Origin of the sequence: Brevibacterium picturae, assembly GCF_900105045.1 — a bacterium.
GTDB classification, from domain to species: domain Bacteria; phylum Actinomycetota; class Actinomycetes; order Actinomycetales; family Brevibacteriaceae; genus Brevibacterium; species Brevibacterium picturae.
On sequence record NZ_LT629739.1, the window covers coordinates 1427117 to 1540798 of the forward strand.

The following is a 113682-nucleotide window of genomic DNA, read 5'->3' on the forward strand; positions in this document are numbered from 1 at the left end:
GAGCGGCGTCGGCAATGCTTCGGTCGCGCGCATGAGACGGCGGACCTCGGCCTCCGTCCCGAGGTAGGTCGAGTCGATGGCAACCATCGGGTCGGCGCCCGGGAAGCTGAGGAGCTCCAGCCACAGGTTCAGATCGTCCGGCGCGGTCGCCGTCAACGACCGGAACACCTCGGCGACATCGCGGGCATGGGCGGCCGACCAGAGCTGACGCCCGCCGAACACCTCCGGAGCCTCATGCAGCTGGACCTCAAGACCGGTGACGATGACGAGCTCGCTGCCCGCACCACGCAGCGCCCAGAACAGCTCGGGATCCGTATCCGAGGTGATGCGGCGGGCCCGGCCCTCCGCGTCGACGATGTCGAAGGCGCGGATACTGTCGCCCACCCACCCGAAGGACCGTCCGAACCAGCTCAGGCCGCCGCCGAGTGCGACCCCGGCCACCGTCACCACTGGTGAGCTGCCCGGAAGTCCGGTCAGTCCGTGATCGGCCGCTGCGGCCTGCAACTGCCCGGCCCGCGTCCCGGAGCCGATCATGGCCGTTCGCTGTTTGGGGTCGATGACGATCTGATTGAGACGGGTGGTCCGCAGCAGGATCGCTCCGCTTGCCCGTCCGGTCGCGCCGTGACCGGAGGGCTGAGTGGCGATCGACAGGCCCCGACTCCGGGCGAAGCGCACGAGGCTGCTGATGTCGTCGACGCCACTCGCTTCGACCACGGCGAGGACGTCTTGGTCGATGGCGCGATTCCACGGTCGGTGGACCTCATCGAACTCGGTGCTGGCGGGAAGCCAGACGCGGCCCTGGACAGCGGCTCGAAGCTCGTCAAGAATGGATGTCGACAGAACAGTCACAATTGCTCCTTGGCTCATGTTGGTACGTGTGATGATCGGACCGACGTCTGCCGGTCTTGCCTGTGAGTCGTTCCCCGAGGCAGAAATGTGACGAGTCATCACCGGCAGGATAGCTATGACATCGGAGTCGACACCTCAGTCCCTCGCCGAGGTGGCCGATCAGTTCACCTCGCATCGACCCAAATTGTTCGCCATCGCTCACCGTGCTCTGGGATCCCCGTGGGCCGCCGATGATGCTGTGCAGGAGACATGGATCCGGTTGCAGCGGGCAGACACCGCGGCCATTGAAAATGTCGAGGCGTGGCTGACGACCGTGATCTCTCGGGTGTGCATCGACCTCATCCGCCGCGACGTCGCAAGACGCGAAGACCTGCAGTGGGAGTACTCGGCAGAAGAAGCTGACCGTCCGGAGGACAGTGCCCTGATTCGAGACGAGCTCTCGGCGGCCCTGCACATTGTGCTCGACACGCTGGGGCCTCTGGAACGTCTCGCGTTGGTCCTTCACGACTTCTTCGCTCTGACCTATAGCGACATTGCGCCCATCGTCGACCGCAGTCCTGCCGCGGCTCGTCAGCTCGCCTCCCGCGCACGTGCACGTGCACGGCTGCGTGGGGTCGACATTGCCGACGTTCGCCACGGAGAGGAGTCTGCGATCACGGCCTTTCTCTCCGCGGCCCGCGAGGGAGACTTCGGCAGTCTGCTCCAACTCCTCGATCCCGAGATCGAACTGCGCAGCGACCCAGCGGCCCTGAGGCTGGCTGGAGCGGGTGCAGACTCCGGTGCCCCACTCCTCGATCGCGAAGTTGCCGGTCCGGACGCCGTGGCCCGAGTCTTCAATGGCCGTGCGCACGCGACCCAGCTGGTCCATATCGCCGGCGCCCCCGCTGCCGCCTACGTCGCCGACGGCATTCCTCGCGCGATCTACCTGTTCCGCTTCGCCAACGGCAGGCTCGCCTCCGTCGATGTGCTGGCCGACGAGAAAGTCCTGGCAAGCCTCGACATCACACTGTGACCTCTACACCACCCTGCGAGTGCCAAAACGCCCCGTTGCAACGAGATGATTCGGCACTCCGGGTAGTGACGCGACGCCGTTGTCGAGCCCGCGGCGAGCTGAACCTCGGTGACGTCACTGATTTCGGGCGGCGCCGGGCGCAACTAGTGACGTCACCGAGGTTGAGTGTGTTCCTATTCCACGAGCTTGCCGACCTGGCTGATCTCCTCGGTGCGCATGAGCTCGGCGACCTCGGGGTCGACGGCCGGAATGCTCTCCTTCACGACTCCGGTCGCTGGTGACCAGACGAGGTTGACCTGCAGGTTCTCATCCTGCTCGGGGTAGTCGCTGCGGTTGTGACAACCGCGGGTCTCCCTGCGTTCGAGCGCGCACTCCAGAGTTGCCCTGGCCGCGAGCACCGAGGATTTGAGGTCGAAGGCGTGGGACAGGTCGGAGAATCCGGCGATGTCCGGGTGGATGCCCACGTCATTCATCCGCGACTCGATGTCGGCGAGCTTCTCGAGTCCGGCCAGCAGACCGGCTTCGTCGCGAACGACACCGGCGTGCTCGGTCATGAGGTTGCGGACCTCGCGTTGCAGAGCTCGAACATTCTCCGTGCCCTCGGATGCGAGGAGATCCTCGATCTCAGCCCGCGCCTCGGCGATGGCAGACTGCGACCTCACCTGCGCCCCCAGATCAGCCGAATACGCGACGGCGGACCGGCCGACGATGCGACCGAAGACGAGGAGTTCGATGAGCGAATTGCCGCCGAGGCGGTTGGCCCCGTGCAGCCCGGACGAAGCCTCGCCGATGGCCCACAGTCCCTCGACGTCGGTGCTGTGCTCGGCCGGGTCGACCCACACCCCGCCCATCGAATAGTGAGCGGTCGGGGCGATCTCGATCGGGGAGACGGTGATGTCGAGCATCTGCGTCTCCATCATCGTCTGGAACACGCGCGGCAGGCGGTTCATGATGGTCTCGCGCGGCAGGTGCGAGACGTCGAGCCAGACGCCGCCGTTTTCCGTACCGCGGCCCTCGGCGATCTCGGTGTAGGCGGCCAGTGCCACGCGGTCGCGGGTGGAGAGTTCCATGCGTTCGGGGTCGTAGCGTTCCATGAACCGCTCCCCCAGTCCGTTGCGTAGGATTCCGCCCTCACCAGGTGCGGCTTCGGAGACGAGGGTGCCGGCGGCGTTCTCGGGTTCGATGATGCCAGAGGGGTGGAACTGGACGAGCTCGGCGTCGCGCAGGCGGGCTCCGGCCTCGACTGCCAGGCGGAAGGAGTCGCCGGTATTCTCGTCTCGGCGAGAGGAGGTGCGGCGCCAGATCCGGTTGTGTCCGCCGGCGGCGAGGATGACAGCGTCGGCATGGATGCGGTAGCGGGAGCCGTCGACGATGTCGAAGCCGAATGCGCCGAAGATGCGACCGTCGGCGACGAGGAGTTTGGTGATGTAGACGCGGTCGAGGATGGGGACATTCAGGGCCTCGGCACGATGAATGAGGGTGCGCTGGATTTCGAGTCCCGTGTAGTCGCCGGCGAAAGCGGTGCGACGCCAGGTGTGGGCGCCGAAGAAGCGCTGCGAGATCCGACCGTCGTCCTCCTTCGCGAAGTCCATTCCGTATCGCTCCAGGTCAGCAATTCCCTGCCCGGCTCCCTGGGTGACGATTTCGACGGTGCGGGGGTTGGCGAGGTCATAGGATTCCTTGATCGTGTCGGCTGCGTGCTGCTGCCAGGAGTCGTCGGGGTCCATCGTGGCCAGGGCCGCGTTGATGCCGCCGGCGGCCAGCGAGGTGTGCGCGTCGTCCTTGGGTCGCTTGCCGACGGCGAGGACGTCGGTGCCGGATTCGGCGACCTCGATCGCGGCGCGCAGGCCGGATCCGCCGGTGCCGATGACCAGCACCGAGGTGGAGATCGTGTGTTCGTGTGCGTGGGCATTTCCCTGTGTGGAGTTCATGTATTCCACGCTAGGTTCGGCCGCCTCATGCGTCCAATGTATTGTTTCGCTTGAGTTGATAGCGATACGCTATGAACATGAATCTGGAACAGCTCGCGAGCTTCGTCGAGATCGCCAACACCGGTCATTTCACGAGGGCCGCTGCCACGCTTCACCTGGCCCAACCCTCATTGAGTCGGCAGATCTCGACGCTGGAGAAGGAGCTCGGCTCCGAACTCTTCCATCGCGCCCATGGACACATCAGTCTCACCGCCGCAGGCGATACTCTCCTGCCGACCGCTCGACGAATGCTCGCCGACGCCGAGGCGGTCCGTCGTGACATGGATGAGCTCGCCGGGCTGCGCAAGGGGCGGATCCGTTTGGGCGCGACTCCGACGCTGTGCGTCAGCCTCGTCGCCGAGGCGATCAGCAGCTTCCATCATGAGCATCCCGGGGTCGAGCTCGAGCTTGTCGAGAAGGGGTCGCGTGAGCTCATCGAGGCGCTGGGTGCCGGCGAACTGGACCTTGCACTCATCACGCGGACGTTGACTCCGAGCGCGCAGATGCCGAGGTTGCGGATGCGGGAAGTGCTCAGTGAGGACCTGGTGGTGATTGCGGGGGCGGACCGCCGTTCCGGCGGCAGCACCTCATGGTCGGGCGACAGCCGCAGCGGTGCTCCACTCCTGCCCGGTGACACGGTCACGTTGGCGGAGGTCGCGGCACTCCCCCAGGTGCTGTTCCATCACGGATACGATCTGCGCGAGGCCACCTCGGCGGCCTTCGATGCGGCCGGGTTGGCACCGAACATCGTCGTCGAGGGAGCCGAGATGGACGCAGTGCTGCGCTTCGTCGAACGCGGACTGGGGGTCGCAATCGTCCCGGCAATGGTCCTCGTCGATCGGCCGCGCCTGACCTCGGCACAGCTGCTGGAGCCGAGTTTGTCGCGGACGGTCAGCCTCGCCACCCGAGCGGACGTACGGCCGACCAGAGCCGCCTCGGCGATGGAGACAACGATCCTCTCGACTGCGAGGGCCCTGACCGAGGAGGACACCGGACTGGCGGCGTATGTGCGGCTGGTGAGGTAAGGGGCCGGCACCGACCACGACAAGCGCCCGCCGACGGGCCCAAGCGTCCACCGGCATGGGAGGATGCTTACATCGAGAGTTCACTGAAAGGGGCGGAGCATGGCGACAGAACGAACGCGCCATCGTCGGGGTGAGGGCGGAAAGCTTCGCGAAGAGATCCTCAATGCCGTCAATCGTCTCCTTGACGAATGGGGCAGTGTTGAACGTCTGACGATTCGGGCTGTAGCGGCTGAGACCGGAGTCGCCGCCCCAAGCATCTATATGCATTTCAAGGACAAGACCGACCTCGTCTGGGCCGCACTGTCCGACAAGTACCAACAGCTGGCCACCCAGATGCGAATCGCCGACGAGAAAGCGGATCAGGAAGGACCGGTCGAACGACTGCGCGCCCAAGTGCATGCCTATTGCCTCTTCGGTCTGAAAAACCCCGGACACTACCGCCTGCTCTACGAGACCAGACAGCCGCAGGCCGATACCGACCGGGTCCGGCACCACCCGGCCAGCGTCGTCTCAGGCAGCCTCCGAGCAGCCGTCACCCGGTGCCAACAGGCGGGTTGCCCCATGTCCCTGCCTGCCGATCAGCTGGTGCAGACCCTATGGTCCGGTGTGCACGGCACCCTGTCTCTCGCACACAGCCTCTTCGACGACGAAGCTCTGGAACCGATCGTTCTCGACATCGCCGACGGCCTCATCGACTCGACAGTCGTGGCCCCCGGGACCGAGTTCACCGACCGATCCAAGCAGATGGACAGTTCGGCCGCCCGGCGCCTCCGCAGCCTGCTCAGCGAATACTAGACTCCGCCCCCAACGATCGCCCTCACCAGGCAAGTTTTGCTGTCGCCAGCGGGTGGGTCTACAGTTTAACTGAACTTAGTTAGGTTATAGGTTCACGACTGTCGACAACGGCTCTCCGAACGAACCATCGCAGCAGACTGCGAGAGCCGCGTACCCGAAGGAACGTGTATGAACAGAGCGCCTCGCAATGACCTCCCCGCCCTTCGAACGGGCGTGATCGGGCTCGGAATGATCGGAGGAGGAGTCGCCACCAGCCTCTCCCGCAGCGGCTACCTTCCTCTCGTCTACGACATCAGACCAGAGGCAGCCGACCTGCCCGGAACCCCTGAACTGGCTGCCTCTCCTGCGGTTGTGGCGACAGCTAGCGACATCGTGTTCGTCTCCGTCGTGAACGCCGATCAGGCCTTGGACGTGCTCAACGGCAAGGACGGCCTGCTGTCCGGTTCACACTCCGGTCTCATCGTCGTCCTGCTGAGCACGGTCAGCCTGGAAACTGTAACCAGATTGTCCGAGCTCTGCACCGAATACGACGTGACTTTGTTGGACTGCGGAGTGACGCCAGGTGACAAGGCCGCCGAGAACGGAATGGTCGCTATGGTCGGCGGCGATGAGGAATCCGTCGAACACGCCCGCCCAGCTCTCGAGGGCTTCGCCAAGGCAGTGGTGCACTGTGGCCCGTTGGGTGCAGGGATGGCTACCAAACTGGCACGGAACGTCATCACCTACGGCAGCTGGCGCACTGTCAGCGAAGCTGCCTCACTCGCCGCATCCGCCGGGGTCAGCCCGCAGACTCTCATCGACGTCATCGAGACCGCCGACCCGGACGGCACCACTGCACTGATGCTGCTGCGTCAACAGCAGACCAGTGCCGCTGCCGCTGTCGGTGAGCAGATTCGTCCGCTGATGGCCAAGGACCTCGCCGCTGCCAAAGAGCTGGCGGCATCCTCGGGCCTGCAGATGCCGCTGGTTGACGTGGCGCAGGACAAGGCGACGGACACCCTTGGGCTGGATGACCCGAAAGCGTCCGCCGAGAATGGCAGCCAGGATGATGCCCACCAGATGATGGATGCGGTCTATGGCTCAGGATTCAGCCAGGCCATGCCGAACACCGGCACGCCTTTCGAGAAGGAGACCGCCGAGCATCTCTTCGGAGACGTCTGGAGCCGCCCCGAGCTCTCCATCCGCGACCGCCGCCTCCTCGTTCTGGGAGCCACGGCAGCCTTGGGCGACGCCGATCTCATCCGAATTCAGGTCCGCGGTGCCCTGGCCAACCAGGAACTGTCCGGCGAACAGCTCAATGAGGCTGTGCTCCAACTCGCCTATTACGTCGGCTGGGGGCGCGCATCGAGCGTGCACCGCGGTGTCGCCGCCGCCCTCGCCGAACACAGCAACCGAGACCAGGCTCACTGAGAACCCGACCCGAGAAGACACCAACCACCGAAGGAAAGAGGACATCACATGACTGAGACAACGACCCCCATGCCCACTGTGCGCGATGCCGAGTCGCCGCTGGATCCACCACCGGAGTACCAGGCACTCCAAGAGGAACGGCCTGTCCACTGGGTGCGGTTCCCCAACGGCTCCGAAGGCTGGCTGGTGACCCGGTTCGATGAGGGGAGCCAGGTCTTCTCCGACCCCCGTATGAGCTCCCACCGCCCGCGACACGATAATCCTGAAGGAGAAGCAGGAGAGAGCGCCGGCACCGATGAGAGCGGCCTGCCTCCGCTGTTCGTGATGATGGATGAACCGGATCACGGCGCTTACCGCAAGCTGCTGACAGGGAAATTCACGCCTAAGGCTGTGGCGAAGAATCTTCAACCGTACATCGATCGGATCGTCGACGAACACCTCGACGCGATTGCGTCGACATCTGGGCCGGTCGACCTCATCGAGGCGCTCTGCCTGCCGATTCCGTGCCTGGTGATCTGCGAGATCCTGGGTGTGCCGTACGAAGACCGTGACGGGTTCCACGGCGCGACAGAGGCGATGATGGATATGGGCAGATCCCGCGAAGAGCGAGACGCGGGAGCTCAGTGGCTGATGGGCTACATTTCAAAGCTCATCGAGACCAAGAGAAGCCAGCCGGAGTCGGACGGACTGATCAGCGAACTCATCCGCATCGCCGCATCGGGCGAGACCATCCTCACCGACAAGGACCTCACGGGCATCTGTGCTCTTCTGCTCTTCGCCGGCCACGACACGACCGCTGCCATGATGGGTCTGTCGATCATGACCCTGCTGACGCATCCGGGCAAATGGGAGGAGTTGCGCGAGAACCCGGAGAAGATCGGTCCGGCCATCGAGGAGCTTCTCCGGTACCTGACCATCGTTCAGTTCGGGCTCGGACGTGTGGCCCTCGAAGATGTCGAAATCGGAGAGGCACAGATCAAACAGGGTGACCTGGTCGTCGTCGCTATGCCGATTGCCAATCGTGATCCTCGGGTCTTCACCGATCCGGACGTACCGGACTTCGACCGCAAGACCACGCGCCATCTGGCCTTCGGCTACGGCGTTCACCAGTGCCTGGGTCAGAACGTCGCGCGCGCAGAGCTCAAGACGGTGCTGCCCAAACTCATCGAACGTTTCCCCGACCTCCACTTGGCCGTCGACCCCAGTGACGTCCCCATGGATGCCTTCGGGACGAACTACGGGGTCCGGGAACTGCCCGTGACCTTCTGAATCACCCCACACAACCGAACTGCCGAGGTGCACTGCGGCTCGACCGAAAGGAATACACAATGAGAATAACCATCGATGAAGACAGGTGCTGCGCGGCCGGCCAGTGCGTGCTGGCAGCCCCAGAGGTCTTCGACCAGCGAGACGACGACGGCATCGTGGTCCTGCTCCAGGAGGAGCCTCCGGAGTCCGAGTACGAGAACACCCGAAATGCGGCGGCGCTCTGCCCGGCCGCGGCAATCGTGGTCGAGGAATGACCGAGCGCCACGTCGTCATCGTCGGCACCGGAGCAGCCGGGATCAGCGTGCTGGAGAATCTGAGACGCTGTGGCTTCACCGGGTCGGTCACCATGGTCGGCGACGAAGAGACGACTCCCTATGATCGGCCACCGCTGTCGAAGCGGTTCCTCACAGGAGAATGGGAGCCGGAACGACTGCACCTCCGCTCCGCCGAAGCATTGGCAGAGTTGGCGGCAACATGGCTGCTCGGCCGCCGGGCTTCAAGCCTGGATGCGCAGGCACGACGTGTGTTCCTCGATGACGGTTCGGCTGTCAGCTACGACGAGCTGGTGGTCTGCACCGGCGTCCGCTCTCGACGACTGCCACTCAGCGATCAGGTCGACGGCGCACACGTGCTGCGCACTGTCAACGACGCATTGAGTCTGCGCGATGGTTTGGACGACCGCTCTGAACTCTTGATAGTCGGCGGTGGCTTCCTCGGAGCCGAAACGGCCGCCGTTGCGAGCAGTCTGGGAACACGCGTCACTCTGCTCAGTTCCACGGTGATTCCGCTTGCCGCGGCACTGGGCGAGGACGTCGCGGGGCTGCTCGCGGACCGACACCGAAGCAATGGCGTGCACCTGGAGCAGGGTCGCGCTCAGGGTGTCACGGTCTCTCCGGAGGGCACAGCCAGCGGGATCACCCTTGACGACGGAAGACACCTGCCTGCTGAGAAGATTCTGATGTCGGTCGGTTCCCACCCGAATGTCGAGTGGCTTGAGACCAGCGGCATTCCGATCAGCGACGGCATCGCGTGCGACGAGCACGGTGGAGTGGTGCCCGGCGTGTGGGCTGCCGGGGACGTTGCTGCCTGGTGGAGGCCCGAGGCTGATCGGCATGTGCGGCTCGAGCACCGGACGAATGCCACGGAGCACGGGATGAACGTCGCTCGCGCAATTCTCGATCAGCCTGCTCTGCCCCCTTCCGTGCCATACGTCTGGTCCGATCAATACGATCTGAAGATCCAGATTCACGGCCTCACTGCAGGAGCGGATTCGTTTGAGGTCATCGAAGGGGACGTCGCAGATGGCAGGTTCACAGCCGTCTATGGCCGGCAAGGACGAATCTGCGCAGCACTGGGCGTCAATATGATGAGACCGCTGAGAACCCTGCGTCCGCACGTTGCGGAGCAGACGCCGTGGACCGAGCTGGACCGGCTCAAGCCCGCCCTCTCGCTGAGCTGAGGCGAACTGAGCTGAGGTGAACTGAGCTGAGTTTTCGCTAGGGTGCTGAGAATCCGCGCTCAGAACCAGGCGTCGGCGAGCAGCTTCAGTGAACGCTCCGCCACTGCAGGGTCGTAGGCGTAGGTGACGGTGATGAGCTCATCTGCCCCGGTGCGCTCGACGAACTCCGACATCTGACGGGTCGCAGTCTCGGGTGAGCCGACGGCGCTGATCTGGAGCATCGGGTTCTCACCACCTCCCTCTACCTCTGCTGGATCGATAGGTGGTTGCAGCTGTCGACGGCGGCCGCGGCCGATGTCGGCGAACATCTGCTTCACCGACGTGAACTCGCGCTGGGCCTCTTCGTCCGTCTCAGCCACCAGCACATTGATCCCAGCCATGACGTAGGGCTTGTCAATCTGCGCGGTTGGAGCCTCGGTGGTGAAGGATTCGCGGTAGACGCGGACCGCGGCATCGATCTGGTCAGGAGCGAAGTGTGAGGCCAGAGAGAACGGCAATCCCAGCTGACCGGCGATCGCGGCACCGTTCGTCGTCGACCCCAGCACCCAGATCGGGACTTCGGTGTTGGCAGAGACAGCGGATTCGATCGGCGCCGTATGAGCCTTACCCTCGGAGCTGAACCAGCCCTGCATGTCATAGATGTTCTGGGCAAAGGACTGCGGTTCGGCCGAGGAACGGCTGAGCGCCTGCGCTGTCATTCCATCGGTGCCCGGCGCGCGGCCCAACCCCAGATCGATGCGATCGCCATGGATGTTGGCCAGAGTGCCGTACTGCTCGGCAACCATGAGCGGAGCATGGTTGGGCAGCATCACTCCGCCTGAACCCACACGGATCTTCTCGGTCACCGAGGCGGCTTGCGAGATGAGCAGCGCCGTGGCACTCGCGGCCAGCCCCATGGTGTTGTGGTGCTCAGCGAACCACAGACGCCGATAACCCGCCTCATCAGCGACCCGTGCCGCGCTCATCGAGGCATCGATGGCCTCACGTGCATTGGATCCGTCACGGATGGGAACAAGGTCGAGGATATTCAGTGGAACGGACAAAGCGATATAGCCCTTCGGTTGAGACAGTTCAAAGATGAACGAGCTAATTCAAAGATCAGCCACCTGGGACAACAGCAAAGCGTCATGGTTCTATTCCTCCCATGCCGGTCCGTTCGCCTCATCGTTTCGCGCCCATTCTTCGCCCCCTCCTCCGAACTAGACAAGTAGATTGATCAATCTGTTTGTACAATGAAGTAATGCCCGATCCGAACCTTGCTGCTGAGTTCCGCAGTGCGCTCCGTCCACTCATCCGCCGCTTCTACTCGGAACGGACGACCTCTCGCGGAAAGTCCGGGATCCTCATCCACCTGAACGAGCGGGGCCCTGCCACGGCGTCCGAGCTCTCAGCAGCAGAGCGGATCACTCCGCAGGCAGTCGCCGTGGCTCTGCGAGAACTGGAAGCACTGTCGTATGTCACCCGCGCACGAGACGACGTCGACCGTCGCAAGGTCCGCGTCCAGATCACTGAGACGGGGCGCAGCGCGCTCGACAGCGAACACGAGGCCGGTACCCGGTGGCTTGCCGACGCCCTTGTCGAACATCTCGATGACTCCGAGCGCGCGACGCTGTCAGCGGCAGTGCCCGTGCTGCGCAAGCTCATGCGGGAGGCTGCCGATGAGTGAACCCGAACCTGGCGGACAGCTGCTGCCCGCACTCATCTATGCGGCATTGTCGACGGCGATCGTCAGCTCGCTGGGCATGCTGCTCGTGCCGACGATCTCGGCAGAGTTCCACGTCTCGATCAGCGCCGCGCAGTGGATGCTCACGATCAATCTGCTCGTCGGCGCGATCGTCACCCCGGTGATGGGCCGCCTCAGCGATGGCCCGCACAAGAAGAGGCTCCTCGTCGGCGCTCTCACCATCATCCTGGTCGGTTCGGCAATCGCCGCTCTTGCGACCAACTTCGCCGTCTTCCTGATCGGACGTGCGCTGCAAGGACTCAGCTACGGCATCGTGCCCATGACGATCGCACTGGCGCGGCGTTATCTGCCTACGGAGAAGAGCACGCGCGGCATCGCCAGCCTGTCGGTGACCGTGTCGACGGGAATGGGCATCGGGTACCCCCTGACGGGACTCATCGCGGGATCGCTCGACTATCAGTTCGCGTTCTGGTTCGCTGCGCTCTTCGTCGCCACAGCCATGGTCGTGGTGATCGTCGCTGTCCCATCGGGACCGGACACGCAGGCTCCGCGAGTCCGCTTCGACGTTCCAGGTGCGACAGTGCTCGCGTTCGGGCTCGCGGCGCTGCTGCTCGGGGTCAGCGAAGGAGAGATCTGGGGCTGGGCCACCCTGCCCACCCTGAGCTGCTTCGCGGTCGCGATCATCCTGCTCACGATCTGGGTCCTGCTCGAGCTGAGGGTGAAGCATCCGCTGATCAATCTTCGGGTCCTCCGCAGCCCAGACGCACTCGTCGCGAACCTCACGGCCATCACTCTCGGCACGGTGATGTATATGGTGCTGTCGATCGGCAGCATCATCGCGCAGGCACCGAGCGAAACTGGCTACGGAGTCGCGTTGCCGGTGTTCTGGGCCGGCTTCGTGATGCTGCCGTTCTCGGTAGGAAGCTTCCTCGCCAACCGTCTTGTGCGGCATCTGACGAAGCGGATTCGGATGACGACCTTGTTGCCGCTGGGCGCGACTCTGGTCACCGCGTCATCGCTGCTGCTGCTCTTCGCTCATACTCAGCTGTGGGAGATCCTGGTCGGCATGTTCGTCGTCGGCATGGGTGTCGGCACCACCTATGCAGCGATGCCGGCGCTCATCGCCCGAACCGTGGCAACAGAGGAGCTGGGCAGCGCGGTCAGCTTCAATCAGGTGCTGCGAACTGTCGGCGGTTCGTTCGGCAGTGCGATCTCCGGCGCCGTGCTCGCCGCGCACCTGGGTGCAGATGGCCACCCGAGCGCGGACGGCATCTTTCTGGCCCTCGCGATTTCAGCGATCGGGTGTGTCGCGGTACTCATCGGTCTGCTTTCCGACCGGGCGCGCGGCAGCCGCACAGCCGCCTGACGCACGCGCAGCCAGGCCATCCGGCTTTACGCGCAACCAGTCAGGCGCGCGAGGCGTACCAGGCACACGAGGCCGGCCAGGCCAGCACGCCCACGCCGCACCACCAGCACAGAGCAGGGCCCCGAAAGTTCATCACTCCCGAGGCCCTGCTCTGTCGACTGCGTGCCGTGCACGCGTCTTATCGATGGATCACTCGCCCTTCGGCCCGTCTCCCGAGTCATCGCTCTTGGTGGTGCCGGGCAGGCCCTGGGCCTTGCGGCGCATGAGGAGGACGACGATGACGATGATCGCCAGGCCGCCGACTCCGAGCAGCACGATCATCGGGGTCGACATGCCGGAATCGCTGCCGGTCGATTCGCCGATCTCGCCGCGCTCTTCGGTGTCCTTGCCCGGTTCGTCGACGACGCCGCCGCCGAGTCCGGCCTGTGAGGACTCTTCGACCGAGCCGCCGGCACCTTCGGCGTCAGCGATTGTGAAGTCGAAGTCGCCGGAGATCGGGTGACCGTCCGATGACACCACGCGCCAGGTGACCGTATAGTCGCCGGGCTTGAGGTTGTCGGGCAGTGCAACGGTGAGCTTCTTGCCGTCGACAGCGAGTTCACCTGCGGAGACGTTCTTGCCGTCGATGACAACCTTGACCTCGGAGCCGACCTCCTGGACTTCACCGGAGAAGGTCATCTCGATCCATTCAGGCTGCTGGTCGACCGTCGTTCCATCCTCGGGGTTCGAGGATACGAGCTGGTCGTGAGCACTGGCCGGGGCAAAAGCAAAAACACTCAAAGTAGCCACCAGCAGGGCAGCGAAGCCGAGCTTGAGGGCGGACCACGTGGTTCGAGTCATGTCAGTTTTCTCCTTCAACAATTACCTTCAGTATCACCGAGTCTGCTCGGCCAAAGAGTGCAGATAGTCTGTGATTCCCGGCACGGACACTTCAATTGTCTCAAGAGTTTCTTCGAAATTCTTCAATTGCCCCGCCCACGGGTCGGGAACATCCGGTGCGGGAGCATCGACTGCCTTCTCCGCAGCCACCCGAGGATCGAATTCGCGCAGCATACGCAGCTGCGGGCGCACCTCGGCGGGGAGGTCTGCGATGAGGTTCTGCAGGGCACGATGATGCCTGCGGGTCATCGCGATAGCCACGTCACGTTCGGCCAACCATTCGGAGGTGATCTGACGCGCCACGTGATCCTCGGTGCGGTAGCCGGCGGTCTTCAGCACCCGTGCCTGAGTGGGGTCGATGGGGTTGCCGGCCTCTTCATCGCTGATGCCGGCGGAGTCCACGACCGCCTCGGCGCCGCTGCGTTCCAGGTGGTTCTGGAGCACGCGTTCGGCCGTGACCGAACGACAGATATTGCCCGTGCACACGAACACCACGGATGCCACCATTGCGCGTTCCTCCTCGTCGATCCGATACCCACAGCTGCGGTGGGCCACCAGCGCATGCGCACCGGAAAATCCTGACCATTCTCCCTACCGATCACGATACTGTTGCACCATGACATCTGTAACATCGAGCGCTTCACCGCGCCCTCAGGACGATCTGTTCCGCCACGTCAACGGCGAGTGGATCCACTCGTTCACCATCCCCGACGACCGTGCCGGCGACGGTGCGATGCGCGAACTCTTCGACACCGCAGAGACCAAGGTCCGCGACATCATCACCGCAGTCTCCGACTCCCCGCAGGAGCCGGGCAGCGAAGGCCAGAAGGTCGCCGACCTGTACTCCTCGTTCATGGACCTCGACCAGATCAACTCACTCGGAGTCAGCCCCCTCGACTCCTCCTTCGCCGCCATCGACGCGGCCGAGGACAAGTCTGAACTCGCCAACCTCCTCGGCCGCCTCGAGACCGAAGGCATCGGAGGCCTCCTCGACGGCGGCGTCACCGCCGACGCGAAGGACTCCGACATCTACGCCCTCTACCTCCACCAGGGCGGCATCTCCCTGCCCGACGAGGACTACTACTTCAACGACGACCACGCCGAGGTGCGCGTGAAGTTCGTCGACCATGTGAGAAAGATGTCCGCCCTCGGTGGGCTGGGCACCAAGAGCGGGATCTCCGACGCCGAGGTGGCCGCCAAGGTGATGGCCTTCGAAACCGCCCTTGCCCGCCACCACTGGGACCGCGTGGCCTGCCGTGATGCAGAGAAGACCTATAACAAGGTCACCCTCGAACAGCTGCGCGAGCTGGGCCCGGGCTTCGACTTCGGCTCCTGGTTCTCGACGTTGGCCGCCGACGTCGACGGTGAGCTGTCCTACCTGATCATCGGCCAGCCCTCCTTCATCACCGGCATGGCCGAAGAGTGGGAGCGCACCGACATCGAGACCATCAAGACCTGGCTGCGCTTCTCCGTCCTCTCCGCCACCGCCTCGCTCCTGAGCGATGAGATCGTCGAGGAGAACTTCGACTTCAACTCCCGCACTCTGTCGGGCACCCCTGAACTGCGGGATCGCTGGAAGCGCGGTGTCGGACTGGTCCAGGGCCTCCTCGGCGAGGCTGTGGGCAAACTCTACGTCGCGCAGGAGTTCCCGCCGGCGGCCAAGGACGCGATCGATCACCTCGTGGCGATGCTCATCAAGGCCTACGACAAGTCGATCAACGAACTCGACTGGATGAGCGAGGAGACGAAGCAGAAGGCTCTGGTCAAGCTCTCGAAGTTCACTCCGAAGGTCGGCTACCCCGAGGTGTGGCGCGAATACCCGGCCGCGATCGACTCCTCGGACCTGGTGGGCAATGTGCGTCGCAGTGCCCGTGCCGAGCACGCGCGTCAGATCAAGCGCATCGGCAAGGCCATCGACCGCACCGAATGGCTGATGACGCCGCAGACCGTCAACGCCTACTTCCATCCGGTGATGAACGAGATCGTCTTCCCGGCCGCGATCCTGCAGCCACCGTTCTTCGACGCCTCCGGCGATGTGGCGGCGAACTTCGGTGCCATCGGCGCGGTCATCGGCCACGAGATCGGCCACGGATTCGACGACCAGGGCTCACGCTATGACGGCGACGGCAACCTCGTCGACTGGTGGACGGCCGAGGACCGGGAACGCTTCGAGGAACGCACCAATGCGCTCATCGCCCAGTACGAGGAACTGGTCCCGGCGGGACTCGACCCATCGCAGCACGTCAACGGTGCGCTGACCGTGGGTGAGAACATCGGCGACCTGGGCGGACTGTCCATCGGCTGGAAGGCGCTCGAGCTGGAGCTGGGACGGGTGCCATCAACTGATGAGGCCGCGACGTTCTTCGAAGCCTGGGCGAAGGCCTGGCGGGCGAAGATGCGCACCGAGGAGCGCGTGCGTCGCCTGAGCATCGACCCGCACGCACCCGAGGAGTTCCGCTGCAACCAGGTCGTGAAGAACATGACCGCCTTCCACGAGACGTACGGGGTTGAAGAGTCCGACGGCATGTACCTGGCTCCCGAGGAGCGCGTCACCATCTGGTGAGAGCGGCGCGCGCAGGCGGGGCGTGCAAGCGCAGCGTGTAGGCGGGGCAGCCTCGTGCCAACGAGGCAACCCGGCAACGCGAGGGGCGCTGAGCAACCTTTCCTGGGGTTGCCCAGCGCCCTTCGTGTTGCTGAGATGCTCAGATGCCGAAATTGCGCGGCCGCCGGCGGTTCATGCCGTCACTAGACCGCTCCGACGTCACTATTTGCGCGCGGCGCCGGGCGCAAATAGTGACGTCACGGAGTTTTAGGGTGAGAGGCGGTGGGAGGCGCGGCGCCTCAGCGGTGCTGGCGGATGAGGCTGACCATGCGGTAGTCGAACTCCTGCCAACTGTTGATCGGGGCGTCGGCGTCCATTGCTGCCTCGAACTCGTCGATCTCATTGAAGTCCGACTCCAGCGGAATGTCATAGGGCATCTCGACGTAGAGAAGTCCGCTCGCATCGGTGTGCACAACGTCGAATCCAGCCGTTTTGGGAGCCAGCTCGTTGTTCATCACGATGAGCAGCCTGCCGTCCGTGCCCGCGTACTCGTCCTCGATGCCGTCGACGTACCCCTCGGATTCGCGCAGTTCACGCTGCGCCCTGATGACGAACTCCGCATAGGCGCCGATGCCGATCACCGGGATGCGGGACGTCAGGGCCTCGGTCGCGACCTTGATCAAGCGCGACCGCGCCTTGCGAGACAGTGGGGTCACCTCGGCTCCGGACATGGCGACACCGTCGAAGCCGACCAGGGATCGCGCGACGTCATCGTGGTTCGGGTTGAGCAGCGTGATGTCGAGTCCGAAGCGTTCGTACCACGGGCGGGTCACCTTGGCGCTGTCCTCGTCCCACCATACGTAGAAGAGGAATGGCACGTTGATGCCGGCTTCCGAGAAGTAGAACGGTGGGGTGCGCTCCCCCGCGGTGACGTCGAAGGGGACGACGTTGCCGGCGATCGGAGCAGGGCAGGTGGCGAAGGCGGTGAATGCGAACGGGTAGTCGACGGCACGGTTGAAATCGACGACCAGCGAGCCGTCCTGGTTCGGGATGCCCAGGTCGAGGGTTCTCCACGCAGGTGTGGTGGCGTCATTCGTGGAATCGTGGAAGTCCAGCTGCAGGCCGCTGGCAGGGTTGCCGGTGGCCAGGAGCTTCACCTCGCCAGCTTCGCTGGTGAAGGACACGACGCCGACCGCAGCGGTCTCCACGTTCAGGTCGTCCTGCGCAGTCTTGATCGTATGCACCTGAGCGGTTTCGAAGGGCGTGAACTTAGCGAGGAACACGAAGTCCGGGTTCGGGTCGAAGACGGGAACTTCGAAGAACTTGCCCAGCAGCGGCGACTTGGAATCGCGCACCCGAATGCCGATCCGACCGGCACGATCGATGAGTTCGTAGAGAACATGGCCGACGGTGAACCACTGCAGGGACCCGCCGGTAGGCAGCTTCGCGCTGAATCCGTTCTCTTCGACCCTCACCTCGGGCCCGGAGACTTCCGGGATCTTCGGCAGAACCGTGGTGTCGCTGGGAACCGAAGCTGAACTGGAAGGAGACGCAGCACTGGCGGTGGGGTCCGCCTCGGCGGACTTGCTCATGAGGTCGAAGGTCGCGGCAGCAGGCCCGGCCTTGGTCCCGGAGTCAAGGGCAACGCTGACCCAATCGTCCTCGACGGTGAAGGTTCCGGGAGCGTCGGGCCAGGTGGTGGTTTCGTCGAGCCAGTGCAGGCCGGTCACGCTCAGCCATCCGAAGGGAGTCGCCAGCGCCGAGTTCCTAGAATCCCGCCATGTGTTCCACTCGGTCACGAACTGGTTCACTTCGAACACTCCTTGCATTGCATTACTTCTCGGTGCTGGTTCCCGGGCGATGAACAACGAAGCCCGAGCGGTCGGTGGCCGCTGCGGCTCCGGCCCCTCACCCGCTGCCATGTCGACGCGGACTAAGAGAACCAATGCCCTTGTGGCCAAAGCTACCGCAAACGATAGGCTGTGAAAATGAGTGCATCGCCCGTGATACCACGTACGGAAACCCAGGTCGCAGCCGATCTGACGGACTTCATCAGTTCATCTCCCAGCTCCTATCATGCCACCGACACAGCGGCAGCACGATTCGACTCCGCAGGTTTCACCCGACTCCATGAGCGAGAGAAATGGTCGCTCGAAGCTGGACAGGGCTGCTATGTCATCCGTGACGGCGCGATCATCGCATGGCGGACACCGGCAAGCACAGTTGATACTTCCGGTGCGGCCCCGGGCGCGGCCACTGGCGCGGGCGGGTCCTCGGGCGCGGTTCCCGGGTTCCGGGTGTTCGGTTCTCACACCGACTCCCCGGCCTTCAAACTCAAACCCGGCAATGAGTTCGCTGTCGAGGGAACCCGCCAGATCGGCGTCGAAGTCTACGGCGGTCCGCTGCTCAACTCGTGGCTCGATCGGGAACTGGCACTGGCCGGGCAGCTCAGCCTCGCCGACGGGTCCGTCGTCCTCGCGCAGACCCCATCCATCGCGCGCATCCCGCAGCTGGCCATCCACCTGGACCGGCAGGTCAATGACGGCCTGACGTTGGACAAGCAGCGCCACACCACTCCGATCATCGGTCTGGCCGAGCTCGCCGAGGCCGATGTCATCGAGCTCCTCGCTGCCTCCGCCGAGGTGGATCCTGAGCAGGTCGTCGGACACGACGTCTACACGATCCCCGTTCAGACACCCGGGACGTTCGGTGCCCAGGAGGAGTTCTTCGCCTCGCCGAGGTTGGACAACCTTTTGTCCGTCCACGCCGGTGTCAACGCGCTGATCGACGTCGATGCTGCCGCGCTGGACTCCATCGCCCTCTTCGCCGGCTTCGACCATGAGGAGATCGGGTCGAACTCACGGTCCGGTGCCTGCGGACCGTTCCTCGCCGACGTCACCGAGCGCATCATCGCCTCCCTGTTCCCGGAGTCGACGCGCAGCGACTACCTGGCCTCGCTCGCGTCGTCGATCTGCGTGTCCTCCGACGCCGGGCATGCCGCCCACCCGAACTATCCGGAACGACACGATCCCCACGTCCGTCCCCGCCTCGGCGGCGGTCCGCTGCTCAAAATCAATGCACAGCAGCGCTACGCCACGGATGCCGTGGGCACAGCAGCCTGGTCACAGGCGTGCACGGCGGCCGGGGTCGAGTACCAGAATTTCGTGTCCAATAACGCGATGCCGTGCGGGTCGACGATCGGCCCACTGACCGCGACCCGATTGGGCATGACCACCGTCGACGTGGGCCCGGCCCTGTATTCGATGCACTCGGCCCGCGAAATGGTCGCCATCAGCGATGTCGTGTCCCTGGGCGCCGCGGCGAAGGCGTTCCTGCAGGGGTGATCGCGGGTCTGCAGGGGCCGCCGACCGCCCGAGCGACCACCAATTGAGATTGAAACTTGGCCTGTCGAATGCGGAGATAGGTTGGGGCCATGACTTCTCCGACTCCGGTCTTCGACTCGCACCTGCACATCATCGACCCGAAACATCCTCTGACCGAGAATCACGGATACCTGCCGGACCCCTTCACGGTCGAGGATTATCTGCTGCGCATCGGTGGCCTGGGCATTGCTGGTGGAGCAGTGGTCTCGGGGTCGTTCCAAGGCTTCGACCAGTGCTTCCTCGTCGACGCCTTGAGCACTCTGGGTCCCGACTTCGTCGGAGTCACTCAGCTTCCGGCCGACACCTCCGATGACCGCATCCTTGAGCTTGACCGCGACGGCGTGAAAGCGCTGCGGTTCAACGTCGCTCGCGGCGGATCCTCCGCCTTGGACGATCTCGACCACATGGCCCGACGAGTCCATGATCTCGTGGGATGGCACTCCGAGCTCTACATCGATGCCCGCAGCATCGATGCGGATCTCGGAGACCGCATTGCCGGACTGCCCGCCGCGAGCATCGACCACTTCGGAATGCACAGCGATGGACTGCCTGCTCTGCTGCGGCTGGTCGAACGCGGCGTCAAAGTGAAGGCGACCGGTTTCGGCCGCGTCGAACTCGACCCGGCCACGACGATGCGAGCGATCGTCGACGTCGACCCCTCAGCACTCATGGTGGGAACAGACCTACCCTCTACTCGCGCTCCCCGACCGTTCGAAGACACGGACTTCGAGGTCATCCGCGCCACTCTGTCGCCCGAGGAGCTCACCGCGGTGTTCTGGGACAACGCCGCAGAGTTCTATCTGGGGCGCACGCGCGACTGATCGCAGGGCGAAGCACACGACGATTCCTTCGCCCCTGTTGACCTCGATCAAGTAGCATTCCACGGATGAACTCCCAACGATCGAATCTCTCCTCCACCCTGCACAGCCTCGACGGACGCAGCTACGGAAATTACAAGCAGATCCGCGGCCGCTACGAGTTCGGGCCCGTCACCGTGTTCATCGATCGGGTCCAGGTCGATCCCTTCGCCTCCCCGTCGAAGGTTCGGATCAGAATCAACCGTGCCGAGGCGGGGTTCCCCACCGACATCACCACCGAACGGGCAGATCGCATCGCGGTCTCCGACTTCCTCTTCCGTGTCGGCAATTCGTTCCTGCACCGCACCGACCGGCACGCAATCATCCTCGGACGACCTGGCCAAGAGGTGCTCGAACGCACCAATGTCGTCATCGATGACGAGGGCTTCGAGGCACGCCTGCTCGTCAACCTCCCGGCCCGCGGCAGGCGCATCTTGGGACACCAGGCCGCCGACATCCTCACACGCGATGTGCCCGAGCTCGCGCAGGCCATGTTCGTCCACGCCAATCTCGCCACCTCCGCTCAGGCGAGCGACGGTCCGACCCGCGACGATTCCGGCAACGATGCCCAAGACGATTCAAGCGATGCCCTGCGCGAGCATGTCCAACTCCACCGGGATCAGTTGGAACTGCAGAACCACCTCGGCGAGGAAGATCTACTCGCGTTCGTCGGCAATGGTGCGATCCTGCCGCGGCGCTCGGGTGATTCGGACCTGCCGATGGACTCTCGCGCCGTGGCCTTCACGAGTCCGAGTTCGCTCGAGCACACCGTCACACTCTCGAGCGGGCGCAGCCTGACCGGCATGGCGATCCCCCGTGGTGTCACGGTCATCGTCGGCGGCGGGTATCACGGCAAGTCGACGATTCTGCGCGCCCTCGAGCGCGGCGTCTACCCGCACATCGCTGGCGACGGTCGGGAATGGGTCATCACTGAACCCAGTGCCACCTCCATCCGGGCCGAGGACGGTCGTGCCGTGACCGGCGACGACATCTCGCCCTTCATCAACAATCTGCCATCCGGTACTGACACGAGAGCCTTCACCACGACGAATGCGAGCGGCTCGACCTCGCAGGCGGCCAACCTCGTCGAGGCCGTTGAGGTCGGGGCACGTTCGCTGCTCATCGATGAGGACACCTCGGCGACGAACTTCATGATCCGCGACGAGCGGATGCGGGCGCTGATCCCGGCCGAGCGCGAACCCATCACCCCATTCGTCGACCGAATCCGGCCGTTGTTCACCCGCCGAGGAGTGTCCACAGTTCTTGTCGCAGGCGGATCGAGTGCCTTCTTCGAGGTCGCCGACCACGTCATCGCCCTCGACGCCTATGTGCCGCAGGAGGTCACCGAGAAAGCCCATGAACTCGTGGGCGTGGACCCGGCAGAGCTGGAGGGTGCGAGTCCAGCGGATCGGGACGCCGCGAGCCCAGCCAGTCCGGTCAACCGCGAAGACGAATCAGCAGATGACTCCGGAGACATGTTCGCTGCGCCTCGACCGCGGATTCCAACGGCCACCGCACTGCGTCCCAGCTCGAAGACGAAATCAGCGAAGGCCAAAGGGCTGGGGCAGGTCCAGTTCGGGAAGGCCTTCATCGACCTGGCCGCAGTCTCCCAGCTCATCGATCCGCAGCAGACGACGGGCATCGCCGAGGCGCTCGAGTACATGGCCGAGATCTTCGACGATCGAACTTCACTCACCGATGCTCTGGCCGAGGTCGAGGACATGCTCGATGCGCAGGGAGTCGACGGTCTGACCGGTAACCGCGACCACCCTGGCCATGTCTCTCGTCCCCGGCCACAGGAGATCGCGGCCGCTCTCAACCGCTTCCGGGGACTGCGCCTCGTCGAGTGACGCTTGAACTCAACAACCCTGGTCACTTATGCGCCCAGCAGTGCAATCAGATCCTCGGCCGTAGACACCGGCAGCGAGCACTGCGTTCCCTGGCAGACGATGGCGGTGCCGTCGGGCACCTCAACCTCTGAACCGTCTTCGGCAGGAACGCCTGTTTCAGCGGTGATGAGCGTGACCGCAGGATGCCTGGTCGCGATCCTGTTCAGCTCGGCATCTCGCGTGGCGACGCGAACCGGATTGAGTGCTCGTTCTGACTGCCACAGCGCATGGCCGCAGCCGCGAGGTGCTCGACCGGCGAGCGCCCGATAGACCCCGAGCAGGCGGTCGCGCAGGTCAAGAAGTCCGCCCGTACTCAAGTCGTCCGCCGGAGCGGCGCCACCCGAAGAGGCGCTGACCGAAGCGTTGCCAGTTTGGCCACTCTCAGCACTGCCGTCCACGCCGATTTCGGCGAGCAGAAGAGCAACTTCCGCCGCGGCGGATCTGCCGGACGGCACCGTATTGTCCACCGGATCTGAGGCTCTCACACCCAAGATCTCATCGCCCATGGAGTCGAAGACCTCGAGCGTCTCGCCCTCGGCGGTGAAGTCGGCGAACATCGAGGCACTCAGCGACATCAGATCGCTGACTCGCACAGACGACTCCGGAAGCTGACGAACCGTGATGCCTGCGGCGATGAACTGCGCCCAGTCGGCGAGGCCTGCCTGGCCGGGCCCCGGAGTGTCACCGGTGAAGCTGCGTCGGACATCGATACGCGCACCGGCGCCGCCGAAACGTTCGACCATCGCGCCCCACAGGTGCACGGCCGTACTCCCCCAGTCCTCCGAGGAATCAGTGTCCGCGGAGTCTCCGGGCGCGCCCGCCACATCAGTCGTCCCCGCCCCACCTGTGTGCAGCACCGCTTCGGAAGCACCGGTGTACAGCGCCGCCTCGGCCAGTGCCGTGATCGCCAGCGAGTTCCATTCGGTGATCGTCTTCTCATCCCGCGCAGGCTGGGCGCGCTTGTCCAGCATCTCTCTGAGCCCGTCTCGTTGCGCAGCCGTCGCCGAGGTGGTCCACGGAGCCGGATGCTCCTCGTCGAAGGGCACGTCGTCCATGCCCAACCAGTCGATGATGCGGATCGCGGCGACGACGGAACCGGACAACTCGCCTGCGGCGGGCGAATCGACGAGCTGGAGCAGTCCCTCCTCCCCCACCTCGGCGAACTCCTCCGGTGTCACGACGTAGGCGACACCCTCCTCCAGCACGCCGGCAGCGTTGAGGGAGTCCGCGTCGAGCGCGGCGATGAAGCGGTCGCCATCGGACATGTCCGCGATGAGGAAGCCTGCCGTGTCGGTGACTTCCCGTTCGGCCAGCGCCAGCCACTTCGACGCGGGGTTGAGTGCGCGTTCGACCTTCGCCCACTGGACGGCGGCGCGCAGGTAGAGAGCGTTGTCGTAGAGCATCTTCTCGAAGTGCGGCACGAACCACTGCCGGTCGACGCTGTAGCGGGCGATGCCGCCGCGCACCTGGTCGCGCATGCCGCCGCTGGCGATCCGCGCGAAGGTGCTGCGCACCGCGATCAGGCAGTCGAGGACGAGTTCGCCCTCGAGGTGTCCGTCGGCGCCCAACCGGTCGACTGCCCCGGGAGCGAGCGCCTCTCCCACTCGACCGTCCGCGCTCTCGCCCCGCGCCGAGGTGGTTCCACCCAAACGCACAAACGTGGCCAACAGCTGCATGAGGTTCATCAGCGGTGGGAACTTCGGGGCCTTGCCGAACCCGCCCCAGGCCGGGTCGTAGGAATCGAGCAGGGATTCGGCGGCCGAATCGAGTTCCTCACCGCTCAGCAGTTCGGACGCGGCCTCGGCAGGCAGTGCGTCTGAGACGGCGCTGGCCATATCGGCAAGCCCCCGGTCCATGCGCTGGGTCATCTCGGTCACCTCGGCGCGGCGATCCGTCCATGTCTGGGACACGGCCGAGAGCACCTGGGTGAACGCGGGCAGGTTGCCGCGCGGGGCCGGCGGGAAGTAGGTGCCGGCATAGAAGGGGCTGCCCTCGGGGGTGGCGAAGATCGTCATCGGCCATCCACCCTGGCCGCGCATCGCTTGGAGGGCGTTCATGTAGTAGGCGTCGATGTCGGGCAGCTCTTCGCGATCGATCTTGATCGGCAGGTAGTTCTCATTGATGAGGCCTGCGATGGCCTCATCCTCGAAGGATTCGTGGGCCATGACGTGGCACCAGTGGCACGTGGAGTAGCCGATGCTCAATAAAACTGGTACATCACGCCGCCTGGCCTCGGCAAATGCTTCTTTGGACCACGGCCACCAATCAACCGGATTATCCTTGTGCTGCCTGAGATAGGGGCTAGTGACTGTGGCGAGTCTATTGACCATATCGTGTCACTCCTTACCAGTGATAGTTTGCATCACTGTTCGGCTCGTGATGCACTGATGTGATGCATTAAGCATTTTGCAGGCGTTTCGCGGTGTCCGTTGAGCGCGTTAGTCACATCCTCGAAAGGACAGTCGGAATGGCGGCTCGTGGGAAATCTACGCTACTAGTTCAGGGTAGGGAGCGGAGAACCGATGGTGGTCGACCATGGCGTGTTCGCCTCTACGGACCCGCCCCGGGCGGGACGGGATTCAAAGTTCAGTTCAAGACGTTCGTGGACGACGAGTGGAAACGGACCATCCGACGGGCCAGTTCCGAAGCAGAGGCCCGTGTCCTCTTCTCTGCGGTCGAGGCGGCCCTGGACACCGAGCAATCTATACCAGCTGGTGCACCGGAGAAGACCCGACGTACGATCGCCGCACTAGCGCAGGAGTACATCACCGACAGTGAGCAGCGTGGCCGAACCGTTCGTACGATCCAGGGGCGGGAGTCGCGGATCAATGCTCATATCCTTCCGGCGATCGGTGACGTCATTGTGTCGAAGTGGCGAATCGAAGACAGCCGCCGGGTAATGGAGAAGGGGTCGCAGACGATCCACTCGATGCGTGGGCGCGAAGACCTTCGTGGTGTACTGGCTGCAATGCGTAAACTCGCTTGGCGGCTAGGCTGGCTCGACCGGAGCATTGACCCTCTGGACGGCTTGGAAATTGGTAAGTCAACGGTTCTGCATGGGGCAACAACACACTATGTCGATCCACGGCGGCGTCCGGAGACACGGCAGGTACTGGCCATGGCCGCAGCAGCGGACACACTCTGCGGAGCCGATGGGACTGAACCTCTGCTCACCCGTCTGCCTCTCTTCGGGACCAAGATCCGGGTTGCTGGTTTTGGAGGGTTACGCCTGGGAGAGCAGAACGCGCTGAGGGCGATTGATGTGTTCTTCGATCGCGGTTACATCCAGGTCAATGGCAGCTGGACGACACCACGGCATTCAGTGGGGTTTCGTGGGCCAGTGAAGAATCATGTTCTTCATGAGGTTCCGTTACCCAAGTCGCTCATGCACGGTGAGATTCTGCCGAGGGTCAAGCGGCTACTGGGATTCGATGCCAATACTTCGTTGCAGAGGGTGATCAATGCCCTGGAGGACGAGCGTCAGAGGCGGGCCGATCTGGCCACGGCCGAGGCCAGCGCACGATTGGCATGGTGGAATTATCCGGTGGACCCGCTTGACGAGCAGTGGCTCTTCGTCGATACAGCGACAGGCTTGCCTGTGAAACCAGAGATGCATAATGCCCGTTGGCACGTGATCAGGCAGTGGGTTGATGAACACGATCCAGACAACGCCTGGCCGAAAACGATCGTCTATCGCAACCTCCGCCATCATGCAGCGACGAAGTGGTTTCATGACGAGCTCGGCGAGTCATGGGAGGTCGTCGCACAGTACCTCGGCGACAAGTTGACGACAGTCCTCAACCATTATGTTCGCGCCGGCGAAGATGCACTGCGTGAGTCCGTGAACAGGCTGGAGTCTATGTGAACAGACGCTTGATCTGATCAGATTTCTTTGAGTGGAAAGAGAAGGTCGTCATTTAAGTTGGCAAAATTTGCAGACGGTGCTGCAGCAAGGTGATCTTCGTATAGTCACATTGAAGCCTGCTCATCGTAAGAGTCAGCGAGGTTGTCACCCTTGGTTCCCAAAATGTTCTCCCAGTCAGTTCCCATGCGGTGAGTCTAGTTGCATTTCTTGAGGATTCGAGACGCTTGTTCCAGACACGGGTTTAACACCCAGAGCGTCGGGCGCATAATAGAACGTATGAGCGAATCCAAGCCACACGGCACGGCGACATGGAAGTACTGGCAAGGTATTCTCAACGGCCTCCCTGCACGCGGCAGCCCTGATCGTTCGCCTATTCCTGTCCGCGCTCGTGTTGTCTTCGCCGAGGACGGTGAAGAATGGCTCGACGGGGAAGCGGAACGCCTTGACCCCGGTGCCGCGATATATATCCGCCTGCACGATCGAAGGGTCAGCACGCTCGGTGTCTGGTTGCATCCTGATGATGTTTGGTGGGAAGGGAAGCCGGCTACTTGATCTTCTTTTTGGACCGGTAGTCGAACAGTGATTTACCGCCCTGGTATACATCATCTTGGGTTTTCCATTCACTCAGCCGTACTCGCGAAGTAGAGCAGCGACCCGAGCGTTGACCTCGTCCGCGCGAGCAAGGATCCTCGCTTCTTCCTCAGGGCTGATCCTGGACGCAGACACCGGCGGCAGAGGCAGTGGATCCTCGACAGGTTCGGGTGGTGTCTCATAGAGCAGCTCGAGCTGCTTAATGAGCGTTGAGAGCGACGACGGGTGCATTGATGAGTAGGGCTCGACCCACCCCCAGCGATCGATCGCCGGTAGGAGGTTGGCAAAGTTGGGCCAGTTCTTCCAGGCTGAGCTGGGTGCTGCACCCTGATGTCGAGCGCAGTTCGTGCGTTGGTCGAGTTGGTGGATGAGCTTGCGGACGCCGCCACGGCTCCAGTCACTATTGGCCCCGAGAACGTCGAGCCAGGCCCACACCGTGCAATTCACACATTCGACCTGTTCCACGGAGGTCTCGAGGTCCGGCAGATGCTGTTCAAAGCGATGGGGTGTGAGTGAGCGAATTGTGGCCCTGGTGAGACCGAGACCGCCTTGGCCCTTAGGCGCGATGAGTACCGCAGCGAAGAGGAGTCTGCGGGTCCTCAGCCGAGTCGACCACGCGGTACCTCTTCCTCGCGAGAGATGCGCTCCGGCCCGCAGCAGTAGACGCAACGCACTCGGATCCTCACGCAGTGTTGCCGGCCACGCCGGGGCTCTCGTTGTCACTACAGGATGGAGGGCCTTGAGAACAGATCGCGACGGATGCGCCTGGTGGATGAATCGGGAGATTGTCGCCTCATCACGAAGTAACGCCGGAGTTCCGGTGACGGTGCACCAATCGATCCAGAGTGAAGGCAGCGCGACGGCAGTTTCCATCTCACTACAGTGACATGAAACCCTGGGAAGTTGTTAGAACATAAGTTCTAATGACAGTATGGATCTTCACTTTTGGAACACAGATCGACTGGCGGCCGGAGATGCAGATTCTCGTAGACGGTTCGTTCGCATCATTGGTTTTGGAGCGCGCAACAGCCCTGACATCATCGGCCTCAGCGAGGTAAAAAATACGGCGTTCAAGAGCTTAGAGCGCTTCGCCGATGATCATTCTTATCGGCTCATTCATCGTAGGCCGGACGGCATTGAGTCCCACGCGGTGCTGATGATTTCCCACTCACATCGTGTCCATGCGAAAAACACTTTCATGTGGATCGATTCTAAGGACGAAAGCCTTGATGGCGAAGTAGTCGTGGCCGCAATCGAAGATCCGACCGGTGTGATCATGACTGTCGCTTCGGTCTACATCCACGCACCATTGCCAACGGTGTTAGGGCGTGTCTCCTTTATTGACGGAGCCAGCTCAGGATGGCGCTGAACACGACTGCGGCACGACGTTCCGGTTCTTGTTCACCACGAAATCGAGTATCGAAGGCTTCCCATCACCTTGGCCACGCTCCGTTCGGGCTGCGACCTTGTCCTTCTTCTCCGGAATCACTGGGCAGCCTATTGTTCATCGGTGCACACGAAGGGCCGTTGATCTGCAGTCACCCGTACCTTGAGTCAACAGTGAAGTCGTCATCAGAGGAGACATCCCCAAGCAGCATCCTTCGAACTGTCAACGTCTGGGACAGTGCGACCGTCACCGCACGGGCAGCAACGCCACGTATTTGGCCAGCGGAGAGCGAATGGGCCCTCCAGTCGTGTATCAGCGACAACCAACGGCTGCGCTTCGAGCCAGTCTCCCCGACCTCAGCCTGATCTCGAGGTCTCCAACTCATATACGTCGACACAATCAGAATCACGCTGCGCAGCCGCACCTAATCTCGTGTGCTCGTTTACCAGCTCGTGAGATAGCCTCTTGTGCGGTGAGATCACGGCACTAAGCTGGCTACGAGCACCGTGGGTTAAAGCCGGTTGCTCACTCGCATCGACATTTGATGACAGACTTTCACATTCAGGAAGGGGCGGCGATTGCTCCCGCGTTCGACATTGGTCCTTGACACCGTTGCGACCACAGGAATGAGAGGCCTGACTCACCGTGGGATCGATCAATTGGCTGATATTCCAATCGGATCGACGTCGAACTATTTTCGTACCCGCTCAACACTCATCATCGGCGTAGCCGAACGCATCCTTGACCTCGTCAATACTCAGGCGAAGCTGACGCCAAACGGCGAAAGAACGGCCACTGTGTACTGTACCGAGCTAGTGGGCCGGTACCGGCAAATATTCCGAGCGCTCATGATCTTCACATTGGACCCTTCGCTACCAATAGATGCGTCTGACTCAATACAGAAGGCAAGGGATCGCATCGTGGGTACAATTTCTGAGAGGGCCGAGCTGGGCGGCGAGGTCGCCAAAGTGGTTTTGGGCAACCTCGCAGTCGTGCTGATCAACGATGATGATGTCAACGAGCGAGTCATCGACCATTTAGTCGTGGCCGCCTCGCATCGAGGCGCACTCACAGTTAGTGTGAGGTACCGAGTTCGATGAGGAGGACGCCACCGACAATCAGGACAATCCCGAGACCCATAAGCCAGGTGAAGGGTTCCTTTTCGTCACAAATTTCAGGAACGAGAACCATTCCGAGTGGACCGACCAGAGCGTAACCGTTTGTGTGGCTGACTAGGAGACCAAAAAAGAACATTCACTATTGTCCCGATGACAGCTATTGGGACAATTGCTCCCATGGCTAGGCCCGCGTTAGTCAGAATTTTGGGCTGGTATGCTGTCCCGGCTGGAGCTATGGAGGCACCGCTCACGGATCCGCAGTCTTGGCTTCGCGCTCGTAACCGACGAACGCGAATCCCGCGGGCAGTGTGCGAGAAAGCAAATCTGTTGCCCTGCCCACGACCAGGAGACGGTGAACAAAACCACCGCCACAATGTTGAGTCCAACTTCTGTTCGGAAAAGGGACCCTCAGTGAATATTCGTCCTCTCACCGATCTGAAGAGGCATTGGTGCTAAAGGGTTCCTAATGCCATCAGGTGGTGGAGCTGCAATGGTGAACTTGCCAGTCCGCTCGCAATGAGACCCGATCCGCCCAAGACCGCTGTCCCTTGCAACCGTCCGTGTGATGCGTCCGGGTCCAGGAGCGCTTGAACTCTCCGGCTGACTTCATGGTCCGCGACGCCAAGTTCATTGGCAGAGCTCGAGGTCGTGCGGGAGAGTGCTACTTTGCCAATGGTTTCAGCGACGAGACAACGGTTACCAACAACTGTTGCAGCTTCTTCGTCGGCCCATCGTTCTACGGCCAGTCGCATCGCAGGTTCAAGCCGGGACAGAATAGGAAGGACAGTCACCAAAGCGTGGGCAAGTCCCATATACACGTGGTGCTTGCGATCCAGATGTGCCTGCTCATGTTGATAAACAACGGCCAGCTCCTCCCGCGTCAGGAGGTCTCTGAGTGCGGTGGAGATGAGAATCCTCCCACCTCGCATGGGAATGGCAAGCGCGAACGGCTCGCCGTCGGCAACTATTCCACCGCGAGGTAGTTGTGTGCGCTCCTTCATCACTTTCACTAACGACACCACCAAGCGAATGCTGGCGAGAAGAACAAGGCACAGAGTCAGCAGTCCCATCACGAAACTGATTCCCCCATGCGCAGAGATCAGGCTGAGCATGAGGTTGGAGTGGACGACATGGTGGGGAACGAATTGGGTGAAGAAGGTGGCAATTGCCGTCAACGCCACAGCGACCAGCGACACCAAAGTGGCCAGCGCCAACACCGCCAACGTCCGGGCAGTCCATGCCGGGTGCGTCCGCAGGCTGAACCAGGAGCCGACGTATGTCAGTACTGCCAAGCCCAGTAGAGGGAAGAGGGTCAAATCTGTCATGACGTCTCTGGGCTGTCGCGTAGTATTCGTCGCAACATTTCGGATTCATCGGAGTCAAGGCCACGAGCGAACTGACTCAGCACAAGCGTTGGATCGTTCGCCGACCTGAGCGGGGAAAACATCTTCTCCGCGGCGAGCTCTGACTCGTCAACGGTCAGTTCATACATATAGCGTCTGCCTTGCAGCGTTCGCTTGACCATGTCTTTATCGATGAGACGGGCGAGGACAGTGTGGACGGTAGTGCGTGCCGGAGGCCCTACGAGACCTTCAAGCAAAGCTGGAATGGTCACCGGGCGGTCTTGTCCAGCGAGCACCGCAAGGGTCTCAGCCTCCAACTGGCCAAGCTTTCTACGCGTCATCGAAGAGCGCCCCTTTCAGACGAACCGTCTACCAGTGTAGAGCAAAGGGCTATTAGTTCTCGTAGCCGATGTGGATGTGATCTTGATGAACGGTATTGGAAAAGGTTGCGCCGTCGCGGGTCGCGAATGCCCAGGGTCCACCGACCTCGTCACTGCCATCTGCCAAAGCAGCTTCCATGAGTCCTCGTGCCGGATTGTCATCAGCCGGTTGCTCAGCGTAGTACGACACGGGTTTTCCATCGATCTTCCAGATGTCGACTGCTTTCCCGCGGGTGTGGTTGCTCTGTCGGTCAGTACCAAAAACATCTCGAGGGTGCCCAGTGCGAAGGACGGCGACACTGAGCTGATGGTCGCGCGCAAAGTCTCGAACAACTTCCAGGACTCTTGCGTCGGTGTCTCCGTCAAGGAGGTCTTGGATCGAGGTATCGGTAAGAGTGATGTTGTCGTCGGCCAGCACCTGAGCCACGAGCTCACTAGACGGCTCTGATGAATCTGTCGGCTGAGTCGGGCCGGATCCCTTTAAGTCTCCTCCCGTCGACTTGACTGCTGTGACTCTCCAATTGCCGTCGAAGCGCGTCAACCTGAGGTCAAGGACACGGGTGGTGCGCACAATCTGATGTTTCTCGAACCGTTGAGTGTCAACCAGGGCGATGATTGAGGCTTTCGTTTGTGTGAGACCTCCGAGCTGCGGATACACGACCTCTGTCGAGATCGAGTCGTTTCCAAGCAGCGGTGCGAGGTCATCAACTGCTTTGTCGCTTGCGAGCTCGGAAGGGATGCGTTCGCGAGCGGGGACCGCTGCATCATTGACATCGACTGTGAGCGCGGATTCCAGAAAATCGACTGCCGTTCGTTTCATTTCGGCTGCCGGTTCGTATTCTTCTACTGTAAAGGGCGTTGGATCAGGTAGTGCAGAGATTGTTGACGACTCTGAGGACTCTGGTTTTGGCTGGTCGGCAGTATTCATGTTTGTGCACCCGAGGACTGACACGCTCAGGCATGCCCCGCCAATCAGTAGCGCTGCATTCCGGATCGGGGTGATCACGTCTCGAGCGTCATTTCCATGGTGTTCCAGTGTTGGCCGTCGGCATCGGTTTGCTGGTCGGCATTGGTCCATCCGTTGGTAGTATAGAATTTCCGCGCCCCAGTGTTGGACGGGTCCACAAACAGCTGAACGCGCGGTGTGTTGTGAGCAGAACAGACACCCAGAAAACTGTCCATGAGATCTCTACCGCAGCCCACACCGCGGGCATCGGTTGCTACCGCGATGTGGGATAGGATTCCGAGTCGACTTTCAGTGGGAGAAGCAGAGTCGATTCTGGAACATCGCCGCAGACCTCGCAGATATCTATTCATTCGAGTGCGGGCGAAACGAATCGCCAGGTTTGGACGCAGAGCCAGGCTGACAATTCCCCTCCGAAGAAGACGACCGCGGTCTGCGCGCATCACGTGGCGACGATAGGCTTCGCGATCCACCGAGCCGACGAGGAACCCAACCTGCCTTCCATCAAGTTCGGCGACAAGCGCACATCCCGAGGGGCTGGTCGCATATGTGCGTAGATATGCCGAGAGGAAGCCGTCACCGAGCTCAGCGAAGAATCCGCCCGGCAAATACGCGCGCATCGATGCACATACGAAGGAGAGATCGGACATTTCCATCGCCCGTACCCGTAATCCAAGAGTTGGAGGAGTGCTCATGAGAGCAAGTCTACGGCTGTAGACACAAATCGTCTACTCTTGTAGACGACCGGGTTGCTGCCCGGAATCGTGACGATGAGTTGAAGAGGACGGATGGCTGACGTAAAGGACTCACCACTGGCAAAATCGTCGGTTGTAATGGCCATTGGCACAGTGGTGTCACGGATTCTCGGGTTCGCCAGAGTCATCCTGCTGGCGATGGCAGTTGGCGTCACGATCGGGGGAGCTGCAGACGCCTTCGACGTCGCCAACAAAGTCCCCAATACGCTGTATATGCTTTTGGCTGGTGGAGTGCTCAACGCGGTCTTCGTCCCCCAGCTCGTAGCCGCCAGCAAACATCACGACGAAGGTCGGGACTTCGTCAACCGGCTCCTGACTTTTGCCCTGCTCATGCTGATCGCTTTCACAGTGACCGCAACATTGTGTGCGCCCGTGCTCATTCGAATCTACTCAGCTCCCACCTGGCCTGCCGAGCAGACCGCACTTGCGATCGCCTTCGCCGTCTGGTGCTTGCCGCAACTCTTCTTTTACGGCCTCTACACGGTACTCGGGCAGGTGCTCAACGCCAGATCGTCATTCGGGCCCTATATGTGGGCACCGGTTGCGAACAACTTAGTAGCCATGATCGGTCTGATCATCTTCATCGCCCTCTTCGGTCCCGGCGAGACCGGTCAACATCCCATCAGCAGCTGGAATGCAGCAAAGATCGCACTCTTAGCGGGCAGTGCGACGGCGGGAGTAGCCTGCCAGGCACTTATTCTGATCCCGTCGCTGAGACGCATCGGGTTTCGCTACACACCTACCTTTGGTTTCCGCGGTAGAGGGCTGGGCAACGCCGCCCGGGTTGCAGGCTGGGCTTTCGCTTCACTACTCGTAGGACACCTCGGATTCATCGTGATCTCCCAGGTGGCATCCACTGCAACGAGTGCCGGCGAGGAAGCAATCGCCTCCAACGCTGCCTACTCTCTGTCCTATCTGGTCTTCATGCTTCCCCATTCGATCGTCGCCGTCTCATTGGCGACTGCCTTGCTGCCCGCACTCAGCCGATCTGTAGCCGACGACGACACCGACGGTATCCGCAGGAATTTGACCAAAAGCGTCCGAGTGGTCGGATTAGTCAATGTGTTCGCCTCGGTGACTCTCATCGTGCTCTCCGACCAGGTCGCGATGGTGTTGGGAGGCGGTAGCAGTCAGCAGGCAGACGCCATCGGATTGGTCATCAAAGCCATGGCGATCGGTCTAGTGCCATTCAGCGCCAGCTACCTATTCCAACGAGTGTTCTATGCCTACGAGAATGCCCGCACCCCGTTTTTTATCAGGGTTTTCCAAGTCCTGCTCACTACCGGCGGAGTTACCGCGTCGGCGTTCCTCCCACAGGAGCTGGTAGTTGCTGGGATCGGGGCCTCGATGAGCCTCGGTTATCTCCTGGCTGTGGTTTTGACTGCTCTCCACTTGCGTCGTCGAATTCGCCATCTGGGGGGCCGGTCTCTGCTGATCGCCCATCTGAAGTTCGCGGTCGCTGCAGTGGTAACAACTGGAGCCGGGTGGACCGTGCTTGCGCTGGTGGGACCCGGGTTGGATGCCAGTCGAGGGAGTGCCTTCCTCACAATGCTTGCGGTCGTCCCTTCCATGCTCCTCGCCTACATACTGACTTGTTGCGCCTTAAGGGTTTCGGAGCTGAGCAGTCTGCTCGGCATGATTTCTGGCCGGAGGGGTCGCCACGCGAGTCGACGTGACTAGCTCTGTAGCCGCCATTATCTTGTTGCTAGTCAACACAATCCGAACGCACCCGGAGCTTGACACAGCGATGGAATTACCCCCGGTCGGTAGGCGGTAATCCATCGGTATCGCAATTCTGAACGTTCGGCCCTGCGCACGGGATAGACACTGACAGACAAGTGAGCAAGCTGCTTTTGATAACTGACAGTGTGGCTCGACACGCGGCTAAGAGACTGTTGTCAGTGGACTCATCGAGCCTCTCAGACCACGGTGGAAAATCCACCAATGAGCCCCTGCAGTCCATTCACCCATTGAGTCCACACTCCGGTGATCAGCAGTACTCCTATTCCAATAAGAACAGTGCCTCCAGCTCGGGTGATAGCGACATGATGATCTTTGACCCACCTCATGCGGCCACCGCCTCTAATCAGCAGTAACGAGACAAGCAGGAAGGGAATGCCAAGACCCAGGCAATAACTGAGGGTCAGTATTGTCCCTCGAAGCATGGCATCGGTACCGGTCGGTCCAAAACTGGTCGTCAACGCAAGCACTGCAGCCAATGTCGGTCCCATGCACGGGGCCCAACTGAACGCGAAAGCACCACCAAGGAGCGGCGCGCCCCACAGCCCGGCTTGAGGGCGACTTTTAATACGCCACTCACGCTGGGCGAACTTCAAGCCGCCCATGAAAATGATCCCAGCAATGATCACGATTGCGCCCATGATGCGATTAATGACGTCTGCCCAGGCGCTGAGAAGTATTCCCGTCAGAGAGAATACGAGTCCGATCGCAACGAAGACTAGCGAAAAGCCAAGCATGAATAGGAATACGCCACCGAGCACGCGATATGTCTTTTGTTCTTCGAGCGACTTTCCTGCAAGGCCAGTGACGTAGCCGATGTAGCCGGGAACGAGCGGCAGCACACACGGCGAAAGGAAGGAAACCACTCCGGCAACCACAGCAATCGGAATTGCCAGCAGCATCGGGCCGGAGGTCGCTATCTGCGAGAACTGCTCGCCGATTGTCGCCATCACGTTTGCGATTTGTCGTCGAGTACATCAGCGATCAGACCGTCGAGAGTTGAGCGGTCGACGATCCCGACGACACGAGCGGCGGGACGACCATTGGCATCGAGAACCACCGTCGACGGCACGGCCTGGGGCGGCAAGAGGCCGCTCAGTGCTGACACAGCCCGACCTTCCTTGTCGAGCATCGAGGGGTAGGTGATGCCAAATTGCCGAGCAAAAGCGTCCGCGGCGGGAGCCTCATCTCTGACATTGATTCCAAGAAAACGGACTCCTTCGTCGCGGAACGAATCGTAGCTTCTCTGAAGGTCTGGTGCCTCTTCTCGACACGGTGGGCACGCTGCGTACCACAAGTTCAATACGACTGGGCTGCCCTGCCATTCTTGCAAGTCGAAGGCGTTCCCGTTCGTCGTGTTTCCAGCCAGCTTCACGGCTGTTGGGCGTTTCGATTGGGGAATTTGGGTGACGACTCCCGTGCCCGACACGTACCCCTTGTCGTTTGACCCAGAAGCGTCCTCGACGTCCTTGACAGCGGGAGCGCATCCGGTGATCGCTGCCAGCATGATCGCGAGAACAGCGCTCCCATAAGCCAAACGAGAGAGGGAATGGATTCGAGATCGCTGTGCATGCGTGTGTCGCATGTTGACTCCTTTAATGCGGAAAAACCCAACACCATTCTACATGTTGTCGAATAGTAGTTCGCGCTGCTCCCGACTTCGAAGTCGTCATCGAAGATCCGCCAGCTGGATTCAGCGCGCCCTGGTTGTACTCGTGGCTGCTCCACCGTGCGCTTTGGCGATCGCAGTACGCGTCATCGTGATCTCAGCGATCGGCGCGGGGTCGAAGTACGGCGTGGCATCAAGTCCTGGGTGGCATTTGAATACCCCGATAGTGCTGTGTGGAACCGTGATGAACACGCCGCAGGCAGAGGCATTCGGCCGTCCCAACCCAATTATCGGGATTGCCGGGAGTGGGGGAGGTTTCCATCGGTGGTTCTGGATCGGCATCCAGGTTGGTGTCACATTCGCGATGGTGTTCGTGCACTGGTTGATCTATCAGTGTCTTTACGTCAACGGTGCATTGCGACCGTATTGCATGATCGTGTGGGCTGTAACGACTCCAATCGTCTGGCTCATCACAGTCCAGTTCCTCCAACGCCTGCTTCACTCTTTATCACTCTGAGTCAGGCGCACTATCGAGTTCCGCGAGGGCAATCCTTACTGCTTGGTGACTCGGGATTCTCATCCTGATTGTTCACTGTTTCTGGGACTACTCGGCCAGCCTCGTCTGATCAGAGTGAGGCACAGCCGGGCACGTCTCCGTTCCGAGTGCAGTTGGCTTCTGATATCTAGTCGCGGAGAAACGCGTGATCTCTGAAGACGCCCCACGACTGGTGGGGTGGTCGCGAACAACCTTGTATCGACGTCGCCAAACAGCCCGTAACCACGAGACCCTGATCGAATCACTGTGACTTGGACAGTCTGATTACGCGTCCCCGACGCTGGTCGCGCTGAACTCACTATTCACATCACCGGTACCAGCAGTCACGCGAACGGAACCTTGTGCGGGACAGTCTTTGGTGCCATCGCGTGTTCTGCGTGGCCGTAGGTACGGATTCGCGGACGCAACGGACCAAATGTAGTTCACATGGACATTTCACGCAAAGTTAACTATCAGAGACTGGGTACAGCTCGGGCCGAGCATTCTCTCAACCTGGCATGAATATAATCATCGTGGCTTGTTTTATTGATAAGCACGAACTGCTGACTGGGACGACTGAACGCACTATGTGCTGGTCGCCCGAGGGCGGCCCTGATGCTAAGAGAGGAGTGCCCATGAATTCGATGCAGACTTTGCTTGCGACCGTTCGTCGCCGTGAAGCGAATCTGAACGTGACCCTGGGCGTGCAGCGTGTGCTGCAGCTCCTTGTGATGCTCGCAGCAGTGGCATTCGTACTGCATCTGACGGCTATCCAGCACAGCAGTCACCTGTCACACGGGGACCACGCTGGCAGTGCTTTTGACGTCCACGCTGAAAGCTCGGCCGAGACTCCCACAGCTACGAGCTCTGTGTTCGACGAATCGGCTCCTGATTCTCCGCTGGCTACTGCTTTCGACGTCGGCCACGAGTTCGAATGCGACGAGTCCTCCGCGCTGAGGGGCGATACGACCTTAATCGCGCCGGAACCGGCCTTACCGTGTTTGCAAGTCGCCCCTCCGATCGAACTGACTTATCCCCTGCCAGATTTCTCTGACCAGGTCAGACGTGCTCCTGATCTCGTTTGCGAGCTGTGTGTTCAACGGATTTAGAAGGACTGTGCGTATCTAACGCACCGCTCTTCGCCATCTATGAAACACAGTGCACCACGTGAACGAAAGTAGACAGTCATGCCCGAAAACATCCACAGCTCCCTGATGACCTGTGTCGGAAACACTCCCCTGCTCCGATTGGACCGATGCTTCCCCGACCCCTCCCGAGAAGTCTTGGCCAAACTTGAAATGCTCAACCCGGCAGGCAGTATGAAGGACAGGCCTGCACGATTCATCATCGAACAAGGATTGAGCTCCGGACTGCTGCGCCCTGGGATGCGCCTGGTTGAAAGCACTTCAGGCAACCTCGGCATCGCATTGGCCACGATGGCCAAACTGAACGGTCTCAAATTCACCGCAGTAGTGGACCCAAAGACCACCCCGACCAACTTCCAACTGCTCACAACCGTTGGTGCCGACATCGAGCTTGTGACCGAACTCGACGCGAACGGCGGGTACCTTGATAGCCGAGTCCGGCGAGCTCAGGAACTCGCTGCCAGCGACCCCGACACGGTGTGGGTCAACCAATACGCCAATGAACTGAACTGGCGTGCCTACCACGAAACAGCAGGCCAAGAGATCCTGGACGCGATCGAGGAACCAGTGGACTACTTGGTTGCGGCAGTATCGACCACGGGTTCAATTCTGGGATTGGCGCGACGCCTGCGCAGTAAGTTCCCGAACATGCAAGTGGTCGCGGTCGACGCCGTGGGATCGGTCATCTTCGGCGCGCCTCCTGCCTCCCGAGAAATCCCTGGATATGGGGCTAGCCGTGTGCCGGAATTGTTCTCCCCGTCAGAGATTGACGACGTTATCCATGTCGACGATGCCAGTGCCGCCCAGGGGTGCCGGCACTTGGTGGCCACCGAAGGTGTCTTGGGAGGAGGGTCCTCGGGGGCAGTTGTGGCCGCGCTGCAGGAATTGCTGCCCAGGACGCCAGTCGGTAGCCGAATCGTGACCGTTCTGCCCGATCGCGGAGAACGGTACCTGGATATGGTCTATGACGACGACTGGGTGGCCAACCTCCCCGCCCCGCAGCGTGAGTCGGCAACGACCGCTTCGTTGTGACGACACAGCAACTCGTCACCCGGAAGTCTCTGCGATGGGAACTGCGCGGATACGATTCGCGCAATATGGCTTTCCTGTGGGTGGGGCAATTCGTCAACACTGCTGGGTTGATGATGCTGGTCCCGATCATGCCGTTCTACCTGAATCAGATTGGGACCAGCGGTACTGCCGAGACGCAGACATGGGCGGGAGTGGCCATTGCTGCTCCTGCCCTGGCCCTGGCGGTAGCGACCCCGCTATGGGGAAAGCTGGGCGATCGCATCGGCCGCAAATGGATGGTGGTTCGGGCGCTGCTCGGATTGGCGGTGGCCATGGTCATCATGGCCACCGCCGTTGCCCCCTTGGCTCTTGTGGCCGGGCGACTGCTTCAAGGATCTCTCGGCGGGGTGGTAGAAGCCGCTGCAGCATTTGCTGGGTCAACCGGGTCGAATAAAAAGCGCGGATCATCGTTAGGTAAATCCTTCAGCGCTACTGCTGCCGGTGCGCTGGCAGGTCCCATTGCAGGAGGATTGCTAGTCGGTACCGGCGGGCTGAAGCTGCTGATGTTCATCATCGCGGCCTTGGCTACGGCACTGGCTATCATTTGCGCCCTCGGGCTGCGCGAGCCCGAGGGCCAACGAAACACCAGCAACCTCGCTCAAGGTGGCAGGTTTCTCCAGCATGGGCTGTTGCGTCAAGTGCCAGGAGCCATCACTTTGGCGCTGGCCGCGGCAACAGTCTATTTCGGAGTTTACGGTCTGATCCCCGTATATGCGCTACACGTCGATCGTATTGTCGACGGCGGTGATTCGGCGAGCCTCTGGGTGGGGGTCCTTCACTCTGTGATGTGGTCGGGCACCTTGGCAGGATCGTTCTGGTGGGGGCGTCGCAACGACTCCACTAAACGTCCGCTGCACGCCTTTTCGCTCGCGATCGGAGGCTGCGCCGTGAGCATCGCGTTGCTCGCATTGCCTCTGTCGCCTTTCCTGATGCTCCCGATTCGGCTCGTGCAGGGATTCTGCTTCGCAGCCCTGGCACAATCACTGTTCCATCATTTCAGCCAGCACGCGCCGGACTCCCAGAAGAGCTCGTCCATCGGTGCCGCCAATAGTTTTCTACTCATTGGCCAATCCGCCGGGCCGTTACTGGCTGGCCCGCTGGTGAACGCTCTGCCGATCCCAGCCGTCATCTTGATCATGGCCGGAGCCTGTTCGCTCAGCTTCGCCCTGGTTGTCCGGACAGTACGTGCAGAATAACAAGCCTTCGTGAGGACTACATGTTAAACAGCAGCAATCTCCATGAACGACCAGAAAATATACAACAAGCCCAGGGCGATTCGCCCCATCGAGACAGCACCGGAGTCCACGTTGTCCCCTTCCGTGGTTGGCGATTCACCGAGGACCACCGCGTTACGTCCAAACCCAGCAGCTTCACACCATGGGCCCAGCACGGAACACCAAGCCAGCTCGCCGATACTTTCACCGCATGGCAACAAACCGGTGCAGTAGTCCAGGATCGGGACTCGTCATTCTACGTCTACGAACAGACAGGTCCGCAGGGTGTCCAGCGCGGCGTTCTAGCCGCGGTTCATGTGCAAAGCGACCTCTGCCCACATGAGCAGGTGATTCCTGAGAAAGTCAATGCAATCGCCGAGCTCATGGAAGGCGCTGGGATGAACCTTGACCCCGTGCTTCTCGGGTTCTCTGGTGATGGTTCCACGACTGGCTGCATCAGGTATTCCCTGACAAGGGAACCAGCAATGGAAATCCTGTCAGCCGATGGGCAGTTGCACCGACTATGGCCCATCACTGACGGCCACTGGATTGAAGCGATTACCGAGGAACTTCGCACCCGACCGGCCCATATCGCTGATGGCCACCACAGACACGCGGCCGCGCTACAGCTACAACGCTCAAACGAAGGGAGAGCCTGGGACTATTTTCCAGCTCTTCTCGTCGATATTGAAACAAGTCCCATGCAGCTCTCTCCCATTCACCGAGTGTTGCCCTCGGCAGACCCCTGTCAGGCCCTCGATACGGCACGTACTCAGTTCAAAGTGCAGTCGTTATCCGGCGGGGTCGACGACTGGATCGCTAGCCTGAACCAGCAGGCGACCATCGGACCTGCATTTGTCCTCGTGACTTCCCACGGGGCATACATCGCCACCGACCCCCACCTTGATTACTTGAAACAAGTGCAACGGGACTCTCCCGCCTCATTACGCAACATGCATCTCGCCGTTTTGCACGATGCGCTAATCGACGACTTGTGGAAGATCCCCGATCATCCGGAGACCATCAACTACGAGCACACCGCTCAATCAGCTGTGCAACGAGTGCTAGAAAACAGTGGGGTGGCCGTGCTGACGACACCGCCGACTCGAGAGGAGCTCGAATCAGCCGCGCTTGCAGGGGTCTGCCTCCCGCGCAAATCCACCTCATTCGGTCCAAAACCGCATCCCGGCCTCACTTTTCGAACAATTGAAGGTAACTGAGTCCTCGGGTCAGTGATTTAATTTGCTGCCACACAACCAAGGGAGACCGTAGGACCGGATCGGAATCATCTTCGAACCATCAATTCACACACTGCGATGGGGGCACGACTGTGCTCTCATTGCAGTGTCTTTTCGCGTCATCGAGAAATTCTTGATACTGACGCCGCAGCGCAACTAAATTCACAGAGAATCGTCGCTGAAACTCACAATCGCCGCGAGGTTTCGCGCAACCGACTTCTGATCACATGCAGGTTGCGCAAACGACTGCTGAACCATCGGCGTTCACCGGCCGCCAGCACAATCCCCCACTATCACCGCACCAACCGTGTAGCCGACTCCTGAAAAGGACAATGTCTCTCCAACTGGTGAGCTTCGAGCCGAAGGTACCAAGCAACTCAAGTGGTAGAGCGAGGCGCAGGTATGTTGAAGAAGGTGGGCTTTGAGGCCGCCTGAAACTGAGTCAAGCAAGCAGCCTCAATGTGGACTTCGCACTAGGCGAGGTGGAGATCAGTGATGCAAGTAGCGCCATCTTCGGTGGTGGAGAAGGTGGTCTTTCCGACCTTGCCATCGTGGCTGATTTCAATGGTGCCTTCGAGGTCTCTGGGCACCCAGAAGCCAACAAACCCATTATCGTAAGTCGTCGCCTTCTCGTCGACAACAACGTCGCCGGTGGAGTCGTCGATGATCCGAACATCGACACTCTCATTGCCAAGCTCACCAAGACAGGTTGTCAGGCTGTGGTAGAAGCACTCGTGACTTTGATTCTCATATGGGGCAATAGAGAGATAGGTGGAGTCCTCGGGCATATCCAGTGTCACCTCTTGCGCCTTGTCAGTGAGCACCAGCTCGTCCGGATAGACGGACGCCATCAGGTCAGTGGGGCGATCAGTTACCTTGATCCTGTCGAGATAGTCGATGGCTTCGATGGCGTCCATCTCGGCCAGGCCGTAGTCAGCAAGAAGGTCCGATGGTGCTGCTTGTTCTGTCTCGGACGGCGGGTCCGCGTCGGACAATGAGCATCCGGTCAGTGCCAGTACAAGGACTGCCGTGGCGATGGCTAGTCGTTTCACATCATCTCGATTCGTCGTTGAGGGACTGTTGTGTCTCAAAGGCCAGTATTCGCAATGTGGGGCGTCCTGCGTATGACGTCTCAGCTATCGGTCTCGATATGCCAGATGACGGACACTGGTTGACCGGGGAACTTTCCGTCAACCATTTAGCCGACATCGTTGATGAATCTCCGACCTCGGTATCTCAGCACTTGGCCCGATTGCGCATGTCACGGATGGTGACAAGCAGGTATGGAGGCACAAAAGTCTTCTACTCACTCACCGACGAACACGCCCGCCGTCTTGTTGTCGATGCCATCGAGCAGGCCGAACACACCATCGGACGCAATCATCATCACCTGAGCGCCACTCCCCACGAGAAGCCATAGCATGGGCACGTCCGACATCAGAGCACAGCCACGACGACTATCATCACGACCATCCAACAGGACTCAGGGGTGTGATCTACGGGCTCTTCGTTCCCCGGCATCCATGCCCGCGCTGACGGACTGACCTCACTGGCCGTCGTCGTCGGCGTCATTGGCGTCGGCCTCGGTCTGCCCTGGGCCGACCCTGCCATCGGGATCATCACCTCTTTGGCGATCTTCGTCCTTCTGATCACCACCACCAAAGACTTCGGCCACCGACTCCTCGATGGAGTCGACCCCCACCTGACGGAGACCGCTGAGGATGCCATCCGGGGACTGCCCACAGTCTTCGATGTCACCGAGCTACGACTCCGATGGAACGGTCACCGCTTGAATCTCCAAGCCAACATCATCGCTACCGACGCTGAGACAGTTGACGACTTCAAAGTCCTCCAGCGAACTGTCGAAACCTCAATCAGGGATGCCTTGCCTGGAGTCGGCGATGTCATCGTTACCCCAGCGCCGTCTGCCGTTCCCTGAATCTCGGTCGTCGGCGATACCCGTATCGACGCTGACTAACCCAAAACTCTGACTCGACCGGCTGCCGTTGAGGAATCAGCCGTGCCAGATGCAGTTACCGGTGTCGTGGCACACGTGCCTCCTGCACCGACACGGGCAGTCAAGTCTTTGCCATCGTGATCACTGGCCTCTGACATCCTCAATGGCGGTTTTGAGTTGCTGCTCGCTCGGTGCCCCAGCAAGACCGTCGCCGGTCGGATACACGCGACAAGCAAACGCGCCCGCCGGACCCCTGGATGCGAAAAGGTCGACTCCATCGACCAAGACCGTGGGCGAGCCAGCGAACCCGTAGTCTCTGGCCGCAGCATCGGTATCAATCAATATCGGTTCGATAACACCGCTTTTCAGGCCCAAGTCTGTGAGAACGCGTTTGACCCGTGCGATGACCAACTGCCAATTCGGGCAGTCTCGGTTGTAGAGCACCTGACCTTTCATTCCTCAGTTCCCTCCCCTTGCTGGAATCCCTGACACTATCGGTTCGACGCGGCAAAGGTCCTACCCAAATTTCCTCACGCCGGAGCGCAGTCACTATCGACATTATACCCCCTATAGGTATAGCCTGACCTTCAGATACCTAGCAGGGAAACCGAACAGCAGATGAAACCTCAGGAGCCACCAATGACCACAAATGATGTTCCCGTCGTCGCCGACGGCGACCTGCCCGAAACGCCGGAAGTCGACCAGACTGCCAACTGCCACACCGCTGGCCACCAGCACGGTTACATCCAGGATAAGAAGCAGTATGAAAGACGCCTGTCTCGCATTGAGGGGCAAGTTCGGGGTATTCAACGCATGGTCGATGAGGAGAAATACTGTATCGACATCCTCACCCAGGTCTCGGCCATCCAGTCGGCCCTACGCAATGTTGCCCGCGGGCTCCTCGACGACCACCTACGCAGCTGCGTCGCCGATGCCGCCAAAACCGGCGGGGCCGAGGCCGAAGAGAAACTCGACGAAGTCTCCGAGGCCATCGGACGGCTCATGCGTAGCTGACCCTACTGGGAGGCCACCTCGTTCGGGTGGTCCGCAACGATTGTGTTTGCCTCAACGATGTGGAAGGACGGGAGCCAGTGGACGGAATAGTGGGTATGGGCATGGTCGCCATAGTTGCCGTCGTTCTCCTCTATGGATTACACCGGGCTGTCAGTGTACTGGCTCAACCATTGACTGTGCTTCCAGCTCAGTCGGGGTGGATTCCACAGGAACACGCTTTGTCTCGGTATCATGTGCGTTGGTACCTGGCCTCGATCGTCTTCCTCGCATTCGATGTCGAGATGCTGTTCATGTATCCGTGGGCGATCGTCGTGGCTGAGAAGGGGATCTCTGCCGTGATAGAGATGTTTCTCTTTCTTGGCGCACTCCTGGTTGCCGTCGCATGGGCCTGGAGGGAAGGTGCCTTCCGATGGGTATGACCGCGATCATCGCGAAATTGGCTGTTCGAGCCGTCCGAGTCCTCATCGTCGAGGTCCCGGGACAGTGGTTGACGCGGGTCGAACTCGAAGACCAGATGTTGCGGCGAGGCTGGCGGCGTGCCTGGGCACCGGCAGATGCGGACGTACTCGCAGTCTGTGGCACTCCCGGACCCGAGCTCACACCACTAGTGGACCGACTCTGGGAGCAGATGCCCGGGCCCCGAGTCCGAGCCAACATGTGCTCATCCAGCACTGTCAGTTCTGCTCTTAACGACGCCGCAACCCTCTACGTCGACACCGACCAGCACGCAAAGGATGCGCGGGAGCGGGCACAAGAACCTCAGATTCCCCACGACGACATGGACCACAGCGGTCACGGCAGTCACGACCACAGCGGCATGGAGGACAGCGGTCACGATCACATGAGCCACAGTGGCCACGACGGCATGGACCACGACAACCACACTGGCATGCACCACAACGGCCACGGCGAGATCGATCACAGCGGTGCCGACCACATGAACCATAGCGGCAACGACAGCATGGACCACGACGAGGTGGACCACGATAGCCACGCTGACATGCACCACAACGGCGACGACCACATGGACCACAGCGGCCACAACGGTCATGGTGGGATGGACCACAGCGGCCTGGAGGACAGCGGTCACGATCACAGTGGCCACGGGGGGATGGATCACAGCGGTCACGGTGGCATGGATATGTCTCCCGGCGGCATCCCATTGGCTCAAGGCGGGCCGGATCGGGACGGTCTTGAGATGGATGTCCTGCATCTACCGCTGGGCCCCGTGCTTGCCTACTGGCCGGCCGGCCTGGTCCTTGACTGCACACTCCAAGGTGATGTGGTCGTTGACTCTGAGGCCTCAATCGTTGACGGTCGCGATCACGAACACTCCTTGCACGTATTTGCCCCGGATCTCAGGGCTGCACTGCTGTGCGATAACGTGATGGCGCTGCTGGCCCTGGCCGGGGCCGACGACCTCGCCGCTCGTGCCCGCCAGGCCAGGGACTGCCTGTTGCGAGGTGATCACACTGCCGCCCTAGATCGTCTCGAACGACTGATCCGCACGATCAGGAGATCATGGTTGTTGCGCTGGTCCCTGCAAGGAGTCCTCGTCCTCGAACAGGTCGATCTTCACCGACACTCTCTGCCAGCCAGTTGCCGGGGCGATGCCTATGATCGAATGCTTCGCACCCTCGCTCGTATCCAGGCCGCCGTTGGCGGGGCGGGCCCGATGATTGACGACGACGTCTCGTGGCAGGTCCTCCCGAACTTGGTCACCGGGCTGGAACTGGCAACCCTCCGGCTGGCCGTGGCCAGTGTGAACCTGCGCCTTCACCCCACCACCCAAGGGGGTAAGGCATGACTGATAGCGGACTGGTCACCGTTTCTGCTGGGTGGGCAGTGGTCGCGGGGGCAATTCTCTGCAGTCTGGCGGTCTTCGCGATCGCCCTCGATACGGGACTCACCGCGCGGGCCCAGGGGGCTCGCGGTGGGTGGACCACGATAGCCGGTCGTTTCGCCCGGTTGCTGCGACAACGCCGACGTACGACTGTGGCCGCCGACACGATGCTGTGGCGCGCTGGTGGGGTCGGAATGTTCATTGGCGCGTTCTTCATGGTCGCTGTCATCCCCCTGGGCCAATGGACACTTGCTGATCTCGATGTCGGGGTCGTGTGGTTGAACACCATCGACGTCTTGGTGTGGGCCCTGGTGTGGTTGACGGGGTGGGGCGCGAATTCGACATACAGTCTCATCGGCGGCTACCGGTTCCTGGCTCACGGGCTGGCCTACGAACTGCCGTTGATGTTTGCCTTGGTGGCCCCGGCGATCGCTGCTGGCAGCCTCAATGTCGGGGCGGTGGCCGCCGCGCAAGACGACGATCTGTGGTTCGTGGTGTGGATGCCTGTGGCATTCCTGATCTACCTGATCGGGGTGATGGGGTTCTCCGTGTGGGGACCGTTCGCCGCGGCCGTGGCCACAGACATCACCGGTGGGGCGGGCACCGAATTGTCTGCGGTCGACCGCTTAGTCTTCCACGCCGGGCGTTACCTGTTCTTGGCCGCTGGGGCGGCGTTCTCGGTGCCACTGTTCCTCGGCGGCGGTGCTGGACCGTGGCTGCCAGACTGGACCTGGGTGCTCATTAAAACCCTGGCCGTCTTGGCCGTGCTCGTGTGGTCGCGGCGAAAGATCCCACTGATGCGTCCCGATCGGTTCATGACGATCGGGTGGACACTCCTGCTCCCAGCCATCGTTGTCCAGGATCTTGTCGTGTCTGTTCTTGTTGTCTGGAAAGGCTGAAGCATGCTGATTGGAATCGCATTCTGGGTCCTCGCCGTGATCGCTGTGGCGACCGGCCTGGCCGTGTTCGTGGTCAATTCCATGGCCCGAGCCACGTATGCCCTGGCGGTGTCCTTCATTGCCGTGGGTGTCCAAATTCTTTTGCTGCAGCAGAACTATCTGGGGTTGATCACGATCCTCATGATGGTCATGGAGATGGCGGTGATGGCTGTCTACATGGTGATGTTCATGGGGATGAATCCAGCACTGATGCCGATGGACATGACTCACGGGAAGAAGACAGCAATCGCGACGTCAGTCGGTGTCTTCGTGCTGTTAGCAGGTGGTGCTCTCCTGATCCCGTGGCCACAGCGTCGCGGTAGCCCGCCTGCTGATCTCACACACGCGCTCGGATTGGAGATCATGGGCGAGAAGATGTTGGTCATGGCTGTCGTCGGCGCTGTCATGGTCGCCACAATCGTCGCCGGAGTCGTCCTGGCCTCTCACCGGACTCGCTATGACCGCTTCGGTGATGATCTGCGCCACCGTCGAGTCAACGACGCCCAGCCGGGAGGTGGGAAGCAATGACTCTCGAAGCCGTGCTGGTCGTCGCCGCTGCATTGTTCGCGGTGGGCCTCTACGGGGCCCTGTCTCAACAGGTCATCGTGATGGTGATGATGGGCCTGGAACTGATGATCAATGGGGTTCTGCTGGCCGCCGGTGGATTCTGGTGGTTCCTGGCACCCGCCCCCTCGGGGCAGGTGTTGCTGCTGGTGATCTTGGCGGCGATGACAGTCGAGATGGCGATGGGCTTTGCGATAGCCACGCTCTTACACCGCCGCCGGGGCACGGATATGACCGATATGGCACAGGAGCTCTCCCAATGACCGGGCCCCAGATGGCACTCGTGGCCATGGTCGTGCTTCCAGCAGTCGTGGGCGCTGTGCTCGCCATGGCCCCCCGGGCCAACCGCAGTGCGGCCTCGATCGCACTTGTCACGGCCGGACTGTCAACGATCTTGGCGGTCATCACTGCTCTCACCCGCCCGGCAGCGTCCTACCCGTTCCTCGCCGGAGCCGACTTCGCGTTGAACGTCGACGCTCTCGCGAGCCTGATCGCGCCCATGATTGCGGCAGTGACGTTCCTGGTCCTGGTCTTCGCCGCCGGCACGATCCGAGAGTCTCGGTCGCGGTTCTTCGGGTTGATGCTCATTTTCTCCGCTTCCGCCCTGGTCACCGCGACAGCAGCCAGCCTCCCGGCTCTCTTGTTTGCCTGGGAGCTCATGGGTGCGACGTCCTATGCCTTGATCGGATTCTGGTGGCGTGATGGCGACCGTGTGTCAGCGGGCCTGACTGCCTTCATCACAACCCGTAGCGCTGACCTGGGTCTCTACGTCGCTGCCGGGGCCGCTCTGGCTGGTGGGGTCGGCATGGGACTTGCCGATTTATCCTCAGTTGCCACCCCGTGGCGGCACGTGATCGCCGCCGGGATCCTGGTCGCGGCTCTGGGCAAGGCCGCGCAGCTGCCGTTCTCTTTCTGGCTCTCAGGAGCGATGAAGGGCCCGAGCCCCGTGAGTGCTTTACTGCATTCGGCGGCGATGGTCGCCATGGGGGGATACTTGCTGCTGCGCATCCAACCGTTGCTGGCCTCCACCGGGTGGGCCGGTCCGGTGGCTGCTTGGGTCGGGGTGGCCACCGCTGTGCTCATGGGGTTCGTGGCCTTGGGGCAGCGGAACTTCAAACAACTGTTGGCTGCCTCCACGGTTGCCCAACTGGGTTTCGTGGTCCTCGCCGCCGGAGTTGGTGCCGTCAGCGGTGGAGCCGCCCATTTGGTTGCCCACGCATCGGTCAAGGCCCTGTTGTTCCTCGTCGCCGGCGCATGGTTGCAGGCATTGGGAACCGAGGAGCTGACGAACTTACGGGGAGCGGCCCGACGATGGCGGATTGTTGGGGTGGCCGCGACAGTTGGGGCGCTGGCGTTGGCCGGAATCGCTCCCTTGTCATTGTGGGCGACGAAAGATTCCGTGCTCACCGCCGCTCTCGAAACTTCTCGGTTACTCTACGCAGCAGGACTGGTCGCGGGAGCCGTGTCGGCGGCCTATGCGGGTAAGATCCTGTGGATCATGTGGTCTCGCGGCACTCACAGGCACGCCCGGGACCATGGAACCGGCACGGTCACGGGCCTGGAGCAGGCTCCACTGGTCGTCCTCGCGCTCGGCGCGGCCACACTTGGTGCCCTTGCCCTTCCCCCACTGTCCAGTGTCCTCGCCGCCGCCCTGGGTGGGGGCGGTGTCGTTTCTGTCGTGGAGTTGGCTGTCTCGGCCGGGATTGCTGTGGTCGTGGTGGTACTCATGGTGTGGTTGCGTGCCCCGCACCCACGGTGGGCACTTGGTTGGTTTGGGCTGGAGGCGGCCGCGCACGTCGTCATTGTCCGCCCCTCGCTGGCCTTGGCCCGCGCCCTGGCATTCTTCGATGACCACGTTTTGGATCGGTCGGTCACCGTCCTGGCCGGGGGTGTTGGCCGGCTGGCACGGACTGCTGCCTGGGCCGACAACCACGGGATCGACCGTGGTGTTAGTGTCATCGCCGACCGGGTGGGCCGCCTGGGACAGTTGGCCCGGATCCCGCAGACCGGGGCCATCCACCACTACTTCCTCCAGACCATCGCGGTGCTCGTCGCCGGTGCCGTGATCTGGTCTCTGTCCACCATGATGGGATGAACATGCTCAGTCTGATCGTTTTCCTGCCCCTGGTCGTCGCTGCCGTCGTCGCCGCGGTTCCTGCCATCAGGCCCGCAGCAGCACGCTGGATCTGGGTGATCGTCAGCGCCGTCGAACTCATTCTCATCGGCATCGTCTGGGCCGGATACGAGAACCCAGGGCCCAACAGGCTGGCCTTCGACGAGCAAATCCCGTGGATCCCGGGCGTCAACAGCAGCTATCATATCGGTGTCGATGGGCTGTCGTTGCCCCTGCTGGCCATGACCGCGGTGGTCTTTCTCGCAGCTGCCATCTACGCGCTGACGAACTCCCAGCGAGCACGGGCTCACTCGGCACTGTTCTTGTTCCTCGAAGGTGTCAGTCTCGGAGTATTCATCTCTGCTGACCTCATCGTCTTCTTTGTGTTCTTCGACCTGTCGATCGTGGGCATGTACTTCGTCATCGCCGGATGGGGCCACGGCAACGCTGCCCGATCGGCGCTGAGATTCTTCCTCTACACCTTCCTGGGGTCCCTGGCCCTGCTGTTGGGCTTCATCGGCCTCTACGTGTTCTCCGACCCCCACACCTTCGACATTCTCGAACTCGTCGCAGCCGCCCCGCTGAAGGGCAATCCGGTGGCCGGTGGGCTGGTGCTGGCAGCGATCGTGGTGGGGTTGGCGGTGAAGACGCCCACTGTTCCCTTCCACACCTGGTTACCCCCGGCCCACACCGATGCCCCCGCCACCGGTTCGGCCGTGCTGGCCGGTGTGCTGCTGAAGATGGGCACCTACGGGTTCGTACGCATTGCCATGCCGATCTTGCCCGATGCGTGGCGGTCCTGGGCCTGGGTCATCATCATCGTCGGGATCATCTCGGTCCTCTACGGGGCGTTCGTGGCACTGGCTCAAACCAACCTCAAACGCATGATCGCCTACACTTCGGTCAACCACATGGGCTACATCGTCCTGGCCCTAGGTGCGGTCGGTCTCGTCATCGATGACAGTGCCCAAGCCCGTTCCGTGGCCGTCACCGGTGCCGTCGTCCAGATGGTCAGCCACGGTCTGATCACCGCTGCCCTCTTCCTCCTGGCCGGAGTGATGCAGTCTCGCGCCGGAACCTACGACATGGGCTCCTACGGTGGTCTGGCAGCCCCTGCGCCTCGCTACGCGGCACTGTTCGCGATCGCCTCGTTCGCGTCTCTGGGTCTGCCTGGACTCTCCGGGTTCATCGCCGAGTTCCAGATTTTTGCCGGTAGCATCGCGGTCGCTCCGATCACCGCCATTGCTCTGCTGGGAATCCTGATCACAGCCGCATTGTTCCTGCGGGCGCTCCAGCGAGTCTTCACCGGCCCCACCCACGGCCATTCAACAGGATTTAGCGACCTGAACGGTCGAGAACTGTGGTCGATAGGTCCGTTACTGGCACTATCACTGCTCATCGGCGTCGTGCCCCAGACGTTCCTGTATGTCATCGAGCCCGCCTCGGCCGCTCTCGTCACTCTGGTCGGGAGGTAAACGGTGGACGCGTCGATGCAGATGCAGCCGAGCCTGCTGCTGCCGGAGATCATCGTCTTCGTCGGCGGCCTCGTCGTCCTCCTCGGCGGGTCATTCTTACCCCGCCACCGGCAATGGGTCTCTCGCACGGTAGCTGCCCTGGCCCTGCTGGGTGCCGCGATCGTCACCGCGTTGGCCATGGCCGGGCCTCCGCACGCTGCGTTCGCCGGGACTTTCGCTGTCGATACTGCCACTGGTGCCGGGCGAGTCATCGCCGCTCTGGCCACCCTGTTGGTCTTAGGGGTCGCCTCCGGAGAGCTTGCCGGCTCGCCTCGGGAATCGGACACGTACGCCTTGTTCCTCTTCGCCACCACTGGGGTGATGGTGCTGGCCGGGGCCACCGATCTCCTCGTCCTCATCGTCGGGTTCCTGCTGGCCAGCATCCCTCTCTACGCGATCGTGGGACTGACCGGCGGGGCGGCCGGGGCCGAAGCCGCTATGAAGACGTACTTCCTCGGAGCCCTGTCTGGAATCATCCTCATGCTCGGTGTCACCGTGCTCTACGCCCTGGCCGGTGGTACCGACTACGCCCTGCTGACACAGACCCTTCCGACGGCACCCTCGGCGGCAGTTGGTGTCGGTGCGCTGTGTGTGCTGACCGGGTTGCTGTTCAAAGCAGGTGGGGTACCCGTCCATTTCTGGGTACCCGATGCCGCCCAGGGCACGGGTGTTACAGCAGCGACCTTTCTCACCACTGTGCCCAAGGTTGGGGCACTCATCGCCATCTACCGGCTCGTGGACACAGTGTCAGCAGGAAACGACTCCTGGCCCATCGTTGTAGCGGTTCTGGCCACAGCCTCCATGTTCTTGGGCAACCTTGCCGCCTACTGGCAACGTGATCCACGCAGGCTCCTTGGCTGGTCGACAGTGGCCCAGGTCGGGTTCCTGCTCGTGCCCATCACCGCCATCGGACACAGCGATCTTGCCCTGCCCTCGATGCTGTTCTACCTCGCCGCGTATGCCCTTGCCAACATTGGTGCCTTTGCCGTCGCCGCAGCTCTTCCCACCCTCCGAGAGCTGACCGCATACCGTGGTTTGGCCAGATCCCGACCTGGATTAGCAGTGACGTTGGTGGTCTCGCTACTCGGCTTAGTGGGTATCCCACCGTTGGCGGTCTTCGTCGGTAAGTTCACCACTGCCACCGCCGCCTGGGATGGGGGCCACGGCTGGCTGGCACTGGTGGTGATGGTCAACAGTTTGCTCAGTCTCTTCTACTACCTCCGCTGGTTCGGCCCTGCGTTCATGCGCCCGTCCACGAACTCCACCCGGTTCCCTCCGGCGGGAGGGACAACCAGATGGCCCGCGGCGACCGCCGCCACTGCAGCCCTTGCCAGTCTCGGAGTCGGGGTCGCTGCCGGCTTGCTCTGGAAGGTTTTAGAAGGGCCCATGCAGTTCTAGCGACGGAAGACACCGCTGAAACTCACGACTCTGCCCTCCGACCCGAGAAGGACCGAAGCACTCCTCCCCGTTGCACTTAAATTGCGGGTGTGGGATCGCCGCCACCATGTTCGATGAGCGAGACGGGGTGTGATCATCCGTAGGGACCACGTCCTGCGCTTGGCTTTCGTGAACGTGCACGGGACTGGGCACCCCTGCGCGGTGTTCTCACGTCATCGTCACAATACCTGCCTAGGGTATATTCTGAGACTCGCGAGGCATCGTGGTGACCTTTGCGGTCCCTTGCGGGTTGAGACTTCACCGCTTGTGGAGCGTTTCCATGCTTGAGCGCGCCACATACTCAGCATGACCACTTCGGCCCGGCATGGCTTGGAAATGCAAAGGAGATAACATGAAGAAATTCAATACGATGACGTCAATCGCCGCGATGGCGGCTGCAGGAGCCCTGGCACTGTTAGGCTGCTCCAGCCCCGACAAAGAACAGTCCGCACAACCTTCCCAGTCTCAGACAGCCGCCGAATCCCCGTCGGGTGAGAGTCATGCCCATGCAGCCGATGGCGGTCAGCCTCCAGAAGGCATCAAGAAAGCCGCCGATCCCAAATACGCCATGGGTGAAAACGTCGTACTTACTGCCGACCACATGGAGGGGATGGCTGGAGCAAAAGCGACGATCTCGGGGGCCTTCGATACCACGACCTATTCTGTCAGCTACACACCGACCGATGGCAGTGACGCAGTCACTGATCACAAGTGGGTCGTTCAGGAAGAATTGGAGAATCCAGGCAAGCCTCCACTGAAGGACGGCACGGAGGTCGTTGTGAACGCCGACCACATGCCCGGCATGACAGGGGCCAGGGCAACGATCGATTCCTCGACTGATGAAACCGTTTACATGGTTGATGTCGATATGGGCGATATGACGATGACTAACCACAAATGGGTCACCGAAAGCGAAATCCAGCACGCCAAGTGACCAGCGAACAAGCGCCAGTCTTCAAGAAGCCCCGCCCGGAATGACAGGGAGGTTCATTCTCCTCGACGCACGTAACGCCTCACGTCAATACGCCCGCGAACTGTTTCCGGTGCCTCACATAGATTTGCCCGCGAAACCTACCCCGACCCGCACACCCTTACGCACGTCCGGTAAAGCTGACGGGAATGACGCCAGGTAGAGCTGCTCGGTCTTCCTCCTGCCGGGTCGACACGATCCGAGCCATCCGCAGCTTCGCCAGGTGCCGCGACCGCCGCCGAAGACTTGCGAACGACCTCGGCGATCCGGTTCACCGACAACTCGTCATCGCGCCGCAGGCCCAAGATGATCCTTACCCGGGTCGCATCGGATAGCAGCCCAAACATCTCGACCGCGAGTTCCACGTACCGGCCCTCGGGGTCCAACCCGCACATCTGCTTATCTACGTCCATACGCAGATATTTTTCATATTTGGCCGTTGTTGCGCATCGCTGAGTGCTGCACGAGACGCCGCCGGTCGCTCCACGTTCGGCTCGCGAGGACGACGAGGTGCCCTTACTGGCGATTCGATGGGTCAGAAGCGACCGTTGGCGGCGAATGCGGAGCGCAGGGTGCCGACGATGACGCGGGCCGCGTCATCGCTGTCGAGCCGGCCGGCGTTAGTCTCCTCGGCCGCGGCGTTCATGGTCAGGTGCGTAACCGCGAGGAGCCAGGTGACGGGCAGATCGACGCGGAAGACGCCTTCGCGTTGGCCGCACTCGACCACGCCCCGCATCCGAGCTTCGGCCTTCTCGTGCATCTCCCGAATGCGGGTCGGCGGCAGCTCGCGTTGAGCCACCACGAACACGGCGCGGATGCGATCCAGGAGCATCCAGCTCGAGGTGATCAAAGCCTCGAAGGCCCCGCCGGGATCCCCGTCGAGGGGCACATCGGCCAGGACGGCCTCGGCCCGCTCAAGGCTGTCGGCGAGCGTCGCGTCGATGAGCTCGGCCCGGGTCTTGAAATGCCCATAGAGGGTCATCCGGCCGACGCCTGCCTCGGCGGCGATGTCGGCGACGGAGGCATCGGGGTCCTTCCGGAGCGCGTCCGGAGTCGCCGCGAGGATTTTCGCCCGGTTGCGCTGGGCGTCTGCCCGCTGGTTGGCCGTCTTTCCGTGCCGCACTGGCTTCTGCCCGCCAGCGCCGGCCGCGCCCTTGCGTTTCGGCATGCCCCACCTCTTAACTCGTACGGGAATATACGAGCTACTATAGCGGTTATAAGTCGTACACCGATGCTTGACTTCGACTGAGGGCCTCCCGGCCCGTGACGGCCCTGTCGAGAAAGAAAGGACCCGGAGAGCCATGAGAACGACGACGAAAGACAAGGAGGTGCGCCATGTCTGAGACGAATGCACCTGCGCCCCGGACCGAGGCGAAGCAGTGGTGGGGCTTGGCGGTCCTCGTGATCCCGTCGACGCTGCTGTTCATGATGCTGACGATCTTGTTCCTGGCGGCCCCAAACATGGCCGCTGACCTGGAGCCGACGAGCGCGCAGCTGCTGTGGATCCTCGACATCTACGGCTTCGTCATGGCCGGGTTCCTCGTCGCGATGGGCGTCCTCGGCGACAGGATCGGCAAGCGCCTGCTCATGGTGATCGGCGCGGTCCTGTTCGGGGTCGTGTCCATCGCTGCGGCGTTGACGACCAGTCCCGAGCTGATGATCGCCTGGCGCGCCGTCCTCGGTGCGGGAGGAGCCATGATGCTCCCGTCCACCCTCGGATTGATCTTCGTGCTCTTCGCCGATTCGAAGGCGCGAGGGGTCGCGATCGGCGTGTGGGCCGGCGGGATCTCGGCCGGCGTCGCCCTCGGCCCACTGCTGTCCGGCCTGCTGCTGGAGGTCTTCGGCTGGCAGGCCACGTTCCTGGTCGCGGTGCCGGTGATGGCGCTGGTGGCCATCGGCGCGCCGCTGCTGCTGCCCGAGCACAAGGATCCGACCGCGAAGATCGATCTGTTCAGCGCACTGCTCTTGGTCGCTTCGCTGCTGGCCATCATCTACGGCGTCAAGCGCTTCGCCACTCAAGAGCCGGCCGGTCCCTCGATCGGCCTGCTGATCGCCGGGGCACTGATAGGGCTGTGGTTCGTGATCCGGCAACTACGCGCGACCCAGCCCCTGCTCGACGTCCGCCTGTTCGCCAACCGCACCGTCAGCGGAGCACTCGCCGTGTTCCTCCTGTCGGCCGCGGCACTGGGCGGTGTGTACTCGCTGTTCACGCAGTACCTGCAACAGGTCCAGGGACTCTCGCCCATGCAGGCTGGGCTGTCGATCCTGCCCGCCGCGGCGGTCCTCATCGTCGTCTCGACCCTCTCGCCCATGCTCGCCCGGAGATTCCGGCCGGGCAATGTGATCGCCGTCGGCCTGCTCACCCAGGTCGTCGGCTACATCCTGTTCACTCAGCTCGACGCCGGCACCGGCCTCGCGCTGGTGATCGCGAGCTTCGTCGTGACCTACCCCGGGGTCGCGCCGTCCATGGCGCTGACCACGGACCTGGTGGTGAGCTCGGTCCCGCCGGAGAAGGCCGGCGGTGCCTCCGGGCTCGCGACGACCGTCAACGACCTGGGCATCTCACTCGGCGTCGCGGTCATCGGCAGCATCGGGATCGCTGCCTATCGCAGCCAGATCACCGGCTCTCTGCCCGATGGACTGCCGCCGGAGGCGGCGGCCGCGGCGCAGACCGGAATCGATGGGGCCATGGTCGCCGCCGGGCAGCTGCCGGGCGATGTCGGAGAGGCACTGGCGACCGCGGCCCAGCAGGCGTTCACCAGCGGACTGAACGCCGCCGGGATCACCTCCGCGGCGATCGCTGCCGTCGCCGCGGTCATCGCCGCCGCCGGGCTGCGCCACATCCGCCCCACCGGGCAGGCCCACGACGAGGCCGAGAAGGAGAATGCTCAGGAGTCGTGATGTATCCCGACGCTTCGTGTCCGGCGGGCGAATGGGTCCGCCGGACATGAACGCCGACACGCGCAGTAGGAGCGCCGAGAGGACGGCTGACCCGTCCCGCGAAGACGCCGCCGAACCACGACGAAGGAGTCACGATGACTATGCTCAGAACCACTGTTGACGCTGTCAGACAGTCACCGACCGCGGCGTGTGCTGCGCTGCCTGCTCCGATGCGCCGTGTCGGGTGCATCCGCGCGTCGCTCCCAAGCTACGCCGACGTCATGTCGGCGCGAATGAGGCTCCAGGTCGCCCGATCGGTCGGGCCAGCCCCGCGACGGGACCAGCTCCAGGGTCCCGTGGCATTCTTTCCGCCTCGGCCTGAGGCGCGCTCCGATGGCCCGACCAGTACGGCTGCGGCGCAGGCCGCGCACCCGAAGAGAGGCGCGGCCCCGATGCCTCAGTTCTCCTGGTAGGCGATCGTCGTCATCATCCCGGCTTCCCCGTGGTACACGTTGTGGCAGTGCGTGAGCCACCGCCCCGGGTTGTCGGCATCGAACTCGACGCGCAGCGTCTTGCCGGGCAGGACGATCGAGGTGTCCTTGCGCGGCCCGCCGCCGGGAAGCTGGTAGGTGTGCCCGTGCAGGTGCATGGGGTGCCACATCGTCGTCGAGTTCCTGAACTCGAGCGCGACCCGCTCCCCTTCGACGATGCCAAGGGCGTCGCGCATCGGCTGCTCCATGTCCATGCGCTTGCCGTTGATCGCCCAGTCGTACTTCTCCATGCCTCCGCTCAGCTCGAGGGCGACTGTGCGATCGACGGCGCGTTTCGGCAACCTGACCGCGCCGGCGGTCTTCATGTCTGATGCCGTGGCAGGACTCTTCGTCTGTGGCAGCTTCGCGTCCTTCGCGGGGGAACTGCCCGATCCGGTGCGCAGGACGGCGAGGGCCTGGTCCTGCTTGCCCAGGCCCTCGGCGACGACCGCGAACGCGCCGTCGCCGGCGGTGATGACCGCGTCGTAGCGCTCCCCCATCCCGAGGACGACGCTCTCGGCCTCAAACGGCTCGATCGGAAAGCCGTCGGAGTGGGTGATCGTCAGCGGGTGCTCGGCGACGCCGAAGCGGAAGGCGGTGTCGCCGCCGGCATTGATGATCCGGAGCCTGATCCGCTCCCCGGACTTCGCCGTAAAGGTCTGGGGGTCGTTCGCGGGCTTGCCGTTGATCAGGTACAGGGGGTAGTAGACGTCGCCGGCGTCGCCGCCGAGCAGCGGCGAGGTCGCGCCCATCAGGGTGTTGCCCATCCGCATTGGCCCCATGTCCATGCCGCCGTGGCCGGTGCCGCCGTGGTCCATCATGCCCTGGCTCAGCTCTTTGAGGACCTTGTCCGGTGTCGCGGTGACACCGTCGAGCCAGTCGTCGAGGACGATGACCCACTCCCTGTCGTAATCGGCCTTCTCTTTCGGATCGTCGATGATCAGCGGCGCGTACAGGCCGCGGTCGAGCTGAGCGCCGACGTGGGGGTGAAACCAGAATGTGCCCGGTTCGGGCAGCGTGAACTCGTAGGCGAACGACGCGCCGGGCTGCACGGGCTCCTGGGTGAGGTTGGGCACGCCGTCCATGTCGTTGCGCAGAGCCAGCCCGTGCCAGTGCACGCTGGTCGGATCCGGGAGATCGTTGGTCAGCGCCACCTTCAGGGTGTCGCCGACCTTGCCGCGCAGCGGCTTAGTCGCGGAGGCTCCGCGGTACGCCCAGGTCTTGGCGGTCTTCCCGCCGAAGTCGAGCGTGACCGGCTCAGCGGTCAGCGCGCGCTGCACGACGGTCCCTGTGCGGCGGCGCTTCGCCTCGGTCGCTGTGACCGCGGCGCTGCCGGGTTTAACGAATGAGGTCGTCTTGTTCGTGGTGGAGGTGCATCCGGCGAGTCCGGCGGCGGTGAGGGTCAGTGCGCCGACGGACAGGATCTGACGGCGGTTCAGATTGGAGTGCATGGCTGATAAGTCCTTCTGTGTCGATGGTGAGCGGTGCCACGGCATCGAGCCGGTTGCGCTCGACGATCACAGGTAATCGGAGACGCAGGCGGCGTAGGCCCTCGGAAGAGGACCAGGGCTATGGGTGTGCGATGCTGTGGCAGGTACGGCAGGGTCAGGGGCCCGCCGAGGAGGCGAGGAGCGCCGGATCGGGCTCCTAGCTGCTCACGTCCGGCAGATCGACAGCTCCAGGTGCGATAGCGCGAGCCGGCGAGGCGTCTCGGGCGGCGGCATCGACAGGACTGCGAAGACGGGTCCGGGCAGGCTCGCGGTGGACGGGGCTGGGAGGGCCGGAACGCTCTTGTCGGTCGGCACGGAGACGCAGGTGGAGCCGCCGCTCATGGCGTCCGCGCAGCCGTGGACCGTGCCGTGAGATCCGGACGTCATTGACACGGGGGCGGCGGCCGCCTGGTCCGCGACGGCGGGCGATGCCGAGGGCGCATGCCCCGACGAGGTCACGGCGGCAGTCGCGGCCATGGATCCGCTGGCCAGCGCGTGCATGCCGAGGAGCCCGGCGATCAGCAGCGTCACGAGAGCGATCAGCAGCGGCACCCTGCGCATGCTGCGCCTGGATTCGGAGATCGCGATCAACACAAGCTTTACCCTACCCCTGTGGTGTACCGCCCCCACAATCGCCATGCCGCCACTGGGACTCGTCGACGACCACGCTGGCGATCGCGCTCGTCTTGCGGGAATACCCAGAGGGGGTATATGGTACTCATACAGGTACCCGCTGGGGGTATCTCGAAGCGAGGAGGAATTCCGATGGCTGTGAACAAGTACCAGGTGACGGGCATGACCTGCGGGCACTGCGAGATGTCGGTCCGCGAGGAGGTCGGCGAGATCGCCGGCGTGACCGATATCCAGGTCAGTGCGCAGACGGGCAGACTCGAGGTCACGGCCGAGGGCGACGTCGACGACGCTAAGGTCCTGGCCGCGGTCGAGGAGGCCGGCTACTCGGCGGTGCGCGGCTGATGAAAGCACCAGTCAGGCTCGCGGCCTACGGCGCTGGACTGGTGGTAGCGTTCGGCGGGGCCTTCGGTCTCGCCGGTGTCGCTGTCCCCGACAGCGTCGTGACCGCCTGGGCACAAAGCAGCGAAAAGGGCACGCACGGCGACGGCCACGGCGGATCCGTGCAGGAGTCCGCAAACGAGGCCGTGAACGGCGTCTCGGCCAGCGCCGACGGTTACGCCCTCTCGCCGGTGAAGGCACCGGCAGGGACCGACGCTTCCGGCACGCTAAGCTTCCGGATCCTCGATGAGGCAGGGGAGCCAGTCACCGAGTACACCGTCGCGCACGAGAAGGACCTGCACTTGATCGTGGTGCGCACTGACGGGACGCACTTCCGGCACGTGCACCCGGTCCTGGACAAGAGCACCAGCACGTGGTCGATACCGTGGACCTGGGACGAGGCCGGCACCTACCGCGCCTACGCCGACTTCACCCCCGCCGGGCAGGACGCCGAGGGCGTCACGCTCACCCGCAGCGTCGAGGTCGCGGGCGACTACACCTCGGTCACGGCCGAGCCGACGCGCACCGACGAGGTCGACGGGTTCACTGTCACTCTCGACGGCGACCTCACGGCTGGCACCACGAGCGACCTGGCGGTCACCGTCAAGCGCGACGGCGAGCCGGTCACCACGCTCGAGCCCTACCTCGGAGCATTCGGCCACCTGGTCGCGCTGCGCGAAGGGGACCTCGCCTACCTGCACGTGCACCCTGCCGGTGACGAGCCTGAGCCTGGGTCGACCGGCGGCCCGGACGTCGGGTTCGGCGCAGAGGTCCCGACCGCGGGCCGCTACCTGCTGTACCTAGACTTCCAAATCGACGGGCAGGTCCACACCGCACAGTTCGTAGTCGACGCCGTTCACAGCGACGCCACCCAGACAGACGAGGAATCGCACTCGGACGGCCACTGACCGCCAAAGAGCCAGACCATCGACGAAGAAGCAACAGGAAAGGACATGCAGTGAGCACCCAAGCTGCAACGAACACTCCATCGCCGCTGATAGCGGACGCCGGCATCGAGCTCGAGATCGGCGGGATGACCTGCGCCCCCTGCGCCAACCGCGTCGAGAAGAAGCTCAACAAGCTCGACGGCGTCACCGCCACGGTCAACTACGCCACCGAGAAAGCCAAGATCACCGTCCCGGAAGGCTATGACCCGGCACTGCTGGTCGCCGAGGTCGAGAAGACCGGGTACACCGCCGCCCCACCGAAGCCCAAGGACGCGCAGGTGTCGGGCCCGACCACAGACGACGGCGGAGACGACGATCCCGAGCTGACATCGCTGAAGCACCGCCTGATCGGCGCGATCGTGCTCACCGTCCCGGTGATCGCGATGGCGATGGTCCCCGCACTCCAGTTCACCTACTGGCAGTGGGCATCCCTCGCCCTGGCCGCGCCAGTGATCGTGTGGGCCGCCTGGCCGTTCCACAAGGCCGCGTGGGTCAACCTCAAGCACGGCACGGCGACGATGGACACCCTCATCTCGATGGGCACGACCGCGGCGTTCCTATGGTCGCTCTACGCGTTGTTCCTCGGCACCGCCGGCACGCCAGGCATGACGCATCCCTTCGAGTTCACCATCGCTCCGTCCGACGGCGCGGGCAACATCTACCTCGAGGCCGCGGCCGGGGTGACGATGTTCATCCTCGCCGGCCGCTACTTCGAGAAGCGCTCCAAGCGCCAGGCCGGTGCCGCGCTGCGCGCCCTGCTCGAGCTCGGCGCGAAGGAAGTCGCGGTTCTGCGCGGCGGGGTCGAGGTGAAGATCCCGACCTCCGAGCTGGCCGTCGGCGACGAGTTCGTCGTCCGCCCCGGCGAAAAGATCGCCACCGACGGCACGGTCGTGGCCGGGACGTCGGCCGTGGACGCGTCCATGCTCACCGGAGAGTCCGTGCCGGTCGAGGTCGTCGCGGGCGACCCGGTCACCGGCGCGACCGTCAACGCCGGTGGACGGATCGCCGTGAAGGCGACCCGGGTCGGCTCCGACACCCAGCTGGCCCAGATGGCCAAACTCGTCGAGGACGCCCAGACCGGCAAGGCCGCCGTCCAGCGCCTGGCCGACAGGATCTCCGGCGTGTTCGTCCCAATCGTCATCGCCATCTCGGTCATCGCCCTCGGCGCATGGCTGGGAGCCGGATTCCCCGCCTCCGCCGCCTTCACCGCCGCGGTCGCGGTCCTGGTCATCGCCTGCCCCTGCGCCCTCGGCCTGGCCACTCCGACCGCACTGCTGGTCGGCACCGGCCGCGGCGCGCAGATGGGCGTGCTCATCAAAGGCCCCGAGGTCCTGGAGTCCACTCGCAAGGTCGACACGGTCGTCCTCGACAAGACCGGCACCGTGACCACCGGCAAGATGACCCTGGTCGATGTGGTGGTTGAGCCCGGTACCGATCGTGCCGAGGTGCTCCGGCTGGCGGGCGCTCTGGAGGACGCCTCCGAGCACCCCATCGCCCAGGCCATTGCCAAGGGCGCAGTCCAGGAGGTCGGGCAGCTGCCCACCTCCGAGGATTTCGCCAACATCGAGGGCAAGGGCGTCCAGGGAGTCGTCGACGGCCGCGGCGTGCTCGTCGGCCGGGTGTCCCTGCTGGCCGACTGGTCCCAGCACCTCTCCCCCGATGTCGCCGCTGCCAAGGCCGCAGCCGAGGACGAGGGCAAGACCGTCGTCGCCGTCGGCTGGGACGGACAGGCCCGCGGCATCCTCGTCGTCGCCGACGCGGTCAAGCCCACCAGCGCCGAGGCGATCCAGGGCCTGAAGGGCCTGGGCCTCACGCCGGTTTTGCTCACTGGCGACAACGAGGCCGTGGCCCGGCGAATCGCCGCCGAGGTCGGCATCGAGGAGGTCGTCGCCGAGGTCCTGCCCAAGGACAAGGTCGACGTCGTCACACGCCTGCAGGAGAAGGGCAAGGTCGTGGCGATGGTCGGCGACGGCGTCAACGACGCCCCCGCTCTGGCGCAGGCCGACCTCGGCCTGGCGATGGGCACCGGCACCGATGTCGCCATCGAGGCCTCCGACATCACCCTCGTCCGCGGGGATCTGCGGGCAGCGGTCGACGCGATCCGGCTTTCCCGCAAGACCCTGGGAACGATCAAGTCCAACCTGTTCTGGGCCTTCGCCTACAACGTCGCGGCCATCCCGGTCGCGGCGCTGGGCATGCTCAACCCCATGCTCGCAGGCGCGGCGATGGCGTTCTCCAGCGTCTTCGTCGTCGGCAACAGCCTCCGCCTGCGCGGGTTCCGCAGCGTCGCCAAGCAGTGAGGCCGCGGCACTCATCGCACCCACACGAAAACACGAAAGGTATGTACCGAGAATGAACAACGAATCCCAGGCACCCGCCAGCTGCTGCAGCACCTCCCCTGCCCAGGCGGCATCCACCGCCGAGGCACCGGCCAGCGCCGGCTCCGGCTGCTGCGGCACGACCGGCGCGGAGCGCCCCGCCGTCGAGGCCGACGGCCGCGAAGACCTCCTCGCCGACGGCGGCCAGGACACCACCACCTGCCCTGTCATGGTCGGCAACCCGGTCAGCAAGAAGGCGGCCGAGGCACAGGGCCTCTTCCGCGACTACGACGGGCAGCGCTATTGGCTCTGCTGCGCCGGCTGCGGACCGACTTTCGACTCCGACCCGGCCAAGTACGCAGCCAACATGGCCTGACCCTTCGACGCGCCGGGGACTGCAACATTACTGCTGCGGTCTCCGCCGCCGGGTCGGAGCCACCGGCTCGCCGTGCAGGCCTATCGACCATTTGGCGAGGTACCCTATAGGGGTATAAGGTTGGTCAGGTTAGACACAATGGATAGGAGACCATATGCGAAAGCACCCCATGACGACCATCGCCGCAGGAGTGCTCGGCGGAGCGCTCGTGCTCACCGGCTGCAGCACCGGCGGAGACCAGGACCAGGCGACGCCCTCGGAGACCAGCCAGGACCACGGCAGCAGCAGCTCGACCGGCAGCGACGACGGGATGGAGCACCCGATGGACGGAGGCCCCGCTCCCGCCGGTATCGAGAAAGCTGCGTCCCCTAAATACCCGATCGACACCGAGGTGACGCTCACCGCCGACCACATGGAGGGCATGGACGGAGCGAAGGCCACAATCGCCGGGGCCTACGACACGTACACATACGCGGTGAACTTCACCCCGACCACCGGCGGCGAGCCCGTCAAGGACCACAAGTGGGTCGTGCAGGAGGAGCTCAAGGACGCCGGGGACCAGCGCCTGGCCGACGGCACCGAGGTCACCCTGGAGGCCGAGCACATGAAGGGCATGAAGGGCGCGAAGGCCACCATCGCCTCCTCCACCGACCAGACCGTCTACATGGTCGACTACGAGGCCGACGGCATGACGATGACCAACCACAAGTGGGTCGTCGAGAGCGAGATCCAGCCGGCCTCCTGAGCCGCTCAGCTTTCCGGTCCCCGTTACCTTTTAAGTAGCCCTACCATCCGTCAGGATAGAAGGGGTCGCTGGCCTGAGGATCCCGGCATGATTTAGTCCCCCAGTCACCATGATCAGGGGGGTGTAGTCACCGGGGTTCGAAGGCACCAGGGAAATCGCTGATAGGGGCCAGAACCACTGGCAGAACACATGCCTTGAGCCCGACCGTAACGTGGATGCCGAACCTTGGAGCCACACCTAACATCACCGGCCAGCCCAACCACAACCAATATCCGATCACATGAGTCGAAGAAGATGAGTGACATGATCACCAACCACGCTGACATCGACGTATTCATCGGCATCGATGTCGGCAAACACAACCACCACGCCGTCGCCCTCAACCGCGACGGAAAACAACTGTTGTCGAAGGCGCTGCCGCAGAACGAAACGAAACTGAAGGCCCTGATCACCCGACTGCGTAAGCACGGGCAGTTGCTCGTCGTCGTTGACCAGCCCGCCACGATCGGGGCCCTGCCGGTGGCGGTGGCTCAAGCCGAGGCAATCCCGGTTGCCTACCTGCCGGGGTTGGCGATGCGTCGCATCGCCGACTTACACCCTGGTGAGGCGAAGACCGATGCCAGGGATGCCGCGATCATCGCCGAGGCCGCCCGGACCATGCCCCACACTCTGCGGGGCATCCGGATTGCCGATGAGAACGTCGCCGAACTGTCGATGCTGTGCGGCTACGACGATGACCTGGCCAAGCAGGCCACGGCGACATCGAATCGGATCCGCGGCCTGCTGACCCAGATCCACCCCGGATTAGAGACCGCCATCGGCCCGCACCTGGACCACCCAGCGATGCTGGCGCTATTGGCGAAGTACCCGACGCCCAAGGCCCTGCGGCACGCCGGCAAACACCGAGTCGAGACTCTCCTGCGCAAGCAGGCACCGCGGGCCTGGAAACGGTGGGCGGCAGCGATCTTCACCGCCTTAGACGGGCAGACGGTCGTGGTGTCGGGCACCGACGCGGCCGGGCTCGTGCTGCCGCAGTTGGCAACTTCATTGGCGAAGACACGCACGTCACGGGACGAAGTGCTGGTACGCATCGAACAGCTGGTCCAGGCGCATCCGCTTTTCGGGCTCCTGACGTCGATGCCGGCAGTCGGCGTCAGGACGACGGCGAGGATCCTGACCGAGGTGGTGGGTAAGGACTTCGAGTCTGCCGGACACCTGGCATCGTATGCCGGCCTGGCGCCGGTGACGTGGCGGTCGGGGACATCGATTCGGGGTGATCACTCGTCGCGGCGGGGTAACAAGATCCTCAAACGGGCCCTGTTTTTGTCGGCCTTCGCGGCGTTGAAGGACCCATTGTCGAGGGCGTATTACGACAAGAAGCGTGCCGAGCATAAGAAGCACAATCAGGCGTTGATCGCGTTGGCACGAAGGCGATGCAACGTGCTGTACGCGATGTTGCGCGATGGCACCTACTTCCACGCACCCGAGGTGGCCACCGCTGCCTGAACCGTGTCGAAGCGAAGTGCCTGATCAGTCCGGGAGACAGTTCCCGGACAGATCACCCCTGCCCCTCGACCCCGACCGAATATTCTAGAGAAACCTGACCTTTACCCCTTGACGAAAAACATAGGGGCACCCCCCCCTGACCCGCGCGTCCGAAGCACTCTCGAGGGCCGCAACGGCCTCATTCGCACAGTCGGCGTCCCAGGCATCCGGGATCGGGACGGCGACCGGTTGGAAGCCGGGATCCTCGTGGTAGTTGAGGTAAAGGGCAACGTCCTCTCCGCAGGGCAGATCTCGTCGAGGACGATGACCTCGAGGTCGAGACAGACCCTGTAGAGGTAGAACTGGCGGCCGTGGTTGGGCTGATCGCGCATCCGGCTGAGCATATTGTTGACCGCGGCCTCGTATGTGCCGACTTGGGGCGCGTTTGCCCGCTGCCGCGCGGCCCACGCAGTGACAAGTACGTCGCCGCCCATCCTCATGCGTGTCTCGGGCGTCAGGGCGGCTGCGGGATCGAAACCCTTCGTCGGCCAGTCTGGATGCGTGCTCGCGTGGCACCAGGAGAGCACCGCGACCCGGTCGTCGTCGAGCGCCGGGTCGTCGGGATCGACGGTCACCCGTGGCGCGTCCTCGTGCTCGCACGTCGCGATCGACGATTGAGTCACGTCGGTATTATGTTGACCGTCGAATGATTTCGGCATTTTGGTTCAGCGGTATCGCGCGGCCGCTTCGTCGAATAGACCAAATGAAACAGCTCAGTCCGCTCTCCTACCCTGATGAGCAGAAGGGCTCACCATAAACAGCGAACTCGACTTTCCTGTGCGCGCCGAAAAAACTTTGGTGGCTCCCTGGCGATCTGAAGCGACGGGCCGACATCGTCACCGACTATGGCTTCGGCTTCTGTCACCACATGGCCGAACGATCTCCTGCCCTGCTCACTCGAACATTAGGCTATTGCCTCGTCACAACGTCCACTTGAGCCGTCGTCTTATAAGCATTTAGCCGGATCGTTGGTCGCCATTCGCGACGTCGCGAAGCACTGAGAGACCTGCAGCAACGTCCGGATGACCCGCGCTGCCGTGTCCGTGCTGGTCCGTATCTGCCTCGAGGGAGCAGACCTGCCTGTGAGGGCACCGAGACTGGATGTGAGGCGGGGATCGGGACGATGCGCAGCAATAGGTAAACCGCATCGTAGGCGATCAGGCTTTCTTGTTCCGAAAACGGCCCATTTGCATTTACAGGAACTGGTCAGGTTCGGCCCACGGGAACGTTCAGAGGGAACCGGCCTACTGTCGTCGTATGCCGATGTTGAGAGTTGAGATTGCTGCTACTGATCAGATCGAAGCCAAGCGCATTCAGTCCGTCTACCAACGTGGAGAAAGTGTTATCAAGCTTGATGACGAGGCCACTGACCAAGCGTGGAGAGCCGGGTACACACCAGTAGGTCGTCCTGCTTTCGTCGGCCTCACGAATGGTGAGCCACTGATGTATCGATTCGACGTTCCCGTTGAAACGTCGGTTCGATAGCCCTGCGCCGACCGCCGAACTTCGAGCGTTGATATGGTCACTGACTACGGGTCAGGTGTCAGTGGGCATCGTGTCGTGTCTGACCGACCCGTGGGGTTGCAGGGCCTCGGAGCCTGTGGCGGAGTCGCGCAGGGCGGTGATGGCTGTGGCGATGCGCGGGTTGTCGTGGGATCCACGACGCAGGGCGAGCATAATCCGACGTCGTGGCATCTGGTCGCCGGTCAGGGGGATCTGGACCACCCTCGGGTGTAAGCCGGACATGGCGATCCGCGGGACGGCGGAGATGCCGAGACCGGCGGCGACCATGGCGGTGGTGGCGGTGAGTTCCTGGGCGAAATGCGCCACTCGCGGGGCGTACCCGATGGCGCGAGTCGCGGCCAGCAGTTCGATGTAGGCGTCCTGGTGGGCGTGGCCAGAGATCCATTCCTCGTCTGCCGCGTCCTCCAAACTGACTCCGGTGCTGTGGGCGAACCGGTGATCTTCGGGCACAAGCAGATCGATCGGATCGTCAAGCAAACTGATCACCTCGACGTGGCTGTCGGCGACGTGACTGGTGGCCTCGTCCGCCACGAACAGCCCGAGATCGATGGTCCCGGATTCCAGTGCGGTCAGGGTCTCACTCGAGAAAACCTCCTTGATGACCGGTTGCAGCAGGCGATGATCTTTTCTCAACCGCACCACGGCCGGGGTCAGTAACGAGGAGATTGCCGTGGGGAACCCGCCGAGGGTGACCGGTCCGCAGAGTTGCCGGGCAGCAGCGGTGGTGTCGCTCAGCGCGGTCTCCCACTGCGCGTTGAGTGCGCGGGCGTGGGTGACCAGGCGCTGCCCGGCCGGTGTCAGCCTCACGCGGCGGCCGTGGCGTTCGAGCAGGTCGACGTCCAATTCGGCGGCGAGTTCCTTGAGCTGCTTCGAGACTCCCGACGGACTGCGGTAGAGCGCTTCGGCGGCAGCGGTGACGGTGCCGTACTCGCATACGGCGATCAGAAGGTTGAGCCGCGAATCAATCATGCACTTATCGTGCATGATTCTGGTGAAAAACGGAACCTGGACACGGGTGGTCGGTGCTTCCCAGACTGGAACCAGACACCCTGATCCCAACCTTCGAATGGCACTGACGATGAATGATGCGAGACCCCCCACCCCCAACCGCACCCTGATTGGCGTCTTGGCAGTGTTCGGCACCGTGATGCTGGTCGGCGGCACGGACATGACCAAAGTGACCGTAGCCCTGCCAACACTGAACGACGCGCTGTCCCTGAGCACCATGCAATCGCTGTGGGCTGCCGACATATACCCCCTGGCCGCCGGAGTTGTACTGATTCCCAGCGCAGTCGTGGCTGACCGCTACGGTCGCAAACGCATCTACCTCCTCGGCCTGGGCGTGGCGATCGTCAGCGCGATGCTCGCCGGACTCGCGCCGACTGGTGCGGTGCTGATCGCCGCGCGGATCGGGCAGGGCATCGGCTCGGCCCTGCTGATCGCCGGCACCGTCGCCATCATCCGAGTGACGTTTCCCGGGCTCCGCATGCGGGCCCTGGCCTACGGAGTCTGGACCGCTGGCTTCAGCACTGGCTCCGCCCTGGGCCCCCTGGTCGGCGGAGGGCTCGTGGACCTGGCGCAGTGGCAGTGGGTGTTCTGGATCAACGTGCCGATCCTGCTGGCGGCTCTCATCGCGGCCTGGAGGGTCCTGCCGGAGTCGACGAACCCGGCCCAACCTCGAACAACGTCTGGCCGCAGCGCTCCCACCGCCGAAGATTCACAGGCCTCGCAAGGTGCGCAGTTAGATAGACTGATCGCTCGAACTTCCTGAACGACGATTGACTCAAACAGCAGGGACCACGACCATATGGTTGTGGTCCCTTTGTCGTGCGCGGCCTACTCTGAGCAGACCGCGATGTGCACTTCGTGATGCATTTACGTGATGCATTAGAGGGCAGAATCGATGATAGTCCCTGTAGCTCTCGAAGAGCTAGATGGCGTTAAATACGCCTAGAACACGGGGCTCGGGAGTCAGAACCTGATTCTGAAGGGACTCGATTATCACGTGGCACCAATGGCAGGTGGAGTAGCCGATCGAGATCAGCAGGGGCACGTCACGACGGGCCGCCTCGGCGAGGTTGTCCTTCGTCCACATCCGCCAATCGACGGGATTGTCGGCATGGGCGCGCAGGTACGGGCTGGTGGACGACGCGAGTTCATTGGCCATGGTCCCAGCGTCTCATCCGAAGGCCTCCGCTGAGAACCGGCGACTCATTCCACCAGGGAGGACTCCTGACTCGACGGGCGGGGCCGGGCGCCGAATGCCCGCAGGCGGGCGACAATGAGCACCACTCCGACGAGTCCGGCGGCTGCGATGAGAATCATGAGTGCCGGCCAGAGGCCGAAGACGTCGAGCAGCGTCGCGGGATTTTCCTGCCCGAGTATGGGACCGATGAAGACCGCCAGGGCAAGGACGGGCATGATCACCTGGGCGAGGAGGCGTTGCGCCGAGGATATGAAATTGACCATGGCCTCCACCGTAGGGCGCACGAAACGGTCGGCATCAGGAGTCGATCCTCACGCCGCCGGGAGGAAAACCCAACCAGAGCGCAGGCGGGAGTCAGAGGTCTTCGACGACCTGGACCAGGCGATCCGGCAGGTTGGTGATGATGCCGTCGGCGCCGAGGTCGACGGCCTTCTCCATGTCCTCGACGCTGTCGACGGTCCACACCAGACTCGACATTCCCAGTTCGTGGACGTGGCCGAGGAACGTGGCATCGGCCGCAGTGTACTGAGGATTGACCTGATCGACCCATGTAGCAAAGTCGCGCAGTTCGTCCGGGCAGGGTCTGCCCAGCACACCGACAGGGATCTCAGGTGCCAGGGCGTGGAATTCGCGGACGAAGGCCCAGTCGCCGGACTGGACGACGAGCATTCCCGCAGCCAAAGCCCGGTCCAGATAATCGGGCACAGCCGTCAGCGACTCAACGAGCGCCTCGGCGATTCCGGGATACTGAGCGGGATGCTTGACCTCGAGGAGAAGGCCGGTGCGCGTCGCGTGCACCAGCTCCAGCACCTCGGCGAGGTGAGGGACTCCGACCCCGGCGAAGGTCGGCCCCTTCCAACTGCCAGCGTCGAGGGCAGCGATCTCGGCAGTCGTCATGGCGCCCACGCAGACATCAGCACGGTCAGGGTGAAGGGCTCGGACATTCGTCGTGCGATCGAACGTGTCGTCGTGGATGACGATGAGGTCGCCTTCCCGGTTCATGTGCACGTCGATCTCGATCATGTCCGCACCCTGATCGATGCCGGCGACGAAGGCGGGGATGGTGTTCTCGGGATACTGCACGGACGCTCCACGGTGAGCGATGACCAGCGGGGGCACACGAGTGTGCGTGACCTCGGCGGCGGAGTGATTCAAGAGAGTGATGGGCATGTCGGGGACTCCTCGGCTGACGGCGGCTCAGGACGGCGGTGAGCGACCGATGATGCAGTTCGTTGCGGATCAGACTAAGCACCCAGAGCAATGGCCGGATGATGCCTGGGTAGACGCAACGTGAACCCTGGCTGGGCCAAGCATCAGCTTCACCGACGTGCGGCCGTGATTCCGTCTGCTCGTCCGACCGTCTCATTGTCTTCAATGAGCCAAACGCCCTGAGCTTGTGCACTGCAGGAGTGGGTTAGTGGCAGACTGAAGAGGTACACAGCGGACGTTCAGGCAATCATCCGCCCGAACCTCTGACCGCATGATTGCCGAAGGAGGCTCAGTTCCATGGAGATGTTGCAGACCGCACTCGACGGCATTGATTCCGTATCGTCCTACGTACTCGTTGCAGTGCTGATTCCCACTGGCTTGTATTTCACGATCCGCACCGGAGCGATCCAAGTGCGGCTACTCCCCGAAATGTTCCGCACACTTGCCGAGCCGGGCGGACGAGATTCCGAGGGCAATAGGAACATCTCACCGTTCCGGGCCTTTTCTATCTCTGCCGCGTCGCGGGTGGGCACGGCTAACATCGCCGGGGTGGCCCTGGCCATCTCGCTCGGCGGCCCCGGAGCGATGTTCTGGATGTGGCTGACAGCAATCGTCGGCGGTGCCACGGCGTTCGCCGAATCCGCGCTCGGCCAGGTCTACAAGATGAAGGATGGTCCGGACTTCCGCGGCGGCCCGGCTTACTACATCCGACACGGGATGAACATGAAATGGCTCGGTGTGCTCTTCGCCATAATCGTCGCCATCACCTACGGCATTGTCTTCAACACGGTGCAGTCGAATTCGATCGTTGACGCTGTCGGGGCATCGTTCAACATCGAGGATTCGAACTTCGCATTCACCGCTATCGCCGGTGCGGTCATCGCCGTCGGCGCCTATGCGATCTTCGTCGGCGGAGCCAAGCGCATCTCGAACGTCTCCGCATACCTGGTGCCGATCATGGCCGGTCTCTACCTGATCGTCGGGATCATCGTCGTGGCGCTCAACCTCGGCGCTGTCCCCGATATGATCGTCACCATCTTCACCGATGCGTTCAGCATGAACTCGATCGCCGGTGGAACGCTCGGTTCGATCATGCTCATCGGCGTGCAGCGCGGTCTGTTCTCCAACGAGGCCGGAATCGGTTCCGTTCCGAACGCCGCCGCAACGGCGTCGGCCTCCCACCCAGCTAAGCAGGGATTCGTCCAGGCCCTGGGCGTGTACTTCGACACGATCCTCGTCTGCTCGATCACCGCATTCATCATCCTGCTCTCGAACCCCGAATATGGCAGCTCCGGCGAGGGAATCCAGCTGACGCAGACGGCGCTGAGCGGGCAGCTTGGCCAGTGGGCGATCCACTTCCTCACCTTCGCGATCTTCCTCTTCGCCTTCTCGTCCATCCTCGGCAACTACTACTACGGCGAAGCCAATATCGAGCACTTGACCACCAGCAAGGTCGCCCTCCGGGTGTACCAGCTGATCGTGATGGTGTCGGTCTTCCTCGGTGCGATTGCCGCACTGGACATCGTCTGGACCGCAGCAAACATCTTTATGGCGATCATGGCCCTCATCAACCTCTTCGCTCTGCTGATGCTCTCACCGCTGGTGTTCAACCTGCTGAAGAACTACCAACAGCAGCGTCGACAGGGCCTGGAGCCGGTCTTCCACCGCTCCGATCTGCCCACGTTCAAGCGCATCAACACCGACGTCGACGCCTGGGACGGCACAGACGAAGTCACCACGGCGAAGTTCTGGCAGGACCGCGGCAGGAAGGTTCGCCCGGACGACGAGTGATGCTGTCGGCACCTTGATCCTGAATGCACATCGGGCGCCCCTTCTCTGGGGCGCCCGATGTGGTTGTCACTGTTCTATACCTAGGAGGAAGTTACCATGGCTGTGGATCGTACGGAGTTGGCCAAATCCCTCGCCGAGGCGACCGGGTGGTCGGTCACGGCCGATGCCCGTCGATTGACGTTCACCAATGATGATCCACCACAGGTGGTCATCTGGACGGTCACTGATGCCGACATCGGCCGACTCCGGTACGGCCAAAATCTCACGGCGAAGGCAGCCGGGGGCAGCCAGACCGCCGATCTCGGCGCATTGGGGCTGCCTGTCGACGAAGCGTTGGGTCCGTTCGAAGGATCCCGCGGCTATATGCACGGGGCAGAACTGACCATCCGAGAGTGATCTCGGTCAGCGCCTGACCGACTTCGAGGTGGCTCTTGTCGCCCAGCTCATTCCCCAGTCTTCATAGCCTCACGCAACCGCGACCGCACACTCGCAATCGCGCTCGAACTTGCAGTCGGTGCGGCGGGACCATCAAACTTCCTGAGCGCGAACCGCATGATCAGAGCCACCCCGATCACGATGAGTGGAATGAGCACATAGCCCAGCGACGAGGGCACGACCACAGCAATGAGCACGACTGAGACTGCTGCGGCGGCACGCTCCCTGCCCTTGAGCAGCTTGACTCCTGCGACGGCGGCCGCCAGATAGACGAAGACGACCAGGGTCGAGGGAATGACCACCAGGGTTTCCGTACCCCAGGACATCAGCCACGCGAGCCCCAGGCCGACGAAGGCGATCAGAGCCACAGCCAGCACCCCGCCGACAGGCACCGAGTTGGACACATATGCCGCCGGACGAGGCAGCCACTTCTCCTTGGCCAGGGAGTAGCCGAGTCGGGACACACCTGCAATGAACGCGTTGGTGGTCCCCAGGCTGATGACGACGGCCATGATGGCCGCAGCCAGAGCGGAATGCCCGCCGAATGCCTCTTCCTGCAGAAGCCCGATCGCGATGCGGTCGGTCTCCGGCGAGCCATATGTTCCTGTGAACACGACGGCTGCGGCGGTCCCGAGATAGAGCACGGTGACGATGACGATCGTGATGCCGACTGCTCGGGGAACATCGCGGTTGGGCCTGCGAAACTCGCCGACGAGATGAGCCACCGCCTCCCACCCGGCAAAGGCGAAGAAGAGCACGATGACTCCGCTGCCGATCGGGGGCACCCCGTGTGGAGTGAACGGAGTCAGCTGGGTTGAGTCCATGCGCGGTATCGCCGCCACGATGGTGATCAGCAGCGCCAGCGACACGGATAGAGCCAGGCCCAGCTGCGCACCCGTACTGACTTTCGCACCGGCGAGGTTGGCGCCGACGGCCACCGCCAGGATCCCCGCCGCGACGAGGTAGGCCCAGCCGCTGCTGAGCGAGAACGCCTCAGCCACGTAGTATCCGCCAGTCAACGGGACGATCGTCTGCCCGACGGCGCCTGCGACGAAGTACACCCACCCGGCTAATCCGCCCGCGGTCGCACCGTAGGCCTCGCCGACATAGGTGGCGATTCCTCCCGCTCCCGGCAATCTGCGGGCGAGTCCGACGAACAGCAGTGCCAGCAGCGCTCCGATCAGACACGCCACCAGCCACGACACCAGCGATGCCGGTCCGGCAGAGCTCGCGATCTGGCCGGGCAGCACCAATACTCCGGCACCGACGATCGCGCTGACATACAGGGCGACTCCCTGCCATAAGCCGATGTGCGCAGTCAGTTGGCCCGTGTTTGCCTTGCTTTTGTCCATAACTCAAGAGTTGTCCATTGACGGCCCCCACCGTGAGTGGCAAACTCGTCGCTATGCGAAAGAAATCGGACACGCGCCGGATTGTCATCGTTGCCATGCCCGGAGTACCACTCTTCGAGCTGGCCGGAGCCGCCGAGATCTTCGGGGTCGATCGGCGTGACCTCACTCCTGATTGGTATGAATTCGAGCTCGTCGGCACCTCGCCGGAAACCACGATCGGCTTCGGGATGCAGGTGCCCAACGGTCGTGGGCTCGACGCGCTGAGCGACGCAGATACGATCATCGTCCCGGCCTGCGCGAACATCCACGACGGCGCCCCCACCGCACTGCTTGAGGCACTGGTCCGGGAGCACGCCCGCGGCGCCCGGATCGTCTCGCTGTGCTCCGGGGCGTTCGTCCTGGCCGAAGCCGGTCTTCTCGACGGCCGCCGCGCCACGACGCATTGGATGCACGCCGAGGATCTGGCTCGCCGCTTTCCGAGCGTGACCGTCGATCCGGGCGTGCTCTACGTCCACGACGGCGTATGGTCCTCGGCCGGCAGCGCAGCCGCCATCGACCTCAGTCTGGAGTTGGTTCGCCGGGACTTCGGTGCTGCGATCGCCAACGAAGTGGCCCGCCGCGTCGTGATTCCGCCGCACAGAGACGGGGGCCAGTCTCAGTTCATTCGCTACCGACCGCACACCGCGTCGTCGAAGGACGACGATGTCGAGCACTGGGCGCGACGCAATCTCGCCGATGTCACCGTGACAGCCATGGCACGCTACGCCAGAGTCAGCGTCCGCTCATTGAACCGGCATTTCCGCAGTCGTGCCAATCTCTCGCCGCAGGAATGGCTCCGTCGGGAGAAGCTACAAGCGACCCAGGAGCTTCTCGAGAGCTCGGATCTGACCGTTGACGCCATCGCCCTGCGCGTCGGACTCGGCAGCGCGACCAATCTGCGAACCCATTTCGCGACCGAATACGGCGTGCCACCCGGCGCCTATCGGCGCACCTTCAGCTCACACAGAGCGACTGACGTCGCTCCTGTGGACATCCCACAGGCTTCCTGAACACCGATCCACGCCTCTCCCACGACCGCCAACGCGCACAGGGCACATCACTCGCACTCAGCTCTCTGCTCGCTCGCACAGTGCCCATACACGAGAAAGGTGGCCACGGGACCGAGGACAACCCCGCTCAATGCGGGCTTCTCTCGGTTCCGTGACCACCACTCCTTGTGCCCGGAGGCCGGACGACGCTTCAATGGCCGACGAAACGATCGGCCACCTCGGCGAATGGAGCCTTTCAGCTCACGGGAGGATCTCAGTCCTCTTCGACGATGAGCGGGTAGACGCCGTTCTCGTCGTGGGTCTCACGGCCGGTGACCGGCGGGTTGAACACGCAGGCCATGCGCAGCTCCTCTTCGGCAACGACGGTGTGCTTCTCGTTTCCGTTGAGCAGGTACATTGTGCCGTCTGACAACGGGTAGGTCTCCCCGGTCTCCAGGTCGGTCAGAGTACCCTTGCCCTGCACGCAGTACACGGCTTCGATGTGGTTCTGGTAGTGGAAGGTCGAGGTGGTGCCCGCATAGATCACGGTGTCGTGGAGCGAGAATCCGACGCGTTCCTTGCCCAGCACCATGCGGCGGCTGCGCCAGGTCTCCGACTTGATGTCGCGGTCTGTGTCATTGAGGTCATCGCGGTTGACTACGTACATTCGTGGTCCTTTCAATCGGGATATCAGACGGGTTGCCGGTGGATCAATCGAGAAATCGACCGATCCACCGGCAACGCGTCATTGAAGTTTCATGGTTGAGTCTCGGCGAACCGAAGCTCAGTTTTCAGTCTCTCGCGCTCAGCTGGGAGCGGGCTCAGACCGCCGCAGGTTCTGCGGCCGGAGCGAACTTCAGCACAGCAGCCTCGATGATGTCGAGGCCCTGTTCCAGATCGTGCGAGGAGATGGTCAGCGGAGGCATGATCTTCGTGACCTCATCCTTGGGACCCGAGGTCTCAAGGAGCAGCCCGTTGTCGAAGGCTTCTGCTGCCACCTTGCCGGCGACCTCATCGTCCTCGAAGTGCAGTCCGGCGAGGAGTCCGCGTCCACGGATGGATGCTCCCTCTGCCTTCTCCACGATCGAGTCGAGGCGCTGGTGCAGTGCGGCGATCGTGTCGGCCAATTCATTCTGGAACGTGTTGTCGGCCCAGAAGTTCTTGATCGCGGCAGTCGCCGTGACGAATGCGGGGTTGTTTCCGCGGAAAGTTCCGTTGTGCTCGCCGGCCTCCCAGACGTCGAGCTCGGGACGGAACAGGGTCAGTGCCATTGGCAGACCCGAACCGGAGATCGACTTAGACAGGCAGACGATGTCGGGCTCGATGCCGGCATCTTCGAAGCTGAAGAACGATCCCGTACGGCCGCAGCCGGCCTGGACGTCGTCGACGATGAGGAGGATGTCGTGCTTCTTGGTCAGCTTGGACAGCTCGCGCAGCCATTCGGCGCGAGCGGCGCGGAGGCCGCCTTCGCCCTGCACCGTTTCCACGATGACAGCTGCTGGCTTGTCGACGCCGGAGCCGGAGTCTTCGAGGACCTTCTCGAGCCACAGGAAGTCCTGGGTCTCTCCGTCGAAGTAGTCGTCGTAGGGGATCTTCGAGCTGTTGGTCAGCGGGATGCCTGCGCCTTCGCGCTTCATCGAGTTGCCGGTCACCGACAGCGATCCCAGCGTCATGCCGTGGAACGCGTTGGTGAAGGAGAGCATGTGCTGACGGCCGGTGACCTTACGAGCCAGCTTGAGGGCAGCCTCGACGGTGTTGGTTCCCGTCGGTCCGGGGAACATCACAGTGTAATCGAGGCCGCGCGGCTTGAGGATGAGATCCTGGAAGGTTTCGAGGAACTCGCGCTTGGCCGGGGTCTTCATGTCCAGCGAGTGCAGGACTGCACCTGACTGGAGGTATTCGACCAGCGGGTTCATCACGACGGGGTTGTTGTGACCGTAGTTGAGAGCTCCGGCGCCGGAGAAGAAATCGATGAATTCCTTGCCGTCTTCGCCCCACTGCTTCGCGCCGTATGCCTTGGCGAAGGTGGCGGGCCAGGAGCGCGAATAGCCTCGCACCTCTGATTCGCGGGTATCGAAGATGTCGGGCTTGTCTGTCTTAGGTGTGTCGGTCATCTCTTGAGTCCTTTCGACTTCTGGAGGATGCGCCTGCCTCGTGAGCAAGCGCTTCAGGCGGTGGCCGCGACCGATCAGTTTCGGGTACGGCAGTCGCCAGTCGGCGTCCTTGGACGGAACCATCTGATTCCCCCCGTGCGCCTGGTGGCAGCACGCTTTACAGTGCTGCTTTGAAGCGGTGCATCAGAGCGGTGCGATTTCGTACAGAAATTCGGTGTCGTGGCCGTCCGGGTAGAGGTCCGGGGTGATCAGCGCACGTCGTTCGCAATTTGCGTCACGCTGCTCAGCGAATGACTGGAACAGACGGTTCGACGCGTCGTTGTCATCGGTGATCGTCGTCTCGAGGCGGAGCGCATTGGTGCGATCAGCCAGCTCGTTGAGCATGGTCTTCGCCAATCCGTGTCCGCGGAAGTCAGATGAGACAGCAACCTGCCAGATCATCAGCGTGTTAGGCCGATCCGGGCGGGTGTAACCGGTGACGAAGCCGGCGGGCTCTCCGCCGATTCGCGCAATTGTCGAGGTGGCCGAGAAATCACGACACCACAGGATGTAGGAGTACGAGGAGTTGAGGTCGAGAACGGCCGAATCTTTAGCCAGTCTCCACATGTGTTGTCCGTCCTCCATGGTTGGAGTACGGACATCGGTTTCCGTTTGAGGTTCAGCTACTGCGTTTCTCACGCCATCAAACTTAACGACCTGAGAATGAGCGTCAACTCCGAAAACGGCGATACAAGCCACATTCAGTCGCGATTCCCGCGCGTGTTCCCCACGTAGCGAACCGGGGCTTCCCCATGGCATCTCTGGGATGCGCCAGGGCGCTCCTCCGCGCTCATTCCGGGGCAGTGCTTCGTTATCGTTTCGTTATATTTCAACACTTTTGGAACAGCGGTTCCACACTTGTTCCACGTTTCGATGAGGTCTGGGGTCGTGACTTGGGGATGACTTTTCGCAGCCGCTGGAGACTGGTGCCCGGGTGGCTGGAATGAGTGGCGGGGGTGATTTTCAGGTGGCTGGGTGTGGGTGTGGGTGTGCGCCCAAGTGGCAGCAGGCTCCCATGATGCTGGAGGAGGCACCCAGGGCCGATACAACGCCTAGGCGTCCAGACGCCGGTGTACGCGGAGTGGTTTCGGCACGCAGGCGTGGTCTCGAGGAGAGACAGCCTCACACAGCCGTGGTCTCGAAGAGGCACAGCGGGCCGTGGGCGCTCCGCCGCGCGTAGTCAGCGACTCCGCGCGGGTTCTGGGGACATGGGCCCTGGAGTTCACAGGAACCCCAGGCGCGGAAACCCCAGCCACAGGACCCCCACGACGCCGCAAGAGCCCCGCCCCCAGCTGCAACAGCCCCAGCCCCAGCCCGCAGACCTACCCGCGGTCGCTGAAGCCTCTCAGCACTCGACGACGTTGACGGCGAGGCCGCCCTGCGCTGTCTCCTTGTACTTCGAGCTCATATCGGCGCCTGTCTGGCGCATCGTCTCGATCACCTCGTCGAGACTGACCCTGTGCTGCCCATCGCCCCACAGCGCCATCCTCGAGGCGTTGATGGCCTTGCCTGCCGCGATGGCGTTGCGTTCGATGCACGGGACCTGCACGAGCCCGGAGATCGGGTCACACGTCAGGCCCAAGTTGTGCTCCATGGCGATCTCGGCCGCGTTCTCGACCTGCTCGGGGGTTCCGCCCATGATGGCGGCCAAGCCTCCGGCAGCCATCGACGAGGCGGACCCGACCTCTCCCTGACAGCCCACCTCGGCGCCGGAGATCGACGCTCTCTCCTTATAAAGGACACCCACCGCCGCCGAGGTGAGCAGGAAGTCCACGATTGCCGCGTGCTTGGCGGCCTCGCCGCCCTTGGTCACCGAGTCCACGTAGTTCAACGCATAGTGGAGGACAGCAGGGATGATCCCGGCCGCGCCGTTGGTCGGCGCGGTGACCACGCGTCCGCCCGAGGCGTTCTCCTCGTTGACGGCCATGGCGATGAGGTTGACCCACTCCAGGTAGTAGCCCGGGTCGCGGTCCGGGTCCTCGGCCTTGAGCTTGAGGTACCAGTCGTGGGCGCGCCTGCGCACCTTGAGCCCGCCGGGCAGGTAGCCGGAGCGGTCCAGGGACGCCGAGGCGCATTCCTCCATCACGGAGTAGATGTGGAGGAGACCGTGACGGATCTCGTTCTCGTCGCGCATCGATTTCTCGTTGCCGAGCATGATCTGGGCGACCGACATGTCGTTGTCGTGGCAACGCTGCAGGAGCTCGACCGCCGAGTGGAAAGGGTAGGGCAGCTCTTCGCTGTAGGACTGCAGCTCGGCGTCGATGACAGAGTCGGCAACGGCGAACTCGGGGTCACCACCGGCGACTTCGTCTGCGTTCGAGGGGTCATCGTTCTCATCCTCGGCCGGCTCATCGTCGACAACCTCGGCGGCCAGTTCCTTCTCGAGGAAATCGGTCTCGGAGGTCACGAACCCGCCGCCGACAGAATAATAGGTCTCCTCGGCAAGTGTCTGGCCGTCGGCGTCGAATGCGGCGACGGTCATGGCGTTGGTGTGGCGGGGCAGGATGGTCAGGGGGCGTTTGACCATATCGTCTTCGGTGAAGGCGATCTCGACACCGCCCCCGACAGCATCGCCGAGGAGGATCGTGCCGGTCTCGGACATGCGGGTCCGGCGGGCGGTGAGTTCATTGGCTTCGACGTGCTCGGGGGAACAGCCTTCCAGTCCGATCAGGATGGCGTCGAAGGTGCCGTGTCCGGCACCGGTGGCGGCAAGGGATCCGAAGACATCAACCTTGATGCTGGTGGTGGATCCGAGCTTGTCGCCCAGAAGTGTGAGGAAGCTCGATGCCGCTCGCATCGGGCCGACGGTGTGGGAACTCGACGGGCCGATGCCGACGGTAAAGAGATCGAAGACGCTCAGTGGCATGGAAGATACTCCGATTCTTATCGTGTGATCGATGGGACCGACCCAGGACTGGAGGTTCCAGCCCCGTCAGTTTGGAGGCTCCAGCCCGGTCCGGCCAGAACAATCCAGCCGTGGTCGGTCCCATCGGTCGGAGGGTGTGTCAGAGGGAGTTGGCCTCTGCGTAGCCTGCTGCATCCATCACTTCGCCCAATTCGGTGACGTTGACTTCGAACAGCCAGCCGTCGCCGTAGGGGTCGGAGTTGAGCAGACCCGGGTTGTCGGTCGTCGCCTCGTTGATGGAGGTGACCTCACCGGTCACGGGGCAGTACAGGTCGGAGACCGACTTGGTCGATTCGACCTCACCACAGGTCTCACCTGCGGTGACAGTGTCGCCGACCTCCGGCAGGTCCACGTAGACGACCTCGCCGAGGGCGTCAGAGGCGACCGCGGTGATGCCGATCTTGACCGTGTTGCCGACAATGGCGTCGGCTCCGGCATTGATCCACTCGTGCTCGGCGGAGTACGTGAAGTTGTCTGGGAGCGGGGGCAGTTGCGCCATGGTTGTCCTTTTCTGCTTGATTGACAGCGTTGTGGGTGAGCAGGTGCCCCCAGTGTACGAGCCACCGGGGCCACCACATCACGATCGGCGGATCAGTTCTCGCCGCGTTTGTAGAACGGCAATGCGGCCACGGTGAACTCGTGTGCTTTGCCGCGGATGTCGACGAAGACGGGTGTGCCCGGATCGGCCATTCCGCGGTCGAGGAACGCCAGGGCGATGGGGTGCCCGAGCGTCGGCGAGGGCTGTCCGGAGGTGACGGTCCCGACCGTCGTACCGCCTTCGGCGCCGACCTCGTCCGCCGAGGCGAATACCTCTGCCCCCGAGCGTGCTGCGCGACGGCCTTTCGAGGTGAGTCCGACGAGCACGCGTGGCGGTTCGGTCTCGCCCAGCTTCGCCAATGCCTCGCGGGCGGCGAAGTTCTCCTTCGTCGTGAACCCGATCATGCGACGAAGTCCCACGTCGAAGGGTGTGGTCTCGAGGCCGAGTTCGTTGCCGTAGAGCGGCATGCCCGCTTCCAACCGCAGCGAATCGCGTGAGGCCAGGCCGCAGGGCACAAGGCCGTAATCGACGCCGGCGGTCGTCAGGGTCTCCCACAGGCGCTCGGCCGCGATGTTGGGGATGTAGAGCTCGAAGCCGTCCTCCCCGGTATAGCCGGTGCGCGCGAGCATCAGGTCGATGCCGGCGATCGTCAGCGGCATCCATGCGTAGTACTTCAGCTCCCGGACCGCCTCGCCGACGGTGATGCCGGTGGAGTTCACCTCGGAACCGTCCGCACCGTCCGCAGCTCCGGTCACGGCCGCATCGGTGGCAGCCGATCCATCCGCCGAGGTGGTGCTGGGCCCGAATTCCCCGTGGGCACCCTCGTCGAGGGCACGGAGGATGATGGCCTCGGAGTTCGGACCCTGCACGGCGATGAGCGCAGTGTCCTCGGACTCGTCGACGAGTTTGGCGTCGGCGCCCGGAGACTCGACTTGCAGGAAGTTCTGCAGGCGCTCCTTCAGGGTCGCGACGACGGTTGGGGTGTTCGAGGCGTTGGGGACGATGAGGAATTCTTCCTCAGCAATCCGGTAGGTGATGAGGTCGTCGAGAAGGTAACCGGCGTCGTTGACGAGGACACCGTATTTGGCTTTGCCGATCTTCATCTTCGAGTACTTGGCCACGAGGGCGTAGTCGAGGAAGGCGGCGGCGTCGGAGCCGGTGAGGCGGACCTCGCCCATGTGGGAGAGGTCGAAGATTCCGGCGGCCTCCCGCACGGCACGGTGCTCGGCCAGTTCCGAGCCGTACTTCAGCGGCATGTCCCAGCCGCCGAAGTCGGTGAAGGATGCACCCAGCTGGGCATGGATTCCGTGCAGCGGGGTCTCGCGCGTCGAATTCTCAGTACTCATCAGTCGTCCTCTTCCTCGTAGATTTCGAAGGCCTCTGGCGGTGGGCAGGAGCACACCAGGTTGCGGTCGCCGTACGCACCGTCGATGCGGCTGACCGGCGGGAAGTACTTCGTCTGGCGCAGCCTCTTGACCGGGAACACGGCAGTCTCGCGGGAGTACTTTCCGTCCCAGTCATCCATCACCACGGTGGCCGGGTGTGGGGCACCGGCCAGCGGCGACTCTTCGTAGGAGTACTTGTCGCCGATCGAATCGATCTCGGCGCGGATGACGCGCATGGCCTCGATGAAACGGTCGAGTTCGTCCTTGTCTTCGGACTCGGTCGGTTCAACCATGAGAGTGCCGGGGACCGGGAACGCGAGGGTGGGTGCGTGGAAGCCGAAGTCGATGAGGCGCTTGGCCACATCCTCGGCGGTGACCCCGGACTTCGCCGTTGCCTCACGGAGGTCGAGGATCGTCTCATGTCCGACGAGTCCGTGCTCACCCGAGTAGAGGATGGGGAACACGTCATGGAGCTTCGCTGCCAGGTAATTCGCGCCCAGCAGCGCCATGCGGGAGGCTTCCTTCAGTCCGTCGCCGCCCATGAGCTCAAGGTAGGCGAAGCTGATCGGCAGAACGCCGGCGGAGCCGAACATCGAGGCCGAGATCGGCAGTTCGTGAGCGTCCTCTTCCCCGGCCACGAGCTCCGGTGAGGTGGGATCGCCGGGCAGGTACGGGGCGAGGTGTTCGCGTACCGCGACCGGACCCACACCGGGCCCGCCACCGCCGTGGGGGATGCAGAAGGTCTTGTGCAGGTTGAGGTGGGAGACGTCGCCGCCGAATTCGCCGGGCTTTGCGAGCCCGACCATGGCGTTGAGATTCGCGCCGTCGACGTAGACCTGTCCGCCGGCAGCGTGGATCTTCTCGCAGACCTCACGAACCTCGGATTCGAAGATGCCGTTGGTCGAGGGGTAGGTGATCATGATGGCGGCGAGCTTCTGCGCGTTCTTCTCGATCTTCGTGTCGAGGTCGGCCATATCGACCGATCCGTCGTCGGCCGTCGCAATGACCTGGACCTTGAGCCCGGCCAGCACCGCCGAGGCAGCATTCGTGCCGTGAGCTGACTGCGGGATGAGGACGACGTCGCGGTCGCTGTCACCATTGGCGACATGGAAGTTGCGGATCGCGAGCAGCCCGGCCAGCTCACCCTGGGAGCCCGCGTTGGGCTGCAGAGACACCCGGTCATAGCCGGTGACCTCGACGAGCGAGTTCTCCAGGCGGGTGATGAGCGTGCGCCAACCGTGGGTCTGCTCGACCGGGGCGAAGGGGTGGATGGACGCGAATTCCGGCCAGGTGATGGGTTCCATCTCTGCCGCGGCGTTGAGCTTCATCGTGCACGAGCCCAGCGGAATCATCGTCCGGTCCAATGCCAGGTCGCGATCGGCCAGGGTGCGCAGGTAGCGCATCATCGACGTCTCGGAACCGTGTGCGCTGAAGATCGGGTGAGTGAGGAACTCGGTGTCGCGGTGGAAGGCAGCGTCGAAGGTCGGGGTCGGCACGTGGTTGGCTCCGAATGTCCCCGCCGAGGCGGCTTCGAAGTTCGCTTCGTCGATCCGGGCGATGATTCCCAGGGCTTCGAGCAGCCCGTTGGCATCGGTGACCGTATGAGGTTCACCGAAGGAGACGCCGATGGTGGAGTCGTCGATGACGCGAATGTTGAAGCCTGCGCGTTCGGCGACGACTCGGGCTGCTTCGGCGTCGTTGACGCGGATGGCCACGGTGTCGAAGAAGTCACGGCTGACCACCTCGGCGCCGGGTGCGGTGTTCGCAGCTGTGGCGAAGGCCTGGGTCAAGCGGTGGATGCGGGACGCGATCCGGGTCAGGCCGATGGGGCCGTGGTAGACGGCATACATGGAGGCCACATTGGCCAGCAGTGCCTGAGCGGTGCAGATGTTGCTCGTGGCCTTCTGGCGGCGGATGTGCTGTTCGCGGGTCTGCAGGGCCAGCCGGTAGCCGGGCTTGCCCTGGGCGTCCTTGGACACTCCGACGAGGCGGCCGGGCAGCTGGCGCTGGAGGCCGGACTTCACAGCCATGAACCCGGCGTGGGGTCCGCCGAAGAACAGAGGGACGCCGAAGCGCTGGGCGGAGCCCACGGAGATGTCGGCACCCTGGGAGGCGGGATCCTTGAGCAGGGTCAGGGCCAGCAGGTCGGCGTCGAAGGTCACGAGCGCGCCGCGGTCGTGGGCACCGTCGACGGCTTCGGTGAAGTCGCGGATGACGCCGGTGGTCCCGGGCTGGGCACAGACGATGCCGAATATGTCTTCGCCCACGAGACCTTCGGCCAAGTCAGCGACGGTGACGCGGAAGTCCATGGCCTTCGCACGGGCACGCACGACGGCGATGGTCTGCGGATGGAGTTCGGAGTCGAGGACGACGGTTGTCCCCTTCTTCACGGCCCGACGCATGAGGAGGACCGCCTCGGCGACGGCGGTGGCCTCATCGAGCAGGGAGGCGTTGGCGATGTCGAGACCGGTGAGGTCCTGGACGACCTGCTGGAAATTCAGCAGTGCTTCGAGGCGGCCCTGGGAGATTTCGGGCTGGTAAGGGGTGTAGGCGGTATACCAGGCGGGGTTCTCGACCAGGTTGCGGCGGATCACCGCCGGAGTGATCGTGTCGTAGTAGCCCTGGCCGATCATCTGCTTGCGCATGATGTTCTGTGAGGCGATGGAGCGGAGGTCATCGAGGACCTCGGCTTCGGAGCGGCCCGTGGGCAGGTCGAGGCCGTCGATCTGGATGGATTCTGGGATGGCTGCGGACGAGAGCGCTTCGAGGGAGTCGTAGCCGAGTTCGGCCAGCATGGCCTGAGTGTCGTCGGCGCGGGGGCCGATGTGCCGGTCGGAGAAGGGGCGTTCGGTGTCCCCAGTGGGCACCGTGGTGTGCGCAAGTGAACTTGTGTGGGCGAGTGAACTGGTCATTGCCGTCCTCGGGTCGGTGTCGCGCCCGCCTACGGAGGACGCACTGAGCAGTGGTGGTCCTCCCCGTTCTGTCGGACGCGCGTCTCCATATCGCTTTGCGCACGGGGCGCGCGGCGGGCCGGAGTCGGCTCCTTCAGATATGCCTGCAATCGGTGGTACTGGGCCTGAGAGTTTCCCGGGGAGGGAATTGCACCTACGGCGCTGCACAGTGAAGCTGGGCAACTGAAGCAGTTGCGGCGACCGAGCAGCTCTCCCACGTCATGTCTTAACGGCAGTATGAACTTATGTGGTTATATACCTATAACCTGTGTGGCTATGAACTTGTCTGCGTGCGTGGTCACTGATGGCCATGCACTTACGGGGCCAAGTCTAGTGGTATCGCTAACGGTGGACAAACACCGTGATGGGGGCCTGGTCAGGCGGTGGGGGCCTGGTCAGGCGGTGGGGGCCTAGTCGGGTGGCCCGCCCACTCCACAGCCCCACAGGAATTTCACCCATCCTAGAATTTCGCGGGAACAGAAGTGTGTAATTCTTCGCTGCGATCGAACTTCTGTTCACGCGAAATTCTCGACCCCACGGCACTTCTGCGGTGCCTGACCCTGGGGTCGTGTCGGTTGTGCCTCTCAGGCGTTTCCGCCGGCGGTAATGACGCCGCCGTCGGCGGTGAGCACCTGCGCGGTGATCCAGTCCGCGTCGGAAGAAGCCAGGTAGGCCACGGCGCCGGCGATGTCCTCGGGAGTTCCGAGTCGCTTGGCCGGGTAGACGGAGGCGACTTCCTCTTCTTTTCCTTCGTAGAGCGCTGTAGCGAAGTTCGTCTTCACCACGGCTGGGGCGACGGCGTTGACGCGGATGTCCGGGCCGAGTTCGACGGCAAGCGACTTGGTCAGGTGGGAGACCGCTGCCTTCGAGATGCCGTAGAAGGAGATGCCGGGGCTGGGGACCTGACCGGCGACGGAGGAGATGCTCACGACCCGGCCCTTGTTCTCGCGGAAGCCGAGCTTCTCGTGATGGACCGCCTCCTGCACCCAGGCGAGCGTGCCGATGACGTTGACGTCGAGGATCTTTCGAGCAGCGTCGAGATCGATGTCGATGAGCGGCCCGTAGACCGGGTTGATGCCGACGTTCGTGACCAGCACGTCGAGGCGGCCGAACTTCTCCGCGATCGTGTCGAAGACCTCCGCGCGATGCTCGGGATTGTCGGACTTCCCGGCGATGGCCAGGGCAGTGCCGTCGGGGAACTGCGCGACCGCCTCGGCGAGGGCCTCGGGTTTGCGTGCGGTGAGGACGACGGCGGCACCCTCGGCCTGCAGTCGCTTCGCGATGCCGAGTCCGATGCCGCGGCTGGCACCTGTGATGAGTGCGACCTGACCGCTGAATCGCTTGCCGAGGTGGTTCTGCGCGTCCCTGCTGGCCTGCTCTGTCATGAAAGAACTCCGTCGTTCGTGAAGGAAACCGAGCGTTCGCTCAGTACTGTGTTTGTATCGTAGGCAGGAGCGGGCGCCGATCACAAGGAGAAGTTGCCCGGAAGCACGAGGAGTTTGGGATGAACCGGCTGGAGCACACCCTCGACCTGGGTCCTGCGGATCTGTTTCCGCTGGCACGCGAGGCGATACGCCGAGGGTCTGAAGCGTCTGCTCGCAGATCGACGGCACGGCTCTCATGACTGAAGCCCAATTGCGCGCAATGAGGTCGGCCTCAGCGCTGCTCGGTCGAGAGCTGACGTTCGTCGAAGAGTTCACCGGCGGCCAGCATGCGACCACACTCCTGACCACAACTGGCGAGAGCGAACTGGTCGTCCGCGCCTTTCCAGCGCACCACGACGCGGCCGTGCGAGAAGCCGAAGTATTGGGACGGCTCTCCTCCCTCGGCGCATGGGTCCCACACTTGGTGGCGGCCTCCGCTGAGCTCGACGATCCCGTCATCGTCACCTCACGCGTTGCTGGCAGTGCACCGACCCCAGATCTCTCACCGCTGACGATGGCCACGGAGATGGCGGCCGCGCTCGTGCGCATTCATGAACTCGACGGCAGCGGGCTGCGACCGACCCCCGCAGAACCACTTCGCGGACACGCTCCGATCATCAAGCGGGCTCAACGAGAGTGGGACCACCTGGACATGAGCGACGCCGTGCTCATCCACTCGGACTTCTGGTGCGGGAATGCACTGTGGAGGGGCGGCCGTCTGACCGGAGTCGTCGACTGGTCGGGCGCGCGTTCGGGTCCGCGCGGGGTGGACCTGGCGTGGTGCCGGCAGGACCTTGTGCTCCTCGGCTCCCCCAGCGCAGCCGAACTGTTTCTCGAGGAGTACGAGCGACTGTCGGGTGCCGCGGTCGATGACATCGGCACTTGGGATGTGCAGGCGGCAGCATCGGCACATGACCGCGTCGAAACCTGGCTGCCGAATTACCTGGGCATCGGCCGGGTTGATATGACGGCGGAGCTGCTGCGCGAACGACTCGATGCGTGGAACGCGAAGCTGTGAGGTCTCCGCGACGGAGGCCTGCGGGGGCGGGGTCGCCAGCCGCCGATCGCCAGCCGTCGGCGGCACCCGCAGCAATCACTCCACGGTCGGCAGAACCTCCTCGGCGAGGGCCAGCACTGCATCCAACGACGGCTTGCCGTGGTCGCTTCGGTGCGCCAGGTACAGCGTCGATGGGTCCTGGGGAATATCGAGGGGCACGGCGACCGTGCCGACTTCACGCGTGTTCGCGGAGACCGAGTCGAAGGTGATCGAGACTCCCAGCCCTGCGGCGACCAGTGCGCCGATCGTCTGGGTATCGGGGGCAGTCTGCGCCTGGCGAGGCGTGAAGCCTGCGTCGTGGCACAGGCGCATCGTGTTCTCACGCAGGGTCGAGCTGGGATGTGCCGGCAGAGTGATGAAGTCTTCGTCGGCCAGATCCTCGACTCGGATGGAGGATCGGCCGGCCAGACGGTGGCCATCAGGTAAGGCAACGCACAGACGCTCGATCATCACCGCTCGACCCGTCACTCCCGGCGGCTGCTTGCTCCATCTCACCAGCGCGAGATCAAGGGTGCCGTCGACGAGTCGCGACAGCCCCTCCTCGGCGAAGACATTCGACTCGAGGCTGAAGACTATTCCTGGGCTGCGTTCCCGCGAGGCTGTGACCAGGCTGGCGACCAAGGACCGGGACGAGGACCGGGCGAAGCCGAAACTGATGCGCCCGGTCTCCCCCGACGCCGCACGCTGCACCGAGTCGACCGCGAGGCTCTGATACTCGAGCATCTTCCGTGCCGGCTCGACCAGCGCCTCACCCTCGGGTGAGAGCCGCACATTGCGGGTCGTGCGCTGGAACAACGAGACGCCGAGGTCGTCCTCGAGAGCCCTGATCGTCCTGCTCAGCGGGGGCTGGAGCACTCCGAGGCGCTCAGCGGCACGACCGAAGTGCAGCTCCTCGGCGACAGCCAGAAAGGCGCGCACCTGCTGAATCTCCATCATGCCTCCTTCTCCCGGCCCCCGCGGCCGCATCCAACACGCACTCGCTTAAATATCGTTTCAGATAACAATCTCTTCTCATTATTGCTCATGTTGCTATATTGTGGGGTGAAACACTCTGACGAACTTCAGAATCACGACGAAGGTCAGAATACGCAGAACCAATCAGAACCAACGGGAGCTTTCATAGATGACTGGCGAGACCGCTGCGGCCCAACCCTCGTCCCAGCAGGAACAATCCTCGTCCCGGCACGGAGCGGGGACATCGGATCCGACCGACCGCACGGAATCCATCGCTGACTTCCTCCCCCGTGAAGGCGACGGCCCGCTGTCGGGCCAGGTCGTCGTCGATTTCTCGCGCGTCCTCGCCGGCCCGTATTCCACGATGATGCTCGCCGACCTCGGCGCCACGGTCATCAAGGTCGAGGGTCCCAGCGGGGATGACACCCGGCATTGGGCCCCACCTGCCCGCGATGAGGACGCCACCTATTATCTGTCGATCAACCGGAACAAGTACGACATCGTCCTCGACTTCGCTGACGCTGACGACCTCGCAGTCGCCCAGAAGCTGGCCGCTCGTGCCGACATCATCGTCGAGAACTTCAAGCCCGGCGGCCTGAAGAAGTTCGGCCTCGACTACGACTCGGTCAAAGAGACCAACGGCGAGGTCATCTTTGCCTCGGTCACCGGCTTCGGTGCCCACAACGCACTGCCCGGCTACGACCTGTTGGTCCAGGCGATGTCCGGCTTCATGAGCGTCACCGGCAGCCCCGACGGCTCCCCCTACCGTGCGGGCGTCGCGGTCTTCGATGTCATCACCGGTCTGCACACGACGATCGGGATCATGGCTGCAATCCAGCACAAGAACCTCACCGGCGAAGGACAGCTAGTCGAAACCAACCTCATGTCCTCGGCGATGTCGGGCCTGGCAAACCAGTCCGGAGCCTATGCCGCCGCAGGTGTGACGCCGACGCGAATGGGCAACGCCCACCCCAGCCTCTACCCCTACCAGCCGATGGACACGAAATCCGGTCAGCTCATCGTCGCCGCAGCCAACGATCGTCAGTTCGCCACGCTCGCGACGGCCCTCGGTCGACCGGACTGGGCCGACGACGAACGGTTCGCCAAGGCCAAGACCCGCAACGCTCACCGGGACGAACTCGAGCCCGAACTCCTCGAAGCTCTCCAAGCCCACACGGCCCAGGAATGGTTCGACAAACTCACGGCAGTCGGCCTGCCCTGTGCCCCGATCAACTCGATCTCCCAGGGAGTCGAGCGTGCCCGGGACCTCGGCCTCGAACCGATCGTCGAGACCGGTCAGGGCGAGCGCGTCATTCCCACGATCCGCAATCCGATCCGACTGGCGAAATCCGAGGTCTCCTACGATCTCGCGCCGCCTGAGCTCGGTGCCGACTCCGAGCAGGTCCGCGCCTGGATCGACAGCCTCTAGCCCGCCTCGGCAACAACGGGGCCCAGCCGCCGCCTCGGCGACAACACCGTCTTCACCACACTGTCTCAACACACAAGGAGAACGCAGAATGGATACCTCGGAACTGGATGACGTCCTGTCGATCGTCCGCGAATTCGTCCGCGAGAAGGTCGTGCCCATCGAGCTCGACATCGAGGCCGACGACGCCATCCCGGAGACGATCATCAAGGAATCTGCCGAGATGGGACTCTTCGGTTGGGCGCTGCCCGAGGAATACGGCGGCCTGGGCATGAATGCCGAACAGGACGCGCAGCTGGCGATGGAGCTCGGCTACACCACACCGGCCTTCCGGTCCGTCTTCGGCACGAACAACGGCATCGCCGGGCAGGTGCTCGTCAACTACGGCACAGATGAGCAGAAGAGCCAGTGGCTGCCGAAGCTGACCTCCGGCGAGGTCGTGGCCTCATTCGCTCTCACCGAATCTGAGGCCGGGTCAGACCCCTCGGGCATGCGCACCCGCGCCGTGCGTGAGGGCGACGACTACGTCATCAACGGCAGCAAGCGCTTCATCACCAACGCCGAGTCCTCCGATGTGCTCATGGTCTTCGCCCGCACCGACCCGAACGCGAAGGGCTCGAAGGGCATCTCCGTCTTCCTCGTCCCGACGAAGACGGCCGGTGTCACGGTCGGAACACATGACAACAAGATGGGACAGGCCGGAGCGTGGACCTCGGAGATCTTCTTCGACGACGTCCGCATCCCCGCCGCGAACCTCATCGGCGGCGAGGAGGAGAAGGGCTTCTACGCCGCGATGGCCTCCCTGAACAAGGGTCGCCTGCACATCGCCGCGATCTGCGTGGGTCAGGCCACCCGCATCCTCGATGAGTCCGTGAACTACGCCGCCGAGGCGAAACAGGGCGGAGAGCCCATCGCCCGGTTCCAGCTGGTCCAGGCCATGCTCGCCGATATGTACACCGAAACCGCCGCGGCCAAGGCCCTCGTCCTCGCTGCCGCGAAACGTTGGGACAGCGAAGAGGACCGAAAGCTAGGCCCCAGCTCGGCCAAGCTCTTCGCCTCCGAGGCGCTGGGTCGCATCGCCGACAAGGGTGTCCAGATCCAGGGCGGCACAGGCTATATGCGCGAATCCGCGGTCGAACGCTTCTACCGTCACGCTCGACTCTTCCGCATCTACGAGGGCACCTCGGAGGTCCAGCGCGTCGTCGTCGCCCGGCAGCTGCTCAAGGGTGCCCACAAACCACAGTTCAACCTGTAAGTCACGCACGTCGCACATCACGATCCACGAAAGAGAGCTCTTATGACTGACTCCACCACCGCCGCCTCCACCGTCCAGGCTGTCTCCGAGATCCCCGGACTGCTGACCGGCAAGGTCGCCGTCGTCACCGGCGGAGCCCAGGGGCTTGGTCTGTCCATGGCCCGCACCCTCGTGAACTCCGGAGCGAAGATCGTGCTCGGCGACATGAATGAAGAGAGCCTGCAGGCGGCCGTCGACGAACTCGGCGGCGCAGAGTCTGCCGCCGGAGTCGTGTGCAATGTGGCCTCTCTGGAGAACACCGAGAAACTCGCCGAGGCGGCAACGCAGACCTTCGGCGGCGCCGACATCTGGGTCAACAACGCCGGCATCACCCGCGACGCCACGATCCGCAAGATGACCGAGAAGGAGTTCGACGACGTCATCTCCGTCCACCTGCGCGGAACCTGGAACGGACTCAAGGTCGCCACCGGTCTCATGCGCGAACAGGACCGCGGCGGCGCCATCATCAACGTCTCCTCCATCAGCGGCAAGGTCGGCATGCTCGGCCAGTCGAACTACTCGGCGGCGAAGGCAGGCATCGTCGGTATGACGAAGGCCGTGGCCAAGGAAGTCGCGTTCAAGGGCATCCGCATCAATGCGATCCAGCCCGGGTTCATCAACACCGCGATGACCGCGGCGATGCCCCAGCACGCCATCGACTCGAAGCTTTCCGAGATCCCCCTGGGCCGCCCCGGCGAACCCGAAGAGGTCGCCTCGGTGGTGCTGTTCCTGGCCTCCGGCCTGTCCAGCTACCTCACCGGCACCGTCACCGAGATCTCCGGCGGACGCCACATCTGAGCCCCCTGCAACACTGAACAGCAGCGGCCAGCGCCGCATGCCACCTCACCCCAGGCTGATTTGGCGTGAACAGACGGTCGATTTCCCTCATGAAAATCGCCGTTCTGTTCACGCCAAATATTGCCCACCCGCTCGCTGGATCTTGCCCACACCCTCGCCGAGGTGAGATCAGTCGCAGGTCGAGCGTCTGCGCGGGAGATTGGCGAGGCCGAAGACGACCATGCCCACCAGCGGCAGAAGCGGTCAGATCCGAGACGCACCGGCTGCGTCGACCATTCCCGCGACGACCATGATCGCCATGGATGGGACGGCAGTTCAGTAGCCGGCGAACTGGAGGCGGCAGGTACGCGAACCGAGGGAAGTCGGCAGAGGCGAGGTTCGCGCCTCGACCGCCTCAGGCCCGGTACTTCACCTGGCCGCCGACCACGGTCAGTGCCACGGTGGTGTCGCGGATCGCCTCGGCGTGGGCGAAGAGCGCCTCTTCGGACTCATAGCCGAGCAGCCCGTCGTGATCGAGATCGGTCGAAGTGCCCTGCGCCCCTGCAGCACTACCGCTTGCACCCCCGGAGCCGCTCAGCCCCTCGGCGACGCAGGGGTCGGTGTCGACGACGATGAAGTCCGCGTCCATGCCCGGCGCCAGATAACCTCGCCGATCTTCGAGCCCCGCCGCGTAAGCCGGCCCCACAGTGTGCTGCCGGAAGGCCTCCACTGCGGAGAGTCGGCGCCAGGGCTGGAAAGATGTACTCGCCTCTCCGGAGATGTTCGCCCGGGTCATCGCCGCATAGATCGCCGCGAAGGGATTAGCTGGTTCGACCGGGCCATCGGAGCCGAACGCCACATGAGCACCGGCAGCGAGCAGATCCGGCCAGGCATAGGCAGCGAGCTGCGCGGATTCGTCAATGAGATGAAGCAGGTGCAGGTCAGAGATGCAGTGGCGAGGCTGCATGGAGGCGATGACGTCCAGTTCGGCGAACCGGGCGACATCGGCCGGCTGGATGAATTGGGCGTGTTCGACCCGGTGACGCAGGGGACGTTCGAAGTGTTCCTCGGCCTCCTTCGTGGTCTTACGGAGGCGCTCGAAGACGTTGAGCACATGATGGTTGGCCTGGTCGCCGATGGCATGGATGGCAACCGAAATCCCGGCCTCGGTGGCGAGCCGGGCGTTTTCGAAGAGGTCGTCCTCTGACATCTGCGCGATCCCGTAGTTGGCATCCGCCGGCTCGCTGCTCAGGACGTCCTCGGGCACGGTGCCGGGATAGGTGTAGGACTCCTGCGCGGAGAGGTTTCGCGAGTCTTGCTCGCCCGAGTCAGTCGACTCGTCCGAGACGGCCTCGTAATCCGAGACGTCGTCACCGTGGGCGCTCGGCTCGGGAAAGGGGGAGGACATGTGGCAGGTGTGCGATCCCAGGGCTCCGTCGGAGAAGAGCTTCAGACCACCTCGGCGCAGCCAACCATCGCCGTCGCCGGTGTGCCATCCGGTCTCGATCGCCCAGGGCACCTCTGGACCGCGCAGATATTTCGTCACTCGAATGTGCTGGCGGTCGGCTTCCCGCAGGTCGTACCACCCCAAGGTTGAGGCGATGCTGTCGAAGTCGTGGATTCCTGTCAGCCCCTGGGAGAGGAACAGCTTCTGTGTACGGTCGAGTCGCTCGACCTGTTCCTCTCGAGTGGGTTCGGGAATGAATCTGGCCACCAGGTCGGTGGCGTCTTCGCGGACGAGTCCCGTCAGCTCCCCCTCATCGTCGCGCACGAATTCTCCGCCGAACGGGTCCGCGGTGAGATCATCGATGCCGGCGATCTCAAGACCGTGGGCATTCGTCCAGAGCGTGTGGAGATCGACCGACCACATCGCCACCGGATGGTCGGGAACGACCTGGTCAAGCAAGTCTCGGTCGGGGTAGCGCGGGTCATCCCATTTGTTGAGGTCCCACCCGGAGCCGACCACCCATTGTCCGAACGGTGTCCGGCTGGCGCGTTCACGGATGGCTTCGACCGCCTCGGCCAACGATCTGACGTTCGAGAGATCAAGGTCCGTCAGGGAGTCTGCGTAGTGGACCGAGTGCATGTGCGCGTCGACGAGGCCGGGCAGCAGGACCTGCCCACCGCAGTCGATCTCCTCGATTTCGAGGCCCGGAATCACCGTGGTGGCTCCGATCCCTCCCGCCGAAGCGAGCGCCGCCGTCGTCGAGGACTCCGAGGCTGCAATGTCGAGCAGCTCGGCTCGGGTGCCCACGGCCACGATCGTCTCGCCATTGACGAGGATCGAGTCAGGAGCCGTGACCGAGTCGGGAACCGTGTCAGTGGCAGCGGCTAGTGTGGCAGCATCCGACCCCGAAGAGGAGGGAGCAAAAGTTCGCACGACGGCGTTGGAGAACAGACGCATGAGCACCAGTCTAGAGCTCAAGGACGCGTGTGCCGGGCATGGGTGCAAGGGGTTTCTCGACTCGTGCGCCAGTCGTGTTCTACCGGGAGTAGAATCCGAAGCATGGCCAATGTTTTCAGTTCTCAGGACACTCGGCTCTCCGCAGGTGGCCGCATCGTTCTTCCCGCCATCTGGCTCGGTCTCATCATCGGCGTCTCGCTGATCGAGGCACCGCTGAAGTTCACCGCACCAGGCATCACGATCCCACTGGGGCTGGGCATCGGCCGTCTGGTCTTCACCGCCATGAACTGGGTTGAGATCGTCCTCGCCGTGATCCTGCTGTGGTCGACACTGAAATCACATGTGGGCACCGGATACCGGCAGCTGACGTATGCGGTGATCGTCGTCCTCATCGCCAAGGTCGCTGTGATCCGACCTCTGCTCAACACGCGCACCGACGCCGTGCTCGCGGGAACCGACGACGGCGGTTCCAACCTGCACCTGTTCTACATCGCCGCCGATGGTCTGCTCATCATCGGCCTCATCGCCTTGCTCGTCGTCGCGGTCCGCCGGTGGGTGACGGTCCAGCCTGCCCTCAGGGATGTCACGCGCAGCTGAGCTCACCGGGCGCGATCGAGGGACACGAAGCCGCAGCCCGCGTTGGTCGCCATCACCAAGGGCAGATCGTGTGTGGCCCAGACGACCGTGCGCCCGGCCTCGGCGAGAGCGCTGATCAGGCTGGCGAACCTCGCTGCGTTCGATGCGTCGAGTGCCGCGGTCGGCTCATCGCAGACGATCGTGTCGACTCCGCTGGCCAGGGCTCGGGCCAGGCACACCCGGGCTGCCTGACCGCCCGAGAGCTCACCGCACCTGTGAGCGAGCAGCTCGGGCCCCAGCAGTGCACGAGCCAGAATCTCCACACGCTCCTCCTCTCCAAGGCTGTGACCGAGAATGCGAGCGGTCCGGTCGATCACCTCGTCGACGGTGTGTCTGGGGTTGAGCCATTCGCGCGGGTTCTGCGGCACCAGCACCCCGGGCTCGCCGAGGATGCGCCCGGCCGTGGGGGTGAGGAATCCAGTCATGGTCAAACAGAGGGTGGTCTTGCCGCTGCCGGATCCGCCCCGCAGAACGGTGACCTTCCCAGCGGGGAAATCGGCGTTGACCGGTCCGATCCGAGTGCGTCCGTAGTCCATCTCGAGCTCATGCAGCTCCATCGGCACCACCCCGCATCGCCCGAGTCTCGCCCAGCAGAGACTCTTCCGGTCGGGTCATGTTCGACTGTGCCCAGTCATCGTTGCCACCGAGAAGAGCCCCATCTAATCTGCGCAATTCGTCGCCGTCACGATAACTCTGCCCGCCGAGGTGGCCCTCAGTCAGCGGCAGCGGGTGAGCTCCCGCGTCCGGTGCGGCTGCGGCCAGTGCCCGGCTGTATGCGTTATCGGCGCCCATTCGCAGGAAGGTGTCGACGGTGCAGGTGTCGACGACGTGTCCGTTGAAGATGACGGCGACATGGTCGTCAGGGCGAGCGTTCCTGGCCATGCCCGACAGGTCATGGGTGACCGCGAAAACGGCTGCGCCGGTGCGAGCGCAGTCGTCGAGAATGGCGACCATGGCATCGGCCTGCCGGGGATCGAGGCCGGCCGTGGGCTCGTCACAGACGAGCAGCCTCGGCGTGTGCGCCAGGGCCGCAGCCAGGGACACTCGGGAGATCTGCCCACCGGAGAGTTCGTGGGGGTATCTCTCCAGCATCGTGTTCGCCAGGCCGTAGGGGCTCAGGTCAGGGTTGTCGATTCCCGCGCGGTGAAACCACTGCCTCAGGCGCAGATGCCGCGGAAACGTGTCCATGGCGTTCTGTGGGGCCCAGGCGAGTTCGCCCCGTCCTCGCAGTCTTGCCAGTTGCTTCCTGCCTCGGCGGGTGCCCATGTCAATATTGCCGACGTTGCCGTTGATGCGTTCGCTTCCGACCCCGACGCGGTGTCCCGCCGCCCGACTGTCCTGACAGCCGCCAGTCATATCGAGGTGACCGGTGACGTCTGCTCGGGTGGGCGTCAGGCCGGCGAGCAGATTGCAGAGCGTGGATTTCCCGGCACCCGATTCTCCCACCAGCCAGGTGATGCGCCCCAGCGGCAGCGTCACGGTCAGGTCGGAGAGGATGTGGGCTCCGCCGGAGGGCAGTCGCAGAGAGCAGTGGGTCAGGGCGATGGTGTTCACAGTGATCGCGGCCTCTCTCCGAGTCGTCGGGACATGATCGTCGGCGGCAGAAGCAGCAGCATGAGCGCCAGGGTCGGGACGAGCAGCGTCCACCATGCTCCCACAGTCATGTCATTGCGACCCCAGGCAATGAGCGGTCCCAGAGAGATCGCGGCGGGATCGACTCCGATGCCGAGGAAGGAGGTGGTGGCCTCGTGAACGACGGCCGAGGGGAACGTGATCGCCATGGCCGCGGCCACTCGACCCCACACGGCCGGCACCAGATGCCAGGCCAGGATCTGGCTGCGGGTCACGCCGAGGCGTCGGTCGAAGCGAACCCACCCGGAGTTCCACTCTTCGCTGATCTTCGGCCCGATGAGCTGGGCCGCGATCGGCCAGTGCGTCAGCGCCACCGTGACCATGATCGCCTCCCGACCCCCGCCGAGGATGCCCACGACGATGAAGGTCAGCAGCATCGAGGGCACGGTGACGGTGGCGATGAGCAGCGTAGTCGAGATTGTCGACAGTGCCCGCGAGAGAGTGGACACCAGTCCGATCGCAGCCCCGATGAGCGTGGTCGCCGAGGCGGTGATGAGTGCCGCCAGAGCCGATCCCCCGGCCGCGGTCCACGTGGTCCGGGCAACGCTGCGTCCGTAATGGTCCGTCCCTGCGACTCCGCCGTCCCCCGGCGGCAGCAGAGAGTTCGCGAAGTCGGTGGTCTGGACCGGCAGGAAGCGCCCGATGATGAGCAGAGCCAGGATTGCCGCGATGGCGAGGATGGGCACTCGAGCTCTCATGACCGACCACCGCCCGCGACTGCGCTTCGGTGAGCATTGCGCGCAGCCTCACTTTCGTGAGAAGCACCCGAACGGGAACCTGCTGTGGCGGTGCGCACCAGCAGCACGAGTCCGGTGGTCACACCCGCCGCGATCGAGGTGACGGTGGCAAGCAGCGGCAGGTCGGCTCCGGCGGCGGCTTGGACGAGCGCATTGCCCAACCCCGGGTAGGCCAGCACCGCCTCGACGGCGGCCTCGCCCACGACGATGGTGGGCAGGTAGACCAGGGCGGGGCTGCGCACGGCACCGAGCACGGTGGGCAGAACCGTGCGGATCCGGGCGCTGCGGGAGAATCCGCGGCCGATGAGGGCACGTGCCCACGGAGTCGACCACACCTCGGCGGCGGCGGATCGGGCGGCCGCGATGAGCGGGGCGGCCCAGGCGAGCGCGATGGTGATCGCCACCCCGGGGATGAGGGTGATCGGGGCGCTGGTGGCGGGGTTGGGCAGCTGGGCACCCCAGATGACGACGATGATCAGCGCGATGAGGAACGAGGGGACGGCCAGCCAGGCGGCGAGGAGGCCCGAGGCGCTCAAACTCTGGGCCAATCCTGGGAAACGAGCCAGGGCGATCGCAACCACGCCCACCACGATCACGGTGATGGCCGCTGCGGTGAGGCTGGCGGCGATGGTGTTGAGTCCGCGGGAGGTCACGATCTCCGCGACCGGGGAGTGGAGGATCCGGGAATAGCCCAGGTCGCCCGAGGTCACGGCCGTGACCAGCCAGTGCCACCAGGCCGAGAGCCAGCCTCCCGACTGGTAGGCGGCCTCGAGGTCGGCCCGAGCCTGTGCGGAGGCGAACTCCCAGCTGCTGATCATGTGCGCCAGCGGGTTCGCCGGTGAGGCCGCCGCCAGGGCGAACACACCCGCACCAGCGGCCAGCACCGCGACGAGCATTCCCCCGACGATGATCGCGCACCGGCGCGCTGTGTTCCTGGTCAGGGTGCCCCTCATGCCCGCATCCGAGTCATCCGAGTCCTGGTCAAAGCCTGAGTCCGAGTCATCCGACGGTGACGCTCATCAGCTCTTCGTCCACTCCGCGAGGTTCCACCAGGGACCCCAGTCGGATCCGTGGACGTGGGGTTCGAAGGTGGTGTCCGGAACGTCCCAGCCCTGAGTGTCGGCGACATAGGTGTGTTCGAGGAAGGCGACGATGAGGTAGCTGGGGTCGTCCATGTAGAGGTCCTGGACCTTGCGGTAGTCGGCGTTCGCCTGCGCCTCATCGGTTTCCTTCGCGGCATGGTCGAGGAGTTCATCCGCTCCGGGAACTTCCACGTCAGACGGGTTGTCGAAGACCCCTGAGGTGTCTGTGTGAGTGTGCAGTGCCGCCCTGATCTGGTGATCGATATTGTAAGGCTGTTCCCCGCCGGCGTAGGCGATGGCCTGCTTCGTCATGGCCTTCTCGATCTGGTCCCATTCGCCGGCTTCGACCTCGACGCCGATACCTAGTGGTTTGAGCTGGGCCGCGACCTCGGCGGCGATGTCTCCGCGCACGGAGTCCCCCGCGGGATAGGTGAATGGGATGGATGCCTTCTGCCCGTTCTTGGAACGCAGCCCGTCCGAGTCCTTGGTCCATCCGGCCTCGTCGAGCATTCTTTCTGCGGCCTCGACGTCCAGATCGAACTCGGCCGAAGGTTCGTAGGCGTCACCGTAGAACTCACCGACCGGGGTCGAGGCCGGGGTGCCATGGCCGGCGAGGACCTCGTCGACGATCTTCTCCCGGTCGACGGCGATGTTGAGTGCCTTGCGCACCGTCGCCGAGGCGGTGAAGGGGTTGTCAGAGGGCAAGGTCAGTCCGCGCCAGTCGGCGGTTCTGGCGGTGACGATCTCGTGGCCCTCACCGGCGATCGTGTCGACCGAGCGCGGGGGCACCGCGGCCCCGGAGACCTTGCCGTCGGCGACCGCTGCCGCCAGCGCAGACGAGTCCTCATAGGCCTGGACCGTGACGGATTTCAGCTCGGGCGTCGTGCGCCAGTAGTCGTCGCGGGCCTCCATCACCGCAGTGTCGGTCGTCAGGGATTCCAGGACGTAGGCCCCGGTGCCGACGGGGGCGCTGTTGACGGCCCAGTCCGCGGCGGGTGTGCCCTTCTCGATGGCTTCGCTGGGCAGAATTCCCAAGGTCAGCCGTGAGGCGAAGGTCGGTGTCGGCTCTGCCAGGTGGAAGACGACCGTGGACTCATCCGGGGTCTCGATGTCCTCGATCATCCGGAATGCGTCGACGACCTCCGAGGCAGAGTCGGGGTCGATGACGGCCCGATAGGTGGCCGCCACGTCGGAGGAGTCGAACGCGGAGTCGTCGGAGAAGCTCACGTCCTCCCGCAGCTTCACCGTCCATTCGGTCGAATCACCGTTCGCCGTGGGTGCTTTGGCCGCCAGCGCCGGTGCCAGGTCCGGCATCTCCCCTTCTCCCGAGTCCTCCTGCAGACGCAGCAGCCCGTCGTAGAAGGGAGAGTTGCCGTCGACCGAGTAGCCGTTGACGGGGTTGTATCCGCCGATGTTCTCGGTGCCGATGACCAGCTGCGAATCACCTCCGCTGGGTGCCTCGCACCCGGAGATGACGAGCGCGAGGGCTCCCAGTGATGCCACCAGCGCCGAGGTGTGTCGTCGTTTCATATGGTCGGGCCGAACCGTGGGTGGTCGGTCGTTCTCCTTCGGTCAGTGCTGGTTCTTGTCAATGCTGGTTCTTGTCAGTGCTGGTTCTTGTCAGTGCTGATGGGCCTCTTCGCCTTCGGCGTGGGTGTGCATGTAGCCCTCGCCGTCCTCGTCGGCGTGGAAGTGCGGTGCCATCGGGCCCGGGTCGACCGGGGTGTGGTCGCCCTTGACGAATCGGGCGTGGACCTCGCGGACCCAGGCAGCCAGGGCATCAACGGTGTCGGGAACCTTGCGGGAGACTCCGAGCACGGGCCCGCCCTCGCGGGCCTTCTTCGCGTCGTCGAGCATGAGGTCGACGTCGACATCGACGTGCGGTCCGAGGTCGATCTTGTTGATGACGAGGAGATCGGCGCGACCGATTCCCGGTCCGCCCTTGCGTGCGACGTCACCGCCTCCGGCGACGTCGAGGACGAAGAGCTGGGCGTCGACGAGTGCCGGGGAGAACGTTGCGGTGAGGTTGTCGCCGCCGGATTCGATGAGGACGATGTCGAGAGGGTCGAAGTCTTCCTCGAGTGCTTCGACGGCGAGCAGGTTCATGCTCACATCGTCACGGATGGCGGTGTGCGGGCAGGCGCCGGTCTCGACGGCGCGGATGCGTTCGTCGGGCAGCACGCCTGCGGCCTTGAGGAAGCGTGCGTCCTCGTCGGTGTAGATGTCATTGGTGATGACGCCGATGCGGAATTCCTGCGCCAGCGCGGTGCAGATATTGGCGATCGAGGAGCTTTTGCCGGTGCCGACCGGTCCGGCGATGCCCAAACGCAGTGCGCGTTTTCCAGTGCTCATTGTCTCTCCTGTTCGTTGTGGTCTCTGTGGGTCGATGGATCTCTGTGGATTCGTGTGTGTCGGTGGCTCGGTGCCGCCGCGCGTACGGGGCTCAGCGGGGCACCGCCGACCAGGTCTGCTCGCGGCCCCAGGGTTCACCGATGTGCGTGAGTGCGGTGTCGAGGCGCTTGCGCAGGGCCAGGGCGTCGGCCCCGACCGCGGTGATCTGCACGCAGGTGTCGTCGACGGGCAGAATCGCGGTCTGCGGGTCGATGACCACGGTCTCGTTCGGCAGTCCCCCATCGGGATCGACGATGACGATGGAGCCGACGCCCAGACTGCTCCCGGCTACGGCCGGTGAGTTGAAGCCGGGGCTGTTCGGGCCCAGGTCGAAGCGTTGGATGCTCAGCGCAGCTCCGCCTCGGCGGATGGTGAGTGCGGAGCTGAGGTCGCCGGGGTCTTCACCGTGGCGGCCGAGGACGAGTTCTTCGCGGTAGAAGAGTCGTGCGGTGGCGGCGAGGTCGATGTCGACGGTGTGCGTGTGGCGGCATCCCTTCGCGGCGATGACCGGCTCGGGGACCCACACCAGGGCTGCGGCGTCGCCGACGTGGGCGTGTGATTCCAGCAGTGAGGGGTGACCGTGCACGCCGGGCAGCACCAGGGTGGCCGAGACCTCTCGGATGAGCAGGCTCGAACCGTCGCCGACGGTGACGTCAAAGCGGTAGTGGTCTCCGCCGAGGGGTCCGGCCGCTCCTGAGGTCAGGGCGATGCGGGCGGCGTTCGGGTCCCGGTCGATGAAGGGTTCGTGGCCGCTGGCGCCGGTGGGTCGCGGCACGAGTGGTGCCTGGGCGCGCAGGCCCGACACGCGTGTCCCAGGCTGGCCCGGCTCGCTCAACTCGGTGGCCACGGAGGCCCGGCACGTCATGCCACTGGGGCCATTGGATTTCACGTCGGCAGAGGACACGGTGCCGGGGCTCCTGGCCTCAGGATGCGAATAGTCGAACATGGTCCTTCACGTGCATCTCGGCGGCAAAATCTGACAGGGGCGAACTCAGCGCCGGCAGGTCCCGGGCCAAAGTGAGTTCGTATTCGGCGGCTGCCTCCGCGGCGACGTCAAGCTCCTCGCCTAGGGACAGGATGGCTCCGTGGGCTTGGAAGGGGTCGATGCTCATGAGCTTGACCGCGGCGGTGGCCGGTCCGGTGACTGCTTCGTGGAGCACGACAGCCGCCGTCTCCGCAGCCCCCAGTCCCAAGGCTCTACCGACTGCCCCATTGACGAGTGGCTGCTGCAGTCCCTTCGGCAGGTTCTCCAGCAGCGGATGCGGATGGATCCGCTGCATCGACCGCAGCATCAGCGTCCCCAACCACTCCCCCGTCGTGCGCAGGGCCGGGGCGGGTGTGCGGGCACAGAGCTCCGCGTCGAGAACGACGAGTGACTCCGCAATCTCTTCCCCGAGTGCCGCGTCCGCGGTCGTATCAGTGGGACGATCCCCCACCTCGGCGCCGGTGTGCCTGTCACCGAGGATATGTCGGGCCGAGACCGCGAAGGCGGCGTTCATCAGTCCGGTGGTGTGCAGGCGACCGCGCAGGAAAGCGTGCAGGTCAGCGGTGTCTGTGACCCAGCCTTGTCGGATGGCCTGTTCGAGCCCGCCGGAGTGTGCGTACCCGCCCGAAGGAAGTCGCCCGTCGCCGAGCATCAGGAGGGTTGCGCGTGAGGTGCTTCGTATCATCCCTGTTCTCAGAACAGGAAATAGCGTTGGGCCATGGGCACGAACTTCGCGGGTTCGTGTTCGATGAGCTCATCATCGATGGTGACCGCGTAGGTGTCGGAGTCGACCTCGATCGTCGGACGCGCCGAGTTGTGGATCATGTCGTCCTTCGTGACCTCCCTGGTCGAGGTGATCGGCACGAAGGGTCTGTCGACGTTGACCTTGTCCGCGATGCCGTCGGCGATCGCTCGTTCGGACACGAACGCCAGGCTCGTCGCGGCCGCCGCGGAGGATCGGAAGTTGAAGCCCATCCGCTCCGAGACCGGCTGCGGGGTCGGGATCGAGGCGTTCGGGTCGCCCAATGCCGCCACCGCCGCCATGCCGCCCTTGAACACGGTGTGCGGGCGGACCGCGAACATCGAAGGCTGCCAGAGCACGAAGTCGGCGAGTTTGCCGACCTCGATCGAGCCGACGTGGGCGTCGATGCCGTGGGCGATGGCCGGGTTGATCGTGTACTTCGCGACGTAGCGCATGGCCCGATTGTTATCGGCCCGAACGTCGCCCTCCAAGGGCCCGCGCAGACGTTTCATCTGGTGAGCGGTCTGCCAGGTGCGCATGGCCACCTCACCGATGCGACCCATGGCCTGGGCGTCGGAGGACATGATCGACAGTGCGCCCATGTCCTGGAGAACATCCTCGGCGGCAATGGTTCCCGCTCGCACTCGGCTTTCGGCGAAGGCGAGGTCGTTGGGCACCTGCGGGTTGAGGTGGTGGGCGACCATGACCATGTCGAGGTGCTCGTCGACGGTGTTGGTCGTAAAGGGTCGCGTCGGATTGGTCGAGGCCGGGAGGACGTTGAGCTCCGAGGCGATCGTGATGATGTCAGGTGCATGGCCACCGCCGGCACCCTCGGTGTGGAAGGCGTGGAAGGTGCGTCCCTTGACGGCTGCGAGCATGTCTTCGACGAAGCCGGCCTCGTTGAGGGTGTCGGAGTGGATGGCGACCTGGACTCCGGTGTCATCGGCCACGCTCAGAGCCTTGTCGATGACGGCCGGTGTCGCGCCCCAATCCTCGTGGATCTTGAAGCCACCAGCACCGCCGCGCACCTGCTCGAGCAGCGCCTCGTCGTTCATCGTGTTGCCGCGTCCCAGGAAGAGGACGTTGACCGGCCAGGGGTCCATACTCTCGAACATCCGCGCCAGCCACCAGGGACCGGGTGTGGCCAGTGTGGCCTTCGAACCTTCGGTCGGACCCGTGCCACCGCCGACCATCGTCGTGGTTCCGGCCATGAGTCCGACCTGGAACATGTCGGGTCCGACGTAGTGGACGTGGGTGTCGATGGTGCCGGCGGTCATGATGAGTCCGTTGCCGGCCGCGATCTCCGTGTTCGGGCCGATCACCAGGTTGGGGTCGACCCCATTCATGGTGTCGGGGTTGCCGGAGCGCCCGATGCCGACGAACCTGCCGTCGCGCACGCCCACATCGGCCTTGATGACTCCCCAGTGGTCGAGGATGATCACGCCGGTGATGACGAGGTCAGGGGTGCCCTCGGCGCGGGTCCGGGATGATTGGGCCATCGATTCGCGGGCGGACTTGCCGCCGCCGAAGACGACTTCGTTGCCGCCGACGCAGTAGTCCTTCTCGATCTCGATGACGATGTCGGTGTCGGCCAGTCGGATTCGGTCACCGACGGTGGGGCCGAACGATGCCACGTATTCGGACCTCGATATGTCAACCATCCAACTCTCCTCTGCATTCGCCTCGGAACCCCAGGGCGATGCGTGCACCCTGAATGGGAACGAGTTCGACTTCCTCATCGGCTCCCGGTTCGAAGCGCATCGCGCCACCGGAGAGCACATTCAGTCTCTTGCCCCAGGACCGTTCGCGGTCGAATTCCAAGCCGGGGTTGACCTCGGCGAAATGGAAGTGCGACCCGACCTGGATCGGGCGATCGGAGACATTGGCCACGCGCAGGGTCGTCGCAGCCAGGCCGACATTGATCTCGACGGGTTCGTCGCGGAGCAAGATCTGTCCGGGGATGACCTTGTCTGCGGACGTCACCGGAGCTGCGTATTCCTCGCGCGGGCCCTGCCTCGAGCCTGATCCGGGTCTCCTGGGCTCGCTGGGACCGCTGGGGCCAGAGGAGGGGTGGCGTTCACGCTCGTCGATTCCCGGCTCTTGGACCACTGTCGGCGCAACGTCGTCGTAGTCGCGTCCGGGGTGGTCGCTGGGATGCTCGGCATCGATGGTGCGATACTCGGGCTGGAGCTCCTCGTTCTCGAACGGGTTGGGGTTGCTTACCCGCTTCTCGTCGTCCTGTCCGGATCCCGCCGGTCCGTGTTCGTTGCTCATCATTGGAGCGGTCCTGTCACGGTCACGAGCTTGGTCCCATCGGCGAAGGTCGCCTCGACCTGAACCTGAGTGAGCATTTCCGGTACCCCTTCCATGACGTCATCTCTGCTGAGCACGTGGCGGCCCGATTCCATCAGGTCGGCGACGCTGTTTCCGTCTCTTGCTCCTTCGAGAAGGTAGGAGGTGATGACGGCTGTCGCTTCGGGCAGGTTGAGTTTGAGACCGCGGTCCTTGCGCTCCAGGGCCAGCTTGCCGGCCGTGTAGATCATCAGACGCTCTTGCTCGTACAAACTGAGAAACACTTATCCCCCGGTGCACTTGAAAGGTATGTATCAATTCGCAAAGGTGATGTGAAAGCTGCCTGTCACACCGGGCACTCGAGACCCGGGCCGGGCACCTCGAATGACGCCCGGAAGCAGCGTCTCACCCGCGAGAATACGCTCATGCCAGTTACTTTACCCATCGCTCGGGGGCAGTCAAGTCCTCAGCGGGGCTCGTCACGGATCAGCGCGTCCTTGGCCGTGGCGTCAGCTCGGTGTCGGCAGCCCACAACCAGCCTGCCCGTGCGCGCCCGTGCGATCAGGTGCGGACGGTTGCGCGCCCGTACGGGCGTCGGCCGAAGCTAAGCGCGCAACTTTCCACATTGAGCGCACTGGTCGATCACCTTTGGTGCAGGCAGCTGGTTTGCAGACTGGCTTCCTGCACCAAAGGTGGCAAAGGCAACGAATTGGAATCGGCCCGCTACGGGCCAATAGCACCGCAGGCGGCGTCCGGCTTTGACGACTCGGCGGCTGCGACTGACTCCATGCCGACGGCTGGGCCCGCACGAGCGTGAGATAGGAGCTGCACGATCGGAGATCACTGGCCGCCGCACGAAGGGACTGCCCACCACAGCGCCAATGAACTCAGCTTCGACGGCGCATGAACTCACCGGACGGCACCCGCAAATCTCCTCAACCCAGGAGCTTGGGCGTACAGTTTCGTTGCGAATGTGTTCAGGTGAAGAAGGTCCTTGAACCTCATACGAACAATCGTGTAGCCCATGGACAGCAGACGGTTGTGCCGATCGCTCTCCTTGTTCATGGCCTCTCGGCCTTCGGCCAGATACTTGCCGATGCCATCGACTTCGATGATCGTCTTCGTCTCCTCGTGGACGAAGTCGACACGGCCGACAAAGCCTCTGTCGTCGCGAATGCTTATCTGCTGCTCGAATCCGCTGATCTGGAGAGCATGCAGGTCGAACGAGCAGAAGCTCTCGGCGATGCTCTCGGACATCGGATTGAGTGAGTCAGCCATGCGTCGAGCAGTCGCGTGACCGTTTGGAAGACGCGCAATTGCGGGGTACCAGTTCTCCACAACGGTTTTACGCGCAAGTTCCCGGAACCCAGACGGATAGCCGAAGCGAAGGCCGCGTTCCGCTTCGGCTCCTAAAATAGAGGTTCGAAGCACCGCCTCCATCGCAGCGAACCCAGCCTGTTGTCCTTCTTGGCGCACGAGATCCAGAGAAGTTCTGATGGGACGTGTGATCACAAGGTGGGAGAAAGTACATTGGTCTGCCCTGTCGACTGTCCGCACCGTTCGAATGATCTCGGTCGACCGGGAACCACTGGTGGGGTGAACGACGAAGATCGGGCCAGGTTTCACTCCGAAGAGTGGAATGCCGTGTATCAGTGCTGCCGAGGTGCCCCAGACAGTATCGCCGCTCCGGTATCTCAAATAGCTGAGAACGCGCAGTCGGCGAAGTTGCTCCTGGTAAGAGAAGTCATCCCGAAGCTGGGCTGGCGTCTTTTGCGAGTGCAGCTCGGTCCAGCTCGGATCGTCGATGAACCGCGCGATCCTTCGGTGGGCGTTATTCGAGCAGTCCAGCAGGACGGTGTACACGCCGCGACACAGGCGTCGCATGCAGCATTCTTGAGCTTGACGAATCACTCGAGTCGACACTCCTGCCGATACGAGGTCCTTGTAGTAGACGATGTTGTACATCTACCGAGCATGGGTCGCAGTGCTCAGAGAATGCCAGGGCGAATTGTGTGCCTGTGGAAAACCGTCAGCCATCCACAGCCGATTCGAACGCGAGTCGTCGGGTTTTCCACAAGCGCGCTGCCCTGATTCGCACGGAATGTTCCTCTCAGCTCACCTCGACCTACAGATCTCAGCGATTGCCACGGTGCCGCCGACTGCCTTTCATGCACTCTCCGATCATTTTCAGTGCACGTAGCCAGTCTGCAAACTGCTCTTCTGCATCAAAAGTGATCGGCGCCGCAAAACACCCAGAACAACAGCGCCCCGGCGCACCGGGCACGTCGCGTCTTGGGCACGTCGAAGCCACACCCCAAGGCGAGTTGCTGCGAACCTCAGTAGTACACGGCAAGCCGTCCCCGGGGCCCGTCGATGACCTCGACCGGGGTGTCGAAGACGGCCGAGAGCACCTCGGCGGTCATGATCTCCGCAGGTGTTCCAAACTCCACGACGCTGCCTGTCTTCACCGCACAGATGTGGTCGGCGTAGTGGCCGGCAAAGTTGATGTCGTGGAGGACGATGACGATGGTCCGCCCCATCTCGGTAGCGGCCCGGCGCAGGTGCTGCATCATCTGCACCGAGTGCTTCATGTCGAGATTGTTCAGCGGCTCGTCGAGCAGGACGTAGTCGGTGTCCTGAGCCAGCACCATGGCCACATAGGCACGCTGCCGCTGGCCGCCGGAGAGTTCGTCGATGAACCGGTCCTCGAGTTCGGCCAGTTCGAGGAAGTCGATGGCCTGCGAGATGATCTCCTCATCGTCAGTCGTCAGGCGCCCCTTGGAGTAGGGGAAACGGCCGAATCCGACGAGCTGGCGGATCGTCAGCCGGGTGATGAAGTGGTTCTCCTGGCGCAGGATGGACACGATTGTCGCCAGATCCTTCGACTTCGTCGACGACACATCGTATCCGGCGACCTCGATCGCACCGTCGTCGATGCCCAGCAGACGTCCGATCATCGTCAGCAGGGTCGACTTCCCGGCACCGTTGGGTCCGACCAGCGCGGTGACTCCCCCGGCCGGGATCTGCAGGTCGACGGGACCGATCTCGACGTCGTTGCCATAGGCCTTGCGGACCTGGTTCAGGGTGATCACAGTCGTCCCTTTCTCATGATGACGATGAGGAATGCGCCGCCGCCGATGACCTCGATGATGATGGAGACGACGCCCTCGGCGTAGAACAGGTTCTTCATGATGAAGTACGCCCCGCCCAGGACGACGAACCCGAGGAGGGCCGCCATCGGCAGCACGTATTTGTGGTCATAGGTATCGGAGAACTGGTAGGCGAGCATCGCGACGAGGAAGCCAAGGAAGATCATCGGGCCGATCATCGACACGGACACGGCCATGAGGATCGAGACGAAGAACAGGACCTTCATCATCTCGAACTTGTAGTTCAGCCCCAGGTTGCTGGTCGTATCCCGCCCGAGAGCCAGGACGTTGAGCCGCGAGGACATCATGTAGATCGCAGCGCAGGCCAACAGACACAGCGGGATGGAGACCGGCAGGTAGCTGGAGTCCGAGTTCGAGACCGAGCCGAAGAGGCGGGCCGCGAGGACGTCGAATTCGCTGGGCGTCAGGGTCCGCTGCATGAACGTCGCGATCGATCCCAGCCCGCCGCCGATGACGACCCCGATGAGCAGCATGATCGCGATGTTGCCGTACTTGCCTGAGAGCAGCCAGCCGTAGAGTGCCAGCGAGAGCCCGACCATGAGCAGCAGCTGCACGGTGAAGGGCACCAGTCCTTTGAGGTCGACGATCGCGGTGACTCCGACGAAGTACATGGCTCCGGTCTGGATGGCCACGTACAGGGATTCGAAGCCCATGATCGAGGGCGTGATGATCCGGTTGTTCGTCACTGTCTGGAAGGCCACGGTCGCGAATGCCTGGCACAGGGCGACGATTGCGATGACGACGAGGTTCTTCATCCGCATCTGCGCGATGAGCCAGAATCCGTCGTCAGTGATCGGCATCGGGTTGTCCCAGGCCAGGAGGCCAAGAGCGATGGCCGCCGAGGCGACGATGAGGCCGATCATGATCGACCAGTACCGCCACCTGGCCTTGGCAGTGCCCAAAGAGCCGGAAGATCGCCGAGGCTGCTCTCCGTTCGGTGCCGACGCTGACGTGGTCTGCCGCTTCGTCGTCGGCGTGGTCTGTCGCTTCGTCGGCGTGGTCCCATGCGTCGCCGTCTTCGACGGGGCGTTCGAGAACGTGGTTGTCTTCCCCTGATCCGAGCGACTCGTCGTCGGGGAGGTCGTGGATTCTGTCGTCTCTGCGCTCATGGTGCGCCTCAGCCCCGCTTCCGCTGTCGCAGGAGAAGCCCGACGAACACGGCGGCACCGACGACTCCGAGGATGACGGAGACGGGCAGCTCGAAGGGCATGATGATGACTCGGCCGATGAGATCGCAGATCGTAACGATCGCGATGCCCAGCAGGCACACCCAGGGCAGATTGCTGCGCAGGTCGTCGCCGCGAATCATCGAGACGATATTGGGCACGATGAGGCCCAGGAACGGCAGGCTGCCGACGACCACTGTGACGACGCCCGTGGCGATGGCCACAAGGATGGTGCCGATGAGGATGACCTGGCTGTAGTTGAGTCCGACGTTCGTCGCGACCTCTTTGCCCAGGCCGGCGACGGTGAACCGGTCGGCGGCGATGAAGACCGCGATGACGACGATGACGACGACCCACAGGATCTCGTACTGGCCGCGCAAGATCGAGGTGAAGCTGCCGGCGAACCAGATGCCCAGGCTCTGGAGCATATCGGTCTGGACGGCGATGAAGGTCGAGATCGCCCCGACCACTGCGCCGAGCATGATGCCGATGATGGGCACGATGAGCGATGACTTCAGCGAGACCCGGCGCAGGAACAGGAAGAAGACCAGCGTGCCGATGAAGGCGGCGATGATGGCGCCGATCATTCGCGCCAGGATTGAGGCATCCGGGTAGACGATGACGGTGAGCATGAGCCCCAGCCCCGCCCATTCCGTGGTGCCCGTCGTCGTCGGTTCGACGAATCGGTTCTGCGTCAGCAGCTGCATGACCAGGCCGCACATCGCCATCGCCGCACCGGCCAGGACGAGTGCGATGGTGCGCGGGACACGGGTGATCTGGAACATCTCGGCCCCGCCGTCACCGCCGAAGATGTCGTAGACGCCGGTGAGCAGGGAGAGGACGAGCAGCAGCAGGACCCCGACGACGCCCACCGCCAGCTTCCAGCTCAACAGCGGGCTCTTCACCTCGGCAGAGCCCTTGCTCGCTGAGGTGGCCTCGGGTGTCGCGACGCCGGCCGCCCCCGAGGTGGGGGCGGCCGTGTGATCGGCAGAGCCCTTGCGCGTACTCGTCATTCTCGTTCTCAATTACGGCTGGGAGGTGTCACTTCTGCGCTTCAAGCTTGTCGGCGAAGTCGTTGAAGAACTCGGTGTAGGTCTGGATGCCTTCGTTGAGGTAGGTGTCCTGCGGGAAGTAGACGATTTTGTCGTCCTTGATCGCGGGAACGTCCTTGAGAGCTTCGGAGTCCTCGAGGACCTCGGCAGCAGGCGCCGAACCTTCATCGCGCTCCTCGGGGGCGAAGGAGGCATCGCGATCGAGGACGACCATGAGATCCGGGTCGGACTCAGCGATGGCCTCGACAGAGATGTCATCGCCCTTGTCGCCTTCGCTGCTCTCCTCGACTTCGAGGGCAGGACTGAGGCCGAGGATGTCGAAGACCGGTCCGACGGTGCGTCCGGTCGAGGGTGCGGAATAGCCGATGTCGCCCGCCGAGGTGATGAGGCCCATGGCCGTGTCACTGCTGTCATAGGCGGCCTTGGCTCGTTTCACCGAGGCGTCGTAGTCGTCGATGATCTTCTTCGCTTCGTCCTGTTTGCCGAAGACTTCACCCAGGGTGGTCGTCTGACGTTTGAGTTCGGATCCGAAGTCTTCGCCGTCGCGCGGGTCGAGCTCGAGCACCGTGGCGTCGGGCGCCAGCTTCGCGAGTTCGTCGTGGAACTGGGCGAATCGCTGACCGTTGATGACCAGGTCGGGCTTGGCCTCGACGATCTTCTCGAGATCGGGTTCGCGGTGCGAACCGAGGTCGAGGACCGAGTCGTCCTTCGTGTAGCTGAGGTCCTCGGACATCAGGGAGACAGCACCGGCGCTGAGTTCGATGCCCCAGGTATCCAAAGTTTCGAAGGTCCGGTTGTCTGTGGCGACGACCGAGGAGGGTGGGCTGGCCACAGTCTGCGTTCCGTTGTTGTCTTCGATGTCGATGGTGCTGCCGGCGTCGCCCTCGGCGCTGGTGTCGGCGGCTGCTTGGCCACAGCCTGCCAGGGCGAGTGCGACCACGCCGGCCAGGGCGCTGAAACGGAGGCGAGACGAAACCATGATGATCTACTTCCTGCAAAAGTCATTGATGACAAATGAACACGAACCGTGAATTAGCTTAGCCTAAGCTTCACGGTATACGTGACAGTAATCTAACGTTATTCATCTCACATTGACAACGCAGGTAGTCGCGGCGCGGCTCAGCGCAGGACGCTGGCCCGGCAGTGAAGCAGCCGGGTCAGCGGTGGGACAGTCGATCAGATCGAGGCGATGAGCCGACGAACTTCCCGCTCGGACTCCGCGGCCGCTGTGGGGCCACCGGAGCCGCCTCGGTGAACATAAGCGCCGGACTCTTCGGCGATGACGCCGCCACCGGCGTAGTCGTAGATCCCGAGACCGCGCTCGGCATAGCTGTTGACCCTGCCCTCTGCGAGCATGCACAGGTCGATGGCCGCCGATCCGCAGCGGCGGATGTCGTCATAGCCGTCCATCAGCGTGAACAGCTTCGCCAACTGCGGCCCGCGATTGTCACCGGTGTAGGCGAAACCGGTCGCCAGCAGTCGCCCGGAGAGCCCGGCGGGCGTGCCACGCAGTCGCTTGGCAGGGATGCGGGATTTCGAGGTTCCGGCGCCGGCCTCCGACAGGCGCCCTTCGACACGATAGGCACCGCGCCCCTTGACCCCGAACCACGTGGCATTCAGCCCCGGCGAGGCGACGAGACCGATCAGCCAGCGGTCCTCGTCCAGGCCCCGCCCATGGACTTCGCCGGACTCACAGACGCCGACGGAGAACGCATAGTGTTCGATGCTGCGGACATAGTTGACGGTTCCATCGATGGGATCGACATGCCATTCCAAGGGCCGGTTGCTGTCAGTCGCATCCTGACTGCGATCACTCATGTCGATGAGATCATTGCCGCTCGGATCAAAGCTGCTGAGCCTGCGCAGGAACTGCGCGTCGAAGAATTCGGTGGGGTCCAGTGCCGGAGCCCCCTCCTCACCGACCATGGCATCGCCGGGGCGGACCTTCGCCAGGTACCCGCGCACGAGTGATTCGATCTGCGCATCTGCGAGAGTCACGAGATCGTTGGGTGAGGTCTTCGTATCCACGACCGAGGCATCAAGCTGCGTGCCGAGGGAGCCGCGCCAGGCCACCATCTGCTCCCACGCCATCATGGACAGATCCGAAGCGATTCGGATCAATGGCAGATCGCTGACATCACTGGGCAGAAGGTCGGTCTCTGAGCTCATAGTTCAACTCTAGTCGGCTCTCACCAGCTCTTTTATGTAACAACACTGCAATACTGTCGCGAGTGTGTACTTCTTGTATCTAAGCCGCATTGAGGCCGGATTCCGTCGAGGTCACGACGTCGAATTCGCACCACTGTCCTTCTCGAGCCCGAGCCGAACCGGACAAGCTGAGGTCCGACATCTCGATCACATGAGCACTCGACCCCGCAGGCGCTCCACCACCCCAGCGCGCCCGTCCCATTAATGCCACGTGCACGCTTTTCACATGAATTCCACAATAAAGAACTCTTGTTATCAAATGGTGATGAAAAGAATGACTCGGGTCACCATTGAGCACCCGAAGCACGCGCCCGTGCGAATCACGTCACTGTGACCCACAGTCGGGACGACGACCTCGGCGCGCCATCGGTCGGCACACGCTTCTGCGGCAATGCTTCGACCTTATTTCGCGGGGGCTGGTGCGGCTTTTGCACTTTCGGGGCGCTGCACTTGACCATGCCTGCGCACGATCTCCTGCACCGCCTGTGATGAGGTTCCGGCGGCCTCCGCGATGGACCCGAAGGTTGCCCCTTCTTCACGAGCGCGAAGAATCGCCATCACGTAATCGGTATTGATTTTGGATCGCTGACGAGAAACCTTTCGTACTGCACCAACTAAGGCTGTCTGATCAACGGTTAATTCACGGGCACGACGCGACATGGTTTCTTCCCTTACTTACGACTGTGGCTCGATGCCAGCTAATGATGTAGTTCCATTAAATACCACCACTATGAAAATAAGCCAATAGTTCCCGAATCAAAGAAATTGATGCAGTATCTTAACCTTTCGATGTAACGTTTTAATAACGTTTCCAAGGATCCTGCCGCCCGCCGGTGGAACATCCCGCCCGTAGTGGGCACCATCCCACCCGCGGCTGAAGGAGTATCCGACTGGCAGCTGAAGTGGCACAATGCGGACATGACCACATTGGCTCACAGCTCCAGTGCACCTCGGAAGTCTGCGGAGACAGAGATGTCCCTCGCCGATGTTCTCTCGACCGAGCTCCGAACCTCGGGGGTCCGTGACTTCAGCGTCGATGACACCGACCGTGCCGCTTACACCACCGATGCTTCTCTGTTCCGCCTGGTGCCGCAGGTCATCGTGTTCCCGCACGACGAGGCCGACGTCTCGCGCACACTGACGATCGCGCGCCGATTGGGCGTGCCCATCACCAGTCGCGGCGCGGGCACCTCGATCGCGGGCAATGCGATCGGCACGGGCATCATCCTCGACTTCTCCC

Annotated in this window: 105 protein-coding genes, 2 pseudogenes and 1 riboswitch (2 of these 108 only partly in view); of the genes and pseudogenes, 52 read left to right on the forward strand and 55 right to left on the reverse strand. The window is 63.3% G+C overall.

All coding sequences use genetic code 11. From position 1 onward, the window contains the following. Positions 1-849 carry the 5' portion of an FAD-binding oxidoreductase gene (locus BLT92_RS06720; protein WP_197679679.1) on the reverse strand. It extends 471 nt beyond the left edge of the window, so only the first 849 of its 1320 coding nucleotides appear in the window; the start codon lies at positions 847-849; its stop codon lies off the left edge, out of view. A 115-nt stretch (positions 850-964) separates the two neighbouring features. Here BLT92_RS06720 and BLT92_RS06725 point away from each other — a divergent pair, with 115 nt between their 5' ends. Further along, positions 965-1861: a sigma-70 family RNA polymerase sigma factor gene (locus tag BLT92_RS06725; protein WP_092104266.1), complete on the forward strand. Its 897-nt coding sequence runs from the start codon at positions 965-967 to the stop codon at positions 1859-1861. Positions 1862-2034: 173 nt separating this feature from the next. On the opposite strand, the gene BLT92_RS06730 is transcribed toward BLT92_RS06725, so the two are convergent. Beyond that, complete coding sequence (locus BLT92_RS06730) at positions 2035-3792, reverse strand: FAD-dependent oxidoreductase (RefSeq protein WP_092104267.1); 1758 nt, start codon at positions 3790-3792, stop codon at positions 2035-2037. Between the two features lie 77 nt (positions 3793-3869). Here BLT92_RS06730 and BLT92_RS06735 point away from each other — a divergent pair, with 77 nt between their 5' ends. From BLT92_RS06735 to BLT92_RS06760, 6 genes are all read left to right on the forward strand, one after another. Beyond that, positions 3870-4856, forward strand: coding sequence for a LysR family transcriptional regulator (locus BLT92_RS06735; protein WP_092108897.1), 987 nt, complete (start codon positions 3870-3872; stop codon positions 4854-4856). Between the two features lie 99 nt (positions 4857-4955). Next, entirely contained in the window at positions 4956-5651 is a 696-nt protein-coding gene (locus BLT92_RS06740) for a TetR/AcrR family transcriptional regulator (RefSeq protein ID WP_092104269.1), read from the forward strand. A gap of 168 nt (positions 5652-5819) precedes the next feature. Then, positions 5820-7061: an NAD(P)-binding domain-containing protein gene (locus BLT92_RS06745; RefSeq protein ID WP_092104271.1), complete on the forward strand. Its 1242-nt coding sequence runs from the start codon at positions 5820-5822 to the stop codon at positions 7059-7061. A 48-nt stretch (positions 7062-7109) separates the two neighbouring features. Beyond that, complete coding sequence (locus BLT92_RS06750) at positions 7110-8330, forward strand: cytochrome P450 (protein WP_197679680.1); 1221 nt, start codon at positions 7110-7112, stop codon at positions 8328-8330. Between the two features lie 59 nt (positions 8331-8389). Further along, positions 8390-8584, forward strand: coding sequence for a ferredoxin (locus BLT92_RS06755; RefSeq protein WP_092104273.1), 195 nt, complete (start codon positions 8390-8392; stop codon positions 8582-8584). Continuing rightward, entirely contained in the window at positions 8581-9789 is a 1209-nt protein-coding gene (locus BLT92_RS06760) for an NAD(P)/FAD-dependent oxidoreductase (protein WP_092104274.1), read from the forward strand. The genes BLT92_RS06755 and BLT92_RS06760 overlap by 4 nt, the downstream gene beginning before the upstream one ends. 59 nt (positions 9790-9848) lie before the next feature. Here BLT92_RS06760 and BLT92_RS06765 read toward each other — a convergent pair whose 3' ends face one another. Further along, positions 9849-10832, reverse strand: a complete 984-nt coding sequence (locus BLT92_RS06765) for an LLM class flavin-dependent oxidoreductase (protein WP_092104277.1) — start codon at positions 10830-10832, stop codon at positions 9849-9851. Positions 10833-11029: 197 nt separating this feature from the next. On the opposite strand from BLT92_RS06765, the gene BLT92_RS06770 reads away from it, so the two are divergent. Together BLT92_RS06770 and BLT92_RS06775 are read left to right on the forward strand one after the other, a co-directional pair. Continuing rightward, positions 11030-11455, forward strand: a complete 426-nt coding sequence (locus BLT92_RS06770; protein ID WP_092104279.1) for a MarR family winged helix-turn-helix transcriptional regulator — start codon at positions 11030-11032, stop codon at positions 11453-11455. Beyond that, positions 11448-12839, forward strand: a complete 1392-nt coding sequence (locus BLT92_RS06775) for an MFS transporter (protein ID WP_092104280.1) — start codon at positions 11448-11450, stop codon at positions 12837-12839. Before BLT92_RS06770 ends, BLT92_RS06775 begins: the two co-directional genes overlap by 8 nt. A gap of 189 nt (positions 12840-13028) precedes the next feature. Here the strand turns inward: BLT92_RS06775 and BLT92_RS06780 are convergent, their stop codons facing one another. Together BLT92_RS06780 and BLT92_RS06785 are read right to left on the reverse strand one after the other, a co-directional pair. Then, complete coding sequence (locus BLT92_RS06780) at positions 13029-13679, reverse strand: copper resistance CopC family protein (RefSeq protein WP_092104282.1); 651 nt, start codon at positions 13677-13679, stop codon at positions 13029-13031. Between the two features lie 33 nt (positions 13680-13712). Beyond that, complete coding sequence (locus BLT92_RS06785) at positions 13713-14225, reverse strand: low molecular weight protein-tyrosine-phosphatase (RefSeq protein WP_092104284.1); 513 nt, start codon at positions 14223-14225, stop codon at positions 13713-13715. A gap of 109 nt (positions 14226-14334) precedes the next feature. On the opposite strand from BLT92_RS06785, the gene BLT92_RS06790 reads away from it, so the two are divergent. Further along, positions 14335-16281: a M13 family metallopeptidase gene (locus tag BLT92_RS06790; RefSeq protein WP_092104286.1), complete on the forward strand. Its 1947-nt coding sequence runs from the start codon at positions 14335-14337 to the stop codon at positions 16279-16281. A gap of 278 nt (positions 16282-16559) precedes the next feature. Here BLT92_RS06790 and BLT92_RS06795 read toward each other — a convergent pair whose 3' ends face one another. Next, entirely contained in the window at positions 16560-18071 is a 1512-nt protein-coding gene (locus BLT92_RS06795; protein ID WP_231939067.1) for a DUF1684 domain-containing protein, read from the reverse strand. Positions 18072-18248: 177 nt separating this feature from the next. Here BLT92_RS06795 and BLT92_RS06800 point away from each other — a divergent pair, with 177 nt between their 5' ends. From BLT92_RS06800 to BLT92_RS06810, 3 genes are all read left to right on the forward strand, one after another. Then, positions 18249-19604: a M18 family aminopeptidase gene (locus BLT92_RS06800; protein ID WP_092104290.1), complete on the forward strand. Its 1356-nt coding sequence runs from the start codon at positions 18249-18251 to the stop codon at positions 19602-19604. 89 nt (positions 19605-19693) lie between these two features. Then, complete coding sequence (locus BLT92_RS06805; protein WP_092104292.1) at positions 19694-20464, forward strand: amidohydrolase family protein; 771 nt, start codon at positions 19694-19696, stop codon at positions 20462-20464. Between the two features lie 65 nt (positions 20465-20529). Then, on the forward strand, positions 20530-22350 hold the full coding sequence (locus BLT92_RS06810; protein WP_092104294.1) for an ABC-ATPase domain-containing protein: 1821 nt from the start codon (positions 20530-20532) through the stop codon (positions 22348-22350). A gap of 26 nt (positions 22351-22376) precedes the next feature. Here the strand turns inward: BLT92_RS06810 and BLT92_RS06815 are convergent, their stop codons facing one another. After that, positions 22377-24719 (reverse strand): thioredoxin domain-containing protein, encoded by a 2343-nt coding sequence (locus tag BLT92_RS06815; RefSeq protein WP_092104296.1) that lies wholly within the window; start codon positions 24717-24719, stop codon positions 22377-22379. A 272-nt stretch (positions 24720-24991) separates the two neighbouring features. On the opposite strand from BLT92_RS06815, the gene BLT92_RS06820 reads away from it, so the two are divergent. Continuing rightward, positions 24992-26254, forward strand: coding sequence for a site-specific integrase (locus tag BLT92_RS06820; protein ID WP_197679681.1), 1263 nt, complete (start codon positions 24992-24994; stop codon positions 26252-26254). A 276-nt stretch (positions 26255-26530) separates the two neighbouring features. Next, positions 26531-26806, forward strand: coding sequence for a hypothetical protein (locus BLT92_RS20375; RefSeq protein ID WP_157691363.1), 276 nt, complete (start codon positions 26531-26533; stop codon positions 26804-26806). A gap of 72 nt (positions 26807-26878) precedes the next feature. Here BLT92_RS20375 and BLT92_RS06825 read toward each other — a convergent pair whose 3' ends face one another. Beyond that, positions 26879-27568, reverse strand: coding sequence for a hypothetical protein (locus tag BLT92_RS06825; RefSeq protein ID WP_157691364.1), 690 nt, complete (start codon positions 27566-27568; stop codon positions 26879-26881). Positions 27569-27776: 208 nt separating this feature from the next. On the opposite strand from BLT92_RS06825, the gene BLT92_RS06830 reads away from it, so the two are divergent. Both BLT92_RS06830 and BLT92_RS20585 read left to right on the forward strand, forming a co-directional pair. Further along, a complete protein-coding gene (locus BLT92_RS06830) occupies positions 27777-28214 on the forward strand; it encodes an endonuclease/exonuclease/phosphatase family protein (RefSeq protein ID WP_092104302.1) in 438 nt (145 codons plus the stop codon). 677 nt (positions 28215-28891) lie between these two features. Beyond that, positions 28892-29332, forward strand: coding sequence for a TetR/AcrR family transcriptional regulator (locus BLT92_RS20585; protein WP_172802562.1), 441 nt, complete (start codon positions 28892-28894; stop codon positions 29330-29332). Positions 29333-29802: 470 nt separating this feature from the next. Here BLT92_RS20585 and BLT92_RS06845 read toward each other — a convergent pair whose 3' ends face one another. The 4 genes from BLT92_RS06845 to BLT92_RS06860 form a co-directional block, all read right to left on the reverse strand. Further along, the gene (locus BLT92_RS06845; protein WP_092104305.1) at positions 29803-30675 is read right to left on the reverse strand and encodes a M56 family metallopeptidase; all 873 of its coding nucleotides are present in this window, start codon (positions 30673-30675) and stop codon (positions 29803-29805) included. Further along, on the reverse strand, positions 30672-31034 hold the full coding sequence (locus BLT92_RS06850) for a BlaI/MecI/CopY family transcriptional regulator (protein WP_092104306.1): 363 nt from the start codon (positions 31032-31034) through the stop codon (positions 30672-30674). The genes BLT92_RS06845 and BLT92_RS06850 overlap by 4 nt, the downstream gene beginning before the upstream one ends. A gap of 52 nt (positions 31035-31086) precedes the next feature. Beyond that, positions 31087-32001 carry a M15 family metallopeptidase domain-containing protein gene (locus BLT92_RS06855; protein WP_157691365.1) on the reverse strand — a complete coding sequence of 305 codons (915 nt, stop codon included), beginning with the start codon at positions 31999-32001 and terminating at the stop codon, positions 31087-31089. A 74-nt stretch (positions 32002-32075) separates the two neighbouring features. Continuing rightward, a complete protein-coding gene (locus BLT92_RS06860; protein WP_092104310.1) occupies positions 32076-32732 on the reverse strand; it encodes a GNAT family N-acetyltransferase in 657 nt (218 codons plus the stop codon). 93 nt (positions 32733-32825) lie between these two features. On the opposite strand from BLT92_RS06860, the gene murJ reads away from it, so the two are divergent. Next, positions 32826-34472, forward strand: a complete 1647-nt coding sequence (murJ, locus tag BLT92_RS06865; protein WP_092104312.1) for a murein biosynthesis integral membrane protein MurJ — start codon at positions 32826-32828, stop codon at positions 34470-34472. Between the two features lie 239 nt (positions 34473-34711). Here murJ and BLT92_RS06870 read toward each other — a convergent pair whose 3' ends face one another. Next, on the reverse strand, positions 34712-35482 hold the full coding sequence (locus BLT92_RS06870) for a cytochrome c biogenesis CcdA family protein (protein ID WP_092104314.1): 771 nt from the start codon (positions 35480-35482) through the stop codon (positions 34712-34714). Beyond that, entirely contained in the window at positions 35482-36039 is a 558-nt protein-coding gene (locus BLT92_RS06875) for a TlpA family protein disulfide reductase (protein WP_231939069.1), read from the reverse strand. Before BLT92_RS06875 ends, BLT92_RS06870 begins: the two co-directional genes overlap by 1 nt. Positions 36040-36157: 118 nt before the next feature. Between BLT92_RS06875 and BLT92_RS06880 the strand changes: the two genes are divergently transcribed. The 5 genes from BLT92_RS06880 (at position 36158) to BLT92_RS06900 (ending at position 41326) form a co-directional block, all read left to right on the forward strand. Then, a complete protein-coding gene (locus tag BLT92_RS06880; protein WP_092108902.1) occupies positions 36158-36658 on the forward strand; it encodes a vitamin K epoxide reductase family protein in 501 nt (166 codons plus the stop codon). Between the two features lie 653 nt (positions 36659-37311). Next, entirely contained in the window at positions 37312-37785 is a 474-nt protein-coding gene (locus BLT92_RS06885; RefSeq protein ID WP_092104318.1) for a hypothetical protein, read from the forward strand. Positions 37786-37890: 105 nt separating this feature from the next. Next, a complete protein-coding gene (gene sbnA / locus BLT92_RS06890; RefSeq protein ID WP_231939145.1) occupies positions 37891-38853 on the forward strand; it encodes a 2,3-diaminopropionate biosynthesis protein SbnA in 963 nt (320 codons plus the stop codon). Then, a complete protein-coding gene (locus BLT92_RS06895; protein ID WP_092104322.1) occupies positions 38850-40088 on the forward strand; it encodes an MFS transporter in 1239 nt (412 codons plus the stop codon). Before sbnA ends, BLT92_RS06895 begins: the two co-directional genes overlap by 4 nt. Positions 40089-40108: 20 nt before the next feature. Beyond that, positions 40109-41326, forward strand: a complete 1218-nt coding sequence (locus BLT92_RS06900) for a DUF1015 family protein (protein WP_092104324.1) — start codon at positions 40109-40111, stop codon at positions 41324-41326. 491 nt (positions 41327-41817) lie between these two features. Here the strand turns inward: BLT92_RS06900 and BLT92_RS06905 are convergent, their stop codons facing one another. Both BLT92_RS06905 and BLT92_RS21115 read right to left on the reverse strand, forming a co-directional pair. Then, positions 41818-42396, reverse strand: a complete 579-nt coding sequence (locus tag BLT92_RS06905) for a CueP family metal-binding protein (protein ID WP_172802564.1) — start codon at positions 42394-42396, stop codon at positions 41818-41820. A 254-nt stretch (positions 42397-42650) separates the two neighbouring features. Further along, complete coding sequence (locus BLT92_RS21115) at positions 42651-42782, reverse strand: hypothetical protein (RefSeq protein ID WP_331712236.1); 132 nt, start codon at positions 42780-42782, stop codon at positions 42651-42653. An 81-nt stretch (positions 42783-42863) separates the two neighbouring features. Here BLT92_RS21115 and BLT92_RS06915 point away from each other — a divergent pair, with 81 nt between their 5' ends. Next, entirely contained in the window at positions 42864-43283 is a 420-nt protein-coding gene (locus BLT92_RS06915; protein WP_331712247.1) for a cation diffusion facilitator family transporter, read from the forward strand. 159 nt (positions 43284-43442) lie between these two features. Here BLT92_RS06915 and BLT92_RS06920 read toward each other — a convergent pair whose 3' ends face one another. Then, complete coding sequence (locus BLT92_RS06920) at positions 43443-43757, reverse strand: hypothetical protein (protein ID WP_157691368.1); 315 nt, start codon at positions 43755-43757, stop codon at positions 43443-43445. A gap of 183 nt (positions 43758-43940) precedes the next feature. On the opposite strand from BLT92_RS06920, the gene BLT92_RS06925 reads away from it, so the two are divergent. From BLT92_RS06925 to BLT92_RS06970, 10 genes are all read left to right on the forward strand, one after another. After that, positions 43941-44315 carry a metal-sensitive transcriptional regulator gene (locus tag BLT92_RS06925; RefSeq protein ID WP_092104330.1) on the forward strand — a complete coding sequence of 125 codons (375 nt, stop codon included), beginning with the start codon at positions 43941-43943 and terminating at the stop codon, positions 44313-44315. 77 nt (positions 44316-44392) lie between these two features. Beyond that, a complete protein-coding gene (locus BLT92_RS06930) occupies positions 44393-44734 on the forward strand; it encodes an NADH-quinone oxidoreductase subunit A (RefSeq protein WP_231939070.1) in 342 nt (113 codons plus the stop codon). Continuing rightward, the gene (locus tag BLT92_RS20810) at positions 44731-46122 is read left to right on the forward strand and encodes a hypothetical protein (RefSeq protein ID WP_231939071.1); all 1392 of its coding nucleotides are present in this window, start codon (positions 44731-44733) and stop codon (positions 46120-46122) included. The genes BLT92_RS06930 and BLT92_RS20810 overlap by 4 nt, the downstream gene beginning before the upstream one ends. Then, complete coding sequence (locus tag BLT92_RS06940) at positions 46119-47057, forward strand: complex I subunit 1 family protein (RefSeq protein WP_092104332.1); 939 nt, start codon at positions 46119-46121, stop codon at positions 47055-47057. Before BLT92_RS20810 ends, BLT92_RS06940 begins: the two co-directional genes overlap by 4 nt. A 3-nt stretch (positions 47058-47060) precedes the next feature. Beyond that, on the forward strand, positions 47061-47624 hold the full coding sequence (locus tag BLT92_RS06945) for an NADH-quinone oxidoreductase subunit J (protein WP_092104334.1): 564 nt from the start codon (positions 47061-47063) through the stop codon (positions 47622-47624). Further along, positions 47621-47923, forward strand: a complete 303-nt coding sequence (locus tag BLT92_RS06950; protein WP_092104336.1) for an NADH-quinone oxidoreductase subunit NuoK — start codon at positions 47621-47623, stop codon at positions 47921-47923. Before BLT92_RS06945 ends, BLT92_RS06950 begins: the two co-directional genes overlap by 4 nt. Continuing rightward, entirely contained in the window at positions 47920-49755 is a 1836-nt protein-coding gene (locus BLT92_RS06955) for an NADH-quinone oxidoreductase subunit 5 family protein (RefSeq protein WP_092104338.1), read from the forward strand. The genes BLT92_RS06950 and BLT92_RS06955 overlap by 4 nt, the downstream gene beginning before the upstream one ends. Beyond that, entirely contained in the window at positions 49752-51248 is a 1497-nt protein-coding gene (locus BLT92_RS06960) for a complex I subunit 4 family protein (RefSeq protein ID WP_231939072.1), read from the forward strand. The genes BLT92_RS06955 and BLT92_RS06960 overlap by 4 nt, the downstream gene beginning before the upstream one ends. Positions 51249-51263: 15 nt before the next feature. Further along, positions 51264-52685, forward strand: coding sequence for an NADH-quinone oxidoreductase subunit N (locus tag BLT92_RS06965; protein ID WP_172802565.1), 1422 nt, complete (start codon positions 51264-51266; stop codon positions 52683-52685). Positions 52686-53076: 391 nt separating this feature from the next. Continuing rightward, positions 53077-53658, forward strand: a complete 582-nt coding sequence (locus BLT92_RS06970) for a YdhK family protein (RefSeq protein WP_092104341.1) — start codon at positions 53077-53079, stop codon at positions 53656-53658. 205 nt (positions 53659-53863) lie between these two features. On the opposite strand, the pseudogene BLT92_RS20815 reads toward BLT92_RS06970, so the two are convergent. Both BLT92_RS20815 and BLT92_RS06980 read right to left on the reverse strand, forming a co-directional pair. Then, a pseudogene (locus BLT92_RS20815) lies at positions 53864-54107 on the reverse strand (ArsR family transcriptional regulator); the annotation flags it as partial. Positions 54108-54229: 122 nt separating this feature from the next. Next, entirely contained in the window at positions 54230-54862 is a 633-nt protein-coding gene (locus BLT92_RS06980; RefSeq protein WP_092104342.1) for a TetR/AcrR family transcriptional regulator, read from the reverse strand. 167 nt (positions 54863-55029) lie between these two features. Between BLT92_RS06980 and BLT92_RS06985 the strand changes: the two genes are divergently transcribed. Beyond that, complete coding sequence (locus BLT92_RS06985; protein ID WP_092104344.1) at positions 55030-56595, forward strand: MFS transporter; 1566 nt, start codon at positions 55030-55032, stop codon at positions 56593-56595. 436 nt (positions 56596-57031) lie between these two features. On the opposite strand, the gene BLT92_RS06995 is transcribed toward BLT92_RS06985, so the two are convergent. Continuing rightward, the gene (locus tag BLT92_RS06995; protein WP_092104348.1) at positions 57032-58555 is read right to left on the reverse strand and encodes a multicopper oxidase family protein; all 1524 of its coding nucleotides are present in this window, start codon (positions 58553-58555) and stop codon (positions 57032-57034) included. Between the two features lie 204 nt (positions 58556-58759). Next, positions 58760-59188 (reverse strand): DUF6153 family protein, encoded by a 429-nt coding sequence (locus BLT92_RS07000; RefSeq protein WP_092104350.1) that lies wholly within the window; start codon positions 59186-59188, stop codon positions 58760-58762. Positions 59189-59359: 171 nt separating this feature from the next. On the opposite strand from BLT92_RS07000, the gene BLT92_RS07005 reads away from it, so the two are divergent. The 6 genes from BLT92_RS07005 (at position 59360) to BLT92_RS07030 (ending at position 65497) form a co-directional block, all read left to right on the forward strand. Beyond that, a complete protein-coding gene (locus tag BLT92_RS07005; protein WP_092104351.1) occupies positions 59360-59569 on the forward strand; it encodes a heavy-metal-associated domain-containing protein in 210 nt (69 codons plus the stop codon). Beyond that, entirely contained in the window at positions 59569-60513 is a 945-nt protein-coding gene (locus BLT92_RS07010; RefSeq protein ID WP_092104353.1) for a hypothetical protein, read from the forward strand. Before BLT92_RS07005 ends, BLT92_RS07010 begins: the two co-directional genes overlap by 1 nt. 125 nt (positions 60514-60638) lie before the next feature. Further along, on the forward strand, positions 60639-62852 hold the full coding sequence (locus BLT92_RS07015) for a heavy metal translocating P-type ATPase (protein WP_092108915.1): 2214 nt from the start codon (positions 60639-60641) through the stop codon (positions 62850-62852). 52 nt (positions 62853-62904) lie between these two features. Next, positions 62905-63246, forward strand: coding sequence for a hypothetical protein (locus BLT92_RS07020; RefSeq protein WP_092104355.1), 342 nt, complete (start codon positions 62905-62907; stop codon positions 63244-63246). Positions 63247-63400: 154 nt separating this feature from the next. Then, entirely contained in the window at positions 63401-63991 is a 591-nt protein-coding gene (locus BLT92_RS07025) for a YdhK family protein (RefSeq protein WP_092104356.1), read from the forward strand. A 303-nt stretch (positions 63992-64294) separates the two neighbouring features. Next, a complete protein-coding gene (locus BLT92_RS07030) occupies positions 64295-65497 on the forward strand; it encodes an IS110 family RNA-guided transposase (protein ID WP_092104358.1) in 1203 nt (400 codons plus the stop codon). A 101-nt stretch (positions 65498-65598) separates the two neighbouring features. Here BLT92_RS07030 and BLT92_RS07035 read toward each other — a convergent pair whose 3' ends face one another. Both BLT92_RS07035 and BLT92_RS07040 read right to left on the reverse strand, forming a co-directional pair. After that, a complete protein-coding gene (locus BLT92_RS07035) occupies positions 65599-66159 on the reverse strand; it encodes a hypothetical protein (RefSeq protein WP_197679682.1) in 561 nt (186 codons plus the stop codon). 913 nt (positions 66160-67072) lie between these two features. Continuing rightward, positions 67073-68029: a LysR family transcriptional regulator gene (locus BLT92_RS07040; protein WP_092104360.1), complete on the reverse strand. Its 957-nt coding sequence runs from the start codon at positions 68027-68029 to the stop codon at positions 67073-67075. A gap of 109 nt (positions 68030-68138) precedes the next feature. On the opposite strand from BLT92_RS07040, the gene BLT92_RS07045 reads away from it, so the two are divergent. Then, positions 68139-68831, forward strand: a complete 693-nt coding sequence (locus BLT92_RS07045) for an MFS transporter (protein WP_092108917.1) — start codon at positions 68139-68141, stop codon at positions 68829-68831. Positions 68832-69035: 204 nt separating this feature from the next. Here BLT92_RS07045 and BLT92_RS07050 read toward each other — a convergent pair. The 3 genes and pseudogenes from BLT92_RS07050 to BLT92_RS07060 form a co-directional block, all read right to left on the reverse strand. Continuing rightward, positions 69036-69227, reverse strand: a pseudogene (locus BLT92_RS07050) (DUF255 domain-containing protein); the annotation flags it as partial. 44 nt (positions 69228-69271) lie between these two features. Continuing rightward, a complete protein-coding gene (locus BLT92_RS07055) occupies positions 69272-69529 on the reverse strand; it encodes a hypothetical protein (protein WP_092104363.1) in 258 nt (85 codons plus the stop codon). Between the two features lie 91 nt (positions 69530-69620). Beyond that, complete coding sequence (locus BLT92_RS07060) at positions 69621-70436, reverse strand: glycerophosphodiester phosphodiesterase (RefSeq protein ID WP_092104365.1); 816 nt, start codon at positions 70434-70436, stop codon at positions 69621-69623. A 336-nt stretch (positions 70437-70772) separates the two neighbouring features. Between BLT92_RS07060 and BLT92_RS07065 the strand changes: the two genes are divergently transcribed. Next, positions 70773-72266, forward strand: a complete 1494-nt coding sequence (locus tag BLT92_RS07065; protein WP_092104367.1) for an alanine/glycine:cation symporter family protein — start codon at positions 70773-70775, stop codon at positions 72264-72266. A gap of 96 nt (positions 72267-72362) precedes the next feature. Next, positions 72363-72662, forward strand: a complete 300-nt coding sequence (locus BLT92_RS07070) for a hypothetical protein (RefSeq protein WP_092104369.1) — start codon at positions 72363-72365, stop codon at positions 72660-72662. 47 nt (positions 72663-72709) lie between these two features. Here BLT92_RS07070 and BLT92_RS07075 read toward each other — a convergent pair whose 3' ends face one another. Beyond that, the gene (locus BLT92_RS07075) at positions 72710-74053 is read right to left on the reverse strand and encodes an APC family permease (protein WP_092104371.1); all 1344 of its coding nucleotides are present in this window, start codon (positions 74051-74053) and stop codon (positions 72710-72712) included. Between the two features lie 53 nt (positions 74054-74106). Here BLT92_RS07075 and BLT92_RS07080 point away from each other — a divergent pair, with 53 nt between their 5' ends. Next, entirely contained in the window at positions 74107-75102 is a 996-nt protein-coding gene (locus BLT92_RS07080) for a GlxA family transcriptional regulator (protein ID WP_172802566.1), read from the forward strand. A 253-nt stretch (positions 75103-75355) separates the two neighbouring features. Here the strand turns inward: BLT92_RS07080 and BLT92_RS07085 are convergent, their stop codons facing one another. The 8 genes from BLT92_RS07085 to BLT92_RS07120 form a co-directional block, all read right to left on the reverse strand. Then, complete coding sequence (locus tag BLT92_RS07085) at positions 75356-75748, reverse strand: ectoine synthase (RefSeq protein WP_092104373.1); 393 nt, start codon at positions 75746-75748, stop codon at positions 75356-75358. Positions 75749-75902: 154 nt separating this feature from the next. Further along, positions 75903-77195: a diaminobutyrate--2-oxoglutarate transaminase gene (gene ectB / locus BLT92_RS07090; protein ID WP_092108922.1), complete on the reverse strand. Its 1293-nt coding sequence runs from the start codon at positions 77193-77195 to the stop codon at positions 75903-75905. Positions 77196-77378: 183 nt separating this feature from the next. Next, entirely contained in the window at positions 77379-77819 is a 441-nt protein-coding gene (gene ectA, locus BLT92_RS07095; RefSeq protein WP_172802567.1) for a diaminobutyrate acetyltransferase, read from the reverse strand. Between the two features lie 760 nt (positions 77820-78579). Continuing rightward, complete coding sequence (locus BLT92_RS07100) at positions 78580-80100, reverse strand: L-serine ammonia-lyase (protein ID WP_092104377.1); 1521 nt, start codon at positions 80098-80100, stop codon at positions 78580-78582. A gap of 139 nt (positions 80101-80239) precedes the next feature. Further along, positions 80240-80638 (reverse strand): glycine cleavage system protein GcvH, encoded by a 399-nt coding sequence (gcvH, locus tag BLT92_RS07105; protein ID WP_197679683.1) that lies wholly within the window; start codon positions 80636-80638, stop codon positions 80240-80242. Positions 80639-80730: 92 nt separating this feature from the next. After that, positions 80731-82023, reverse strand: a complete 1293-nt coding sequence (locus BLT92_RS07110; RefSeq protein ID WP_092104379.1) for an aminomethyl transferase family protein — start codon at positions 82021-82023, stop codon at positions 80731-80733. Beyond that, a complete protein-coding gene (gcvP, locus tag BLT92_RS07115; RefSeq protein ID WP_092104381.1) occupies positions 82023-84974 on the reverse strand; it encodes an aminomethyl-transferring glycine dehydrogenase in 2952 nt (983 codons plus the stop codon). Before gcvP ends, BLT92_RS07110 begins: the two co-directional genes overlap by 1 nt. Positions 84975-85117: 143 nt before the next feature. Further along, positions 85118-85240, reverse strand: a riboswitch (glycine riboswitch). A gap of 357 nt (positions 85241-85597) precedes the next feature. After that, complete coding sequence (locus BLT92_RS07120) at positions 85598-86398, reverse strand: SDR family oxidoreductase (protein ID WP_092104382.1); 801 nt, start codon at positions 86396-86398, stop codon at positions 85598-85600. 235 nt (positions 86399-86633) lie between these two features. Here BLT92_RS07120 and BLT92_RS07125 point away from each other — a divergent pair, with 235 nt between their 5' ends. Continuing rightward, positions 86634-87455: a phosphotransferase family protein gene (locus BLT92_RS07125; protein WP_231939074.1), complete on the forward strand. Its 822-nt coding sequence runs from the start codon at positions 86634-86636 to the stop codon at positions 87453-87455. Positions 87456-87530: 75 nt separating this feature from the next. Here the strand turns inward: BLT92_RS07125 and BLT92_RS07130 are convergent, their stop codons facing one another. Continuing rightward, positions 87531-88430: a LysR family transcriptional regulator gene (locus BLT92_RS07130; RefSeq protein ID WP_092104384.1), complete on the reverse strand. Its 900-nt coding sequence runs from the start codon at positions 88428-88430 to the stop codon at positions 87531-87533. A gap of 187 nt (positions 88431-88617) precedes the next feature. On the opposite strand from BLT92_RS07130, the gene BLT92_RS07135 reads away from it, so the two are divergent. The 3 genes from BLT92_RS07135 (at position 88618) to fabG (ending at position 91966) form a co-directional block, all read left to right on the forward strand. Next, positions 88618-89877, forward strand: a complete 1260-nt coding sequence (locus tag BLT92_RS07135; protein ID WP_092104386.1) for a CaiB/BaiF CoA transferase family protein — start codon at positions 88618-88620, stop codon at positions 89875-89877. An 88-nt stretch (positions 89878-89965) separates the two neighbouring features. Further along, entirely contained in the window at positions 89966-91129 is a 1164-nt protein-coding gene (locus tag BLT92_RS07140; RefSeq protein WP_092104388.1) for an acyl-CoA dehydrogenase family protein, read from the forward strand. A 42-nt stretch (positions 91130-91171) separates the two neighbouring features. Continuing rightward, the gene (gene fabG / locus BLT92_RS07145) at positions 91172-91966 is read left to right on the forward strand and encodes a 3-oxoacyl-ACP reductase FabG (protein ID WP_092104389.1); all 795 of its coding nucleotides are present in this window, start codon (positions 91172-91174) and stop codon (positions 91964-91966) included. Positions 91967-92360: 394 nt separating this feature from the next. Here the strand turns inward: fabG and BLT92_RS07150 are convergent, their stop codons facing one another. Beyond that, positions 92361-94349 carry an amidohydrolase gene (locus BLT92_RS07150; RefSeq protein ID WP_172802568.1) on the reverse strand — a complete coding sequence of 663 codons (1989 nt, stop codon included), beginning with the start codon at positions 94347-94349 and terminating at the stop codon, positions 92361-92363. 102 nt (positions 94350-94451) lie between these two features. On the opposite strand from BLT92_RS07150, the gene BLT92_RS07155 reads away from it, so the two are divergent. Next, positions 94452-94946, forward strand: coding sequence for a hypothetical protein (locus BLT92_RS07155; RefSeq protein ID WP_092104393.1), 495 nt, complete (start codon positions 94452-94454; stop codon positions 94944-94946). A 2-nt stretch (positions 94947-94948) separates the two neighbouring features. Here the strand turns inward: BLT92_RS07155 and BLT92_RS07160 are convergent, their stop codons facing one another. From BLT92_RS07160 to BLT92_RS07225, 14 genes are all read right to left on the reverse strand, one after another. After that, positions 94949-95542, reverse strand: coding sequence for an ATP-binding cassette domain-containing protein (locus BLT92_RS07160; protein WP_092104395.1), 594 nt, complete (start codon positions 95540-95542; stop codon positions 94949-94951). Continuing rightward, positions 95529-96635 (reverse strand): ATP-binding cassette domain-containing protein, encoded by a 1107-nt coding sequence (locus tag BLT92_RS07165; RefSeq protein WP_092104397.1) that lies wholly within the window; start codon positions 96633-96635, stop codon positions 95529-95531. Before BLT92_RS07165 ends, BLT92_RS07160 begins: the two co-directional genes overlap by 14 nt. Further along, entirely contained in the window at positions 96536-97315 is a 780-nt protein-coding gene (locus BLT92_RS07170) for an ABC transporter permease (protein WP_092104398.1), read from the reverse strand. The genes BLT92_RS07165 and BLT92_RS07170 overlap by 100 nt, the downstream gene beginning before the upstream one ends. Further along, positions 97312-98307: an ABC transporter permease subunit gene (locus BLT92_RS07175; protein WP_092104400.1), complete on the reverse strand. Its 996-nt coding sequence runs from the start codon at positions 98305-98307 to the stop codon at positions 97312-97314. The genes BLT92_RS07170 and BLT92_RS07175 overlap by 4 nt, the downstream gene beginning before the upstream one ends. A gap of 66 nt (positions 98308-98373) precedes the next feature. Further along, positions 98374-99966 (reverse strand): ABC transporter substrate-binding protein, encoded by a 1593-nt coding sequence (locus BLT92_RS07180; RefSeq protein ID WP_092104401.1) that lies wholly within the window; start codon positions 99964-99966, stop codon positions 98374-98376. A 90-nt stretch (positions 99967-100056) separates the two neighbouring features. Then, positions 100057-100788 (reverse strand): urease accessory protein UreG, encoded by a 732-nt coding sequence (gene ureG / locus BLT92_RS07185; RefSeq protein ID WP_092104403.1) that lies wholly within the window; start codon positions 100786-100788, stop codon positions 100057-100059. Positions 100789-100879: 91 nt separating this feature from the next. After that, on the reverse strand, positions 100880-101773 hold the full coding sequence (locus tag BLT92_RS07190; RefSeq protein WP_092104405.1) for an urease accessory protein UreD: 894 nt from the start codon (positions 101771-101773) through the stop codon (positions 100880-100882). Continuing rightward, positions 101751-102497, reverse strand: a complete 747-nt coding sequence (locus tag BLT92_RS07195) for an urease accessory protein UreF (RefSeq protein ID WP_092104407.1) — start codon at positions 102495-102497, stop codon at positions 101751-101753. The genes BLT92_RS07190 and BLT92_RS07195 overlap by 23 nt, the downstream gene beginning before the upstream one ends. Positions 102498-102505: 8 nt before the next feature. Further along, complete coding sequence (locus tag BLT92_RS07200; RefSeq protein ID WP_092104409.1) at positions 102506-104215, reverse strand: urease subunit alpha; 1710 nt, start codon at positions 104213-104215, stop codon at positions 102506-102508. Continuing rightward, positions 104208-104831: an urease subunit beta gene (locus BLT92_RS21315; protein ID WP_231939075.1), complete on the reverse strand. Its 624-nt coding sequence runs from the start codon at positions 104829-104831 to the stop codon at positions 104208-104210. Before BLT92_RS21315 ends, BLT92_RS07200 begins: the two co-directional genes overlap by 8 nt. Then, complete coding sequence (locus BLT92_RS07210; RefSeq protein ID WP_092104410.1) at positions 104828-105130, reverse strand: urease subunit gamma; 303 nt, start codon at positions 105128-105130, stop codon at positions 104828-104830. Before BLT92_RS07210 ends, BLT92_RS21315 begins: the two co-directional genes overlap by 4 nt. A gap of 625 nt (positions 105131-105755) precedes the next feature. After that, entirely contained in the window at positions 105756-106811 is a 1056-nt protein-coding gene (locus BLT92_RS07215; RefSeq protein ID WP_157691370.1) for a DUF559 domain-containing protein, read from the reverse strand. Positions 106812-107182: 371 nt separating this feature from the next. Continuing rightward, a complete protein-coding gene (locus tag BLT92_RS07220) occupies positions 107183-107938 on the reverse strand; it encodes an iron ABC transporter ATP-binding protein (protein WP_092104414.1) in 756 nt (251 codons plus the stop codon). Further along, positions 107935-108918: an iron chelate uptake ABC transporter family permease subunit gene (locus BLT92_RS07225; protein ID WP_092104416.1), complete on the reverse strand. Its 984-nt coding sequence runs from the start codon at positions 108916-108918 to the stop codon at positions 107935-107937. The genes BLT92_RS07220 and BLT92_RS07225 overlap by 4 nt, the downstream gene beginning before the upstream one ends. Here BLT92_RS07225 and BLT92_RS20590 point away from each other — a divergent pair. Continuing rightward, positions 108878-109072: a hypothetical protein gene (locus BLT92_RS20590; protein WP_172802529.1), complete on the forward strand. Its 195-nt coding sequence runs from the start codon at positions 108878-108880 to the stop codon at positions 109070-109072. The genes BLT92_RS07225 and BLT92_RS20590 overlap by 41 nt on opposite strands. Positions 109073-109133: 61 nt before the next feature. Here the strand turns inward: BLT92_RS20590 and BLT92_RS07230 are convergent, their stop codons facing one another. From BLT92_RS07230 to BLT92_RS20380, 4 genes are all read right to left on the reverse strand, one after another. Further along, positions 109134-110195, reverse strand: coding sequence for an ABC transporter permease (locus BLT92_RS07230; RefSeq protein WP_231939077.1), 1062 nt, complete (start codon positions 110193-110195; stop codon positions 109134-109136). A 28-nt stretch (positions 110196-110223) separates the two neighbouring features. Further along, entirely contained in the window at positions 110224-111213 is a 990-nt protein-coding gene (locus BLT92_RS07235; protein ID WP_092104418.1) for a siderophore ABC transporter substrate-binding protein, read from the reverse strand. Between the two features lie 197 nt (positions 111214-111410). Further along, the gene (locus BLT92_RS07240) at positions 111411-112403 is read right to left on the reverse strand and encodes an inositol monophosphatase family protein (RefSeq protein WP_092104420.1); all 993 of its coding nucleotides are present in this window, start codon (positions 112401-112403) and stop codon (positions 111411-111413) included. Positions 112404-112844: 441 nt separating this feature from the next. Continuing rightward, the gene (locus BLT92_RS20380; RefSeq protein WP_157691371.1) at positions 112845-113102 is read right to left on the reverse strand and encodes a hypothetical protein; all 258 of its coding nucleotides are present in this window, start codon (positions 113100-113102) and stop codon (positions 112845-112847) included. Positions 113103-113414: 312 nt separating this feature from the next. Here BLT92_RS20380 and BLT92_RS07245 point away from each other — a divergent pair, with 312 nt between their 5' ends. Continuing rightward, positions 113415-113682, forward strand: partial view of an FAD-binding and (Fe-S)-binding domain-containing protein gene (locus BLT92_RS07245; RefSeq protein WP_092108935.1) — the 5' portion only. Its footprint extends 2708 nt past the window's final position; the window shows 268 of its 2976 coding nt (coding positions 1-268); the start codon lies at positions 113415-113417; the stop codon falls past the right edge of the window.

What these genes read in the sequence shown, in the direction of transcription:
- BLT92_RS06950 (WP_092104336.1), top strand. Translation starts at nt 47,621, where the DNA reads ATGACTCTCGAAGCCGTGCTGGTCGTCGCCGCTGCATTGTTCGCGGTG.
- gcvH (WP_197679683.1), bottom strand. Translation starts at nt 80,638, where the DNA reads ATGGCGCAACTGCCCCCGCTCCCAGACAACTTCACGTACTCCGCCGAG.
- BLT92_RS06800 (WP_092104290.1), top strand. Translation starts at nt 18,249, where the DNA reads ATGAGTGCATCGCCCGTGATACCACGTACGGAAACCCAGGTCGCAGCC.
- BLT92_RS07075 (WP_092104371.1), bottom strand. Translation starts at nt 74,053, where the DNA reads ATGGACAAAAGCAAGGCAAACACGGGCCAACTGACTGCGCACATCGGC.
- BLT92_RS06760 (WP_092104274.1), top strand. Translation starts at nt 8,581, where the DNA reads ATGACCGAGCGCCACGTCGTCATCGTCGGCACCGGAGCAGCCGGGATC.
- BLT92_RS06920 (WP_157691368.1), bottom strand. Translation starts at nt 43,757, where the DNA reads ATGAAAGGTCAGGTGCTCTACAACCGAGACTGCCCGAATTGGCAGTTG.
- BLT92_RS07240 (WP_092104420.1), bottom strand. Translation starts at nt 112,403, where the DNA reads ATGAGCTCAGAGACCGACCTTCTGCCCAGTGATGTCAGCGATCTGCCA.
- BLT92_RS07030 (WP_092104358.1), top strand. Translation starts at nt 64,295, where the DNA reads ATGATCACCAACCACGCTGACATCGACGTATTCATCGGCATCGATGTC.
- BLT92_RS06730 (WP_092104267.1), bottom strand. Translation starts at nt 3,792, where the DNA reads ATGAACTCCACACAGGGAAATGCCCACGCACACGAACACACGATCTCC.
- BLT92_RS07150 (WP_172802568.1), bottom strand. Translation starts at nt 94,349, where the DNA reads ATGCGTCTGTTCTCCAACGCCGTCGTGCGAACTTTTGCTCCCTCCTCT.
- ectA (WP_172802567.1), bottom strand. Translation starts at nt 77,819, where the DNA reads ATGGAGGACGGACAACACATGTGGAGACTGGCTAAAGATTCGGCCGTT.
- BLT92_RS07120 (WP_092104382.1), bottom strand. Translation starts at nt 86,398, where the DNA reads ATGACAGAGCAGGCCAGCAGGGACGCGCAGAACCACCTCGGCAAGCGA.
- BLT92_RS07155 (WP_092104393.1), top strand. Translation starts at nt 94,452, where the DNA reads ATGGCCAATGTTTTCAGTTCTCAGGACACTCGGCTCTCCGCAGGTGGC.
- BLT92_RS07200 (WP_092104409.1), bottom strand. Translation starts at nt 104,215, where the DNA reads ATGGTTGACATATCGAGGTCCGAATACGTGGCATCGTTCGGCCCCACC.
- murJ (WP_092104312.1), top strand. Translation starts at nt 32,826, where the DNA reads ATGGCTGACGTAAAGGACTCACCACTGGCAAAATCGTCGGTTGTAATG.
- BLT92_RS07230 (WP_231939077.1), bottom strand. Translation starts at nt 110,195, where the DNA reads ATGACGAGTACGCGCAAGGGCTCTGCCGATCACACGGCCGCCCCCACC.
- BLT92_RS06925 (WP_092104330.1), top strand. Translation starts at nt 43,941, where the DNA reads ATGACCACAAATGATGTTCCCGTCGTCGCCGACGGCGACCTGCCCGAA.
- BLT92_RS06810 (WP_092104294.1), top strand. Translation starts at nt 20,530, where the DNA reads ATGAACTCCCAACGATCGAATCTCTCCTCCACCCTGCACAGCCTCGAC.
- BLT92_RS06740 (WP_092104269.1), top strand. Translation starts at nt 4,956, where the DNA reads ATGGCGACAGAACGAACGCGCCATCGTCGGGGTGAGGGCGGAAAGCTT.
- BLT92_RS07215 (WP_157691370.1), bottom strand. Translation starts at nt 106,811, where the DNA reads ATGTACAACATCGTCTACTACAAGGACCTCGTATCGGCAGGAGTGTCG.
- BLT92_RS07235 (WP_092104418.1), bottom strand. Translation starts at nt 111,213, where the DNA reads ATGGTTTCGTCTCGCCTCCGTTTCAGCGCCCTGGCCGGCGTGGTCGCA.
- BLT92_RS06805 (WP_092104292.1), top strand. Translation starts at nt 19,694, where the DNA reads ATGACTTCTCCGACTCCGGTCTTCGACTCGCACCTGCACATCATCGAC.
- ureG (WP_092104403.1), bottom strand. Translation starts at nt 100,788, where the DNA reads ATGAGCACTGGAAAACGCGCACTGCGTTTGGGCATCGCCGGACCGGTC.
- BLT92_RS06875 (WP_231939069.1), bottom strand. Translation starts at nt 36,039, where the DNA reads ATGCTGGCAGCGATCACCGGATGCGCTCCCGCTGTCAAGGACGTCGAG.
- BLT92_RS07180 (WP_092104401.1), bottom strand. Translation starts at nt 99,966, where the DNA reads ATGAAACGACGACACACCTCGGCGCTGGTGGCATCACTGGGAGCCCTC.
- ectB (WP_092108922.1), bottom strand. Translation starts at nt 77,195, where the DNA reads ATGACCGACACACCTAAGACAGACAAGCCCGACATCTTCGATACCCGC.
- BLT92_RS07125 (WP_231939074.1), top strand. Translation starts at nt 86,634, where the DNA reads ATGACTGAAGCCCAATTGCGCGCAATGAGGTCGGCCTCAGCGCTGCTC.
- BLT92_RS07190 (WP_092104405.1), bottom strand. Translation starts at nt 101,773, where the DNA reads ATGTTCGACTATTCGCATCCTGAGGCCAGGAGCCCCGGCACCGTGTCC.
- BLT92_RS06900 (WP_092104324.1), top strand. Translation starts at nt 40,109, where the DNA reads ATGTTAAACAGCAGCAATCTCCATGAACGACCAGAAAATATACAACAA.
- sbnA (WP_231939145.1), top strand. Translation starts at nt 37,891, where the DNA reads ATGACCTGTGTCGGAAACACTCCCCTGCTCCGATTGGACCGATGCTTC.
- BLT92_RS06965 (WP_172802565.1), top strand. Translation starts at nt 51,264, where the DNA reads ATGCAGATGCAGCCGAGCCTGCTGCTGCCGGAGATCATCGTCTTCGTC.
- BLT92_RS07100 (WP_092104377.1), bottom strand. Translation starts at nt 80,100, where the DNA reads ATGCCACTGAGCGTCTTCGATCTCTTTACCGTCGGCATCGGCCCGTCG.
- BLT92_RS07160 (WP_092104395.1), bottom strand. Translation starts at nt 95,542, where the DNA reads ATGGAGCTGCATGAGCTCGAGATGGACTACGGACGCACTCGGATCGGA.
- BLT92_RS07130 (WP_092104384.1), bottom strand. Translation starts at nt 88,430, where the DNA reads ATGATGGAGATTCAGCAGGTGCGCGCCTTTCTGGCTGTCGCCGAGGAG.
- BLT92_RS06750 (WP_197679680.1), top strand. Translation starts at nt 7,110, where the DNA reads ATGACTGAGACAACGACCCCCATGCCCACTGTGCGCGATGCCGAGTCG.
- BLT92_RS06960 (WP_231939072.1), top strand. Translation starts at nt 49,752, where the DNA reads ATGAACATGCTCAGTCTGATCGTTTTCCTGCCCCTGGTCGTCGCTGCC.
- BLT92_RS07055 (WP_092104363.1), bottom strand. Translation starts at nt 69,529, where the DNA reads ATGGTCAATTTCATATCCTCGGCGCAACGCCTCCTCGCCCAGGTGATC.
- BLT92_RS06745 (WP_092104271.1), top strand. Translation starts at nt 5,820, where the DNA reads ATGAACAGAGCGCCTCGCAATGACCTCCCCGCCCTTCGAACGGGCGTG.
- fabG (WP_092104389.1), top strand. Translation starts at nt 91,172, where the DNA reads ATGACTGACTCCACCACCGCCGCCTCCACCGTCCAGGCTGTCTCCGAG.
- BLT92_RS20375 (WP_157691363.1), top strand. Translation starts at nt 26,531, where the DNA reads ATGAGCGAATCCAAGCCACACGGCACGGCGACATGGAAGTACTGGCAA.
- BLT92_RS06940 (WP_092104332.1), top strand. Translation starts at nt 46,119, where the DNA reads ATGACTGATAGCGGACTGGTCACCGTTTCTGCTGGGTGGGCAGTGGTC.
- BLT92_RS07015 (WP_092108915.1), top strand. Translation starts at nt 60,639, where the DNA reads ATGACCTGCGCCCCCTGCGCCAACCGCGTCGAGAAGAAGCTCAACAAG.
- BLT92_RS07020 (WP_092104355.1), top strand. Translation starts at nt 62,905, where the DNA reads ATGAACAACGAATCCCAGGCACCCGCCAGCTGCTGCAGCACCTCCCCT.
- BLT92_RS07025 (WP_092104356.1), top strand. Translation starts at nt 63,401, where the DNA reads ATGCGAAAGCACCCCATGACGACCATCGCCGCAGGAGTGCTCGGCGGA.
- BLT92_RS06980 (WP_092104342.1), bottom strand. Translation starts at nt 54,862, where the DNA reads ATGCCGAAACGCAAGGGCGCGGCCGGCGCTGGCGGGCAGAAGCCAGTG.
- BLT92_RS06855 (WP_157691365.1), bottom strand. Translation starts at nt 32,001, where the DNA reads ATGAATACTGCCGACCAGCCAAAACCAGAGTCCTCAGAGTCGTCAACA.
- BLT92_RS07010 (WP_092104353.1), top strand. Translation starts at nt 59,569, where the DNA reads ATGAAAGCACCAGTCAGGCTCGCGGCCTACGGCGCTGGACTGGTGGTA.
- BLT92_RS07065 (WP_092104367.1), top strand. Translation starts at nt 70,773, where the DNA reads ATGGAGATGTTGCAGACCGCACTCGACGGCATTGATTCCGTATCGTCC.
- BLT92_RS06735 (WP_092108897.1), top strand. Translation starts at nt 3,870, where the DNA reads ATGAATCTGGAACAGCTCGCGAGCTTCGTCGAGATCGCCAACACCGGT.
- BLT92_RS06725 (WP_092104266.1), top strand. Translation starts at nt 965, where the DNA reads ATGACATCGGAGTCGACACCTCAGTCCCTCGCCGAGGTGGCCGATCAG.
- BLT92_RS20810 (WP_231939071.1), top strand. Translation starts at nt 44,731, where the DNA reads ATGACCGCGATCATCGCGAAATTGGCTGTTCGAGCCGTCCGAGTCCTC.
- gcvP (WP_092104381.1), bottom strand. Translation starts at nt 84,974, where the DNA reads ATGACCAGTTCACTCGCCCACACAAGTTCACTTGCGCACACCACGGTG.
- BLT92_RS07165 (WP_092104397.1), bottom strand. Translation starts at nt 96,635, where the DNA reads ATGGTGGACGCTGCTCGTCCCGACCCTGGCGCTCATGCTGCTGCTTCT.
- BLT92_RS06775 (WP_092104280.1), top strand. Translation starts at nt 11,448, where the DNA reads ATGAGTGAACCCGAACCTGGCGGACAGCTGCTGCCCGCACTCATCTAT.
- BLT92_RS07070 (WP_092104369.1), top strand. Translation starts at nt 72,363, where the DNA reads ATGGCTGTGGATCGTACGGAGTTGGCCAAATCCCTCGCCGAGGCGACC.
- BLT92_RS07080 (WP_172802566.1), top strand. Translation starts at nt 74,107, where the DNA reads ATGCGAAAGAAATCGGACACGCGCCGGATTGTCATCGTTGCCATGCCC.
- BLT92_RS07195 (WP_092104407.1), bottom strand. Translation starts at nt 102,497, where the DNA reads ATGATACGAAGCACCTCACGCGCAACCCTCCTGATGCTCGGCGACGGG.
- BLT92_RS20380 (WP_157691371.1), bottom strand. Translation starts at nt 113,102, where the DNA reads ATGTCGCGTCGTGCCCGTGAATTAACCGTTGATCAGACAGCCTTAGTT.
- BLT92_RS06755 (WP_092104273.1), top strand. Translation starts at nt 8,390, where the DNA reads ATGAGAATAACCATCGATGAAGACAGGTGCTGCGCGGCCGGCCAGTGC.
- BLT92_RS06995 (WP_092104348.1), bottom strand. Translation starts at nt 58,555, where the DNA reads ATGCACTCCAATCTGAACCGCCGTCAGATCCTGTCCGTCGGCGCACTG.
- BLT92_RS06860 (WP_092104310.1), bottom strand. Translation starts at nt 32,732, where the DNA reads ATGAGCACTCCTCCAACTCTTGGATTACGGGTACGGGCGATGGAAATG.
- BLT92_RS06780 (WP_092104282.1), bottom strand. Translation starts at nt 13,679, where the DNA reads ATGACTCGAACCACGTGGTCCGCCCTCAAGCTCGGCTTCGCTGCCCTG.
- BLT92_RS06815 (WP_092104296.1), bottom strand. Translation starts at nt 24,719, where the DNA reads ATGGTCAATAGACTCGCCACAGTCACTAGCCCCTATCTCAGGCAGCAC.
- BLT92_RS07040 (WP_092104360.1), bottom strand. Translation starts at nt 68,029, where the DNA reads ATGATTGATTCGCGGCTCAACCTTCTGATCGCCGTATGCGAGTACGGC.
- BLT92_RS06830 (WP_092104302.1), top strand. Translation starts at nt 27,777, where the DNA reads ATGGATCTTCACTTTTGGAACACAGATCGACTGGCGGCCGGAGATGCA.
- BLT92_RS06885 (WP_092104318.1), top strand. Translation starts at nt 37,312, where the DNA reads ATGAATTCGATGCAGACTTTGCTTGCGACCGTTCGTCGCCGTGAAGCG.
- BLT92_RS06790 (WP_092104286.1), top strand. Translation starts at nt 14,335, where the DNA reads ATGACATCTGTAACATCGAGCGCTTCACCGCGCCCTCAGGACGATCTG.
- BLT92_RS06945 (WP_092104334.1), top strand. Translation starts at nt 47,061, where the DNA reads ATGCTGATTGGAATCGCATTCTGGGTCCTCGCCGTGATCGCTGTGGCG.
- BLT92_RS07175 (WP_092104400.1), bottom strand. Translation starts at nt 98,307, where the DNA reads ATGAGGGGCACCCTGACCAGGAACACAGCGCGCCGGTGCGCGATCATC.
- BLT92_RS07045 (WP_092108917.1), top strand. Translation starts at nt 68,139, where the DNA reads ATGAATGATGCGAGACCCCCCACCCCCAACCGCACCCTGATTGGCGTC.
- BLT92_RS21315 (WP_231939075.1), bottom strand. Translation starts at nt 104,831, where the DNA reads ATGATGAGCAACGAACACGGACCGGCGGGATCCGGACAGGACGACGAG.
- BLT92_RS06985 (WP_092104344.1), top strand. Translation starts at nt 55,030, where the DNA reads ATGTCTGAGACGAATGCACCTGCGCCCCGGACCGAGGCGAAGCAGTGG.
- BLT92_RS06970 (WP_092104341.1), top strand. Translation starts at nt 53,077, where the DNA reads ATGAAGAAATTCAATACGATGACGTCAATCGCCGCGATGGCGGCTGCA.
- BLT92_RS07135 (WP_092104386.1), top strand. Translation starts at nt 88,618, where the DNA reads ATGACTGGCGAGACCGCTGCGGCCCAACCCTCGTCCCAGCAGGAACAA.
- BLT92_RS07140 (WP_092104388.1), top strand. Translation starts at nt 89,966, where the DNA reads ATGGATACCTCGGAACTGGATGACGTCCTGTCGATCGTCCGCGAATTC.
- BLT92_RS07005 (WP_092104351.1), top strand. Translation starts at nt 59,360, where the DNA reads ATGGCTGTGAACAAGTACCAGGTGACGGGCATGACCTGCGGGCACTGC.
- BLT92_RS06850 (WP_092104306.1), bottom strand. Translation starts at nt 31,034, where the DNA reads ATGACGCGTAGAAAGCTTGGCCAGTTGGAGGCTGAGACCCTTGCGGTG.
- BLT92_RS07060 (WP_092104365.1), bottom strand. Translation starts at nt 70,436, where the DNA reads ATGCCCATCACTCTCTTGAATCACTCCGCCGCCGAGGTCACGCACACT.
- BLT92_RS21115 (WP_331712236.1), bottom strand. Translation starts at nt 42,782, where the DNA reads ATGTCGGACGTGCCCATGCTATGGCTTCTCGTGGGGAGTGGCGCTCAG.
- BLT92_RS07110 (WP_092104379.1), bottom strand. Translation starts at nt 82,023, where the DNA reads ATGAGTACTGAGAATTCGACGCGCGAGACCCCGCTGCACGGAATCCAT.
- BLT92_RS07085 (WP_092104373.1), bottom strand. Translation starts at nt 75,748, where the DNA reads ATGTACGTAGTCAACCGCGATGACCTCAATGACACAGACCGCGACATC.
- BLT92_RS06770 (WP_092104279.1), top strand. Translation starts at nt 11,030, where the DNA reads ATGCCCGATCCGAACCTTGCTGCTGAGTTCCGCAGTGCGCTCCGTCCA.
- BLT92_RS06845 (WP_092104305.1), bottom strand. Translation starts at nt 30,675, where the DNA reads ATGACAGATTTGACCCTCTTCCCTCTACTGGGCTTGGCAGTACTGACA.
- BLT92_RS06785 (WP_092104284.1), bottom strand. Translation starts at nt 14,225, where the DNA reads ATGGTGGCATCCGTGGTGTTCGTGTGCACGGGCAATATCTGTCGTTCG.
- BLT92_RS06880 (WP_092108902.1), top strand. Translation starts at nt 36,158, where the DNA reads ATGTTGTCGAATAGTAGTTCGCGCTGCTCCCGACTTCGAAGTCGTCAT.
- BLT92_RS20590 (WP_172802529.1), top strand. Translation starts at nt 108,878, where the DNA reads ATGATCGACCAGTACCGCCACCTGGCCTTGGCAGTGCCCAAAGAGCCG.
- BLT92_RS07170 (WP_092104398.1), bottom strand. Translation starts at nt 97,315, where the DNA reads ATGAGAGCTCGAGTGCCCATCCTCGCCATCGCGGCAATCCTGGCTCTG.
- BLT92_RS06955 (WP_092104338.1), top strand. Translation starts at nt 47,920, where the DNA reads ATGACCGGGCCCCAGATGGCACTCGTGGCCATGGTCGTGCTTCCAGCA.
- BLT92_RS06870 (WP_092104314.1), bottom strand. Translation starts at nt 35,482, where the DNA reads ATGGCGACAATCGGCGAGCAGTTCTCGCAGATAGCGACCTCCGGCCCG.